The organism is Neolewinella aquimaris (assembly GCF_014197245.1).
In the GTDB taxonomy this organism is placed as follows: domain Bacteria; phylum Bacteroidota; class Bacteroidia; order Chitinophagales; family Saprospiraceae; genus Neolewinella; species Neolewinella aquimaris.
This window is the reverse complement of sequence record NZ_JACIFF010000008.1, coordinates 57,672-173,014: the sequence shown is the minus strand read 5'-3', so window position 1 is coordinate 173,014 and position 115,343 is coordinate 57,672. Positions and strand designations below refer to the sequence as shown.

Here is a 115,343-nt window from a genome sequence, read left to right as displayed (position 1 = left end):
CGGCTGCGGAAGTCCTGGCAGCTGAGGTCGGAGTGGGGGTGGGCGTAACCGAAGTACCACTCGACGCCCCAGGCGCCGGCCATGAGGGCGCCCCAGAGGGCATTCTGGCGAGCCAGGTTGTGCTCGGGGTCTTCTCCGTCGGTGATGAGGCTGTGCTGGGCGTCGCCGGGTTCGTCGACGGCGACGGCCAGGGGGCGTTTGGCGTCACGAGCGAGATCGAGCCAGCGGCGGGTGGCGGGGTAGACACGGCTGAAGTCGGCCCGATTGGTTTGCAGCGATAGGCCGGTGTACTCGCTTTCCGGACCAAGAATGTCGTAAAAGGCCTGCCCGTTGTGGATCACGATCAGGTGGCCGTAGGGGTCGGTGGCGGCGAGGTGGCGGGCCATGGCCAGTCGCTGGGTGGTGGTCTGCATGGGGGTGACTTCCTTCTGGTTCCACACGCCGTTTTCCTCGCCGACGTTCCAGTTGAGGGCGGGGTGGTGACCGAAGCGGGCAATGAGCTCGCGGTAGAAGAGCTTGCGCTGGGGCCCTACGTCGCCGCCGTCGAGTAAGCCCTGGTTTTCGGCTTCCGAGAGCTTGAAGTGGAGGAACATGCCGTTGCGGGTAGCGTGGTCAAAGACGACTTCCCACTGGTCGAGTTTGCTGACGTCCATCCGCTCGTAATCGTTGTAGGTCACGTAGGGAAAGACGTTGCGATCGTCGCCGGCGATGTTGAGGACCAGGAAGCTGATCGAGTTCATTTCCTCCTCGGCGAGGTAGTTGATGGCACCGATGAGACCCTTTCCCTTGCCGTCATGCCAGCTCGGGTCGCCTTCTTTCCAGTCGCGAACGTGCGGCTCCCAGGTCTTTACCAGGTCGTCGCGGTGGCCGTCGTTGTGGAAGGTGCCGTCGAAGTCGGCGTAGGAGAGGAGGTTTTCCGGTGCATCGGGACCAGATTTGATGAACAACTCCCCGGTCTCCGCCCAGCGGGGATATTGTTGGCCGTTGAACTGCAGGCGCCCCTTGCCATGGAGGTCACGGCCGCCTTTGTCCGTCTTTCGGATCGTGAACGAGCCCCGCTTTCCGTCGATTCCCTGCACCTGCGTCCCCGCCAGATTATTGTCCGCTACGGCTACGTTGCTTCCCCGGCGGAAGCTGATTTGGTAGGTCCACTCGCCGGCGCGATCGGGGGAGAAGCGTGCCCGCCATTTATTGCCCTTGGTTGCCCCCGTTTGACCGGCGTTGCCATCTGCGGCGAAGTAGCCCGGCACGGTATAGGTAGCGGAATCGTGGGTAAAGGTCACGTCCATCCGGTAGTGGAGAAAGGGGTTGTAGGTGTCGTCCTCCCCGGTATCGGGGCCGTCGGCAGTAAGCGTGATGGGGTACCAGGTCATGTGCTCACCGGTAAGTTCGACCTGTGCGACTAGTCCGATGGGAAGCAAAAGTGAAAGCAGTAACAGGGTTCTCATTGAGACAGTATGTGGGCGTTCAGAAAGTGTAGTGCTTCAACAAAGTACCCATTCATGCCGAACATCGTCCACCCGAACCCGGTAGCGTAACCGAGCCAACAACTAATAAACCCCACAATTCAACAACCAAACCCCATGACCAACACCGAAGCCCAGAAAAAATTCGGCGAAGCCGTTAACACCGGTAAGCTCGAGCTGATCCGCGAAGTCGTCGCCCAGGACGTAAAGGACCACGACCCCGCCCCCATGCAGGGCCCCGGCCCCCAGGGCTTCATCGACTTTTTCACCATGATGCGCAACGCCTTCCCCGACCTCAAGATCGAGGTGAAGCACCTGGTCACCGATGCCGACAACGTCTGTTTTGCCTACACGGTCTCCGGTACCCATAAGGGAGAATTTATGGGAGTTGCCCCCACCGGCAAATCGTTCAGCGCGCGGGGTATGCAGATCGGTCGCTTCGAAAACGGCAAACTAAAGGAGCGTTGGGGTAGTACCGACGAGCTTGGCATTCTGAAGCAACTGGGAGTAGAAGTGCCGGGCTAAATCGCTTTACTTTTAGGGCATTGATCCTAGCCAAGTAAAGTCCGTCCGATGAAATCCCATCTACTTTCCTTGATTCTGTTTGTGTTGCTCGGTGCGCTGCTACCTGCCCAGTCCACGCCCCGTGAAACCCTCACCCAGCTCTTCGACGGAATGCGAAGCGGCGATTCCACGGGGATGGGCGCCCTGTTTCACCCCGGTGCCTCGTTGAACTCCGTAGCGGTGGATTCGGCCGGTCGTACCGTAGTGAATGAAGGAAGCATCACCGGCTGGCTCTCCGGACTCCACCAGGCCGATGCCGGTATCCTAGACGAGCAGCTCCACTACACCGAGATCCGTACCGACGGCCGCCTGGCCACCGCCTGGACGCCCTACACCTTCGTGCTCAATGGCGAGATACACCACTGCGGCACCAACGCCTTTCAGCTCGTGCATGACCAGGATCGGTGGCGGATCGTCAACATCATGGACACCCGAAAGACGACCGGCTGCACCCTACCATCGACCACCCCGGTCGAACAGCAACTTAAGGACCTGGCCACTAACTGGCACGCCGCCGCCGCCAGTGCCGATCTGGACGCCTTCTTCGGTGCCATGACTCCGGATGCTATTTACATCGGCACCGACCCCGGCGAGCACTGGACGCGGGAGGAGTTTTACGCCTTCGCCAAGCCTTACTTCGATGCGGGCAAGGCCTGGGAGTTCACTGCTACGGAGCGCCACGTATTCTATGACCCGGACGCCAAGGTTGCCTACTGGGACGAGCTCCTCGACACCTGGATGGGTCCCTGCCGCGGTACCGCCGTCGTCAAGCGCGACCAAAAGGGTGAGTGGAAGATCGCCCACTACACCCTGAGCATGACGGTGCCGAACGAGCGGGTGGAGGCGGTGATGGAGGCGATCAACGAATAAATCAGTCCGTCACCCTCAACTCCTCCCGTAATTCCCGCAACGCCCCCTGCAACCGCTCTTTCTCTGCGGCCAGTGCCGGGTCGTCGACGCGATTTTCCATTTCCTGGGGGTCTTCCTCCAGGTCATACAATTCGTACCCCTCGAAGCCCGGCTCGGTGAAGTGGATCAGCTTGTAGCGATCGCCGCGCACCCCTTCGTGGCGGGCCACGCGGTGGTAACTGTCCATCTGCTGGTAGTAGCGGTAGTAGATTTCGTCGCGCCAGTCACCGGGGGTGCTGCCTTCAAGGAGGGGCGTCAGGCTGCGGCCCTGTGCTTCTTCGGGTACAGTCACACCGGCCAGTTCCAGGAGGGTGGGGGCCAGGTCGATGTTGATGACCAGGGCATCGGTTTCGCTGCCGGATTGGATCAGGGGCGGGTAGCGAATCATCAGGGGCGTACGGTGACTTTCCTCGTACATAAAGCGCTTATCGTACCAGCCGTGCTCGCCGAGGTAGAAGCCCTGGTCGCTGGTGTAAATTACGATGGTGTTCTCGGCCAGTCCGCTCTCGTCGAGGTAATCGAGCACGCGACCCACGTTTTCGTCCACGCTCTTCACGCTGGCCAGGTAATCCTGCATGTAGCGCTGGTAGCGCCAGCCGAGTTCCTCGTCGGTGCCCTTCACGGCCTGCCATTCCTTGCCGACGCGTTGCAGAAAAGGCTCCCACGCGGCCCGCTGTCCGTCGGTCAAGCGTCCGAGTTGGCGGTCGAAATTCTTTACCTGATCGAAGTTGGGATTCTTGATGAAGGTGGCACCGCCGGTACCGGGGTCCGGGTTCTGAAACTCGCCGGTCACCTTCAGGTCGTTGCTGGTAAACATGTCGGCAATGCGCATGTCTGCGTGTTCCGCGGCCGGGCGTCCCGCGTAGTCGTCGCGTAGGGTAGCGGGTTCGGGGTATGTTTTGTCGAGCAATCCGGCCAGGTCGCTGGTGTCGGGCATCCAGTTGCGGTGGGGGGCTTTGTGCCAGTAGAGCATCATGAAGGGCTGGTCGCTCGCGGCGTTGCGCTTCAGTTCTTCCAGGGCGTAGTCGGTGATCAGGGTGGAGGTGTAGCCCGTATCGGCCGTCAGGGTGTCGCCATTGTGCACAAACACCGGGTTGTAGTAGCTGCCCTGTCCGATCAGTCCACGAAACTCGTCGATGCCGCGGGGTACGGCCTGCAAATGGTGTTTGCCGATCAGGGCAGTGCGGTAACCGGCATCGTGGAGGGCTTCGGGGAAGGTCCACTGGTCGGGATTAAACGGGCTCAGGTTGTCGATCTTCCCGTTCAGGTGGCTGTACTTTCCGGTCAAAATGGCGGCGCGGCTGGGCGCACAGATCGAGTTGGTCACGAAGCTGTTGCGGAAGAGCATGCCTTCATCGGCGATGCGGTCCAGGTGGGGCGTCTCAATCAGCTCGTCGGTATAGGCAGAGATGGCCCGCTGCGCGTGATCGTCCGACATGATAAATACAATATTCGGGCGGCGGGGCGCGGGAGCGGTGTCCGTTCCATTAGAAGCAGTGCAAGCTGGTAGGACGGCCGCCAGCACAAGGAGATATAGGATGATTCGCATGGATGGGAAGATAGTGGAAGGAGATAAAACCGGCCGTGGGCGGCGCAATTTTGTGTTGCCTGCCGTGTTGGTGGTACCGCTTTTCCTGCCACAAATGGCCGCGAAATTATTTATTGGTACGGGAGTAACGCTGCAAATCACGGTGGCAATAAAGGGCAAATCAAATTCACCTGCATTATGAAAACACCCAGCACCAACGAAAAGGAGAACACCGAGCTCTACGAGAGCATCGTAGAACGCCTTGGCTCGACCGACCTTGACTCCGGCCTTCTAAAGGAATCGTCAAAGCTCATCGCCCAGGCGTACGGGAACGGCATCAAGTGGGATGACGTATTCCCCTACGGCATCAAACGCCCGGATGGCATCACCGCACGCGGACGCGTGTCCATTGACGAGTTTACCAAGGTGAAGGACCTGCTGTCCAATCGACTCCTCCGTCGCCTCGATATCTTCCCCATCGGAATCCGGTGGCCCGATTACCTCGACGTGCACGCTCACTTCTCCAAAGGTCGGGCACCCCGTATCGGGTAGCCCCGGGAACTATGGAATCCGCAGATTTTTCCATCGTCCACGTACACCCCACCCTGAGCTGTAACCTCCGCTGCCGGCACTGCTATTCTTCCTCCTCACCGGGGGAGAAAGCAGGCCTCCGCAGCGGGGAGGTGGTGGCTTACCTCCAGTACCTTCGTGAGGTACACGGCTTTAACGTCCTTTCCGTTTCGGGCGGAGAGCCCTTCCTCTACACTGAACTGAACGAGCTGCTGGAAGGGGCCCGTAAACTGGGGTACCACAACCAGGTCGTCTCGAATGGGATGCTGCTGAAATCTCGTCGCTCGGAAAAGACACTGAATTACATCGACTCCGTGGCCGTCAGCGTCGATGGCGATCGGGAGTTACACAACGCACTGCGGGATTCGACCACCGCCTACGACCGCATGCTGGAAGGGCTTTCCGTGCTACGAGAAACCGGGATGCCTTTCGGGTTGATCCACACACTCACCAAGAAATCGTGGCGCCTGATTCCCCGACTGGTCGAACTCGCTACCGCTCAGGGTGCGGGATTGTTGCAGCTTCACCCACTTGAGGCCGCCGGCCGGGCTACGACGGAGGTGAATGACACGCTCTTTCTTGACCAGGCTGACCTGCACCGGGTCTTCATTCTTGCCACGATCATCCGTGACACGGTTACCGACCTTAAGGTGCAGCTCGATCTGGTGCACCAGGATTATCTGGTCGATCACCCCGAAATGGTGCACGCGGGAGAACCGGTGCCAGCGGCCGTCCGCGACGTGTTCCGGGAAATTATCATTACGGAAACCGGGGACGTTCTACCGATCTCGTACGGGTTTTCTCCGGACTACCTCATCGATACGATTCATAGCGGTCGCTCGCGCACGACCGATCCGGTAGGCGAATTTTTGCGGGAGCGTGGTCCGGCACTCCGGGCCCTGATCAACAGGACCTACGACCGGATGGTAACCGCAAAAGACGAAGCCCTTTTCAACTGGAGCGAGCGAATTGTACGGGAGTCGCATGGATTTGCGCCCGCTGCGCTGGTGTAGTATGGGGTCATACCGTTACCTTTCCCTACCATGAAATACCCCTCCACCTTCGCGCCCGAGACCCTGAGCAACAACATCGACCGTGTCAATCGGCTTACACCCGATACGAAACCGCTGTGGGGCAAGATGAACGCCGCTCAGATGCTGGCCCACCTCAACGTCGCCTACGATATGGAAACCGGGGACCAGCCGGTGAACAACAATTTTCTCATGCGCTTTTTCCTGAAGACTTTCGTGAAGCATGGTGTTGTCGGTCCCGATCCCTATCCGCGCAATACCCGCACGGCCCCCCAGTTCGTCATTTCGGATGAACGGGATTTCGAGCGGGAACGAGCCAAGTTGATCGCCCATTTGGAGCGGGTAGCCGGGATGGGGGAGGCTGCTTACGAAGGCAAGGAGAACGTGAGCTTTGGCGCGATGTCAGCTGAGGAGTGGAGCGTGATGTACCAGAAGCACTTGGAGCATCACATGGGGCAATTTGGGGTGTAGGTCGGAGGGTCTCTGGTCCGAGACGCTTTTTTTTCAACGCAGATTTAAGCGGATTGTCTTCGCAGATTTTCGCGGATTTCAGGTTGAGGGGACTCTGGTCCGAGAAGGTTGCTGCGCAAGGGAAAAGGCCAACCACGGATTACACGAATTTGCACGGATTCGTTCACGGATGGAAGGCGCTAGGTCGCGTGGCACTTAGATTGAGGTACTGTGATCGCAACCGCGGCAAGATGCCACGAATCGGGGTGACCACGAATACAAGAAGGTTACTCGCCACATCACGGGTCTGCGGAGCAAATTTTAAATTTCACCTTACCAATTTGAAATTCCTGCTGAGCGGACTCTGGTCCGAGAAGGTTGCTGCGCAAGGGAAAAGGCCAACCACGGATTACACGAATTTGCACGAATTCGTTCACGGATTAAAGGCGCTAGGTCGCGTGGCACTTAGGTGGAGGCACTGTGATCGCAACCGCGGCAGGATGCCACGAACCGGGCTAACCGCAGATTAGGCGCAGATTTAAGGCCGAGATATTGTGATAGCGACCGCGGCAGGATGCCACGAACCGGGGTGACCATGATTACAATAAGGCTACTCACCACATCACGGGTCTGCGGAGCAAATTTTAAATTTGACCTTACCAATTTTAAATTCCCGCTGAGCGGCCTCTGGTCCGAGGAGGGTTGCTGCGCAACGGAAAAGGCCAACCACGGATTACACGAATTTGCACGGATTCGTTCACGGATTAAAGGCACTAGGTCGCGTGGCACTTAGGTCGAGGTACTGTGATCGTAACCGCGGCAAGATGCCACGAACCGGGCTAACCGCAGATTTAAGGTCGAGATATTGTGATAGCGACCGCGGCAGGATGCCACGAACCGGGGTGACCACAAGTACAACAAAGTTACTCGGCACATCACGGGTCTGTGGAGCAAATTTTAAATTTCACCTTACCAATTTTAAATTCTTGGATTACGCGGATTCAGGTCCCTTCGCATTGAGCGATTTAGCGTTGGCTGATGGGGTGGTACTTAATCTTCGATATCCAGCAGGCGGCCGTCGAAGCCGTACTCGACTTCCATTTTGTCGCCGTTGACTTTGAATTCTACTTCGTAGTGGTCGTCGTCGACGTCCCATTCTATGTCGGTGGCGGCGGGGTAGGCGGTGCGGAAGGCCGTTTCAACGGCGGCGGGGATGCCGTTATTGGGGATGTCTACGGTCTCAACATCAGTTTCTGTTTCAACATTGCCGCAAGCCAGTACAGCGACAACGAAGAACAGGGTGGTAAATAACTTAAGCATCAGGAGTGGTTGAAAAGCCTATAGGGAGCATTAATAAATGTCCGTGTACGGCCTATAACGGCGGACTAACCGAATCATTGCGTAGTAAGTCACAAATTGTGATTGCGAATGTTAGCGTTCCCAGGACTGCTACGCTTTAAGTTACCTTCCGGACACCAAGCCATCCCCGACGAACTATGCGAGTCATCTTTTTCCTGCTGTTTTGTAGTACCGTGGCGGACGGTCAGTCTGATTCCTCTTTCGTCATGCTGTTGGAGGAGTATCAACGTTACGATCGCAGGGATTCTACCGACGTCTGGGGTGTGCAAACGGATGCAGCCGTTCAGGAAGAGATTGCTTTTCTGGAAGATCTTCGCTCCCGCGTCCCCGCCCCGGAACGCTTGTCCGATGCCCTGCGCACCGATCGGGCACTGCTCGACTTTGTCCTGGACGACCGTCTCTACCGACTGCGCTTCGGTCACCACCTTTTTCCCCTGGACGCGGAGGGAGGTTTTCTGGCCTCGGTGATTTATCGATTTAGCGGTAGGCCGATCACAACGGAGGAAGCGTACCGCAAACGCATAGGTGCACTGCGCGGATTACCGGAATTCTTTGCCAATCAGCAGCGAAATATGCGGGGCGGGCTGTTGGAGGGCAAGGTCAACCCCTTTCGCGTAATCGAACTAAATCTTGCCCTCATCGACCGCCAACTGGCGACACCGGTTGGGGAAAGCATTTTCGTGGACTCGGTACTCGACGAAGCAGGTAAAGCCGAGCTTACCCGCCTGACCCGCGATTCGATCTACCCCGCTTACGCCTCGCTGCGCGACTTTCTCGTTACCGAATACTTGCCCGCTCTGCCCCCCGGAATCGGCATCGCCGAGATTACGGACGGAAAGGAATTTTACCGCCAGCGTGTCCGCTTTTTTACCTCGACCGACCTGACCCCCGAGGAAGTATTCGCCACCGGAGAGGCGGAAGTGGCCCGCATCCGCGCGGAAATGGATACCATCATTGCCCGCACGGAATTTGCCGGTACCTACGCCGAGTTTCTGGGATTTCTGCGCAGCGATGCTCAGTTTTATGCCGCTTCCCCCCAGGCGCTGCTGGACCGGGCTGCCTGGATCACCAACCGTATACAGACAGCGGCACCGCGCTACTTTTCTCAACTGCCGCGGATGCCGTTGGTGGTCGCTCCGGTGCCCGCCGCCCTGGCGCCTAATTATACGGGTGGGCGGTACAGTCCGGGCTCCTACACCGACCAGCGCGCCGGACAGTTCTGGGTCAATACCTACGATTTGCCGAGTCGTCCGCTTTACACTCTGCCCGCGCTCGCCCTGCACGAAGGGGTACCCGGTCACCATACTCAAATGATGCTGGCTGCGGAGCTGGAGGGAATGTCGGACTTTCGGCGCGATCTGTACCTCTCCGCCTTCGGTGAGGGCTGGGCCCTCTACTGCGAATATTTGGGGGAGGAGATGGGGATTTACGAGACCGACTACGAGAAATTCGGGCGCCTCACCTACGAGATGTGGCGGGCCTGCCGGCTGGTCGTCGATCCGGGCATGCACTACTTCGGCTGGTCGCGGGAGCGGGCGGTGGAGTATATGGCAGCTAACACGGCGCTGTCGCTGCGGGAGGTAAACTCCGAGATCGACCGCTACATCGGGTGGCCGGGGCAGGCCGTCTCCTACAAGATGGGGGAGCTGACCATCCGCCGCCTACGCAAGGAGGCCGAAGCCGCCCTGGGGGACAACTTCGACCTCGCTGAATTTCATAAGCTGGTGCTGGGCGACGGGGCCGTCACCATGGCGTTGCTGGAAGAAACGGTGCACGACTACATTGCGCGCAAGACGGATGATTAGTCCTCCATTTCCAGTACCTCGCCGGTAGCGGAGTACTCTACTTCCATTTCTTCGCCGTTCATGTCGAATTCTACTTCGTAGTGGTCGTCGTCTTTTGACCATTCTACGTCGGTGGCACCAGGGTAGGCGGCCTGGAAAGCGCTCTGTACGGCGGCGGGTACTTCAACGGCCTCGGCGGTTTCGGCGCAGCCGAAGAGGGCGAAGGCAAGTACGGCGGTGGTTGTCAGTCTAATCATAATGTGGGTAGTTGGTTAACGTAAAAAGGCACACCGTCGGGGCCATTCGGGCGGGTCCGCGGGTGCCGTGTTTTTTGGTTAAACAGCAAAGGGGGCGGGATGTGCACAAGATCTTTGCTTAGGTCGAAGCGTTGCACGCCGAGGGGGAATTCTTTTTCACCACGGAGGGCCACGGATCAAACACGGATTTTTTGGCGGATTGAACCCTCAGTCTCGCCTGGCTTCTCCCCCTTGGGGGCTAGGTGGCCAGACGCGGTGGTTGCCTGAATGTGGGCCGCTAAGTGCGTTACCTTTGCTTTCATCCAATTTACCCCGCACCCGCGTCCCCGCCCATGGCTGATTTCCTTGCCCTTCTACACAGACTGATCGAAACACCCTCCCTAAGTAAGCAGGAGAACAAGACGGCCGACCTCATCGAGGAGTACCTGAAGGAACGGGGCCTTATTCCCCACCGCTACGGCAATAATGTGTGGATAAAGAGCCGGCAGTGGCGCGACGATAACCCTACTATTCTGCTCAATAGTCACCACGATACGGTGAAGGCTGCAGCCGGTTATACCCGCGATCCGCATAAGGCAGAGGTGATCGACGGCAAGCTCTACGGACTGGGCAGCAACGATGCCGGGGGAGCTTTGGTGAGCCTCATTGCCGCCTTCGTGATACTGGAAAATGATCCGACGCTGAACTGCAATCTGCTGCTGGCCGCTACTGCCGAAGAGGAGATTAGCGGTCCCAACGGCATCGCGGCATTGCTACCTATTCTGCCGCCGATCGATGCCGGTATCGTGGGTGAACCGACCTTGCTCGATCTTGCCGTGGCCGAACGCGGACTGGTCGTCATTGACGGAGAGACGATGGGAAAGAGCGGTCATGCCGCCCGGAAGGAAGGGATTAATGCGCTGTATCTGGCCCTCGACGACATTGCCGCCATTCGCGACCACACCTTTTGCCGGCCGGGTGAGCAACTGGGGCCGACGAGTGCCGCCGTGACCGTGATCGCCTCCGGTACCCAGCACAACGTGGTGCCCGATCGCTGCACTTTTGTGATCGATCTGCGGGTCAATGAAGCCTACACGAATGAGGAAGCGGTGGCGGAATTACAGGCGGTGTGCAAGAGCGCGAAATTGACGCCACGGAGCCTGCGCTTGCAGTCGAGCCACATCCGGGCCGATCATCCGTTACTGCGGGCGGCACTGCGTGCGCGTCCATCCGCAAAGCAGTATGGGTCACCGACCCTGAGCGATCAGGCCCTGCTGCCGTTTACGACCCTGAAGGTGGGCCCCGGGGATAGTGCGCGCAGCCATACGGCGGATGAGTTTATTTACGTCCGGGAGATCGAGGAAGCCGTGGACTTCTACACGAGGCTGTTAAGGGAACTTTAAAATATTTTTTCTGATCAGGCAGCGAATTTCGCCTACCCCCCGTTCTAGGGTCAGTTTTGATGATGGTAACAGCAGCCTCACTTTATTCTCACTAGATCAACTTTGGCTGTAACGTATAGAGGGGAAAACGGACATGCCGTTTTCCCCTCTCGTTTTTTATTAAGCCTGAATCGACCTTAGTCGCGGTTCATCACCGACAGCAGGCGCAGCACCTCGATGTAGAGCCAGACCAGGGTAACGATGAGTCCCATGGCACAGAACCACTCCATGTACTTGGGCGAACGCATGGCGGCTCCCCGCTCGATGTTGTCGAAGTCGAGCAACAGGTTCAGCGTAGCGATACCGATGATGAAGAGGCTGATGCCGATGCCCACGATGCCACCCTCGTGCAGAAAGGGTACGCTCATGCCGAAGAAGCTCAGTCCGATGCTGATCAAGTACACGATGGCAATACCGCCCGTGGCCATGATGATACCGGTGCGGAACTTATCGGTCACCTTAATCAGTCCCGCCTTGTAGGTGAAGAGCATGGCGAAGAGCAGGGCGATGGTGATCATGATCGCGTTGAAGGCGATGCCCACCCCGAAACCGGCCACGTACATCGATGTCACCGAGCCTACGAAGAGACCTTCCAGTAAGGCGTAAATCGGAGCCAGGGTACCGGAAAGCTTGGGCTTGGCGGCCATGATGAATACGAGGACCAGTCCGCCGATGGCGCCGCCCCACATGAAGAGGCTGCTGGGATAGAAGAAAGAGTACAGGGCCGTGGCGAGTACCAGCAGGCCGAGAAGTAGCGTCTTGTTGACGGCACCGGTAACGGTCATCACGTTGTCTTCCGCACGCGTAATGAAGCCGCCGTCGAGGGGCCGCTGGGCCGATTTAGCCAGCCGCTCCTCGCTCAGGATGGGGTTGCTGGATTGCTTGAATCGATCGGATAAGGACATGTATCTAAGGTTAGTTAGTCAATAAAACGCCTGACAAGAAAAGTCGTTGCACATTAAACGAAATACTGCACCGCCAGCTCATAGCCGCGCAATCCGAAGCCCACGATCACCCCCTCACAGACCGGTGAAAGAAAGGAATGATGGCGAAAATCTTCCCGTTTATGCACGTTGCTGATGTGTACCTCGATCACCGGCGTCTCGATGGCCGCGACCGCATCCGCCAGGGCAATGCTGCTGTGAGTATAGGCTCCGGCGTTGAGCACGATGCCGTCGTAGTTCCAGCCGATTTCGTGCAGCTTGTCCAGCAGTTCACCCTCGTGGTTGGTCTGAAAGTAGCTCAGTTCCACGTCCGAGTCCACGAACTTCCCCTTCAGGTGGATCATAAAGTCGTCGAAGGTATCTTCCCCGTAGATCTCCGGCTGCCGCCGTCCGAGCAGGTTGAGGTTGGGGCCGTTGATGATCATGACTTGGAGCATGTGGAGGAGTTCGTTAGTGGTTTAGTCAATTAGTCGGTTAGTACGTTCGTCAGTTTGGGGGTGGGGGGGCGTACTTTTGACGGTGCTACCAATATAGAGCCGCCTAAAGTACTAACCGACTAATTGACCAACGAACTTACGTACTAACCGACTACCCCTGCTCGCTTCCTTCTTCCGCAACGCCGTCCTCATCCTCTTCCTCAATCTCGGGGTGAAGGGCGTGTACTTGTTTGCGATCGAGCGTACGGTGCAGAACCGACTGCCGGAGGCGGATTACGGGCTCTACTTTTCGCTGCTCGGACTGGGGATGCTGCTGCAGGTGATTGCCGATGCGGGGCTTCAGCTTTATAACAGCCGGACCATTAGTGGGCACCGGCAGTTGCTGACGAAGTATTTTCCTTACTTCATTCTACTGAAAACCTTGCTGGGGGGCGTGTTTTTTGTGGCGCTGTTGCTGGCCGGCTGGGTACTGGGGTACCGGGGCTGGGAGATCGGATTGTTGCTGCTAGTGGGTACCGGTCAGCTGCTCAATAGCCTGGTGCTTTACTTGCGTTCGAGCCTGGTGGGTTTGGGGCGCTACGCGCTGGACAGCTGGTTCAGCATCGTGGATAAGGTGTGCATGATCGCGCTGGTGGGTGGGGTGCTGGTCTTTTTTCCTTCGCTGCTTTCCATCCACTTTTTTGCGGGGGCGCAGGTGCTGTGTTGGTTAATTACAGCCGGGGCCCTTGGCATTCTGCTTCGGGGCAAATTGGTTCGGCGTTGGCCAAGTTTTAATCGAGCGACTCTGTGGATGCTGCTGCGTGGGGGGGCACCATTTGCGATTGCCATACTACTGCAGACGGCGTACAGTCGGGCCGATGCGATCATGATCGAGCGGTTGCTCCTTGACGGGGCGGAGGCTGCCGGGCACTACGCCGCGGGGTACCGTTTGCTGGATGCGGTGAATACGGTCGGCTGGTTGCTAGCGGGACTGTTGCTGCCGATGTACGCCCGACTGCACGCGCGGCGGGAGCCGTTGGAAGAACTATTGCGGTTCAGCGTCCACTTGCTGGTGGGCGGGGGGCTGGTGGTCAGTATTGCGGTGGCAGCGTACGCCGGGCCGATTGTGGAGCTGCTGTACGACTTTGCGGAGGGGCGGACGGCCGTCATCCTGCTTTTTCTTTCCCTCACCTTCGTGGCGCAGTGCCTCAATTATGCCTACGGTGCCCTGCTCGGGGCTACGGGATTAATTGGGCGGATGAACTACGTCTTCGCCGCCGGCATCCTGCTCAACGTGGCGGGTAACTTCTGGGTACTGCCCCGCTACGGTGCGCCGGGAGCGGCGGCGGTGACACTGGTGACCCAACTGTTCGTGGCGGTGGTGCAGGCGGGGCTGGCGCACCGGTGGCTGCACTTACCCGTGAGCACGGTGGGGTGGGGGAGACTCCTTTTATTGGCGGTGGTGTTGGGGGGGATGGGTATGGGGATTACTCGCCTGGACCTAGGGTGGCTGACGGGCTTTTTATTACTGGGTGGCGGCGGACTGGCACTGGTGTTCCTCCTGCGGCTGTTTGGCCTGCGGCAGCTTGCCGGTTTGCTTGGCTCCCGGTGATTTTCGTTGCACCTGCGGCCCCGCCCTGCGAATGCGCGTATTGATAAGCTACCTTTACGCGAGTGGCGATTTACAACAGGCATAAGTTGGTTTTTTGGTTGCAGCTGGTCGCTACCTGGACGGTGGCGGTTTCCCTGTTTGGCTACATTCGGCACTACGGGTGGACGGGCCGGTACGGCATTTCTCCGGAGAGCCTGATCGAACCCTGGTTCGACGTATCGGTGGGGCTGATCCTCGGGACCGGATACTTCGCGATCGAGCTACTGATGGACCGGCAATTCTTCGAGCGCCTGTCTTTTTTGCGGTGGGCCGCGGTGAAGTTGGTGCTGATCCTGGTGCTGATGCTGGCCTTTTTCGCGGTAGCCGTGTACCTATATCCCTTTATGAATCCGAGTGTGACCGACGATGTGACGCTGCGGGAATTTCTGTTCAGTAAGCTGATGTTCCTGGTGCTGGTGTACATCAGCCTAATCAGTTTGTTGATCACCCTCTTTCAGCGGATGCAGCGGAAACTGGGGCCGGGAATTCTGGGCAATATGTTGCTGGGTCGCTACCACCATCCCCGCGAGGAGGAGCGGATCTTTTTGTTCATCGATTTGCGGTCGTCGACCAGTATTGCCGAGCAGCTGGGGCACGTGGCGTTCAGTCGGCTGATTCAGGACTGCTTTGCCGACGTTACCGAAGCGGTCGAGCGCCACCGCGCGGAAATTTACCAGTACGTGGGCGACGAAGTGATCCTGTGCTGGAAACCGGCGCAGGGCAGCCGAAACAACAACTGCGTCGCCGCATTTTTTCAGTTCGTGGACACCCTGGCCGGGCGGTCGGACTATTACCAGGCTACCTACGGGTTACAACCCTTCTTCAAGGCCGGCGGCCACCTGGGGCGGACCACCGTAGCCGAGGTGGGCATTCTCAAACGCGACCTGGCCTACCACGGCGACGTGCTTAACACCACGGCCAGGATTCAGGGCAAGTGCAACGAACTCGAAGAGCAACTGCTGGTATCGGCGGTGCTGGCCGACCGCCTGCAACTGGAGAAGGAGTACACCCTGCGCGAATACCCCCCGGTGGAACTGACCGGCAAGCAGGAAAACCTCACCGTAATTGGCGTTCAGCGTCCGACCCCCCTCAGTGCGGGGTGATGTGGTTACGCCAGCGTGACGAGGCGGTTGATGTCCGTACTCTCCAGGATCTTTTCTTCCTGCGGGTGGAGGGCGACGATGATCATGGCCCGGCCTAGTTTCTTGTCGGTGGTGGCCCAACTGAAGCGGCGCAGCAGGGGAGCCAGGGGTTTGAGGATTCGGTACATGGCGGCGACCCAGGCGGTCTTCATGGGCAGGTCGCGTTCGGGCAGGAGCATGCCGAGGCGGAACATGTAGGCGTCGCGGAAGCCGACATTGAGCAATTTCACTTCGGTGCGGCCCTTGACCCGGGCCCACATCTGGCGGCCGTTGACGTCGGTGCCCATGCCGGAAACGTAGGTGAATACCAGGCCGGGGTTCAGTTCGCAAAGCGTACGGGCGAAGGAGACGACCAGCGCGTAGGTCAGGCGGGTGTATTCCTCCTCCGACTTACCCACGGCCGATACGCCGGCACAGTAGAAGCAGGCGTCGTAGCCGCGCAACTGCTCGCGAAGGGGTTCGATGTCGGAAAAATCGGCGTGGATGATTTCCGTCAACTTAGGGTGGTGCACGTCGACCGGGTGGCGGTTGATCATGACGATGCGTTCGACGTTGGGGTTGTCTAAACACTCCAGCAGGACAGCGCGGCCAACCATGCCGCTGGCGCCGGTGAGGATGGGGGAAAGGGGCATGGGGGCAAAGTTGGTGAGGAGGTTCTTTTTGAGGTTGATTAGTCAGCGGATCGCTTGCGCTCGTTCCACTTAGCCTGGATGCGCGGAAGCTCCTCCTTGAGGAAGAGAAAGTAGTCCTTAATGTAGAGCAGTTCCCGGTTGAACTCGGGGCTGTTGGTGTCTTTGCGTAGGTCGATGACTTTATTCAGTGTGGATACGAAGGGCCCCACCGAGGCAAATGACTCCTGAATTTGCTCCAGCCACCGGAGCACGCTTACCCGAAAGTACCGCTTGCGGTCGCCGGGTTTGGTGATATAGTCGACCCGACCTTCGTTCATCAGTCGCTTGAGTGCATTGCTGATCGTGCTCTTGCTGGCCTGCAGAAAATCCTGAATGGCGAAAAAGTCCATCTCCGGCGGGTCAGCGAGCAGGAGTAGGGCAAACACTCGTGCTTCCATGGGGGTGAGGGTGGTCTGTTCGTAGAAGATGCCGATCTCTTCCACCCGTTGCTTGATGTCCCGGATTGAATTGTTGGCGGTGGTATCGGGATTTTGGTTATTCATGACTGACTTTAGTTGGTGCGATAGGTGAAGACATTAGACTAAGTCCGAGTTCGGGTCAATGGGCTTCCGCTCCTTGATCCGGAACAGCAGCTTATAGGTAACGGGTACGAAAAGCAGGGTGATCACCGTTGCGAACAGGAGGCCGACCATGATCGCTACCGCCATCGGTTCCCACATGAGTCCGCCCCCGAGGTAAAGGGGGATGAGGCCCAGGGCGGTGGTGAAGGTAGTGAGCAGGATAGGCCGGAAGCGCTGCTTACAGGCGTCGATGATGGCGCGGAATTCGGTCTTGCCCTCCCGCTCCTCGAGTTCGATGCGGTCGATGAGCACGATGGCATTGTTGATCAGAATACCCGCCAGGGAGATCACCCCCATGAAGGCCATGAAGCCGAAGTAGCTCTGGAAAAGGAGGAGTCCGAAGATGACGCCGATGAGGCCGAGCGGGATGGTCAGGAGTACGATGCCCGTCTTGCGGAAGCTGTTGAATTGCAGCATGAGCAGGACGAGGATGATGAAGCCCGCCAAAGGAAGTTTGTCGACCACCGCGCCCATGGCCTTGCGGCTGCGCTCCGACTCGCCCCCCAGGTCGTAGTGGTAGCCTACGGGCCAGGTGCGGGCCAGTTCGTCGAGCTGGGGGGTGAGTGCGGAGGTGACGTCGGTGGCGGTCTTGCCGATGGTGGCGTCCGCCTGTACGGTCAGCGTACGAAAGAGGTCGCGCCGCTTGATCTTGGCGTACTGCCAGTCGACCTTCACGTCGGCCACTTGAGCCAGGGGGACGTTGTTTCCGTTGCCCTGGGCGTACACGTTGAGTCCCGCCAAATCCTGCACTTCGTAGGTTTCGGCACCCGTCCCGCGCATAACGATGGGCAGCGACTCGTCGGCCTCCCGGTAGCTGCCGGCCGTATAGCCGCTCACGTTGGTGCGGAGGGAGACGGCGATGTCCTGGTTGGTTACTCCGGCCAGGTTGGCCTTGTCCTGGTCGATGTCGATCACGACCTTCTTGCTCTTCGGGCCCCAGTCGTCGGAAATATTCGTGGCGATGGGCATACCGGCCAGGATGGCCTTGACGTCGTCGGAGATGCGGTAGAGCTCATCGGCATCGGGACCGCTGATGCGTACGGCCACGTCGGCACCTCCGCCCCCGCCCCCGGAGAGGGAGCCGACGGTGATGTCGGCGTCGGGGAAGTTGACTTCGCCGAAGTGCTCCAGTTGCTGGATGATCGACTGGTTGGCCTCGAAGCGGCTGGTGTTCAGCAGCAGGTGGGCGTAGCCGCTGTTGGCCTCACCGGGTTGGTAGCCGAGGTCGTAGCTCTTCGGGCCCTCCCCGATGAAGCTGGTGAAATCGGTGATGCCGTAATCATCCGCATCGACTGCCAGTAACTCTTCATTGATATAGGTTTCGATGCGGGCCACTACCTCCGCCGTACGGTCGATGTCGGTGCCCTGCGGCAGTTCGACGTTCATCGTGAGCAGGTTGCGGTCGCTGTCGGGGAAGAAGATGAAGGGCAGGCGCCCGAAGAGGGAGAGGCTGACGACGAAGAGTCCTCCCACCAGTCCCAGGGTAAGCCAGGGATGTTTCAGGGCGCGGTAGATCAGGTTGCCGTAATGTTCGTTGAGGCGCTCAAAGCCACTGCGTTTGACCGCTTCCGGTTCTTCCGTTGCTCCTGCGTCCCCGCCATCTGCCTTCTTAACCCGGATCAGCGCGACGCCGAGCATAGTAACGACGGTCATGGCCATGATCCAGCTGCTCAGCAGGGCAAAGGAAATGACGATGAACAGCGGACCCATGATCTCGCCCATCGTATTCTCGGCCAGGAAGAAGGCGAGGAAGGCGGCCGAGGTGGTGAGGGAGGAAATGAGCAGCGGAATGCCCAGTTCACTGGTGGCCCGGTAAGCGGCCTTGCGCGGCGACAGGCCGGAGTCGATGCCCACCATCATCGCCTCGGAAATCACGATGGCGTTGTCGACCAGCATCCCCAGGGCCATGATGAGGGCGGCGAGGGAGACCTTGTTCAGTCCCACGTCGAAGACGTTCATGAGCAGCAGTGTCATAACGATGGCCAGGGGGATCAGGCTGGCTACGACCAGTCCCGTGCGCCAGCCGAGAAAGAGAAACATGACGGCCAGCACGATGGCGACCGACTGGAGTACGTTGGAGAGGAAGCCGTCGACGCTGTCCTGAACGAAGGCGTCCTGACTGGCGATCCGCCGCACTTCCATCCCGACGGGGAGGGTCTGGTTGAAGTAAACCAGCCGCTCGTCGATCTGCTCGCCCAGCTGGACCAGGTTGGCGCCGTCCTTGACGGCCACGCCCACGACCAGGCCCATTTCACCACCGAGGCGGACCAGTCGCTCGGCCGGGGAGGCGTATCCCCGACTGATGGTGGCGATGTCGCCGAGTTTGGCCGACTGGTTGGCATTCAGGCGGACGACGGTATTGGCCAAGTCGTCCAGGCTTTCGAAATTTCCGGTGGGCTCCAGGACGACGCGCTGGTCGCCGAGGATCACGTCGCCGCCCGCGAAGACGATGTTCGTGGCGGAGATCGTGTTTTGGAGCTCATTGGCCGACAGTCCGTAGCGGGCCAGCCGGGCGTTGTCGAATTCGACAAAGATCTGCTCCTGCCGCATGCCGCTGATTTCCACTTCGGCGGCATCGTCGAGCTTGACGAGGTCGTCGCGAATGTCCTCGGCGGCATCTTCCAGTTCGCTGAGGGTATAGCCCGAGCCGGAGAGGCCCACCTGGATGCCGTACACCACCCCGATGTCGTCGTCCTTTACTTCGATGCTGCGCAGTCCATCGGGTAGGTCGGGGCGCAGTTGATCGATCTTGCGGCGCAGGCGGTCCCATACGGGTTGCATGTCTTCGGCCCGCACGCTGGGGTCGAGTTCGATGCTTACGATGCTGAGGCCGGTGCGGCTCTCGCTGGTGATCTGGTCGACCTCGGCCATTTCCTGGGCTACCTGCTCGATGCGTTCGGTGATCAGTTCCTCGATGCGGTCGGGGCTGGCCCCGGGGAAGGAGGAGACCACCGTGGCCACCCGGATGGTGAAGGGCGGCATGTCGTTGCGACTCAGTTGGCTGTACCCGATCAGGCCCATTAGGGCGACCACCAGGACGAGCAGGATGGTGACCCGGTTATTTTCAATGGCGACTTTCGCGATGTTCATGGGGGAGGCGTTTAGCGGCGCGGGTTAGATTAATTGGACAGGAGGCGGACCTGCATGCCGTCGAGCAGCTGCTTCAGTCCGGCGGTGGCGACCAGGTCACCCTCCTTCAGGCCTTCACGAACGGCGAACCCCTTGTTGTAAAACTCACCGATGGTGATCGCGGTACGGCGGGCTACGTAGTGGTCGGAAGTGTCGGTGGGCACGAGCAGGAAAACGAATTTGCCGTCGGGTCCTTCGGAAACCGATTCGGTGGGAGTAAGCAGCAGGCTATCGCGCGCTTCTCCGGCGGCCCCGAAGGTGAAGCGGACGTTGGCGGCCATGCCCGGTCGGATGGATTCGTCTTCGTCGACCACGGTGATGGTGACCGGATAGCTGGGCGAGCCGGCGGCCGCGAAGGCTACCTCGGAGATGGTTCCTGCAAACGTCTTACCCGGAATGGACGAAAAGGTAATCTCCACGGCCTGGCCGGCGGCCAGACTCGCGATCACGTCTTCCGGTACGTTGACCTCCACTTCGGGGTCGCGCTCGGTACTCAGGGTGACGATGGCCGTACCCGAGGGGGCGAATTCGTTGGCCTCGACGTGTTTTTCGGTGATGACGCCGGCGAAGGGGGCCGTCAGCCGGGTGTAGGAAACCTGGTTGCTGGCCGCGCGGACCTGCGCTCCACTGGCTTCCAGCTGGCTGCGGGATGCCTCCACCTGGGCGCGAGCGGTCTGGTACTGGCTGCGGGCCTGCTCGAATTGACTCAGGGATACGCTGTTGTTCTCGTACAGTTTGGAGGTGCGTTCGTAGGCGGCCTGGGCGGCGATAAGCTGGGTTTCGGCGCTCTCGAGCTGGGCCCGGCTGGTCTGGCGCTGAGCGGTGGCCTGCGACTGTTGCACGACGAAGTCGGCCGGGTCGAGGGTGGCGATCAGTTGGCCCCGTCCTACCCGCTGACCGAGGGTGACCGGCAACTGGCGAATGGTACCGCCGACGCGGAAGGAGAGGGGCGTGCGTCCCGCCGCTTCGGCAACACCGCTGAATACCCGGGAGCTGCTGCCGTCGTCGACCGTGACGTAGCCGGCGCGTACCGCCCGCACCGGGACCTCGGTGGCGAGGGTCTCGTCACCGCTTCCGCAGGCGGTCAGCAGAAGTAGCGATAGGAGGAAGGAGAAGGATCTCATGCGAATGCGATTGAATTGGGGTAGGGAAGGGGTTTACTGCCGGGACCGGAAGGAAAGGAAGCGTTCGAGGAAGGCCGTCTGCTCACCGGGCGTACTGAGGAACTGGTAGCTGCCGGTGGCGCGCTGTACGGTGAGGAAGTCGGCGACGAACTGGTAGCCGAGGTTAGTGGCGTTGATGCGCGACTGGAGCACGACGTTCTGGGCGTCGATCAGGGAGGTGACGTTGGTGGCTCCGCTGCGGTAGAGGTCCTCGATGAGCGTGAAGTTGCGTTCGGACGTCTCCGCCGCGGAGCGGGCGAGGTTCAGGTTGCGGAAGCTGGCGACGAGGGTTTCGACGTTGGAGTACAGCCGTTGCACCAGCTGGTTTTCGGTATTCTCGCGCTGGGTGGCGGTCTGCAGGGTGGTGACCCGTGACTGCTCGAGTTGCGCCTTCCGCAGGCCCCCCTGGAAGATTGGGATGTTGACGCCCACCGTGGCGGAGTAGCTGCTGCGGGGCCGGTCGGCTGAGGCGAAATCGAAGTCAAATTCCGGCGGGAGGCCGACCGTCGCGTAGTTGCCGATGCGGTAGCCATACTGGCCGTTCACGACAATTTCGGGCAGGTAAAAGGCCCGTTGCCGCGAGAGTTGCTGTCGCTCCTGGGCCGCGATGGCCAGGTCGAGCTGGCGGAGGGTAGGTAGGTTGTTGCGGGCTTCCTCGGCGAGGAAGTCGGCCAGGCGGTCGATGTCGCGCGGGGTGTTCAGGAGGGGAAGGATAGTTTCTCCGATGATGCCGATCAGGGAGTCCTGTCCGGTGAAGGGCGGCAACTGAAACTCGGCGTCGATGTCGTGGTCGAGCAACTGGTTGAGTTGGTAACGCGTCTGAGCCAGTTGCGCCTCCGCTTCGTTGACGTTGATGGCGCCGAGGGAGAGCTCGCTTTCCCAGCGGTACACGTCGGTGGATGCCGTGGCACCGAGTTCCCGTTGGTTGACCGCCAAATTGTAGTTCGCGCGGGTCAGGTTCAGGTTCTCGTTCTGGAGACGAAGGAACTCCTTGGCCTGCAGGACCTGTAGGTAGGCGGTACCGACATCGAGTACGACGTCGAGCTGACTGGCTTCCAGCGCCGCCTCCTGCCCCTCGGTCAGCAAACGCCGGATAGCGACATTAGCGAAAGCTGGCTCGGAGAGGACGACTTGGCTCACGGTAGCAGCCGCCGTCCAGTTGTAGCGTCCCTGTAAACCGAAGCTTGAGGCAACGGCCTGGCCGTCCAGCACGGTAAGGGTGGTACCGGCTCCTACTTGGGGAAGCAGGTTCGAGCGGGCTACGTCGATGTCCGTACGGGCCAGGGCCAGATCGTATTCGTTGATCCGGTAGCCCAGGTTCCGGGCCAGGCCTTCGAGTATGGCACCCTCGAGGGTGAGAACGGGGCCGGTCTCCACGTTTACCGGATTGAGCAGCACGGACCGGCGCATCAGGTCAAAATCCGGGTAGATGCCCGAAGCGCGTGCCGCCGCCATGTTGATGATGAGCGTGTTGTCGTAGCGCTCGATGTCGGTGGAGAAGGTGGCCGGGTCAATGCCGTCGGTGATGCGCAATACATCCAGCGCGACCCGGCGGGGCAGACGGCTTAGGTTTTCGTCGGAAGAGAAGGCAGCCAGGGCACCCAGGTCGAGCAAAGGATAATCGATTAGGCTCATCGTAGATATTCCCCGGCCGTTGAGCTCGGTAATGATTTGTCGGATCTCCTCCTCGGGAACCACGGCGGTGACCGGGGTGAAATACACCGCATCGGTGCCTTCGGGCAGGCGGGCCAGGGTAGCCGCCGCGGTCGGTGCGGCCGTGATCACGTTCACTATTGCGTCCGTGTAAGTAGGCACGGTGCGGGAGAGCAACTCGCGGAAACCGTCCGTCGTAATTATGGTGAGTTCAGAAAAATTGCGGATGCTCGCCAGGCTGTCGAGGTCGCGGCGCAGGTCAAAGGGCGAGCGGATGTAGGTGAAGTTTGGTACACCCGTTCCTTCCGTTCCCCCCGGCACACCGGGTTCTACTACGACCGCCGCGATGGTCGGCTTGGGGTAAGTAGAGCGGTTAAGTAGCGCCTGACTGCTGCCGATGCCGGTGCCGATCAGGATGTCTGCATCCTGGTACAGCTGGTCGATTTCGTCCGGCGCACCGACATACTGGGTACGGAGGTCGAGGTCGAACCGATTATCCAGCAACACGTGGAGCTCGGTGCGGATGATGCTATCCAGGCTGGGTTCGGCGCTCGCCGGGCCATCGGAAAGCAGGGTAATGCGGAGCGGAGATTGCCCGTGCGCCAAGCCACTGACGAACAAGCAGACGAACAGCAGCAGCGCGACGTGGGGGAGGTGGAGTCGGATTCCGGCCGTGAACCGGAGATTGCGAGGAGACATAGATCGGTAATGAGTCCGAGTAACGCCCGGACAAACCGTTTAGTTCTGTAAATACCGAACTAAATGATATTTACCAGAAATTTGAGTTATGTCCTACCCTCAAAACTCTCATACTTCAACTTCTCCAGCTCCCAATTCGCGCGCCGCGCCCCGGCCGTGTAGGCGCTTTCCAGGAAATCGAGCAGGTCCTGTCTGGGGTTCGGTGAGCCGACCAGCGCGGTCCAGGGCAGGAAGGCCATCGGACTGCCGTTGCTGTCTACCCAGTCCGCCCCGGCGGGCAGCAGGGGTTCGTCGGTGATGCCCTCCGGCAGGGGGTAGGTGTAGGAATAGAAGGCGGCTTCCCTGACCTTGTCGTCGCCCGGCCAGAAGCCGAAACTGATCACCTCGTGGCTGTAGGAATCCCGCTCCACCGCGCTCGCCGAGGGCGGCATGGGGGGTGCCAGTTTGCCGGAGAAGCGGGTGATCACCAGGTCGAAGTGGTGCCAGTAGATGTGGGCCGGACAGGTCTTCCCGTAAAACCTTCCGGCAAACTCCTTCAGTACGCCATCCACCCACAGCAGGGCGCGCCAAAACTTGGTGACGGCTTCGGGTTCGTAGTCGGCTACGTCCGTGAGCTCCGCGAAGGGGCGATCGGTCTCCAGGTCGTAGGGTCTGGCGAGGATGGGGGTGGCGGCGTCGATCTTTTCGAGCAGGCCGTTGAGCTGGTGGTAAAACTTCGCTACGCTCAGTCCGCGCTCCAGCGGAAAGCCGACTTCTTCCCCCCTACTGGTCACGACTTCACAGCGATGGCCGATCAGGTCCAGCCGTATCTCAAACTGGTTGCCGATCTCGTCGAGGGGCATTCCCCGGGTACTCACGCCGCGGGGGTCAACGTACAGCGTCAGGTTCCACCAGTGGTTGCGCACGGGCATGCGGGCTTTGCGCACCTTTCCGATAATTTGCAGGAAGTGGTGAAGGGTCCGCTTCGCGGGTTCCCAGGGCGGCAGGGGCAGGGGGGAGATCTTCATAGGGCGGGCGCGCGGGTGCTAGGTAAATTAGGAAAAAGCGGGCTATTTTGGGTCATTAACTTTAAGTCTGCACGCCGAGCACTTTAGTTTTTCCCTGCGGGGCATTTACCACTACCAGTGACCCTTCAACCAGTGGCAGGCGCGTATATCCGGAACCGCGATAGCCGCGGTGGATAACTAAGGTTGAGGCCCTCCGGGCCGACCCTGCACTGCCCGCTTTTCAGGGTCGCCCTAGAAGGGCTCAACCTGATCTATACCCGTAACTTAGCCGGCACCCGCACCCCGTTAGCTAGGGGAACCGTCCGGGTATTCACTCCAGACCGTCCTCCTATGTCCACCCTCCTCCCGTGTTACCTCATTATTCTGCTGCTGTTCGGGTGCCAGTCCGGTGACGGGGCTTCCGACGGCCCGCCCACAACCGCCAGTGAAGTGCTGGATCGCGCCATCGCCCACCACGATCCCGGAAATAACTGGTCGACCTTTGACGCGGCCTTCCTGCTCAACAGCGATACCATCGTGATCGACCTGCCGGAACGGTACTTCGCCCAGGCCGGGGGAGGGAAGTACTTCGTGGCCGACCGGGACGTGTGTCGCTCTACCGATCTGGGGGACGTATCGCCGCCCCTGGCCTCCGACAGCTGCGCCAATGTGGTCCGCAAACGCGACTACCACACCTACCTCAACGGGCTTCCCATGAAGCTGCGCGACCCCGGCACCCCGCTGGAGGACGACTTCGTCACGACCGAATTTCACGGTACGGAGTACCTCCGCCTGCGGGTCAACTACCCCAAGTCCGGCGGCACCGTGGAGACCTGGGAATTTTTCTTCGACCCCGCCACCTACGCTCTCGGTGCCTATCAATTCTACCGCTCCGACAACCCCCAGGGGGGCGAATACCTCCTGCTCGACGGGGAGATCGAGATCGGGGGAGTGCGCATGGTAGAAACGAAGGAGTGGTACCTGCGCGAAAATGATAAGCTGCTGGGTAGGGATGTTGTTGGGGGGGAGGTAGTGGGGGTTAGGTATTGAGCCGGGAGCAACTTGCTGTCTCTATCGTTGACCTGCTCTTCCCGGAGCGTTGTGACCTCGTAAGCAAAGGTCGCTAGTCGGGTGGAGGTAAACGATTAGTGGATTGCCTCCGATCTGAAATACGCTACGCTGCTTCGTTACTGACGATTTTTAGCTTGTGGGGATGAAGGAACTGGTTCAACCGAGCCGTATATTCCTCTCTTCTTTTGACATACTGATCCTTTTGCAAACCCTGAGAATCGTACTGTTGGTGTGTTGCTATGATATCATCGAGTTTGATGATTTCCTCAATCAGTTCCCCAATTTGCTGGGCTCTGTTCTCAATTTCTTCGAAGTAGTTTTCGTAATTATTCATAGCTAAACTTATTATGATTGATCTCTATAAATCCGCGCGCGTGTTTTCTGCCTCTCCGATCATTTTTGGTCGTTGAAAACTGGTGAACCCAGTAGGTGAAATCGGATCGGTAAAGGGGGTAGTCGGGTGCGCCTTTACTGCGAGTGCCCAGATAGCAGCAATCTATCCCCCTGATTTTCCACTGCGATTGACTTAGTTCGGCATTAATTCTGGTTTCATTCTTCAAGATAACTTCTTGCGGACAAAGTATCAACACGTCGATGTCCTGCGGATTTACTTTCTGGGTAGTAAAACTTCCGCCAACCCACTGGGTGAATTGATCCGTGATCGCATGGCTAAAGTGATGGGTGAATTCTTGGAAGTTGTCGAAAAGCCTCCGACGGGTTATACTGTGCGGTACCGACTTCACGAATATCTGTTCAAACGCTGATAGTGAAGCCTGAATCCTATCAGGTGGAGTAATCAATCCCATGTGGTCAAAATCCATGATCGAAAAATAGCTATTGAAGGGTGATTAGCTCTCCGTTCAGCAACAATTTATATGCGGGAAATATTCTACCGATGCGCCTAACCCAAGGCGCCTTAATTTCATTTTGTCTGAGAATTTAGTATCAGTCTTGCACTACCTTATCGTATTCCGAGTTTGAATGAGGGTAAAGGCCGGTGCTGGTATAATTGGATGAACTCGAATAACACGATCAAATTTCTGCTGTCTTTGCTGTTACTTGGTTGCGGAGTCAATCGAAGTCTGAATAGTGGTAACAGTACCGAGTATCCATTTTTGATGGGTAGGAATGCTGTCAATATAGTAACGATTGATGTCTTTAGCCCCATATCCTACAACCTGTACTTTAATGATTTAGGGAAGCTTCATTCAGTTGTGTTCATCACTCATTGTTATGGTCGTCAGCGCCCGCCAATTACACGGGATGTTTCCTTTAAAAGGTGCAGGTAAAACTTTTACTCTCCCAATCCTCGAGGAATGTTCCACTTATGTCGCATATGATTGTTCTGGATTTGATGGAAGCTATTTGTGGATCTAGTACGATAATTCCCAAATACGGAAGTATTGGAATCCAGGGTTGCAAAAAAAATACTGTTGTGGGGTATTTTTACCTAAAATTGCTTAATTCACTTAATGAAGCGGTTGGTAGTGAAAGCTTAAAAGACGATTCTTTGTCAAGCCTACCGCCCGGCCGTTACTGGAACTTGGCGAAGGAGTTATTGAGATATAAACCTGTCCGATAAACGGCACCATTAATCCAGGCCGGGCACTACATCGCTTCTACTTTGCTAGGTTGAGGCCCTCCGGGCCGACCCTGCGCTGCCCGCTTTTCAGGGTCGCCCTAGAAGGGCTCATCCTCTGATGAATTCAACCCACCATCCTGACTCCCCACAACCCACCAAAAATTCCGTTCTTCCGGTTCAAATACGCCACACCGTGAACCGAACGTCGCTACCGATTTACCTGATCCTGTTCATTTTTTTGGGGGGCATGCTGCACGCCCAGACCCGCCAGCCCGTCGACTACGTCAATCCGCTCATTGATACCCACAAGTCGCGGTGGTTCTACTTTTCCTCGGCGAGCCGGCCGTTCGGGATGGTGAACCTCAGCCCCGACACCAACGTGAAGGGCAGTTGGGAATCGGGCTACCTCTACGACAGCACGACGGTGCGCTGCTTCAGCCACGTCCACGCCTGGCAAATGTCGGGCGTGCCGGTGATGCCCACGACCGGGGAGATGCGCGGCCACCTCGGTATGGACGCGACCCAGAGCCCCTTCTCCCACGATACGGAGGAGGTCGCCCCCGGCTACCACAAGCTGCACCTGGATCGCTACGACGTCGATGTGGAGCTCACCTCCACCACCCGCGTCGGCCTGCACAAGTATCGCTTCAACGACAACCGGGAGCGTCACCTCATTTTTGATACCGGTGCCTTCCTGGCGCACGATTCGACGGATTACTCCATGGTCCGCCGCGTGTCGCCCACTGAGCTGGAGGGTTACGTGATCATGGGCCGGACCCACCGCCGCCCGAAGCCCGTCAAGCTGTACTTCTACGCCCAGACGAGCGCGGCAGCCACTGACTTCGGGGGCTGGCGCAAGGGAGCGGTGGAAACCCTGACGACGGACAGCATCGCCGGAAAGGACGTCGGAGCCTACCTCACCTTCGATCCCGGCCTGCGCGACCTCCAGCTCAAAGTCGCCCTCTCCTACACCTCTCCGGCCAACGCCCGCGCCAATATGGCCGCCGAACTGGACCACTGGGATTTCGCAAGGGTTCGGCGGGAATCGCGGGAGCAGTGGAACGACATGTTGAGCAGAATAGAAGTGGTAGGCGGCACGGAAGAACGGCACGTAAAATTCTACACCGACCTCTGGCACGCACTGCTGGGCCGGCGAATCGTCAGTGACGTGGACGGCTCTTACCTCGACAACACTGGACCTGCGCCCCGCGCCCGAAAAGCAAGCAACGGCTTTCCCCACTACAACTTCGACGCCTGGTGGGGCAGTCACTGGTCGCTCAACCAACTCTGGTCGCTCGCTTACCCGGAGATCATGGACGGCTTCTGCAACACCATGGTAGATATGTACAAGAACGGCGGACTCATCCCCCGCGGTCCCTCCGGCGGCAACTACACCTACGTGATGATCGGCGACCCGGCGGTATCCTTCTTCGCCGCCGCCCTGAATAAGGGAATCGATAGCTACGACGTGAAGGCCGCCTACGAAGGGCTACGCAAGAACGCATTTGTCGGGGGAATCCGCGACCACGCCGGCTACGAACACCGTACGCCGGCCTTCGGGGGCGGGATGCAGTACTACGAGGAACGCGGCTACGTGCCGGAGGGCATCCCGGGTCCCGGCGGCCACCGGGACGGCGCGAGCATGACCCTCGAATACGCCTACCAGGATTGGTGCCTCGCCCAGATCGCCCAATTGCTGGGCAAGGAGGACGACTACACCTTCTTCATGGAACGCTCCCAAAACTACCGCAACATCTGGAACCCTGCCACCGGCTTCATGCACCCCCGCGAGATGGACGGCAGCTGGATTGAAGACTTTGCTCCCGTCGTGGAAGATTTCAACGCCCGCGGCTTCTGCGAGGCCAATTCAGCGATCTACACCCACTACGTCCCCCACGACATTCCCGGACTAATGGACCTCTTCGGCGGCCGCGAAAACTACCTCGACTCCCTCAACGGCTCTTTCGAAAAGGCCCAGGCCGACTGGCTGAAGGCGGCGGATAAGGTCCACGCCGCCAACTGGGTCGACTACGGCAACCAGCCCGGTACCGGCATGGCCCACCTGTTCAACCTTGCCGGGGCGCCCCACCTCAGTCAGAAATGGGTCCGCGAAATCAAAAACGCCTACGGAGAAACCACCCCCCACGGCGGCTACCACGGCGACGAGGATCAGGGACAAATGGGTGCCCTCGGTGTCCTCATGGCCATCGGACTCTTCAGTGTCGACGGCAGCGCTGCTGCGGAGCCCACCTACGAGATCACCACGCCGGTATTTAAGGAGGTGACGGTACACCTAGACAGCAGCTACTATCCCGCCGAGCGCTTCACCATCCGCGTAGAGGGCGAGCCGGAGACGGAGCTGTACATTCAGTCTACCGAGCTTGACGGGGAGGAGTGGGAGAGTGTCCGCTTGCCTTTCGAGCGGGTCATGCGTGGTGGGGAACTCTTAATCCGGGTAGGGGAGGAGCCGGATTTTGACTGGGGACATTGAAATTTACAATTTACAATAGCTGAATTTACAATTTGAAATTTGCGTGGATGCTCCCTACGGTCGTACGATGCGGCCTCTGGCCGCGCTGGTGACGGCCGACTGTACGATGCGGTTTGCAACCGCGATGTCCGATGCAGCCTCCGGCTGCGCTGGTTGATATTGTATCGCAAAAGTAAACTGAGCTAGTTGGCGATTGACTCATAAACCTGTCTGTTTCAACCCATACCGTGCTAACCAATGAGTAAAAGACTATTCGGAGCTATACCAGGCATCATTGAAGGTCAAACATTTGAAAACAGAGTTGAGCTTTCACTTTCCCTTGTCCACCGACCGAGGCAGGCCGGGATTTCAGGATCACAGGCTGAAGGAGCGGATTCGATTGTTTTAAGTGGAGGGTACGAAGATGATCTTGACCTTGAAACTGTAATCGTTTATACCGGCCACGGAGGTGCCTTTAGGAGCTCCCCATAATGGACCAGAAGATTTATCCAACCTACTTTGTTTGTGTCCAAACTACCACGTCAAATTTGACTAGGCAGGATTTGCGGTTTTAGATAATTTTGACCTGATTGGGGAACCAGGAAAATTACATGTTCATACGGCACACCGGATAGACAAATCATTTTTTGAATATCATCGGGAGTATCGATACGAAGAAGAATGGTAGGATGCAGTGACAACTGCAATCATAGCGCGCAGCCGGAGGCTGCATCGTCCTTTCGCCCCGATAACTATCGGGGGAGACCGCGTTCTACCCCAGCCGCACCAGCTCCCCGATCTCCCGGTTCGTCATCTTGCCGAGGCTCTTTTCACCTTCGACTACGCTGAGGTCGGCTACCTCTTGTTTAGACTGGATGAGCTGGTCGATCTTCTCCTCGAAGGTGCGCTCGGTGACGAGGCGGTGTACGAAGACCGTCCGCTGCTGGCCGATGCGGTAGGCGCGGTCGGTGGCCTGGGCTTCGACGGCGGGGTTCCACCAGAGGTCGTAGTGGATGACGTGGTTGGCGGCGGTGAGGTTGAGGCCCGTCCCGCCAGCCTTGATGCTGATGAGGAGCAAGGGGCAGTCGGTGTCGGTCTGAAACCGCTCGACCATTCCGTCGCGGTCCTTGGTCGCAGTGCCGCCGTGGAGGAAGGGGGTATCGAGGCCGAAACTGTCGCGGATCATCTGCTGTAGGAGTTCACCCATTTCCCGGTACTGGGTGAAGATGATGGCCTTGTCGTTGTTCTCGAGGATACCGGTGAGCCGCTCGTGTAGCAGCAGGCCCTTGCCGCTGCGGGTGAAATCGGCGGCACCCTGCTTCAGGAACTGGGCCGGGTGATTGCAACACTGCTTGAGGGCGGTGATGAGTTTTAGGATGAGCCCCTGGCGACCGATGCCGTCTTCCGATTCCCTGACCAGCCGCATGTTTTCCTCCAGAATGCTCTGGTACAGGGCCGTTTGCTCGGCGGTGAGGGCGCAGTATTCGGTCTGGACTACCTTGTCGGGCAGGTCGCTGATGATGCTTTTGTCGGTCTTCAGGCGGCGCAGGACGAAGGGGGCCGTCAACTTCTGAAAGCGGGCCGCGGCCCGTTGGTCGTGCTCACCCTGGATGGGCCGGCCATAGTGCTCGTTGAAGTGCTTGCGGGAGCCGAGAAATTTGGGGAGGGTAAAATCGAGCAAGCTCCAGTAATCGAGTAGGCGGTTTTCCACCGGGGTGCCGCTCATGGCAATGCGTACCGGGGCCTTTAGTTTCTTCACGGCGCGGGTCTGTTTCGCCATGGGATTCTTAATGTTCTGTGCCTCATCGATGACCAGCACCCGCCAGGCGAGTTTTCCCAGGGTCGTTTCTTCGGTGCGGGCAATGCCGTAGGTCGTGAGCAACACCTCATAATCGTCCGTCTCCGGCAGCTTGCGCTGACTTCCGTGGTAGACTTGGGCGCGAAGCGCAGGAGCAAAGCGTACCATCTCCCGGTGCCAGTTCCCGAGCAGACTGGTAGGTACTACGATGATCGCCTTTTCTCGGTTCAGCAGACCCTCTTCGGCGTACTTCAGCAGTAGGGTGATGACCTGCAGGGTTTTGCCCAGGCCCATATCGTCGGCAAGAACGGAGCCAAAGCCGAGCCCGGCATTGGTGTGCAACCAGGCGTAGCCGCGCGACTGGTAGGGGCGCAGGGTGGCCTGCAGGCCGGCGGGCGGGGCGGGAGCCGGACCGTTTCTCAAGCCGTCGATCAACTTCCGCAGTTCCGGGCCGATCCGCACGGGTGCCCCATCGTATTCTTCGGTAAATAGAGCCTCCAGCCGTTCGTGGGGTTTGAGGGCGGGTTCTCCCGCATCGAGGGCTTTGAGCAAGCGGGCGACTTCGGCTTCGTCGAGCAGAACGTAGTTTTCCTTAAACTTCACGAGACCGTTCGCCGTACCTACGAGCTTTCTAAATTCGGCCTCCGTAATGAGTTCATCACCCAGGGCGGCCTGCCAACTGAAGGATAAGATGTTGTCGAGTGAGATGATTCCGGATAGCTCGAAGACTTCGGTGCCCGGTTTGGTCTGCGCGCTGAGTCCCAGTGCCGGACGCAGCAGTTTACGCAGCGCACCGGGCAGCAGCACCCGCACGCCCAGAGCCTCCATGCTCGGCAGTACGGCGGTAAGCACGGGGGCGAATTTAGCGACCGTAAAGCGCATGGGCGAGTTGCCGTTTCCGGCCAGGTAAACGTGCAGTTCCGGGAAGTGGCCGGAGAGGAATGAGAGGGTTTTGATGATCGTTAGCCGATCGTGTCGTTCGGCTCCCGGAAGCCATTCCGCCAGCGGGACCGGCGGTTGCTTCCCGGCTGCTTCCCGGTCGTCGATCAGCACTTCTACGGTCAGGCCGTCCGTGCCCTCTTCCACCTTTACGATGGGGCGAAAGCGCCGATCCGCCAGGTACAACTGTCCCAGCCAGCGGTGAATGGCCGCGCCGAATCCCTCCGTTCCGACCAGCGTGAATCGTTCTGCCGGACCGAGGAGGAAGAGTCGCCGCGCCGGGGTGTCGCCCGTCAGCTTTTCCGTCGCCCGCCGAATGATGCAGCCCATCAGGGTAGCGAGCAACTGTTCTCCCTCGCGATCGGCACGAAACTCGAGGAAGGTACCCTCCGGGTCTACATAGTACAGCAGGGTAGGGGCGGTGAGCCGGTAAAACTTATCCAGTATGTCCCGCGCGGTATCGTCGGCGGTAGCGGGCACGTACTGCACCAGGTAAGCACCTTCTGAGCCCACCAAAAGGCGCGGCACGAACGATTTACGTTGGACCAGCGTCCGCGCCAATTGAAAGCCGAGCAGCAGGCTGCGGGCCTCCTTGTTGAGTTGGTGGCGTTCCAGCTGCTCGACCTGCAGTAGCCAGTCGAGTAGGCCCGCTTCGGTACGGATTTCCAGGAGTGGCTCGTCCTCGTCGTTGTAGGCGGCAAAGGTGGTCGGCTGTAAATCGGCGTTCAGGTGCAGTTCGAGCTGACCGCCGGGGGGAAGTAATTCACCGGCCTTGCCGCTTTTGCTATCGTCCCGCAGCCAGAGCCGGTCGGCGAACCGGGCGGAAGTCGTAAAGATTTTTTCCACGTAAGAGGGGAAGTCGCCCGCCGAATCGAAGGCCGGATCGGTCGGCAGTCTCCGCACCGCCTGCCACCCGCCGTCGGTGATGCCGCCGAAGTCGATGCTCGTTGCGAGTTCTTCGTCCCACTGAAAGGGCGGGATGCCGGCAACCGGTTGCAGCAAGTCCGCGAGTAGCGGGGGCGCGTCGGATTCGAGTATGGCTTCATCCTGGGTACCGACCAGTTCCGCGCGGAGGTCCAGGCCGCGCATTCGGAACAACTCGAAGGGGTCGTTGTCGATCGCTCCGGCCATGACGTAAATGACGGCGGCCATGTGTTTGCAGGGGACGGCCCAGTCGGGACAGCTGCACTTAGCCCGCAGCTCCGCGAAGGTGTCCGGGAAGATGGTCATTCCCCGGTCCTTCAGCAGCTGCATGATTTCTTCGGGGAGCGCGCCGGTCAGCAATTGGCCGAGCAGGGCGGGATTCTTGCGGATCTCCTCGACGATGATCTTTCCTTCCTGCGGTTGCCAGGGCTGCCAGTCGAAGGTGACCGCATACGGCCGCGGCATACTGCCCTGTACGGCCGCGGTGATGCGGCCCGGAGCCGGCTGCTTCATCTCTTCGACCAGCCCCTTGTTCGCGTAGGTTTGCCCGCGGCTCAGGCGGCCGGAATAGTCGAGTCGCTGCAGGGCGGAGAGAAATTCCTTGCCCCACCAGCTGGTGCCGTACTTGCGCCGGTAGCTGCCGGTTTTGGCCTGGGGGGCGGGGCGGTGCGACCATCCCCAGTAGTCGTTGCGTGGCATGGGATAAAGGTATGGATATGGTGGCGGGACTTTAAGGTTGAGGCTTTTCAAGCCGACCCTGTGATTGCGCGCGTGGTCGGTGGACATTGCCCCCGATAGCTATTGGTGTCGCTGCCGGAGGCAGCGTCGGACATCGCTGCCGGAGGCAGCTTTGTACTTTCGCCCCGATAGCTATCGGGGGAGGCAGCATTGTACTTTCGCCCCGATAGCTATCGGGGGAGGCAGCATTGTACTAGTTGGGGCAGGCGGCGATGCGGGCCCGGAGGGTTTCGGCGGCCGTGCGTGCGTCGGAGAGGCTGGTGAAGCGCCACTGCATTTCTTCGGTGAAGGCGGGCTCGTTGTCCTTGTATACGTTGATGATCTTTTCGCGGGAGAGGGTAGGGATGGTGAGGCTTAGCTTGCCGCCCTTGACCTCGATGTCGATCTTGGCGGCGTCGAGGTCGTAGAGGTTGAATTCGTAGAGGGTCTCGCTGGTTTTCCGGCCGGATTCGGTGAGCAGGAAGCTCCACTGGCAGTCGCCCTGGGCATCGCTCTGTAGGGACAGTTCCTGGGTGAAGGATTCCTCGTCCGGTGTCTCCAGGGCGGACTGGAGCCAAGGCATGTCCTGAGCGACTACGGGCAGCTCCCGTGCGTGCTCGATGATGAAGGGCAGAAGTGTGCGGACCTTGCGGGAATCCTCCAAGGAGCGGACCGGGAAGGCAACTTCATCGTCGTACCCCTTCATCTCGTCGTCTTCCCAGTACTGGACGTAATCGGCTCCCCGGGTGGTGGTGGCAACTACGGCCAGTTCTCCGCGGCGGGTATTCAGCGTCAGCTTTGCCGGATCGAGGTCGGCGAAGGCGAACAGGTGCCTGGATGTTTTTACTTCCGACTTGCCGAGGTCGGTGCGGGACGTCTCCAGAGTTGCCAGGGGTTCGGCGGCCAGGGTGGCCTCGATCTCGGCGTCGGGGGTGACGGTGCCCGTGACCAGTTCCGCCAGTTGGGTAAGTGCGCCGGCGAGTTCCGTGGGCTGGGGCATGCGGGCGTCGCGGGATTCCTGGGCCAGGGGCAGGGCGGCGGCAAGCGACTGCATGAGCCGCCGCGCCTCATCGAGTCCGCTGACGGGTAGGTCTAGTCCATCGGTGTACTGTAGCGACCCTTCCCCGTCGCTTTCCTCGATGAGGTCTTCCCGCCCGATGGCTGCTAGCTGTACGCTGACGTCGCCCCGGCTCACCTTCACTTCCACCGTATTTCTTGCGACATCGGCCAGGCTGAAGTGGTACTGCGTCGTTTCCTCCTTATCCGGATCGGTAACCGTGAGGGTAACCACATCGCTGAGCTGAGCGTCGGGTTCCCACTGTACGTCGATCGTGGTGGCTTCCCGCTCGAACGGGCGGACGGCTTCGTGCATCCACTGCTGCAGGTCGGTAAGGTTATCTCCCGGGGTGAAGTCGGCTTCCCAGGCGGTTTCGGCCAGGGGGATGGCTTCCCGGAAGTGATCGCGGAGGGTCTTGGCACGGTCGATTTCCGGCGACCATAGGTTGACTTCCGATTCGTAATCGACGGAGCCGTCCTCCTCGGTCACGCGGATAAAGGGTTGCCGATTGCGGGTTTTCAGTACGACCCGTTGCTGGTCGCGCTCGTCTTCGTAGTTCACGAGGCGCGGGTCCAGGTCCGCCAGGTTAAGGGAATACGTCAACGTTTCCGCCCTGTCGTTTTTCTGATTAATGGTGGTAATTGCGAGGGTGACCTCCCACGGGCGATCTGGCGTGAAGGTGAGTTCCTGTTCGTAGCGGTACCGGTCGGTCTCCACCGTTTCCAGGGCGTCTTCGACCTGGTGGAGGGCGTCGGGCAGGGAACCGTTCTGGGCCTGTACGAAGGTGACGGGCAAGCAGAGAAACAGGAGGATAAGGGGGTTGAAGCAAGGCATAAGGTGTGTTTAAGGGTGTTGTTCGGTGCTGTAAATTCGGTCAGCTACCCCATACTGCGCAACCATCGGTCCGGTGTAATTCGGGGCCGGGGCCGGTTATTTGGTGCCCCGTAGTGCACGCTTGCCGCCTTCATTGCTCCCGCGCCCCCGCAACATTTTCCTTCGCCTTCCTCCAACGCACAAAACTACCTACCTTCCGTTCTGTAACCCGTACCCGGAAATTGCTATCCCCTCTATGACAACTACCTACCGCCGCGAACCCCTCTGGTATAAAGATGCCATCATCTACGAATTGAACATCAAGGGTTTTTTTGATGCCAACGGCGACGGCATCGGAGATTTTGCCGGCCTGGAACAGAAGCTGGACTACCTCGAAGAACTCGGCGTAACCGCCATCTGGACACTGCCCTTCTACCCGAGCCCGCTGCGCGACGATGGCTACGATATTTCGGACTACTACAACGTAAGTCCGCCCTACGGCAACCTGGAAGACTTCAAGCGCTTCCTCGATGCCGCCCACGCCCGCGGCCTGCAGGTCATTACGGAGCTGGTCATCAACCACACCTCCGACCAGCACGAGTGGTTCCAGCGCGCCCGCCGCGCGCCTAAGGGAAGCCCCGAACGCGACTACTACGTCTGGAGCGATACCGACGAAAAGTACCCCGACGTACGGATCATTTTTACCGATACCGAGACGAGCAACTGGAGCTGGGACCCCGTCGCCAAGCAGTACTACTGGCACCGCTTCTTCCACCACCAGCCCGACCTGAACTACGACAGCCCCGACGTACAGCGGGAAATCTTCAAGGTGCTCGACTACTGGATGAGCATGGGCATCGACGGATTCCGCCTCGACGCCATCCCCTACCTCTTCGAACGCGAGGGCACCAACGGGGAGAACCTGCCGGAGACCCACGTCTTCCTGAAGAAACTGCGCAAGCACGTCGACGACAATTACGACAACGTGCTCTTCCTGGCCGAGGCCAATATGTGGCCCGAGGAAAGCGCCAGCTACTTCGGCGACGGCGACGAGTGCCACATGAACTACCACTTCCCGCTCATGCCCCGCATGTACATGAGCATCAAGATGGAGGACCGTCACCCGATCACCGACATCTTCGACCAGACGCCCGAAATCCCGGAAAACTGCCAGTGGGCCACCTTCCTGCGCAATCACGACGAGCTGACCCTGGAAATGGTGACCGACGAGGAGCGCGACTTCATGTACAACGTCTACGCCAGCGACCGCACCGCCCGCATCAACCTGGGCATCCGCCGCCGCCTGGCCCCCCTCATGGACAACGACCGCGGCAAGATCGAACTGCTCAACGTGCTGTTGATGTCGCTGCCCGGCACCCCCGTGCTCTACTACGGCGACGAGATCGGCATGGGCGACAACTACTACCTGGGCGACCGCGACGGCGTGCGCACTCCCATGCAGTGGAACAACAACGAAAACGCCGGCTTCTCGGAGGCCAATCCCCACAGCCTCTACCTGCCCGTGATCCGCGATACGGAATACAGCTACCGCTGGGTGAACGTCCGCCGCCAGCAGCAGAACCCCAACAGCCTGCTCAACTGGACCAAAAAGCTGCTCGCCAAGCGCAAGTCGTTCAAGGTCTTCGGCCGCGGTAAGATTCACTGGCTCAAGCCCGACAACGGGCGCATCCTGGCCTTCGTGCGGGAGTTCGAGGATGAGCACGTGGTGGTCATCGTAAACCTGAGCCGCCATCCCCAGGCCGTGAAGCTCGACCTGAGCGAGTACGAGGGCAGCCGGGTGCGGGAGGCCTTCGGGCGGACTTACTTCAACGACATCGGCCGTGATTTATACCAGGTCACCCTGGCGGGGCACGGCTATTACTGGCTGGAGGTGGAAACGGTCGTCAGTCAGAACGTCGATACCCGCGAGCTCGGCCGGCCGACCCTGCGCATCGACCAGCTCAAGAATTTCTTCAACAAGAGCAACCTGCGTGCCCTGGAGCAAACGGTGCTCCCCAACTACCTCCGTTCGGTACAGTGGACGGGTGCCCGCGCCAGCCAGCTCGACCAGGTCAAGATCTACGACTACCGGATGCAGGCCACCAGCGAGCGCCACTTTGGCTGGATGTTGCTGGAAGTGACCTTCCTGGAGGGACTGCCGGAACTGCTGCAGCTCCCCCTGGCCTTTCACAACTACCACGAGGACGTGGACTACTCGACCCGCGAGGAAGTGATCGCCATCATCGACAACGGCGACCGCAAAGTGGTACTCATCGATGCCCTTTACGACGAGGACTATCGCCGCGGACTCATCAGCGGCCTTAAGGAGTACGGGACGATGAAGGACTTCCGGTTCCTGGCGCAGGAAAGCATGGCCGCCGCCCCCCGGCAGGACGCGAACCTGGTCCACTCCGGTACCGAGTACATGATGCTACAGAGCCGCGACTACAACATCAAGTACTACCGCCGCGTGGACGGCAACGACGTCCCCGACCTGGAAGTGAAGCAGATGCTGAATCGCCGCGGCTACAGCTCGGCACCCAAGGTGCTCGGTACCCTCCACTTCACCCCCACCCAGCGGCTCAACGCCACCCTCGCCATTTTCGAGGAGCGGGAGCCCAACGAGGGGAATGCCTGGGAGTACGTGCTCAATAACCTGCGCCGGTTCTCCGAAACCATCATGAATCGCCTGCAGTCCGACAAGCACGCCCAGGAAGCCCAGCCCAATGAGGTGCAGGTGACCGACACCATCGTGTACAAGGACATGCCGGAGGTCATCCAGGATATTCTGGGCCCCAGCTTCGTGATCAAGCTCGCCGAACTCGGTCGCGCCACGGCCGCCTACCACACCGTACTTGCCGACGTGAACGAAAGTGGGTTCACCCCCGAGCCCCTTTCCCTCCACTACCAGCGCAGCGTATACGCCGGACTGAAGGGAGACGTACGCAGCACCATCGACCTGATCCACCGCATCAATGGCGAACTGGAGGGAGAGACCCGCGAACTCGCCGACCAATTCATTGCCGGCGAAAACCGGCTGCACAAAAAGCTGAAGCGCATTTACGCCCATAAGATCGAATCCGACAAGATTCGCATCCACGGCGATTTTACCCTCGAGCAACTGGTGATCAGCGACGACAAATTCCTGATCCAGAACTTCGACGGCGACCCCGACCGCAGCTACAGCCAGCGCCGCCTGCGCCGCAGCCCCGCCAAGGACATCGCCAACATGATGCGCAGCATCAGCTACGCCGCCGGACTGGTGTACGAAGAGGACCTGCCCGGACTCAGCCAGACCGCCAGAACCCAACTATCCGACTGGCTCCGCACCGCTAACCGCTACCTGTCGGCGGAATACCTGACCGCCTACCGCAAAGCAACCCCCGGCACCCGCCTGCTGCCCGCCGACGAGCGCGACCTGGAGGTACTGCTCGATACTTTCCGCATCGAGAAGGCCCTGCAGGAGCTGCGTTACGACCTCAATTACCGTCCGCACCAGGCCGCCGTGCCGCTACGGGGACTGCTGGAACTAATGAAGTAAGCGCGCGTAGATTGCCAGCAGCCGCTGCTGACCCACCCCCAGCCGGTAGAGAGTGTACAGCAGGGTATAGACCATTTGGGTGTACACGAATCCATTCCGCACGTACTTGCGCGGGGAGGTCGTGACGTGGCCGTCGAGGATGCGAAAATCCCCACAGTGTTGCCTTAGATTGCGTACCATGCGGTTGTCTTCCAGCAGGCGCCAGTCGGGGAATCCACCGACGGCAAGGAAGTCCGTGCGGCTGACCCACAGCGACTGGTCACCGAAGCGGAAGGCATCGACGTCGAAGCGGGTAAAGAAGGAATAGAGGCGCAGCCACGGCATGGTCTCCTGGCCGGCAAAGCGCAAACGGAAACAGCAGGGTACGCCCCGGCTTTCCCGTAAGCGGGTGCACCAGTCCGGCGGCGGCAGGGTATCGGCGTGCAGAAAATAGAGGCTTTCACCGTGGGCTACTTCGGCACCCGCATTCATTTGCTGGGCGCGTCCGCGGGTGCCGTGAATGATCCGTGCGCCGTGGCGGCGCGCAATGTCCTGGGTAGCATCCGTGCTGCCTCCATCTACTACGATGACCTCATAGGAAGCGGCTGGGGCTGCTTCGGTTAACCGGCGCAGCGTCGCGCCGAGGTGATCCGCTTCGTTGAGGGTGGGAATGATCACGGAGCACCAGGGTATCTTCTTCTTCACCGAATTTGGGCTCATTTTTACGCGTGTCATCCCCGGGCTCACTTTTTTCGTTGACGGGCAGGTAGTGGACGATGGCCGCTCCAACGCCGATCAGCAGCAGCCACCAGTCGATGATGCCGGTGTCGGTGCGGGTCAGGAGTACTTCGACGATCTTGGTCCCGAGCAGTAGCCCGAATGCGCCGTAAATGATGACGTGTTTGTGCTCACGGGTCATGCCATATCAGGGTTAGTTACTCAAAGCGGTAGACGGTGGTCGTGTTGTAGGTTTCACCGACTTTCAGCAGGGGGGAGACGAAATTTGCCCGGTTGGGGGAATCCGGGAAGTGTTGGGTTTCCAGACAGATGCCGGCGTGGCGGACCAGTGGCGCACCGCCCCGCGCGGAAAATTTACCGTCCGGGAAGTTCGTGGTAAAGAGCTGTACCCCGGGTTCGGAGGTGAAGCAGCGCAGTTTTCTGCCCGATTCCGGATCGGTGACCAGGGCGATCTCCCGCAGCGTTCCGTCGTATTCGTCGATTACGTAGTTGTGGTCGTACCCCCCGGCCAGCTGGATCTGCGGATCGTCGGCCCGAATATCTTTGCCCACCACCTTTTCCTCGCGGAAGTCGAAGGGAGTGCCGCCCACCGGCAGGATGTCGCCGGTCGGAATCAGAGAATCGGAGACCGGCGTATAGCTGCTGGCGTCGAGGCGCAGGGTGTGGCCGAGTACCGTTGCTTCGTTGCCGAGGTTAAAGTAGCTGTGGTTGGTGAGGTTGACTACGGTGGGCTTGTCCGTCGTAGCGGAATAGTGGATGCGCAGGGCGTCGTCGTTCGTCCACTCGTAGGTGCAAATAACATGGAGGTTGCCTGGGAAGCCCATGTCGCCGTCGGAACTCAGGAGAGACAGCTGCAGTACGGCCTCCGTATCGGTAGTGCTGCTTTCCGCCTCCCAGATCTTTGTGTTGAAGCCCTCCGGGCCGCCGTGCAGCTGGTGTTCGCCGTCGTTGGCCACCAGCTCGTAGGTAGTATCGTCGATCTTGAAGCTTGCCCCACCGATCCGGTTGGCGTAGCGGCCGATGACGGCGCCGTAGTTGGGTTGCTTGCCGAGGTAGCCTTCCAGTGTATCAAAGCCGATCACCATTTCCTTGCCGTCGATGCGGATGGATTGCACAACGCCGCCGTAGTTAAGGATGTGAACCGTATTGCCGCGATCGTTGGCGAGGGTGAAGCGCTGTACGGGGCCGGCGGGGGCGTCGCCCCAGGGGGCATTCTTTACGGTGGGCATATGGGAATAGCGGTGGTAACGAGTATGGGTAGGCCGGTAAATTTAGCCTCTGGCACCCGATCCGCGATCAGTATAGGAAAATTTTAACCCCGCGTTTCACTGTTGATCCGCGGAAGGGTTCCAGCCAGGTGCCGCCGGCTTCGGCGCAGCCGGAGAAAGCAAAGAGCAGTAGTAGGCCAAAAATTGGGGAAGGGAATATAAGGATTGGGTAAAGCAGCTTGGTGCTTAGACTGCGGGGGATGGGCAATCCTTCGCCGTGAGACCAAATTATTTAGCTATCCCATCTTGCACCGCACCTGCGTCCCCGCCCCTCCACGCAAAAGAACGATATGCGGTGAATTCGCTGAGGCGCGGCATTTATTTTTACATAGTATAGTGTACACGAAACACCTGCCGTAATTGTCGGCTTTCTGGGGAAACAATTACCCAAACCAATTACACCATGTTTTACCACGACGGAGGCAAACTCCAGTATCACGTTAAGGTCGATAAGCCTAATCCCGTATTCGCAAAGGCCCTGCAGCAGGCCATCGGTGGCATTCAGGGCGAAATTCGCGTCTGCCTGCAGTACATGTTCCAGGCCTGGGGGGCGCGCGGACCGAAGAAGTACCGCGACATGCTGCTCGAAACCGGCACCGAGGAAATGGGCCACATCGAAATGCTGGCCACGGCCGTAGCCCTGAACCTCGAGGGCGCCCCCCTGGAGCAGGAAAAGGCCGCCAACGATCCCATCATGCTGGCTACAATGGGCGGCATGAACGTACAGCACGCCATTTCAACCTGTATGGCCGCCATGCCCGTGGACGCCAGCGGAGTACCCTTTAACTGCAGTCACGTCTACGCCAGCGGGAACGTAGCCGCCGATATGCTCGCCAACGTAATGGCCGAGAGTACCGGCCGCATGCTTGCCGTGCAGCTCTACAAAATGACCGACGACAAGGGGATGAAGGACATGCTCAGCTTCCTCATTGCCCGCGATACCATGCACCAGAACCAGTTCCTCGCCGCCTGGGAGGAGCTCGGCGGGTCCGACAACCACCCCATCCCCAACAACTTCGACCAGAGCCTGGAGCCGGGGGGCTACAACTACACCTTCTACACCACCGGCAAGGACGACAGCGTCCCCCAACCCACCGGGCGCTGGTCATCGGGCACCAGCTTCGACGGCAAGGGAGAGTTCAAACAGGAAAAGATGGTTCCCGTCGGCGGTATTCCCGATCTGGGGATGGCGAGTCCGAAAGCCGCCGTCCAGAAGGGGCAGGAAGGCATGATCGATAAGCTGAAGGACAAGATCTAGCGGCCGGCTGTATGCAGGGGCGGGGACGCGGGCGCAATGTTTTTTTGGGAAAGAGCGGGGTATTGTTAAGCCGGCGCCCTACTGTTCAGTGTAGATGAACGTCATGGTTTGGTAGGTAAACACGTCCCCGTCGTCGGTCAGGCGATCTTCCAGGTCATCGATCACGCTGGGTTCGAACTGCCCGCCTTCGGATCCGCGGGTTCCGCCTTCGTCGGTCATCAGTCGGTAGTGGAAGGCGCTCTTTTCGATGCTGCCGTCGTCGACCATTACCAACGCATCATTCCGGTTGGGTATCCAACGAGGATCATTAGGAAGGTTAAAATCGACCGTAGCCGTGCGATTAGTTACCTGGTAGGGGAAGGGCGTAGCGAACTCACCCTTGCCGTATTCTACCATATTGTCCGAAACGAAGGCAATCCGGGTTCCGATAAAGCTGATGTCGTTGGCATCATTGTAAGCAAAATAACCACTGTATTTCGGCATCTCCTCCTCGTTGAGCGGCCGGATGGTGCCCCCGTCGTTGATTGCCCCGCGCACCGCTGATTTGGACGTTATCGCGGATACTTCGAAGGTTTTGCCTACGAACGGGTTTTCCTCTCCGTCATTGCCGCACCCGGAGGCGGTCAAACAGATAAGGATGGAAAAAAGAGCGGTTAAACGTGTAATCATATCGGTAGGTATAGGGGCGGAGGGGACACCGCTGCATTCAGCGTCCGTTTCTTTTTCTGAGTATGACGCATGGGCTGCCGTGAAATTGCTTTGGGTTGGAATTTAAGTGGGGGAATACACCATTCTGATCTCCGACTAATGCTAAGAAATGTTCCTAATAGCAAAGGGGGTATCGATCCGTTGCCTGTTTTGCCGCTCGGATGCAAAATGCGCTCCTGATAGTTATCAACAGGTAGTGACTCCCTTTTTACAAAAATTTATTTCTCACTCACCCTTCTTGCCTTCGGCCTCTTTCTATCTTCTTGCGGGAAAGAATAAATTGCCGCCCCAGAAGAAATTCAGGACGAGGACAACTGTCCCGAGTGCGAAACCACCAACTGGGACCTTAGAGCGTGTAGCTCCCGCAGACACTACCGCTTTCGCGGTCTCTGTGCCGGGAGGCGGAAGTACCAAATGGGCACTAACCAATGACGACGGCGAAACTGCCATTCTTGACAGTTGCTAAATACCAAAGATCACCCTCATAGCTCAGAAGGTCTGATCCGGAACCCTTGACGAAACCATTTTCGCCAAAAACTACTTCTGCGTATTATAGGCTCGGCTAGCTAACAGCGTAAGCTAGGTTCAGCCATAGCAGCACCAACTCCTTACCGGATAAGGCTTCTAAGGACTTCCCCAAGATTCGTTTGGATTTCTCCGCTAACTCTGAATAGCTAGTATTGGCCGTATCATTCATATAGGCTACCACGATAGACTTAACTAGGCTTACTGTCGTAAAGCAGCAAGCTACGCCGCAAGAGTCTTCATCACCCAGCACCTTAACATCTGATATGTAGCCGTTCTGAAATACAATGCCGATATCAGTGCCAATTTGTTTACCGTTCCACGAATCGGTAGCATACAGGGATAGAGTTGCAACCTGACCATCAGAGTATTCCTGCCATTGGTACTGCCCCCCTAAGTAATTGTTGGTCGGGTGAGCGGCTTGATACAGCGTTTCAGCGATGGATTCAAGAAAGCGAAGTTGTTTGGCGGACTGTGCGCACAAAGCGGTTCCGAAAGCGAAAAGAAGGAGAAAGATGATGGTCCTCATAGTCGTCTGTTTTTGCAGTGTTCAATACAATTAAATTACGGCCGACAGACATGCAATGCAAACGGTATTGGTTTGAATGGAGAAAATTAATTACATTCTATAATTTACAGTATCAAGTTTTATCGTTGTTTCTTCCGCTGACGGAAGTTTAGCGAGATTCGGGTAGTGGATGCTTATTTAGTTGCCAGGGTAGTATTGCGGTCCGCAACTCCTGATGAAAAGAGGGTGAATTTCAAGTGTTATGGTATTGGAAGTTTAGCTATCTGTTCTTATATTTGGTAACAACTCGCCCATCATTTCCCCTCCGATGAAACTAGCACTTTGCTCTCTGCCATTAGTCATACTCTTCTCCTGTAATTTTTTGCATTCACCAACTAATAAGCTGGACGCCTTAATGCTGGAGTCGTCACGGTTGAACCTTGAAATCAATCTATTAAAACAGGAAAGTGATTCTATTTACGCCAGCATCCTCGATGTGGTGCCGGACGCGCGAAAGAGCGATGCGCTCGTTGTTCTGGGTCAAAATAAAAATCAAATGGCGATCAGTCAGGACAGTTGGGGAGAGTGGGACGGCGTCATAACTTTTGGTGCAAGTATCATGAATTTATTTCAGGATCCAGAAATCTTGGAGGAGCTGGAGGAGCTGATGCGCGAGGATATGGATGCCCTGAAAGCTATCAAACTTCGTCATGATGAACTGGTGGTTCACCAGGATGAAGTAATCGTCGAATCGCTGGCGATCATCCAGGAACATCCCGATATTTTGGGTGAGGATGGAAACCGGGAATTTGTGCAGGCGGTACATACGCACTACACGGTACAGAGTTGGAACGAAAAGGGCGGTTTGAAGGGTGTTTTCTTAGATGCAATAGTGGATGAAATGTTCTCACCATCCGTGTCCGATGGCAGTATTTGCCCGGTATGTGGTCACCTACCTGCCCACGCGCGAATTTCCTGCCTTAAGTGTGGGGGCGACGGTTATCTTGACTAGTTTCCGTTTGCTCTGCTCGTGCCATATGGCACATCCTCCATATGCTGGCGCATGATAAGTAGTATGGACTTTTACCTTCCCCTGCCGGTTTACCTGCACCCGGTATCCTCAGCCGTATAGAGCTGCTCGAAAAGGGTGCTGAAACTTATGACCAACTGACTTGCGGGTCAACCTACTCCCCCAACGGCCTAACCATAATATCCTTAAAGTAAACCTTGCTATCCGGATCGTGCCCCTGTAGGGCAAACGTGCCGCTGGAAAGGACTTTGCCCTGCGCATCGGCCGGCCGTTCCGTATTGTCGGGTTCGGTGTATTCCACGATCGTTTTATCGTTTAGCTTCACCGTTACTTTCTTTCCCTGCACGATGATGTGTTGGGTGTACCATTCGTTGTCGGGTACGTGTACTTCCCGTACGTCGTCGTAGGCGTAGATGCTGCCCGTGCGCCGCCAGTCCGACTGCGAGTTGTTTACCTGCACTTCGTATCCCTGGTTTGGCCACCCTTCTTCCTGGTAGGCCGTATGAATGAAGATACCGGAGTTGGAGCCCGGAGTCGTCATCACCTGGGCCTTGAATTCGAAGTTCTTAAAGTCGTGGTCCATGACCGGGCCTACATAAAACAGGTGAGCCCGTGGTCCGTGGGCGACTATTCTACCGTCGTCGACCGTGAAGGTGGCCGGGTTCTCGCTGGCTTTCCAGCCGGTCAGGGATTCGCCGTCGAACAGGGAGATCCATCCGGCGTCGTCGTCGGCGGTGGCGGTCGTGGATTTCGTAGTGTTGCAGCCCGTAGCTACAAAAAGCAGAAGGCAGCAGAATACAAGGTGTCTCATTAGTATTAACGTTGGGTGCGATTGTAAGGAAGGGGTAAGAAGACCCACGGCACGAACCCTTTGTCGGTTCCGTAGGCTTCGAAAATTACACATTTTTGGTGACCCCAAGGATGAGGCTTTCTAAGCCGACCCTGCATTGCGGTCCACTTTTATACGTCAGGGTCGGCGCAGAGCGCCTCAACCTTTTGTGAGTCCTCGTGCGATGCCGCCCCTTAGACATCCCGTAGCTTTCGCAGAACTCGTCTTAACCCCGGTTTTCACTCATCATTCAGCGAGTCGATTCCCCTTTCCTTTAGCTTCGCCAGGCCCTCCCGCATCGCTTGCACCTGATCTTCCGGATGGCCCTCCCATACGGTAACTTCACCGACTACGCGCATTCGCTTTGTTTTCTCCGCCCCTAGTTCGAGTTGAACACAAGGCCAACCGCAAGGAAGTCGAAACGCAGTACCGTTTTCTCCGCCCCTAGTTCGAGTTGAACCCCGCTTCTATGTGATCCCCGAGTTGCAGGTCGGCTTTGGTGCCGTGGAAGTAGGTCTGGATAAAGGGGGTTGGACTTTTACTTTTCGCTGGGAAGGACTGGTCGTGTTGCATTTTACCTGATTTGGTGACGGTTTGGTGCCTAAAGAGCAACTCGGAGGAGCACGTTACAAAGTAGGTCTTATGCTCGATTGACAACGGGCAGCCCTTTTTATTCTACGAAGGCACCGCGCGGGCTTTCGGGTAACAAAACCAGCACTCCCCCCCCAGCCCCGGGTGACGCTGGGCGCGGTGTTCGGCGCATTTTTCTTTATTCTTCCAGTATCACAAATTCCCTGAAGTTATCCCGATTGATCAACTTGCCTTCGGCCTCGTAAGTGTTCAAAAAAGTCTTGGAAAACCTAGCCTTAGCTTTTGGATTCCACTTGAACTCAAAGGCCTTCAGCTTTAGGCCGTTCTGTTCTACGTAGTCAATCTCCTGCTGTTGGGCTGTCCTCCAAAAGTGAGATTTGGCAAAGGTCAATTTGTAACTATTCTGCTTGATTCTTTCGGAAACTAAAAAGTTTTCCCACAGCATACCTACATCCTGCCGGTTATCTAAGCTGCCAAACTCGCCAATGATCGCATTCCGAATGCCGTTATCATAGAAGTATATTTTTCTTCCCCGCTTAATCTCGTTGCGGACGTTCCGATTAAATGACCTTAATCTAAAGATGACGTAGCCCTTCTCCAGAATTTCTATGTACCGTTGCACCGTATCCTTAGAAATGGATACCAGCTGGCTCAGTTCATTGTAGTTCACTTCACTACCTACCTGGAGGGCTAACCCCTGCACCAATTTTTCAAGTACCTCCGGTTTCCTGATTTCTCCGTGCGAGAGGATGTCTCGGTACAGATAGCTATTCACTAGATTTCTCAGCACTTCTTTCTCTCGCCCATTTTCATTGTTGATCACATCCGGATACATCCCATAGATTAGGCGACTCTCCAGACTCTGCTGTGCTTTAAGATATCCTACGTGATTTTCGTACTCCTCCCAGCTGATGGGATACAATTCGTACTCCCATTTTCGTCCCGTCAGGGGTTCATTGAGTTCGTTGAATAAGGAAGATCCACTGATCCAGAGCTGGACATCCTTGAACTGATCCGTGATGATCTTCAGCGTTAAGCCGATACCGTTAATCCGTTGCGCCTCGTCGATGAACACAATCTTCTTCCCACCAATCAGTCGCCTGATTTTCTCCGTGTTCGGCGTATCTAATTCAGTCCGTATGGAAGGATCATCGCCATCGAAAAAGGTGAAGTCCTTGCCCTTCAACTGGTCGAGGATAATGGTAGTCTTGCCGACCTGACGAGGCCCGATTATCATGATGGCTTTCCCGCTACCAATCTTGTCTTCTATGGTTGGGGTGATGGTCCTATTGATCATGTCACAAACATACATCTAGCTATTGTAATAGCCAAATATTATATTTATCAGCTTTTAAATAGCCTGATGATGCACTATTGGTTGTGTTTAGTTGCGCGGAACACTCTATCTACGAGCACACAAAATGCACATGCAGGGCCTAGTTGAGGGGGCGGGTAGATACAGAAGCAAGTCGGTGGGAATCTTCAACGGCAGTGCGGTTGCTCATATGGCACCACCGGCCAGGAACGTAGATCATCTAATGAAAGATCTATTTAGCTACCTAAAGAATGGCAAGGACACGCTCATCATAAAAAGTTGCGTATTCCACTGCGAGATGAAGTTTATCCCTCACCTTCGTGAACGGTAATGGTAAAATGGGACGCTTATGACAAACCCTATTGTTAATGAAATACAACGCGGTATTTAAGTTCTTGCCAATACCAATCAAGCGCCCACAGTTCATAGTCGTTCCGGCATTGTGAAGTCGGTATAGTCCCTATCTTGCTACCTCGACTTACCGAGGAGAGTATGAACACTGACGATTGACGGCGCGCCCGTCCGGATGGACCAGGAGTCCGGATTTATCTGCGTGACCGACATGGCGAAACTGAAGGGAGAGTCCCGTATCAATTTGCCCAACTGGATGCGGGCGCGAAGCACCGTGGAGTTCATCGAAGCCTGGGAGCGTAAACACAACCCCAGTTTTAATTACATCGAATTCGATGCATTTACCAGCACTTCGAACTCTAACACTTTCACGCTATCGGCGGGTCAGCAGGTGGTCGCTCAGGTGATCTACAAGTAACTTTTCCTGCTGCTCGGTAAGCTTGCCGCAGTAGAGTACATAGTTATCGTCGAAGTAGGCCGTCAGCCCTTTTTGTTTGAAACCGGTAGCGTAGCGGCGAACCGTGTTGTCATCCCGGCTTAGGCTAAGGTGGATATCTTCAATGGACTGACCGCGGTAAATCATCCGCAAGACAGGACGGGGTGATTGCCGGGTGGGTGGAAGTGTAAATTAAAAAGCAAGGCGCAAACGGGAAACGCGTGCAATAATAGTCCAACTCCGAAGGCGGCGTTAGGAATACTACTAGCCACAGACAAATTGGTGCACGGGGGCAAGTGCCTCAGCGAAGACCTTATGGGTAAGCAAATAAACACCCCCCCCCGTGTCACAATCACCGCTCCCTATCACACTCTTCATCCCGTTGTTGGTTCTTGTGGGTACGCTATACGCCCAACCGCCTCCGACCCATTACCGGACCTCCTTTCGCCTCGCTGCCAACCTGATCCTCGTGGAAGCATCCGCCGGCGCGCGTAGCGGATACTTTGTCGTTGATTCCGGTTCTTCCCATACCATCCTCAACAGTGTTCACTTTACCGCTGAACACCAGCTCGTGCAGTTGCGCACCTACACCGGTGACCGTGCGCTGGGAGGTACGCTGCACACCACGCTCAAACTGGGCCCATGGACCGAGAAAATGGTCTTTGCCGCCCTCGGCGACCTCAGCGCCCTGGAAAAAAGGTTGCAATTGCCGCTCCTGGGGCTGATCGGGATGAACGTCTTACGGAATTACGAGCTACACCTGGATTACCGCTCCACCACCATCGAGTTCTACCGCCTGGGAAAAAAGGGGGAACCGCTCCGGAAGTGCCCGGCCGGTCTGCCAGCGCGCACCCTCGGTTTCCGCTACGCCCGCTACCTGCCCCTGATCGAGGCCGAGCTGGCCGGGCAAACCTTTACCTGGGGCCTGGATACGGGAGCGGGCGTCAACCTCTTCGACGTGAGTACGGCGCAGCGCATCGGCCTGCAAACCACCGACCAAAGGTCGGCCATCACTACCATTGGCCAGCCGTGCGAGAAAGGAAAAGCAGGACTCTTCAGGGCCGCGCTGCAACTGGGTGAACTACAAACCACCCCCATGAATACGCTGTGTAAAGACCTCCGCGAACTGAACCGCCAGCTTCCCGGTCCGCGCATTGACGGCATCCTCGGCTTCGCATTCCTGAGCCAACAACGGACCGCGATCAACTTCCGGAAACGGGAACTCTACCTCTGGCCCAGCCTGCCCGCCGGGATGCCCGTGACGAACGTAAAGGACTACATTACAAGCAATTAAGTGGCGAATTTGGGCCAGATTGCAATAATGGGTCAAGCCTTCGTTCGCCGATTGCTGCGAAGGGGATAATAAGGACCGTAAATGACGCCTTATTAATGTTATCCAGCTAGCTATTACGGAGTAAGCTTCGTATTTTAATGGGATACCGCCCCGGAGCCGGGCCTTATCCTATTAGATACCCTTATCATGTGTAGACTCATCCTCCTGCTGAGCATCCTGTCCGGAACGCTGATCGGGCAAAGTGCTTCCACGCCGCCCTATTTTGGATTCGAGCGCTTCGATATGCCCGGTAACGTGCCCAGCCGCCACATCCAGACAGTTACCCAGGATTCCTTCGGCTTCATGTGGTTCGGCAGCCAGAACGGCCTCCACCGTTGGGATGGTTACCAGTTCAGGACCTACCGCCACGCGCCCGATCGGGCCGGCTCCTTGCCCAACAACTACGTCGAATACCTCTACGTAACCAGAAACGGCGAACTCTGGATCGGTACCGGAGGTGGCGGCCTGGCCCGATTCGACTACGGTACCGAACATTTCGTGTCCTTCCGCTACCTGGAAAAAGACCCGGCCACCCTGAGTAATGACTTCGTCAGTAAAATTGACGAGGACCACGCCGGCAACCTCTGGGTCGCTACCGGAAATGGGGTAAACATTCTAGACCGCGAAACCGGAAGATTTCAACGCTTCCTGCCCGACCCCGCCGATTCTACCAGTCTCAGCTACCAAATTTGCCGCGATCTCCACGTAGACGCACGGGGGACGGTGTGGATCGCAACCGGACCCTTCTGGGAAACGGATGATGCGGGAGGCCTGAACCGCTACCGGCCCGCAACGAACGATTTTGTCCGCTACCTCCACGACCCGAACGATCGGAACAGTCTGCTTTCCAATAAGGTGGCCATGGTCACCGAGGATTCGCGGGGGCGGCTGTGGGTAGGCACTAAGGGCAACGGCCTGCACCTGCTGGACCCCCAGACCGACCGGTTTACACGCACCAGGGACGACGCGCCCGGTAGTCCGCTGTCCGCTCCCTATTTGAAGGATACCAGACTGCTCCACACGAGCTTCCTCCACGAAGACCGGGAGGGTAAATTCTGGATCGGTGTCTGGGACGGCGGACTGAAGTACTACGATCCCGAAACGGGATTTACCCGCACCTTCCGGTTCGAGGCCGGCGTTGACAACGGCTTTACCGAAAACGGCTGGTGGAATATGTACGAATCACGGGACGGCAGCCGCTGGGTATGGACGGCCGACGAGGCTTCGGCCGTCTACCGGGTCACCGTAAAACAATCGGTCTTCGATCACTACGCTTTCACGGATCCGCAGGACGCAGCCCTCAGTTTTCTCGATGACGAAAATGGGGCGGTCCTGATCGGAACCCAACGGAGCGGACTGCGCAAATTAGCGCACGACAAACTGTTAGCCGAACCGGTCGTACCGCTAAACGGCATCACCAAGATCGTCAGTGACCGCCAGGGTGGTTATTGGCTGCTCAGCGATGCGCCCAACCGGCTAAGCCACTGGGATTCCCGGAACGATCGGGTCACTCACCCAGACGTTCCGCACGACCACATTTCCGATATTTTACTCGACGCGGACGATCAACTCTGGGCGTTGACACCCCTAAGTCACCAACTTCACGTGTACGACGCCCGGCAGAGTAAATTCATCGCTTATGACTACCTAACGAGCGAAACTGAGGGCGTCAGCCCCACAAAGAACGCCCTGATGACCCTCGATGGCGAGGGCGATATTTGGCTGGTCGGGGGCGTTCGGAAGGGGGGAGAAACGATCGTCCACTACGTAAGGTACGACCCCGCCCGGCGTAGTCCGTACGCAGCGGGTACACCAAACCTCAGGGGGTTCGTCGGCCGGCCCGCAAAGGAAATGGAGGGAGGTGACCCCAACCACGTCTATTCGGTGGAGGCCGGGGAATGCGCGTGCATCTGGATCTGCACGACCTCCTCGGTAAAGCGGCTTTCGGTGCAAACGAATAACTTCGCTACCCACCTGATCCCGAATAAAGACCTACCCTACTTTGCGGGCCTACAGGAGGCCGGTCCCACGGGTACCTGGCTGCTCACCGACCGGCTCGTCAATTTCGATGCCGCAACGGGAAACCAGAAGTTCTTTCCCCTCGGCGCGGGGCTTCGTCCTTTTCACGGCCAACGTTCGACGCTGTACCGGGCCGAAAACGGCCGGCTGTTCTTCGGCGTAAACGGCGGCTTTCACCGGTTCGACCCGGCCACGTTGGAGGAACACACCGCCAAGGAACGCGGACCGGAAGTAGCCCTCCTGAACTTTAAACTGCCCTATATCGCCGGGGACGAATCCGCTAACGATGGGCCGAACGCACCCGTTTACACCCTGGACAACGTCGAACTGTCGGCGGGACAGTCCGCCTTTGATCTTTCGTTTTTTGCCACCGATTTTTCCAACCCGGCCGGCAATAAATACCAATTTCAATTGGAAGGCTACGACAACGGCTGGCGCACCGCGGGCGAGGAGCACCGCGCTTCTTACGTGAAGGTGCCGCCGGGTGATTATCTCTTTCGCGTCCGCGCGGCAACGGCCAACAGCGACTGGGGCCCGGAAACCGTCTTACCCGTTTACCTGGCCGCGCCCTGGTGGGCAAGTCCGTGGGCCTACGCGGGTTACGCCGCTCTCCTGGCGGGCCTGCTGTACGCCCTGTACTGGTTTCAGCTGAACCGGCGGCTGGCCGTGGCCGAATCCGCACGACTGAAGGAACTGGACACGGTAAAGTCGGAACTCTACACCAACATCACCCACGAATTTCGCACGCCGCTTACCGTCATTATGGGACTGGCCGATCAGTTGCGGGAACGCGGGTGCAATGGCGACTGGTCAACAGCGGCGCAATCCCTTACCGTGATCGAACGCAACGGCCGGCAGCTTCTCCGGTCGGTCAACGAAATGCTGGACCTGGCCAAGTTGGAAAGCGGTCACCTGGAGCTTGCCCCCGTTCACGCCGACGTCATCTCCTTCGTAAAGTACCTCTGCGAGAGCTTCGAGAGTCACGCCGCCGAACGGGGGGTAGAGCTCATCGTCTATACCGAAACGGATGAACTGCTGATGGACTACGACCCGCAGGCCCTTACCGTCATCGTATCGAACCTGCTGTCGAACGCCATCAAGTTTTCCGCCGCCGGGGAGAGCGTTTTCCTCCACCTGAAGCACGCGATGGCGGGCACGCAGGAGCAATGTTTCCTAAGGGTAAAGGACGCGGGCCGCGGTATCGACCCGGCGGACTTACCGTACATTTTCGATCGGTTTTACCAGGCCGGCAACGAAGGCATTCACAAGGGAGAAGGCACGGGCATCGGACTAGCTTTGACTCGGGAGATGGTTACTTATTTGGGGGGTACGATTGAAGTGGAGAGTACGCCGGAACGGGGCAGTGCGTTCACCGTGCTACTGCCGGTTACCCGCACCGCTTGCAGCAAGGATATTGCACCCGCGTCCCCGCCAAAGCATACCATTGCGGTACCGGAACGGACATTTATCGTCGCCGACACGGCCACCGACCGCCCCCTGGCCCTCGTCGTCGAAGACAACCACGACGTGGCCCACTACCTGCGCGAATGCCTGGAAAGCAAGTACGCCATCGTACACGCTACCGATGGCGGGGCCGGTGAAACCATCGCCTACGACCGTCTGCCCGACATCGTGATCAGCGACGTGATGATGCCCGTAAAGGACGGCTTTGCCCTCTGCGAAGCACTGAAAAACGATGCCCGTACCGACCACATTCCCGTCATTCTGCTCACGGGCCGCGCCACCGAACGCGACCGGCTGCGGGGGCTGGGCGTAGGCGCCGATGCTTACCTGGCCAAGCCCTTCAGCCGGGCGGAACTGTTTACCCGCATTGACCAACTGCTGCGACTGCGCAAGAAGCTGATCCGCCGGGTAGACACCGACCCGTTCAAACATTTTCTGCGTGCCACGGGCACCGCGCCGGAAACAAAATTCCTGCAGCGGACCATTCGCATTATCCTCGACGACCTGGATAACGCGGACATCAACGCCCTCTACCTAGCGCGAAAACTACACATGAGCGAGTCACAGCTGTACCGAAAATTGAAGGCGATCACCGGCAAATCCACGGCGATCTTCATCCGCAGCATTCGCTTGCAGCGGGCCAAAGAGTTGTTGCACACGACGGAACTTTCCGTGTCCGAAATAGGGTACGCCGTGGGCTTTCGGGATGCCTCCTGGTTCAGTCGGGCGTTTAAGACCGAGTTCGGATTTGCGCCGAGTGGGGTGCGGGAAGCGGCTGCCCGGGAGCTGCATTAGCGGCGAGGCTAAGAGCATGTCTAAAAATTTCAGGGTCCGAAGGCAGCTATTGACGATATAACCATCTGAATATTAGCCATAAGAATAAAGCCTACAGAATTTTCTACTGTTCGCTCGTAATCCTTGATGATTCGACGGAAGAAATTCATCCAGGCGAAGCTCCTTTCAACTACCCAACGCTTCGCTTCGACGACAAAACCCCGCTGATCCGGCGGACGGCTCGGGCACTCAAATACCACTCGGTCAAGTTGACTCATCAACGCAGCGAATTGGCCCGTGTAAGCACTGTCCGCAAGTAGCTTTTTCGCGCGTGGGATTTGATCGGTGAAGTTCGGATAAATCAGCTCCATTCCTGCGATTGCATCGTGGATATTAGCTGCATGTACCTCGGCCCTCCAGATTCGACCCAAGGTGTCGGTTAGAATACTACGCTTTCGGCCGTTAATCCATTTGCCACCATCCATTCCTCGATCGCGGCCGATCATCGGAGACAACCTTACACTCTGAGCATCAACCAGTAATAAACTGGGACTAGCTTCACGAGCGTGAACGAGTACTCGCTCTAAGCGATTGAGCGCATCATTGATCGTTTCGATCGTACCATCCCGCGACCATTTACTGAAGTAGTAGTGGACGGTCTTCCAGGGTGGAAACTGAGATTCAAGGTTGCGCCACTGGCAGCCGGTGCGGGTCAGCCAGAGTATGGCATCAAAGACGTCACGCAGATTGTGTTTGCGCCTGCGCCCAATGGGCAGCAATGCTTTAACTTCGTCCCACTGGCTGTCAGTCAACCGAGCGAACTGCTGGGTCATGTTTCGTATAGTTTGGCGACTTACAAAACACGACTGGCAGCCTTTTGCTAACTCATATCTGAAAAATCATAATTTTAGACATGCTCTAACTTTTGCAGCCGAGACCTACTCGACCTGCGCGCGTTACTCACCGTTGGGTGGGAAACCACTTTAGGATAAAATGCTACCGCTGCACATTTACATGGGTTGCGTCGGATTATTATACTCGCAGCAAATTGATTTGGGAAAAGGCGTTATTTTTTGACCATGGAACTGGAGGTCAGTCAAGAACAGCTTTTACTGCTGCGGCAGATTCAGAAGAGAGAGCGCTTCAACCGGCGGCGCTTTGTCAAGGCCACGGTCTTGCTGATGATACACCGCGGTCTGTCGATGGAAGATATCCAACTCAGTCTTAGCTTGGATGACAATACAATCCGACGCTACGCCACTGGCTTCAAAGACAGAGGGCTGACGGCCTACTTCGACGACAACTATGTTCCCTACTGTGGTAAGCTAATTACCGAGCAGCAGGAAGCCTTACTCGTAGATCACCTGAGCGACCATCTATACCTGGACGTCAAGCCCATCATCGCCTACGTAAAGGAGCAATTTGGCGTGACGTATACGATCTCCGGCATGCGTGACCTGCTTCATCGGTTGGGATTTGTGTATAAGCACTCCAAGGCGGTAGCGAGTAAGGCCGATGAAGTGGCCCAGGTGGTCTTTCCGACCGATACGCTGCCCCGCCTGCTGCGGGAGGTGGCCAGTGGAGCGGCAGAGGTGTACTTCTCGGACGGCTGTCATCCTACCCACAATACGAAGACCGGTAGGGGTTGGATCCGGAAGGGGCAGGACTTCGAGGTGGATTGCAACAGCGGACGCAAACGAGTCAACATCAATGCGGCCGTTCGAGCCAGCAAGCCGGAGCCCTTGGTCTACGACGTGGCCGAGGCCATCAATGCGCAATCGACCCTGAGACTGTGCCGCAAGCTATTGGCCAAACACCCCGGCAAAACCATCTACTTGATCTGTGACAATGCGGGCTACAATCGGTGCGCCTGGTTGCAGGAATGGGCGGCCAGTAACCGGGTGGAGTTCGTCTTTTTGCCTGCTTACTCGCCCAACCTAAATCTGGGCGAGCGATGGTGGAAGTTGCTGCCAAAGGTGGTCATCAATTCCTATTATTACGAGAAACACAGTAAGTATCGAGAAGCTGTCGTCGGCTTCCTGGAGCAAGCCAAGGAATACTAAATAAGGATGAATTGCGCTCGCTTTTGAGGCTGAACTTCAGAACAGTAGGTAAAACTTCGTTTTATCTGGCCTAAACCATTGCATGATGGGTAGAGGGCTCAAGCCTTCCTACCGGTTCTTTCCTAGACCCATATTTACTACAACAAGGACCGCTATGGTATACTGCAAATATCAACCCTCTATAGTCTTATTGCCATTCGTTATGTGCTACTACGTCTGGGAAAGCCAAGAGGCAGTGGAAGTTGCGCTTGAAGTGCATTCACCTCCTAATGGTCTGGGTGGTATGGTGTTCAATTATGGAGACCCTTATCAAGTGCAACTTCCAAATGCCAAGTGGGAAAACGTCCCTCGCAGTTTTATAGTAGGGCAGTTTACAAAGAACTACACACTGCGCCTAAGCGGTCGCCCAGGGATGATTGGTATTGCCTTTAGGCCTGCCGGTCTCTCGAACGTATTAGGAGTGCCCATGATCGCTTTCACGAACCTACGTATTGAACTGAAATTAGTCTTGGGAAGTGAAGCCGCCCAAGTGGAGCAGCGGATATTGGAAAGCAAAACTAGCCAGCAACGGATTACTGTATTGGAAGAATTCCTATTGAAGAAGCTCTATAACTCTAGCCTGAAAATAGATTTGGAAGATTATGCTTTAGCTTCCATTGTGCAGCAAAAAGGCATTCTGTCAATCAGCCAGTTGTCCGATGAACTCTGCATTAGTCCACGTCAATTGAGGAGGCGCTTCACGGAAAAAGTGGGGATAAGCCCGAAGTTGTTCTCCCGCATCAAACGGTTCAACTATGTCTCTCATCTATCGACTTCTACTTCGGGTAACTGGATGGACATTGTCGATGAAGGTGGATATTATGATCAAGCACACTTTATCAGGGACTTCTACGATTTCTCCGGAAAAAAGCCATCAGATTTTATACACTACTACCGTACTATGGCAGCACTGGTAGGTGCCTGAGAATGTCCTTTTTTTACAACGGTAAGCGATAGCAGCGTCCTATTTTTACATATTAGATAAACCCATTTCTATAATTCTAAAATGACAACAAGACCATGATCACTACAGAACAATGTAAAAAGCTGATTCAGGATTACGTGCAGGCATTAAACCTGAACAAGTCAAGAGCCACTCTTGATAAATTCATTGCAGATTCCGAGTTAAGAGACCACATAATCGTATTCGAGTCGGGATTACCTAATTATCAACTTTGCATAAAGGACCTTGTTGCGGAAGGAAACAAAGTTGTGTGTCGAGCAACAGTCCAGGGAGAGCATAAGGGGGAGTTGTTCGGTATCGCACCAACCGGTCGGAAAGTAAATGTGGATGGCCTTATCATGTACGAGTTAGAAGATAACAAGATAGTTAACCACTGGATGCAGTTCGACACTATGTCCCTGATGCAGCAGATAGGCAGCGTTCCTGTCGCGGCTGCCGCACATTAAGGGAAGCTCGGTTAACCGACAGCCAGTGGTATTGAGTTAAACCCTTTCTGCCTATTCGACGCAAACGCACACACGACTTGCGTGACGTTTCCAATGCCAGCCTGTGGATCACGTACACCTGCTGACAGAGGCGCAACCTGGATCGACAATTCCCGTCCTGGGAGGTGGTCCACTACTGCTTCAGCAATTGGACGCAAGATCACACCTGTTGCTATAGCTCAACAAAGATGGAGGATAAATTCCCTTGTCACCGTAGCAGCTGCCTTTCGGCTGTTGGAGCACCACCCACAGAACTTCATCTTTCGTAAAGCGCTGAAAAACAGGCGTTTCAACCCCAGCCTCACAACATTTAAATTCTGGCGCGGTGGCTCGACCGATCCACCCCAGGGGTGTGCTGCGGTACCTGGGGCTGGCGATGCACGTGGTTAACTCAAGTGGTGAGGTAGTCGCTTGTAGCGCTATGAAGCCCCCCGCGATTTTCTGTTGCCCTGCCGGACTGTTTCGCGCTGCAGGGTGTGGCGGCGGGAGTGAAGGCCAAACTTTAGGCAAGATGGGCCTGAATTCCGCTTTCCCCACCAATCGAGCAGCACCCTCCCTACCTGGAAGTGATTACTCCATAACCCTCCTAAGTTATTTTATCACTTTGGCAAAATCAATGGCTCCGAGTCAGGTACGGGCCGTAAATTAAGATAGTCCACTAAGCAATACATCCATGTATGCCACGTCAACCTTCCACTATAGCTCAATAATTGCCATAGTTCTCCTTACGCTCCCGGTAAGCAGTCAGGTAATAACCGGAACCGTGATTGACTCCGGAGGTGCCGGAGTGCCATATGGACACGTCGTGCTCCTTTCGGCTTTGGATTCCAGCTTTCAGAGCGGAACCACGACGGATAGTTCTGGAACCTTTCGCCTGGTGTTTTCTCGGCTGGAAAACGCCACACTGAAGGTGATAGCACTTGGCTACGCCGAAATCTACACCCCCGTAGATCCTACGGTACTGCATTATGAAATCACCGTTGAGCCGATCGGGGAAACGCTCTCCGAGGTGACCGTCCGTGGGCGAAAATTGCTCTTTGAACAGCGGACCGACCGCCTGGTGATGAACGTCACGGCCACCCCCGCCCTCAGCGGCAATAATGCGCTGCAGGTGCTGCAAAAAGCTCCGGGCGTGTTAGTCAACCATCAGAATAGCAGCATCTCACTTGGTAGCCGGGGCGAAGTACTGCTGATGATTGGTGACCGGGTCCAACGGGCGCCGGCAGCGGTCATTTTCGCCCGGCTGGAAGCCATGCCGGCGGAGAGTATAGAGGCCATCGAGATCATTCACCAGCCACCGTCCAAGTACGACGCCAGCGGAGTAGCGGGAATCATCAGGATCGTAATGCGCAGCACTTCATCCACTGGCACTCGGGGTGATCTATCCCTGACCGGGGGCTACGGCAGAGGCCCGAAGGCCATAGCCGGATTGCGACTTAATAGTCGCTACGGGAAGATTAACCTCTTCGGAGACTATAACTATAATCTCAATTATAGGAGGAATACTTATGCCTTGCATTACCGCGATTATAAATACCAGGGAACCCGCTATTTCTACGAGAACAATTGGAATCGATCGGAAGACCACCTGCAATCTCATTCGGGTAGTTTGGGTTTTGATCTTGAGCTGGGGCCTAAAACCATCCTGGGTGGAGGCACGAGTTTGTCCCATTCTAGGGGTCTTACGCTGCCTTCGAGCAGCCAGTCCGCCGCCTTTGAAAATGGTCAACCGGTGACTTCTACCCTGTATATCCTGGAGTCCATGAACTCGAGTAGCAATGGTTTTGCTAATCTTAATCTGCAACGCGACCTAGGTGCAGGTGGCCAGCTTACGGTCGACCTCGATTACGCAGGAATACGGTTCACGAATGAAAGTAGCTTGACCGGCCGGGATTCGCTGGCCGGAACCAGGTTCAATGGTGACCGAAAGACCCCGGTGAAGATATGGACCGGGCGGATCGACCATAAGCTCGAACTGGGCAAGGGCAAGCAACTGGAAACGGGAGTCAAGGGCACGTTCAGCGACATCGTCAGCCGGAGCCGCGTATTTAAAAATGGCGGGGAGGAGTGGGAAACCGGAGACCTGTTCACCAGAACCGATTCCGTATCAGAACGAATCCTGGCCGCTTACGTATCCCTGCAGTCACAATTTTCCGCGCGCTTACACGGGGAAATTGGCTTGCGCTTCGAGCATTATAGCTACCGCCTGGAGACCAGCCTGGAGAACCTAGATGTGGATCTAACCTGGAACAATTTGTTTCCCCTGGTCCGACTGAACTACGACTTGGACACGAATACTACCGTGCAGCTGAGCTTCAACCGGAGCGTAACCCGTCCTCCATTCTTTATGATGGCTGCAGTCTTTATGTTCTTCGACCCAACCTTTTTTGCCTATGCCAACCCGACCCTGCAACCGGCCTTTGGTAGCACCATACGGTTGGCTTTGCAGTGGCGTGCTTCGATATTGTCCCTCTCCTATACCCGTAGCCAGAACGATATCTTCTTCCAAAATACGGTAAATAAGCCCCGCCACCTCCAAATCGTGTACCCGGACAATCTTGACCGGGCCGATCTCTTGTCCCTGGAGCTGAGTACCAATAGCAGTCTTACTAGCTGGTGGGACATGAACGGCACGCTCGGTCTTCGCTACCATCGGGTAGAGGATGAGGAGGGCAGGCCATCGGTCTTCACCAATGATATGATGACCTTCTCCGCCCAATTCAACGCGACCTTCTCCATGGGTAAGGGGTGGTTGGCCAGCATTGATGGCCGTTACCAAAGCGATTTCCTTCTCGGTGACCAGGTGCAATACGCCTATCCCTACTTAAATTTAGGGCTCCAAAAGAAATTTGAAAGGGGCACCTCTGTCAGCCTTTCCGTCCAGGACCCCACGAATACCCTCGGCCGTCTTGATTGGCGGTACGATGCACCCTGGGAAGGCATAAGTACCTACGGCTTCAGTAACTTCTCCGAACCACAGCTGCGACTCACCCTGACCACTCCGTTTGGTGACGAGCGGGTGAAGGAGAAGCGGGCCCGGGTGACCGGAGCGGAAGATATCCGCAAGCGCTTGTAGCTCACCGCTTACCCACGTCGGTACGGGATAAGGCGGATTTACCACCTCCGGGGTACGACTGTTCCTCCAGCATTTAGAGCACCTCCTTCAACGCCCGTTCCAGCTGGGGTCAGGGCCTTCACGGAGAGCTTTGGCGTCTTGCAGCACTTCGATGTCCGGGGTTACGCCGGTATTATTCCCGCTGTAAACGGCGGCGATAGGATCGATGACGGCATTGTCGGGTGTAGTCATCGCCCCACGGTAGGCTATCCGCCTCCCACTACCGATCTTAGGAAAAAGCTGGTTGGCATTGATAAATAATAACCGCGCCTTGTAGCCAGAGAGCGAAGCTCAAAGGCCAAAAAGCACCCTTAAACAGGGAATCAGCAGCTATTATTCCTCGAAATTCGTAATCAAAAGCAAAGTATGAACCTCAAAATTTTGTCGTATGTCGTGGGCAGACACAACAATACATGGCATCCAGCATAAATATTGGCGAGAAAGCGATCGGTATTGTCAAGAAGAGTGGCTTTGTCTGCCTCACGGACATGGCCCGGAAATAGGACGCCAATCAGCCCAACCGACTCATCGAACGGTGGATGCGGACCTCGGCCAGGACCAGTTCTTTCAGGCCTGGGAACTGCGGAACTGCTCGGATTCTAAACCCCCCGATTTCGGGGGGTTTAAAAATCGCGCAGGGGAAAACACCTTTACGCTTAGCGTACAGGATCTCGTCGACGCCGGCGCGACTGGCATCTATGCCCGTCGCGGCCGCTACGGGGGAACCTTCGCGCACATTGACTGGAGCATTCACTTTGCCAATTGGCTGAGCCCGGAATTCTACGTCCTCACCATCGAAGCTTTCCGTAAGTGGAACGACTTGGTCGCCGGGCGGGAGCACCTGCAGCTGCGCTTCGCCCGGGAATTGGCCGCGAAGAGTTACGGCTTCATTACCCAGGCAAATCAGGACCGGGCCATTCCATCGCCCCCTCCGGCCATGACCGACATCGCAATTCCTGGCGACCGCACCACCCTGATTAAACGTAAGCTTTCGCAGATGCACGCTGACATCGTCAACCTGGCGATGTGGAAGATGACGGCCAAGGAGTTTCGTATAAAGTTTGATCCGCCCCCCGATCGCCCTACCATGCGTGACTTCGCGACGGCTCCGGAATTGGAAACCATCTCCGCCTTGCAAATCATGCTCCGCCAGTTGCAGGAGCAACAGTACAGCAATAGCGAAATGCTCGATTACCTCACCATAAAGGCTCCCGAGATCTTAGCTCATTATTGTAAGACCGAGGAACAACAGTACCTGCTGGACCGCACCCGGGACAAGCGGGGTTGGTGACGACCAGACTAATCTTAAGGAAGAATTTCCCAAGCCCAACTCATCCATATATTGCTTCCTGTATAGAAGACGTAACCGCCCTCGGTAAACAAGTCGCTCGCCTGTTTCGGAAATCTGGTCTGGAGACCTGCGAACAGAGCAAGCACGTTTCCCGGGAGGTACGGAAGAAACTGGGGCCGCTGCTAGGCCACGAGCAGTCGAACACGACGGACATCTACGTGCGGACGGCGCAGTTGTTGACGGTGGAGGCGTTTGACCGGGTACATTAGGGGGTGAGGGAGCTGGTGTGAAGCCTTAAAGGGGCTTATGTTACCTGTTTCCAACTTAAGCCCCGGATCGCCCCTTACCAGCCTAGCTGTCAATAACCAACTGAGTTCCATTTTTTGAAAACCCAAGGCATTATAGCGGACGGCCTGACCCTCACCGGCCAATTCAAGAAAACCTCAGAGCTTTCCCTGCCATCCTAAAAAGATATGGTGTTTGAACGCAAATCACATGCCTGAATCAGCTCTATTTTCCACTCATACCCAGGATATCGATTTGCTAAAACCTCGACAGGGGTCAATCCAGGTAGAATTGCACAATGTCCACTTCTCAGCCTAAAGGCAATGGTCCCTTCATTATAGTTTCCGGAATTCAGTTTTACATCATACCCGTTGTAGGCGATGGAAAACTCCTCTGCTCCCGGACTTCTAAAGTAGAGTCTCGATGGGTAACAAGTATTTGCCGGATCGCACCATAGCGAGCCGCCACTTGGGTAGTAGCCCCTTCCTTCCGCGGTAAAATCTACCAAGATTACCAAATCTCCGTTTTCACAAACGAGTGTATAACTGACGATCTCTGGGGCGAATATATCCAAACACGGGTCGTCGGGAAAGATGGTGACGCTGAGGGAATCTTCAGTAGTAAAATCACCGTCACTATACTTGATCTTGCCCGATACTTTCCTCGGTAGGGCGCCACTGCTCGTCACAAGTCTCAACTTCAGCGGATCCCCCGCTCGTGCATCTACACTTACCGTCACGTCAGGGGGAAAACCAGTTATAGAAATGAAGTCTACATCCCCCTCGTTCTCCCGCTCTTCAGATTCGCTCGGAAGTGCTTCTAAATCGTAAGTGATAGGTTCATACGGCAAGGGAGCAGATTTAAACCAACTGATAAACCAATTGCCGGAAGTTGATAACACGCGGTTCAAACCCCTTTTCAATTCTTTCCACCTTGCATGTGCCAGACTAAGTTTATTGGCGGTATTCGAGAGTAGGGTGTTTTTACCGTTCGCATCGGATGTAATCAAGTGCCGCTCGGAAACCATAAGTCTAAATTCTTCAAAGCGATTGTTATAGACTTTCAGATCTCTTCCGCTTCCCGTAGCATCCACCAGCGCATGCTTAAATGGCAAAAAACACTCGTGGAGCAAATGCTCCTGAGCGGCGGAGATGATAGAAACCGCGGCATATACACCCGCCACGAAACCTGCCATAGCGGCAACCGAACCCATCGGAGAGGAAGCACCAAGGTATGCCAATCCATTTACGAAAGTCAATATTGCTAGGGTCGTCATGATCACCCTGTTAGAGTTGACCGCAAAGCAGTCGTAATTCGGATTGCTGTTAGGATTCGCTTTTTTCAGCACTTTGAAGTGATCGGTGGTGAATAAGGGGTTGGCGTGGTAGAAGCGTGCCACCTCTAGCTTTTCATCCGACGAAAGAATAGCAAACTGAGCGAGATAATCTTTTAGTAGTTGATTGCTGGAGTTGAGGTCATTAGTTACGGCATCCGGTAACGTATTATCCTTTAGCAAATCCTCAATACTCATAGAAAAATCGGTCAGGGGGTCGGTTAACTCTGTCTTCACGGTGGCTTCTATGTCTCTAATCTCATTCGTCTGAATGGTGAAAACAATTCTTCCAACCTGATTACCTATTAAGAGTTCCAGGGTGCTTTCCCCTTCGATAGAATCCGGGACAGAAAATAATAGTTCTTGATCCGACAATCTGGTCAGCGCCACCTCCCGGCCGCCTATCATACCAGCGTACGCATTCTGCGTAAAAATTACCTGCACGGACGACACCACTACGTACTGCATCTGCATCACTACACTCGAATCGGTCAACAAAGCGAACGTTTCCAGCGGCAGCTCCTCTATTGGCAATAACATTTCGTCCTCTTCCTTCTGACAACTAAGGATTATCATTCCGGCGAGTAGGAAAGCAAGGTATTTCATGTCAGTTGTGTTGTTTCCCGGTGTCGGGAACTGTAGGAATATCACTTCGATACCCTGATCTGTTAGGTCTCGAAAAGTCCGTAGGAAACTTTCGTATTTGGATCAGACCGCTCCAAGAATGACCGCTGCTCAGCTATCCAGGGGATATATGTTCCCTTTCCAAGTCCGAAATATAGCTTCGCCAGCATGCTCAGCACCTACTGGCGAAGCAAATAGAACATCCGAATAAGTGGACTCCAGGTAGTTGGTATTCATTCCATAAGGCAAGTGAAAAACATGGTGAATGATAGTCCAAACAGCAATCCTCCGCTTTGTAAGCAGCGGAGTTTGTGATACTAAAATACGGTCTGGAAAGATAACCCCAAGTAACCGCTGACAAATAATTTTTTCGCTAGGATGCTGGAAACGGCGAGGTTGGTTGACGCAAGAACCCCAGGATCAAGAGGAGCAACAAAACTTCAAGTGATCGGGTGCTTCGAGTAAAGCAGCTTTGGGGTAGTGTGTGTAATTTGATACCTTCAACCCATCCCCGGGTTTCTGCATTTTTACATCAATGCGCTTGTGGGTTCATTAGCGGCTATGGCGTAGGTTTTGGCCTCGCCAGTCCTCAGAATTTGGGCCACTGGCTTGGCACGTTGCCGTTTTCACGAACTAGACTACAGGGGCTGATTATACAGGGCAATGGTCAGCAACTTATCCCCACAAAAGCGCCACCATTGGTAGCTGGAAAATTTTAGTAACCTACTTAGTTATAGACCTACCATGCATAGGTTACACTTTGTGTAGAAGTATAACCTAATAACTTTACTTACTTCTCTGTCGTTCAAATGGTTAGGCTAAACGGTGTCCTAGTTTTTGTTTTCCAGGTTTTATTTCCCTGCGTGATGGGTGGCTTTTGTAACCTGCCGGCCGTACCTCAAGAACTTGGCAAAACCACGATGCAAGAGTGCCTCCGCCCCTCCCCGGTGGACACACGCCAACACCCTCATCAAGGACCTGATGGCCGACCGCCGCTACAATACCGCCCTGTTGATCGACGCTGGTATCTACTTCGGCCTATGAAATGAAGACATCCTTTAGCTGCGGTGAGATCAGATCCAGTCGGATCAGTTCGTCATCAAGGAGGGCAAGACTGGGAAAGAAAGAACGGTGGACGTGCACGGCAACTTTTGAAACTGGCCAGGAGGGTAGGGGGTCACTGCAAAGTATCTGGCGGTCATTAAAAATAGACTTCCGTTAATTTTGACAATTCTAATTTTTCTAGGGGGATGGAGTAAAGGAGGGTGATTTAGATATGGGACTTAATAAACTCAAACATCGGCCGGAAAACTTCGAAATGCGTAGCATTAATCTTCGGGACAATGTCTTTTGAAAAATCTGTTTTTCGACTATCACGAAACCCAATTATTCTTCCACCACCGGGCTTATTGATTACGTCAAAGAAATCGTGAGTTTGTGGATCACCATAAAAAAGGTGCTCAATCTCAAGTTCAGATTCGCCTTTGAAAGTAGTCTTTTGTTCTTTGTCTTCCACGACCTGCCTTTCTATATCTTGGATGTTCGGAACTGGCAATAGCAGAGCAAAGCTATTCTTAGCTTTTACCTTCTTAGCTAATCCTCGATAAGGATCTTCTTCGAGCAAAGCATCCGTGCTTACACTGTTCCACTCATTGTAAGCAGTGTCGAAGTCGAATAATCCGAAGGCAGGGCGGCCATCAAGTTCATTTAGAATCCGTTCATCCTGCAGCAATTGTCGCAGGTAAACACATCCAAAGGCAAATACAATGTGGAATGGAATCGGCACATTGTACAACTTGCTCCAGGCTATTTCCAAGATTCGTGGGTCCGTGCTTCCTTCTGTAAACAAGATCGGCTTGTCTTCGACATTGATCCTGTTAATTATGCTTAGTATCTGCTCATCTTCAGAGTACTTGATCATCTGCGCGGACAACTGCTCGATCGCATAAGACTTGTTTACATTGATGCACCGCACCCCATCACCGATAAAGTTAAAGAGATTCACGTTGCGACTATCGTGAGGGATTAGAGTGACAGCGCTATGGCTGCTCATCAGCACGTGATTCTGTACAATAGCATCGTCAGCAATCTCGAACACCTGCTTCAAAAAGTCAAATTGCCATTCCGGGTGAAGAAACGAATCCGGCTCATCCAGCAGGGTAAGACAGTTCTTACCCCGAAAAAGCTCTACAATTGTGTATATGTATATCGACTGGAACTGCCCATCACTGAAATGGTCAACCTCAGATATTGTCCCGTCAGTAAGCGTCAGGTTCAGTGAAATATCATCCAGCATTTCAATCGTCCTCAGATTATCCAGTTGATTGAATAATTCCTGAGAACTCGTGTCGGCAAAGGTCTGCTGAAATGCTTCGAGGTCTAAATACAACTGGTAAACATCATCGTAGCTGGTCGCATTTGTTGGAGCTTGATAGCCGTCATCACGCGCCTTTTCCTCTACAGCACGTTTCACGCCATCAATGCGATCCAAAAGCGTCCTTGTGATGCCTTGAGCTTTCCAGAAGCTGGTCTTTGGATCAAACCGATCTACCTCGTACCCTCTTTTCCTGGCGTAGTAAGGGCGCTTTAAAGCAATAAAAACCTCCTTTCCAATTGAGGCTATACCTAGCTTTTCTTTAATAAACTCTTTCGCCTTACAGCCGTCCGGCTGTAGTAGAAGAACCGACAGCAGTAAGGCTTTATAGTCCTTCCCTATGCCTATGAACTCTCTGATATCTCCTTCATTCGCTTCTTTTAGCTCTCGCTTGAAACCTTCCTCATAGGCTGAAATCAAGCGGGCTACTTTCTCATTGTGCCCAGAATAGTACAGAATTACGTTGTCTGGTAAAAGGCTTCGAGACACCTTCCTGGCGTCTTTTCTCTCATTATCTTCAATTTTGTAGTAACGTTCTGTTGTCCATTCCCAACCAATAAATTGATCCGTCCCCTCAATTTCATACTCCAGCTCAAAATCAAAGCCTGTGAGATAATCCTGCTCATACAACTGCCGGAAAATCTCAATTAGCGCCTCAAACATATTGGACTTACCCGTCCCGTTCTTCCCGACAAAAACGTCAATGAAGCTGCTTCCCGTGAAGTTGAGCTCAAAGTTATTAAGGTTTTTATAATTGCTCAGGTATAGGCGTTTCAATCTCATACCTCCGCCCTTTCCGTCGCCAGTAACAACTCTTCCCTAGAAGCTCTCAAAAAGTGCTCTTGAATAGCAGCTTGATTCTTACTTTGTTCTTCCAATTGGTCGCACAATTTGAGCAGCTTATCGACAAATTTAACTACTACTTTTTGCTCTTTTTTTGGCGGGATCGGTACTATAATCTTCTTCAGTTCTGTTTGGTTAATCTTCGGCATTGCAACTCGGGTGTCTGGCTTTGTTGATTGTACTAAGAAAAAAGATGATAGCATAAATTTCAACAAATAGGATCTCTCAACGAAAGGGTCAATTGGATACATATCTGCTGAGCATAATCCCACGAAATCCACCTCAATTGCTTTGTTGAGCTTAGGACGAATTTTACTGTACAGAATTTGGGAAGGGCGAAAGAGGTGCTTTGCACTCGAAACGCCATCTTCTTCAATAGTGCGATATTCCAGTAGTTTGCCTGTATTTTTTTCTATTACATTAGGCGCGATGTGAGGGTAGCTTGGATATGCTTGAGGATCGACCAAGTTTGAAGCAATATTTGCAATATCTTGAAAATAGCTCCAAACCCAACTATCTGGTATTTTGAAAGGCATCAAGTCATGGGATATTTTATCTAAGGGCTTGTTCTTCTTAAGTACCCTTTCCCGCACCAACCGCGCCTTTTCCTCCCCAATCCGCTCCAGCAAGACACTAGCCGGCTCCACCTCCGGATGTTCCGCCCGCCACTTCGCCGTCAGCTTTCCCTGTACCGCTAGTTCCAAAATAGACTCCCGCAGCCGGTCTACCCCGTTTTGCTGGTCGAAGAGAGACTGGAAGTGCGGCCGCAGCGCCGCCCACGCCCCTGCCGAATCGTCTCCCGTTAGCTGCCGGATCGAGGACGTTACGTAGTCCTGCCGTAGGGCGCGGAATCGGGTGGTTTGCCGTTCCAGCTCGTCTACTTCAGCCAGGAGGCGGTTGACGGTGGCGACGATGGCGTGTTGCTCGGGGAGGGGAGGGAGGGCAGTAATCGCATTTTTACCATGCTCAGTGCCCATGCGTGGTAGATTCATTCCATATGTTGAATCATTAGCATACTTGATGAAGTAGTTGGATTTTAGAAAGAGTCTCAAGTATTCACTTGATGTATTAGCGTGTACCGAAATCGGAATCATCTCTGTCGTACATACTCCTTTTTCATCAGCGACGATCACCTTGTCTAGATAAGGTCGAAGCTTGCCGTAAATCACGTTTCCCGGATTGAAAGCCGATTTCATACTCTTGAACTCTCTCTCAGAAAATCTAACTTTTTTAAGTAGCCTTGACGTATGCTTTTCTACATCTTCCAACTCGAGAACCCAAATGTCGGAGGAAGTACTTTCTGGCTTAGCCTTGTTTTTTGTTCCGTATGTAAAAGCTTGACCTAGCTTTACCCATTCCCATTTATTAGGAATATTAAAGGGGATTTCACTTTCTTTAATTGGATCGAAAATCTTTTCCTTCCTTATCACCTTCTTCCTCACCAACCGCGCCTTCTCCTCCCGAATCCGTTCCAGCAAAACGCTAGCCGGCTCCACGTCAGGATGCTTCCGCCGCCACTCCTCCGTCAGCCGCCCACGGATGGCCAGCTCCAGGATCAGCGCCCGGATTTCCTTCGCATTTTCAGGCCGTAGGCTTAGTTTTTTAAAGTATTTCAGTAAGTGCATCTACGCGAGGGCTTTATCGAGGACGGCCATGATCTCCTGCTGAATCTTAGTAATTTTCTTTTCGGATTTCTTCAGCTTCTTCAGCAGTACTTCCGGGCTTTCTAGCTCGTCGGCTTCCTCGTAAGGGTTCTTGATGTCGAGGTTATAATTGCGCTCCCGGATCTCTTCAATGGGGACGCGCCAGGCATAGCGGTTCTCTTTTCGCTTGTTCCACCATTTCTTCTCAGGGGCGAACTCCTCCACCCGGATGGGCTTCGACTTATTGTAGCTTTTGTAGCCTTCGGGGTAGGGGTGCTCGTAGTACCAGATCTCTTTCGTCGGCTTACCCTTCTCGAAGAACAGTAAGTTGGTCTTGATGCTAGTGTAGGGGGCAAACACGCCGTTGGGGAGGCGGACAATAGTGTGTAGGTTACACTTCGCCAGTAGTTCTTCCTTCAGGCGGGTCTTTACGCCTTCGCCGAAGAGGGTGCCGTCGGGCAGCACGACCGCCGCGCGGCCGCCCTTATCCTTCAGCAGTCGGATGATCAGGGCCAGGAAGAGATCGGCCGTTTCTTTGGTGCGGAATTTAGCGGGAAAGTTGGTTTCCGTCCCGTCTTCCTCTACTCCGCCGAAGGGTGGGTTACTCAGGATGATGTCAACCTTGTCCTTTTTACCCCAGTCGGTGTACGGCTTGCTTAGGTAGTTATCCCGCTGCACCGCCGGAACGTCAAAGCCGTGCAGCATCAGGTTGGTCGTACAGAGTAAATGAGGTAGGGGTTTCTTCTCAATGCCGCGGATGCCCGCTTGTAGTACCTGCCGTTGCTGAGGTGTCTTCACCTTTTCGCGCAGGTGGTCGATGGAACAGGTCAAAAAACCACCGGTGCCGCAGGCGGGGTCCAGCAGCGTTTCGCCCAGTTGTGGGTTGATGATGTCGACCATAAACTGCGTTACGCCGCGCGGAGTGTAATATTCGCCTGAACTACCGGCCGACTGCAGTTCCTTCAGGATCGTTTCGTAGAGGTCGTTAAACAGGTGGCGTTCACCCTGGTTGTTGAAATCAATCTTGTCGATCTCGTTGATCACCTGCCGGAACAGCGTTCCGTTCTTCATGTAGTTATAGGTGTCCTCAAATACCGACCGGATGATGGCGGTCTGGGGGTTAAGGCTCACGTCTAGTTCCTTCAGGGTAGGGAAAAGTTCGTTATCGACAAACTCCATCAGCTGGTCGCCGGTCATCCCTTCGTCGTCAGCCGCCCAGTTATTCCATCTAAGTCTTTCGGGCAGTGGACTTTCGTAATTTTCGATCGTTACGTCCCATTCCTCCTCCTTATCGGCGAAGATCTTCATAAAGATCATCCATACCATCTGGGAGATGCGCTGGGCGTCGCCGTCTACGCCAGTGTCCTTGCGCATGATGTCGCGTACGCTTTTAATGATGCCGGTAATACTTGCCATAATTCTAGATTGTTTTGGGGCGCGGACGCGGGTGCAATGATAGGGAATGAAGGGCGGGGCTGTTTAGGCCGTCCGATAAATCTCGCCCTCTAATTCCCTCACCGCCGCCACAAAATCCTTCTTCTTTCCGAAAGCCCGTACCAATTGAACGGGGGAGCCAAGATCGTTGAGTGGCTTTACTTTCAAAACCGCGCCTTGTTCCAGCGGGCCAACACCTTCATCTTCGTACTTGTCCAGCAGTTTATGGATGACTTCCTGGGCGAGCGCGCTGTATTTAGCGAAGTAGTTGCTCTTACGCACTTTTCCCGCCCGTTCTTTTCTGGTCAGCGGTGGTTGGTCGTAGGCGACGTGACAAATGAGGTCAAAGGGGTCCAGGTCCCGACCGACATCTTCCCGTAGGGCTTCGATCAGGACTCCCCGGTCGGCGAGGTCGGCTATCAGGTCCGCCTTTTTCTCCGAGTCGTTCCAGTGACGGATGAAGTCACTAGAGGTGGGAAAATTGTCTTTTACCCGCTGGCGGGTATAGTCTTTGAGTGATTCGGTGATCAGCTTTCCGTCACCACTCAAGTACTGAACGCGTTCGTGGGCAATGGTTACTCTTACTCCGTTTACGTAGAATTTGCGCGGTGCTGCTGGCTCCTCCAGGATGTCGACGTTGGGCGGCTGACCGTAACCCAGTGGGGGTAGTTGGATCATTGCTCCTTGTCCTTCCTCTGCACCTGCGTCCCCGCCCTCTGCTACATCATCGGGCGGAACAATTGGATCGTTTGGTCCTGGTTCGTAAATCTGTACGGGATCACCGTCAAAATCCGGGTCGGCAAACAGGTTGGTGGCCTTACGGAAATCCATGATGGTGAAGTAAACTTTCCCTTCCGTCTCCCGCAGGCGCGAGCCCCGGCCAATGATTTGCTTGAATTCCGTCATCGAGCCAATATTGGTGTCCAGCACGATCAGTTTCACCATCTTGGTGTCTACGCCGGTGGTCAGCATTTTGGAGGTGGTCGCGATGACGGGGAAGGTTTCCTCGACGTCCATAAAATTGTCGAGTTCCTGCTTGCCCACTTCATCGTCTCCAGTGATTTTGACGATGTAGTTGGGGTGCTCGGCAGCTAGATCGGCGTTGGCGTTGATGAGGGCCATTCGCATTCGGTTGGCGTGGTCGATGTCGACACAGAATACGATGGTTTTGTCGTAGCGGTTGGTATCCTTCAGGTACTCCGTGATGCGACCGGCCACAAGCTGCGTGCGCTCGTCGATGGCAAGGTTACGGTCGTAATCCTTTAGGTTATAGATACGGTCGACGATGGCCTGGCCGTACTTATCGATCAGCCCCTGGGTAGGCCGCCAGCCGTCGTCGATAGTCGTGGTTACCCGCACTACTTTATAGGGGGCAAGGAAGCCATCCTCAATCCCTTGCTTGAGCGAGTAAGTATAGACCGGCGGGCCGAAGTAGTGGATGTTCGATACGTCTTTCGTCTCTTTCGGCGTGGCCGTCAGACCAATCTGGGTGGCGCTGCAGAAGTAATCCAGTACTTCCCGCCATGCGGAGGCTTCGGAAGCGCTGCCCCGGTGACACTCATCGATTACGACCAGGTCGAAGAAGTCCCGGCTGAATTCCTTGTAGGCGTTTTTGTCTTCGTCGTTACTCGTCAAACCTTGGTAGAGGGCAAAGTAAATCTGGTAGGACTTGTCAATCTTCCGATGCTTAATGATGTGCATGATGTCCGACCCGAAGGGAGAGAAATCACCGGTTTTGGTCTGATTGAGCAGCACGTTTCGATCGGCGAGGAACAAGATGCGTTTCTTGAGCCCACCCTTCCAGAGTCGCCAGATGATGTTGAACGCGGTATAGGTCTTACCTGTACCCGTAGCCATTACTAGGAGAATACGTTCTTGTCCGGTCGAGATTGCCTCGATGGTACGATTGACTGCGTTTTGCTGATAGTAGCGGGGCGACATGCCCGAGGTATCCGTGTAGTAGGGGAGTTCCACCACTTCACGCACACTATCGTCTTCCAGGCCTTTGTGCGCAAGGTACTTGCTCCATAATTCGGTAGGGGAGGGAAACTCATCCAATTTGATTTCCCGCTCGGTGCCTGCGGCCATGTCCTTAAAGACAAAGGAATCACCGTTGCTGGTAAAGACGAAGGGCACCTGAAGCACTTTAGCATATTTAACGGCCTGCTGCATCCCGTCACCTACCGGCCGGTGGTTCGCCTTTGCCTCAATGATCACTAAGGGGATGTTGGGCTTGTAGTAGAGGATGTAATCCGCTCGTTTCTGCTTCCCCCGTGCGTAGAGCTTCCCCTGCACGATGATGCGGCCATCCGTAAAAGATACTTCTTCCCGCACCTGCTTTCTCAGGTCCCATCCCGCCCCGACTACCGCCGGGGTGATGAATTGGGTACAAATATCTCGCTCTGAGAGTTGTTTTTTATTCATGGGGTGTTGGTGCCGGCAACCTGTTCACTAAAACAACTCTGGGCAGGGCTCAATTTAGGAAAAATGGCTAACGTTTTGTAAAAGCATCCGATGAGTGCTTCTTTTTGAGCTGCTACTGCATGAAATTTAGCCCCCCTGCCATCGAGCCACTCAATAACACCTCGATATTGTACAAAATGACGGAAGACGGCCAAGTCGGTAATAACCATATCCACCACGTCCCTGGACATGAAGGGTAGGATACTGGCCGGAATGATTTTTGACCGCCTCTTGCGGGTATTATGCTGTATATGTTGGGTTACTTATACCGTTTCGTGAGGTGTAGAGCCTGCTTACAGGTACAAATAGAATTAGATTGATTATCTGTTAACATAAGATCAATCACCACCCCCCCCCCTCACCCCTTCACTCCCTCAACCCCTCTATCCTTCACTCCCCCCCTAAACCTCCACCGCCACCGCAAACCCACCCTGCGCCTCCACGGCCCGAAACCGTTCCCAGGCCGAATCCACCAGCTGGCGGGTGAGGGTCTCGAGGTAGTAGCTGCCGGCGGCGGGATCGGCGTAGGCGTCGAGGCCGGATTCGAGGCGCAGCAGGTGCTGCACGTTGAGGGCCATCCGGTGACCGAAGGGCGTGGCGGGCTGATCGCCGCCCTCGGCGGGGGAGAGGAAGAGCTGATCGGCCCCGCCGGTCACGGCCGCGAGGGCCTGGGTGGTGAGGCGCAGCAGATTGGCGTCGCGGTCGTTGGTGAGGGTGGCGTGGTCGGTGTGGGCGGCAATGGTGGCGGGCGGGGCGTCTTCGATGCCGAAGCCGCGCAGGACGTTGGCCCAGAGGATGCGGAGTGCCCGTAGTTTGGCGATGTCGACGTAATAGGAAGTGCCGACGGTGAAGGCAAACTGCAGGTGCCGATTTACCGTTGCGGGCTCGGCCCCCCGCTCGCGCGCCTGCTGCAGGTATTCGGCCCCCTTGGCGATGGCCAAAGCCAGCTCGGTGTCGGCCAGCGACGGACCGTTGTTAAAGCCCGCGGCATTGACCTGCAGGACCTTAAAGTCGGGCATCCAGCGATTAACGAAGTCGAGCAAACGAATGAGGGGCGGAAAGGGCGGCTCGCTCCAGTCGAGCAGGGGGTCGAAGTCGACGGAGCCGCGAATCTTGGATAAGTCATAGCCCTCGCGGCGCAGGTACTTCACCAGGTCGCGGAACAGCTCGGCGGGATCCTGACCCGGATACCGCATGGCGCAGTGCAAAGACACAAAATCCAGGCGCACGTCGGCCAGCAATTCGGCGATCTCGGCGGCTCCGGGTTGACGGTACAGGCGATAAAGCAGGGCCTCGGCACCCCGGTCGAGAGCGGTGAGGGCCGAGCGGTTGATCTCGGGATTGGTACCGGAACTCACGTAAGCACCGACCTCCCAGCCCGCGGAGCGATTCAGCGGGGGAAGAGCCTCCACCTCGGCCGCGGTGTAGAGGGGCGACAACCGAATGCGGTCGTTGACCTCGTGATCGAGTTCGGCCACATCCCTGCCCTTCAGTTCCATAGTTGCCTGGCTGAGCCAGTCGGCCTTGTCGGAGGGGGGAAAGCTGGTGGAGACGTCGGTAAGCATCGCGGGAAAGTTTGCGGAGCTAAATGTACGCGATCGTTAGCGAAACTGTTTACGCAGCCCGAGCTGTAAGCCCGCCACCCAGTAGCGCTCGGAAAGGCCGGCATCGGATGTGGTAAAGGAGGTGGGGTAGTGCTTGAAGAAGGGCTCGAGCAACAACTGCGTCGTCCCCTGCTTCCCGACGAGGTAGGTCGTGGTGAGGGAAGCCGTCCAGCCGAGGCCAACGTTGCTGCGGTAATCGCCCGCGTCACTCAGGTCCCGCGGGACTACCGAGCCGGGGTCGAGGAATTTTCCACTCACGCCGGTCATGACGTTGACGAGCGGACCGGCATTCACGCTCAGGTGAAACCGCCGACCCGGAAGTTGGTAGCTCGCCAGCAGGGGCACCTCCAGCATCCGGATACGGTTGCTGCTGTGCATCAATTCCTGTCCGCTCCTAATAGCGCGTTCGTACTCGAAGCGGTTGCGCAGTTCGGCGTAGGTCAGTCCGGTCACGAGGTGAAGGCGGTTCCTCAACCGGTAATTCAGGCGGGCGCTGACCTGAAAACTCACCTCCGGAAACTCACTCACTTCCCGCGCATCCCGCAGCCCCTGACTTCCCTCCTCCCGCAACCGGAAGGACTGGTTCGCATAGGCGGCTCCGGCCAGTACTTCGACCTGCAACCGCCGCCGTCCGCTGCCCCGGAACGAATTGCCCTCGCTCAGCGCAATGGGTCCGGCCGCGGGTAGCCGGGGCCGGGTGGGGATCGGGTTCGTCGGTAAAACGGCGATGGCGTTGGCCAGGGTTGCCGTGCGCCGAGCCTGCTCCGTCGGTGGAGCGGTAGTCGGGCTAATGGAGGCGCTGGCGGCGACCGGTCCGGAAGGATCCGCTTCGACCCCAGCCCGCTCGGTGTTTAAGTAAGTTGTAGCCGTTTGCGCACCATTAGCAGTATTCAGCACGGCGGAGGGCGTGCCGGAAGTGCTTGCTTTTAGGTCACGATCGGGGCCGGCAGACGCGTTGTCCGGTACTGCAACCGGGAAACTGGTCGGCGTCATAGCCAATGTTCCCTGCTCCTGCGTCCCCGCCCCCGTTACGTAATACGTCAGGCCGCCCGCGGCCAGGAGCAACAACAGCAGTGCCGCGGCGTAAAGGCGATAATTAACCGTCTTGCGGGCAGCTACGATGCGGGCCCACATACCGGCGGGCACGGCTGCTTTACGCTCGGCGAGCGCATCCGCAAAGAGGCGGTCGAGCTGTTCACCGGTGGGTACGGGAGCTTTGTTTGCGGCGATGCGTTGCCACATGTCCTGGGGTACGTCGGGCCGGCGGTCACCGAGGCCCTCGCGGAAGAGGTCGTCGAGCTGGCTCATATAGCGATGCGTTGGCGGAGTTCGATTTGTTGCTGCAGCACCTTGCGCGCTTTGAGCAGCTGGGAGCGGGAGCTGGCCTCCTGGATGCCGAGTTGCTCCCCGATCTCCTTGTGGCTGTAGCCCTCGATGGCGTACATATTGAATACGATGCGGTAGCCGTCGGGCAGCGCGCGGATCAGTTCCAGCAGTTCCTGTTCTCCAAGATCGGCGTAGGCGGTGGGTGCTCCGGCCAGATCGGGGGTGTTGTCGAGTCCGGTTTGCTCGAAGGTAAAGCGCTTGCGTTGGTACATTTTCAGCGCCACGTTCACGCACAGGCGGCGGGCCCAGCCGGCAAAGGAGCCCCGGAATCCGTACTGCGGCAGCTTGTTGAAGATCCGCACGAAGGTGTCCTGCAGCACGTCCTCGGCCTCGGTCTGGGTGCGGCAGTAGCGCTGGCACACGCCCATGAGCAGGGGGGCATAGCGATCGAAGAGCGCCCGCTGACAGCGCTCGTTTCCCCGCAGGGAACCTTCGATCATTTCCTTTTCCTTCATGCTCAGCATTGGGCGGCGGGACTTTAAAGGTAAGATACAGTTACGAGACCGGACGTGGTACGGGCGGGGCCGCGGGTGCAAGGTCTACTCGGAAGAGCGGGCGGATTCGGCACCCACCCCTTCAGCATAATCCGTCAACCGTTGAACCACCTCAGGATGAGCGGCGGAGACATCCGTACGTTCCCCCGGATCCGCGCGCAGGTCGAAGAGCGACAAACCGATGGAATCGAGCCGGTACTTTGCCGGCATGCCGCCGGTCGCGGGGGGCTGGTCGCCCAGGGTGGAGTAGGGGTGAGGAAAGTGCAGTTTGTACTGCCCGTCGGCACTTACGACGGCTTGCAGGTCGTCGAGCCAGTAGATGGCGTAGGGGGTGGGGGAGGGGCGTTCGGTTTGTCCGAGGAAGTCGGTCAGGCGGTCGTGGCCATCGAGCTCGCGGTCGGGAAGCGGGGCATTTACGAGCCGCGCCAGGCTGGGGAGCAGGTCGATGGACATCAGGTTGGCCCCGTTCACGGTGCCGGCGGCGGTGCGGCCCGGCCAGTAGGTGATCAGCGGCACCCGCACGCCCCCCTCGAAGCTGGTGGCCTTGCCCTCGCGGAAGGGGGTCCGTCCGCTGTGGTCTCCGTAGCTCAGCCAGGGTCCGTTGTCGCTGGTGAAGATGATCAGGGTGTTCTGGCTCATCCCCTTTTGCTCCAGCTGCCGGCGAATCTCGCCGACGCCGGCGTCGATTTCGGCCATCACGTCGGCGTACATTCCCTGCCCGGTGGCCTCCAGGTACTCCGGATCCTCGGCCAGGGGCACGTGCGGCAGGGAGTGGGCGAGGTAGAGGAAGAGCGGCCCATTGGCCGGATCGTGTTCCGCGATGACCTGCTCCGCCGCCTCGTTGTACATCCGGTTGAGGGTGGTAAATTCGGAAAGGCTGTCCTTCAGGGTAGTTCCTTCCAGTAGCGGCACTCGTTCAGGAAAGTACTTCTTCGCCCAGGCCTCCGGGTGGCTGGCCCACATGTCGTGGCTGTAGGGAATGCCGAGGTAGCTGTCAAAACCCTGATTGGTGGGCAGGTAGGGCTCGAAGTGACCGAGGTGCCACTTGCCCACCATGGCGGTCTGGTACCCCTGCCCCTTCAGCATATCGGCAATGGTCACTTCTTCGGGGGCCAGTCCGCGTTTTGCGGTATGGTCCAGGGCGCCCCGTAGTCCCAGCCGACCGGGATAAACGCCCGTCATCAGCGCCGCCCGACTGGCTGTACACACCGCCTGCGCCACGCGAAAATCCGTGAAGCGTACGCCCTCTTTTGCCAGTTGGTCCAGGTGGGGGGTGGTCACGTGGGTGCCCCCGTAGGCCCCCATATCGGCGTAGCCCATGTCGTCGGTGAAGATCAGCACGATGTTGGGCGGATCGACGGACCCGGCAGCGGCGGGCACGGACTGGGTACTGGTGCAGGCGCTGGCCAGTATGCAGAGGGGAAGAAGGTAATTAAGCATTGCCAAAATATACGGACCTTCCCGGAACCGTATCTTTTCCGCCCACCTCACCGACAATCTTCCATGCGGCACCTCCTCTTCCTTCTCCCCGTCCTGTTTATCCTGCGCTGCGGCGATTCCGCCCCGGAAGGACCGCCCACCTACGCCGACCGGGCGACGGTACAGATCCAACTCAACCAGGTCGGTTACTACCCCGATCAGCCGATCCGCTTCACCTACGCCGATACCAGCGCGGTCGGTAACCCCCTATACACGAAGCCGGCATCACTATTCTACGTCACCGACCTATCCGGCGACACCACTTACCGGGAAGGGCAGCTGAGTGACACCCTCGACTGGCGGCAACTGGCCGGCGTGATGGCCCAATCCGCCGAAATCGATCCGCTGCCGGTAGGGGAGTACCGTATCTTCATCCCCGAAGTAGGCTATTCCTTTCCATTTCGGGTAGCGGAAGACGTCCTTCGGGAGGCCTTCATCGGCTCGGTGCGCGGACTCTACTACCAGCGCGCCGGCCAGGCCCTCCCCGAATCCCACGCCGGGGAGTACGCCCGCGAGGCCGGCCACCCCGATACGTCGGTACAGTTTCACCCCTCCAGCGGCCGGGAATCCGGAAAAACGAGCAGCCCCGGTGGCTGGTACGATGCCGGGGACTTCAATAAGTACGTCGTCAACGGGGCCTTCCCCGTCGGACAACTGCTCGCCCTCTACGAAGACATCGGCGACCCCGCCCCGGACGGCACCCTCAACATCCCCGAAAGCGGCAACGGAAAGAGCGACTACCTCGACGAGATTAAGTACGAACTCGACTGGCTGCTCACCATGCAGGACGACGACGGCGGCCTGTTCCACAAACTCACCACCCTTAAGTTTGCCGGTATGGTCATGCCGCGGGGAGCCACCAAACAACGCTTCATCGTCGGCAAAAGCACGACCGCCACCCTTGACTTTGCCGCCGCCGCCGCCCAGGCCTCCCGCGTCTACCGGGAGTACGATGCCAACTACGCCGATCGCCTGCTGGCCGCCGCCCGCCACGCCTGGAACTGGGCACAGGCCAATCCCGCGGCCTTCTTTAAAAATCCCACTAACGTAAGCACCGGCGAATACGGCGACGGCAACGCCGACGACGAGCGCGCCTGGGCCGCCGCCGAACTGTTTGCCACCACCGGCGAGCAGGAATTCTACAATGACCTGCAGGAAAATCCGCCCCGCGTCCGTTTCGGCCCCGGCATCGGCTGGAACTCCTATATGGGCAACCTCGCCGCCTTCACCCTGCTCCGTCATCCCGACCGGGTGCCCCAGGAAATGAGCGGTCGCCTGCGGGAACTAGTGGTTACCCTCGCCGACAGCATCGTAAGCAGCATCGACAGCAACGCCTACCATCAGCCCATCACCGGCTTCGGCTGGGGCAGCAACTCCGACGTGATGAACGCCGCCATGTTCCTCGCCGCCGCCCACCGGCAGAACCGAAAAAAGGAATACGTAGCCGCGATGCGCGACTGCATGAACTACGTCCTCGGCCACAATCCCAACGCGGTATGCTACCTGACGGGCTTCGGCTCCCGGTCGCCGCAGTTCATCCACCACCGTGCCAGTGCGGCCGACGGCATCGATGCCCCGGTACCCGGACTCCTCTCCGGCGGCCCGAACGAGCGGCAGCAGGACAGCGCCGAAACCCGCTACAAGCCCAATGCTGTACCCATGCAGAGCTGGGCCGACCAGACCCCCAGCTACGCCAGCAACGAGATCTGCCTGAACTGGAACGCCCCCTTCACCTACGTAGCGGGCTACCTGGAAGCCGTCAAATAAGCATTAGTCTGGCGTCTCCTGCAGCACCGTCGTTACTTCCACCGTCTCGTGTAGCGTACGGTGCACGGGACAGCGGTCGGCGACTTCGAGCAACCGCTTTTTCTGCGCGTCCGTCAGATCGCCCTTCAGGATGATGACCCGCTCGAAACGGTCGATCTTGGTGGGGCGCTCGCTGGAAGCCTCCATATCGGTGGCGTAGTCCTTCTTGTGGTTCAGGTGCACCTGTACCTCCTCGATGACCCACTTCTTCCGACGGGCGTACATCTGGATGGTCATGGCGGTACAGGCGCCCAGTCCGGCACTGACCAGCTCGTAGGGACCGGGACCGAAGTCGTTACCGCCCACCGATACCGGCTCGTCGGCAGTAAGGTGGTGGGGTCCGATCATGATCTCGGTCGTAAATCCTTCCTGGCCCAGGCGGGCGGCCACCTTATGATCGCTCTCCAGGGCGGGGCGCTCCGGCACGGGAAGGTAGCGGCCGGACCAGCCCGCGATGACCCGGCCGGCATAGTGGCTGTCGGCCGAATCACTCAGCAGGTGGTCCGCGCCGTCCAGGCTCACGAAGCTCTTGGGGTGACGGGCGGCGGTGTACAGCTTAGCGGCCTCGTCGATGTTGACGGTCCGGTCCTGCGGCGAATGCATGATCAGCAGGGCGGCACCGAGGTCGGCAATGTTCTTTTCTACGCCCTGGTGTTCCAGGTCATCGATAAACTGCTTGGCGATCCGGAAGGGGCGCCCGCCGATGTCGACCGTCGCCTCTCCCTTACTTTCAATTTCTTCAAGTTGCTCGGCAAAGTGGCGGGAAACGTGGTCCGGCGCGAATGGCGCACCGATGGTGACCACCGCCCGCACCGATTCGATCTCCGTAGCCGCGCACAACACCGCCGCGCCGCCCAGGCTATGGCCGACTAGCAATGCCGGTGCCCGATGGTGCTCGCCGAGCCACTCGGCCGCCGCCAGCAGATCGGACACATTGGTGGTGAAATTGGTGTCCACGAAATCCCCCTCGCTTTCCCCGATGCCGGTAAAGTCGAGACGCAGCACGGCAATTCCCTGTAGGTTCAGTTCGCGGCTGATGTTGTGGATAGCCGTCAGCGTATTGCCGCACGTAAAGCAGTGGGCAAACAGCGCAAAAGCGTGGGGATGGCGGTTGACCGGCAGCTCCAACCTACCCGAAAGTAAGTGGCCGGAATTGTTTGAAAAGGAAACTTTTTCTGCGTTCAAACCGGTTGTATTTAAAACAATTTGTTTGTAAAAGTGGCTCCCGTGGGTTAAATTTGTAGCGCCGCTTACGGGAATTTCACGCCTCAAACTCAAAGCATGCCTACCCATAATACCAAAAACCCGTCCGGTACCAAAACCGATCAACCCGACCAAAAAGTCGCCCTCCCGAAAGACGAAGAGCGCGACCGACTGCGCGACATCATCGTGGTCATCGTCACCTATCCCCTCACCCCCAACGAAAAAACCGACAAACTCGCCAAGAAAAAACCCTGGCTGGAATTCACCTCTCTCCTCCTAAAGGTACTCCTGGCCCTCTACGCCATCTATGAAGCAATGAGCAAATAACCCCCTAATGCTCCGCCAAATACTCATGCACGAACTTGATCGCCATCGCCCCCTCACCCACGGCCGAGGCCACCCGGTTCATCGCCCCGCTCCGTACATCGCCGGCGGCGAAGATGCCCGGCTGACAGGTCTCCAGCAGGAAAGGATTGCGTTCTAATGGCCAGCTCTTGCTGCGCTCGGGGGAGGCGAGCAGGTCCCGGCCGGTGATCACGAAGCCCTTCTTGTCGGTCATGATCTGCCCGCTCTGCAGCCATTCGGTGCGCGGCCGTGAACCGATGAAGATGAACAGGGCATCGGCGTCGACTTCGAAGGTGCTGTCGTCCTCCAGGTTTTTAAGCACGAGCCGCTGAACGTGGTCGTCCTCGCCGCAGACCTTCACCACCTCGCGGTACCCCTGTACGGTGATGTTGTCGATGGCATCGATCTGGTCGATCAGGTAGCTCGACATACTGGAGGTGAGGTCGGGCCTGCGCACGAGAATGGTGACGTGGGTCGCGAATTTGGAAAGGTAGACGGCCCCCTGCCCGGCGCTGTTGCCGCCCCCAATCACGAAGACGTTGCGGTTTTCGCACGACTTGGCCTCGGTAATGGCCGCCCCGTAGTACACCCCCGCCCCGCTGAACTGGTCGGCCCCCTCCGCCTCCAGCATGCGGTACTGCACCCCGGTGGTCAGGATCACGGATTTGGTCCTCACCTTGGTGTCGTCGTCGAGGGTAAGAATCTTGTAGTTGCCCTGGATCTCGATGTCGGTCACTTCCCGCGGGCTCACCACTTCCACTCCGAACCGCAGGGTCTGGGCCATGGCCCGCCGCGTCAGTTCGGAGCCGGAGAGTCCACTCGGAAAGCCCAGGTAATTCTCGATGCGGCTGCTGGTACCTGCCTGTCCGCCCGGTGCCCGCTTCTCGATGACCAGCGTGCGCAGTCCCTCCGAACCGCCGTACACGGCCGCCGCCATACCGGACGGACCGGAGCCGATGATGACCACGTCGTACAGGTCCTGGCTCACCGTAGCGCTCATGCCCAGTTTTTCGGCCAGGTCGTCCAGTTTAGGATCACTCAGCACGGCGCCGTCTTCGAGGATCACCAGGGGGAGCTCCTTCACCTGGCAATCGTGAAGTTCGATCAGGTCCTCCCCCTTCTTGCTGCGGGCGTCGATCCACTGGTAGGGCATCAGGTTGGCGGCCAGCCAGTCCTTAATGTTGTGCGACTTCGGCGAATACTGGTAGCCCACCACCCGAATGCCCCGAAAGGCCGGCCGGTAGCCCAGTTTCCAGTCTTCCAGCAGTTCGTCCAGCACGGGGAACAATTTCTCCTCCGGCGGGTCCCAGGGTTTAAGCAGGTAGTAGTCGAGTTGGACGTCGTTGATGGCCTTAATGGCAGCCTCCGTATCGCTGTAGGCGGTGAGCAGCACGCGCTTGGCGTTGGGATAGATCGGCCGGGCCTTCTCCAAAAACTCGACACCGAGCATCTCGGGCATTCGCTGGTCGGACAGGTAGAGCGCGATCACCTCCCCCTTTTTCTTCAGGTCGGTCACGGCTTCCAGTGCTTCCTCCGCGCTGATGGTGCTGATGATGCGGTAGTCCTCTTTATAGCGGTTGCGCAGGTCGCGCTTCAGGGAGCGGAGCACCTGCTGGTCGTCGTCGACCGAAAGAATAATGGGTTTGCGGTCTCTGGCCATGATATTGCGGATAGTAAATGTTCAAACTGCTGCGTAAAGATCGGGGTCAGGCGGCGACCTTGCCCGTGGGGAAGCAAACGCGGAACACGGTCTTGCCCGGCTCGCTCGTCACGTTGACCGACCCATTGTGGTGCTCGATCACGCGCCGCACGATGTCCAGCCCCATGCCGGTACCCTCGCCGATCGCCTTGGTAGTGAAGAAGGGCTCGAACACCCGGGTTCGGATCTCCTCCGGAATGCCGGGGCCGTTGTCCTCCACTTCCACGCAGACGCAGTCGCGTTCCTGAAAGCTGCGGATGATCAGTTGACCTCCGCGCTCGGGCAGGGCATCGACCGCATTGGAAATTAGGTTGGTCCACACCTGGTTCAGCTCGCCGGCCAGGGCCTTGATCTTGGGTACCTCGGAGTCCAGTTCCTGTACGATGTTGACGTTTTTCTTCTTACAGGTATGGTGCAGCATCGTCACGGTGGATCGGATGCCCTCGTGCACGTCCACCATGTCCAGGCTCGGCTCCTGATCCATATGGCTGTAGGTCTTGATGGAGCGCACCAGTTCCGCAATGCGGCCGCTGGCGGTCTGAATCTCACTAACCAGGCTCTCGGTGGTCAGGTTGGTTTCCATCCACCCGACGATCGGTTCGAGCGCCTCTTCGGGTACGGCGTCGGCGATTTTTTCCAGGTCGTCCACCTCGAAACCCCAGTCTACCAAGGTATCCACGATCCGGTCCAGCTCCCCTACGCCCCGGTCATCCAGCCAGTCGGTAAGGTCGTCGGCGCGTTCCTCGCGCTCCATCAGGCTCAGCTCGGTTTTTCCGCCGGTGGCGCTCATCTTGTCGAACAGTGCCCGACTGACCGCTTCGACCGAGTCGGAGGAAATGCGCAGGGCCATGACCTGCTTGAATTTTTCGGGGGTCTGCACCAGTTGCTTGTGCAGTTCCTGGCTGCTGCGCACGATGGCCGAGGCCGGGTTGTTGAGCTCGTGGGCCAGTCCAGCGCTCATTTTGCCGAGGGCCATCAGCTTTTCGTCCATCAGCCGCATCTGCTGGAAGTCGCGTACGCGGTTGGTCATCACCGAAACGAGCGCCTGGGTGAGTTCGTAGCTGGTATTGACCATCTCCACGAAGCAGTTTTTGTGGAGCTTCAGGGTGTAAACGTCCGCTAGACAAATGCCGTCGGCCTGTATATCGGTCATGCGGCTGAAGGGCAGGACACCCATCACGTAGGGTGCCTTCCAGAGGCCCAGTTCTTTGGTCCGCCCGTTGCTTTCGCGTCTGATCACGTACTCCCCCCGCAGCAGCACGTCCATGTGGTTGATCTTGTCGCCGGCACTGAACAGCTTGCTGTCCTTGGGGTACATCACGTATTCCGAGCGATCGATCAGCCACTGCAGTGCCGCGTCGTCCACGTCCTTGAAGATATCGAAGGCCCGCAGCTGCCGGAGCAAATCAGGAGTTTTGGTCAGTTTCTTCACGCGGTCGGGATTAATACCGGTACAACAGGGATTATTCCCGTTTGGGTCACTCGGCGAGGCCGAATACCACCGCGACGCCCCGTTTGGCTAGTTCCATCTGTTCGGGGATCGCGTCCCCGAGTTTGGAGATCATGCGCTTCGTGCTGATGCTGCGGGCCTGGAAGATGTCTGCCGCGCTTTCCTTATCCAGTCCGCTCACCTCGTCGCTGGACAGCCGCACCATCCAGGGCACCAGGTTATAGTGGGACTTCCAGTTGGTGATGGGGGCGATAACGCGCAGCGGCAGCTTGCCCACGCCGTCCTCGTTGATGATGAGGGCGGGGCGTTTTTTCGCGATCTCCGCGCCGACGGTGGGGTCCAGGTTGATCAGCCATATTTCACCGCGCCTCATTCTTCTTCGATTTCGTGTTCCAGATGGGTAAAGACGATAAAGTCATCGTCGTCGTGGTAGTCGAGCGCCATTACCTCACTGGCGATCTGTACCAGGGTTTCCTGGCTCACCAGTTTCTCCGCGTGCAGGTCGTTGAGGAGGCGCCCGAGCAACCGGAGCTTTTGCTCTCGGTCCATGCCGGCCAAAAGGTCGCTTACGTCGTCCATATTTCGCCCAACACCAATTTGCGCCGGAAGTGCACGGGGGCGGGGACGCGGGTGCAAAGGGACTTCAGGAGAGCAGTGGCCCTGGATTCGTCGACATTCCTTCTTGGATCATCGGTAATTTTTGCCAACGTGCAACGCTGCCGGCACTTTAGCGTCATTCAACGTAACTGCTTAAGTTACAATCATTAACCCACAATATTCGTGCCATGAAATCCTTGCTCTTTTTATTCCTCCTCTGCACCTGCGTCCCCGCCCTTGCTACGACGCCCGCAGAACCCCTGATCACCCGCAGCGCCGTCGAAGCGTACAACCTCTCGCTCACCGTCGCAAATATGGAAAAGCAGCGGACGCGCATCGAGATCCGCGATGCGAAAAACAACAGCGTGGTTTTCGGTACTACCGTAAAGAACCACAATGGGTACCGGGCCAGCTTCAACCTGAGTGAGCTCGATCCCGGCCGCTACATCGTAACCGTAAAGAAGGGTGACACCGTACGCCAGCAAATCATCCGCAAGTCGGAAGTTGGTATCATGTGCAGCGACTGGAACTAAATCCGGTGGCCGGCAATCCGCAAGGAGGCTTCAGGCGTTAGAGTCGCATGCGATTTCTGACGGCCTGCTGCCTCCTTTTCTTTTTTTGTGCCTGCGGCGACGAAGTGCTCCCCGTCCCCAAACCCCGCTCCTATCCCCGCGTCGAGTATCCCGTCCGCGCCTACACCACGCTGGGGGCCGACTACTGCCCCTTCACCTTCGAGCGGCCCGCCTCGACCCGGGTACTACGGGAAACAAGCTACTTCGACGAAGCTCCGGCCGACTCTTGCTGGTTTAACCTCAAACTCGCCCCGGCCCTGAACGGCACCCTCCATTTTTCCTACTACCCCGTAAGCTCCTACGCCCAGTGGGAGGAGCTGCGCGACGAGGCCTTCCAACTCGTGGGCGTACACAACCAGCGCGCCAGCGACATTCAGGAGATTGTCGTCCACCGCGATTCCGCCCGGGTACACGGCGTAGCCTTCGACATCGCGGGGCCGGCGGCCAGTCCCTTCCAGTTCTTTCTCACCGACACCACCCACCACTTCCTCCGGGGCGCCCTGTACTTCGAGACCCAGGTCAATCCGGACTCCCTTGCCCCCGTCATCGAATACGTGAAGGAAGATATTTTCCGCATCGTGGAAACCCTTGAGTGGAGGGAGTAAATTTTAAGTTTCAAATTGGCAATTTAAAATTTGCCGCCAGCAGCGGCTGCGAAATTTCGCCCGCAGTATTGTAAATTGCCCCGACGATGAGGGCAAAAACCGCCAATGAGCGCATAATTTTCGGATTAAAGGTGAAGCAACTCCGGCAGCAGCGGGGCTTTAGCTTTGACCAACTCTCGAAGCAGACGGGCATCTCCCTGTCCTACCTCAACGAGATCGAGAAGGGCAAAAAATTCCCTAAGGTCGATAAGGTAGACAACCTGGCCGCGGCGCTCGGTACCACCACTAAGGAACTAACCGACGCCGATCTGGGACGTGAGCTGGCACCGGTGGCCCAGTTGCTGCAGTCCAATTTTCTGAACGAACTGCCCCTGGAGCTCTTCGGCATCGAACTCAGCAAGGTGGCCGAGATCATTGCGGCCGCGCCGGTACGCGTCGGGGCGTTCATCAGTACCCTGCTGGAGATCAGTCGGAGCTATGCGCTACGGGAGGAAAACTTCTACTTCGCCGCCCTACGTTCCTACCTAGAACTCAACGCCAACTACTTTCCGGAGTTGGAGCGGGCCGTGGAGGCTTTTGCCGAGCAACACGACCTTCCTACGATCCGCCCGCTGCCGCCCCGGTTGCTGGGCGAACTGCTGGAAGACCGCTACGGCTACGAGATTGTCCCCGGTGGCCTGGACGAGAGCCCCGCCCTCGCCGGACTGCGCTCGGTGTACCTGCCCGCGACGGGTCGCCTGCTGCTCAACGGGAACCTGACCAACGTACAGCGGGGGTTCCAATTCGGTAAGGAGCTGGCCTTCAGCTACCTTAAACTGAAGGAACGGTCCAATACCAGTAGCCTGCTGCGGGGTCGCGTCTTCGAAGAAGTGCTGAACCACAGCAAGGCGACCTACTTCAGCGTCGCGCTGCACCTGCCGCTGCAGGCCTTTACCAGGGAGTTGCGGCAGTTTTTCCGCGCCCCGCAGTGGGATCCCGCCGCCTTCCTGGCACTCATGCACCGGTTTAACGCGACGCCGGAGATGTTTTTTCACCGGATGACGAACGTGATCCCCCAGTTCTTCGGCCTTCCGGAATTGTTTTTCCTCCGCTTCGCCCACGATACGAGGAGCGACAACTACGTTATCGACAAGGAGCTTCACCTGAGCCGTCGTCACCATCCCCACGAGAACGGGCTCTTCGAACACTACTGCCGGCGCTGGGTGAGCATTAACCTGCTCCGCAGCCTGAACGACGAGCCCGGTCAGGAGCTGCGGATCGATGCCCAACGGAGCAAATACTACGGCACGGACGATGAGTACCTCTGTATTACGCTGGCCCGCAGCGACTATCCCCGTCCGGGAAAAAACGTCAGCGTGACCCTCGGTCTCCTGATCACGGACGAACTGCACAAGCAGGTGGCCTTCCTCGATGACCCGGCCATTCCCCGCGTCGTTGTCAATACGACCTGCGAGCGTTGTCCGATTATGGATTGCAGCGTACGGGCCGCGCCACCCGTAGTGGTCGACAACCGCGAACGTTACCGCGCTATGCGGGAGGCACTGCGCGCGCTGGAATGAGTCAGCGCCCCTCCAGTCGTCGGAGGGCATCCGTCAGGTCGAGCTTTTCCTGATCCTTTACGGCTACGGCCCACCCCTGCAACTGGGCACGTTGGGCGAGGTATTCCTGTTCGGTCTGCCCGGGAGTCGGGATCAGGACGGCCGACTTGCCGAGTGCCCGCAGGTCCATCAGGGTGGAGTATCCGGGGCGGGCGACTACGTAGCGGGCGGCGGTGAGTAGGCGGGATAGGGTGGGGGTATCGGCAAAGTCTATATGGGGCGAGGCCGGTGCACTTTCCGGGGTGGGTAGCCCGCGCACGACCCGGTAAGAGTAGGGTAGGCCGGCGAGTTGGGGGAATATTAGCTCTTCCAGGCGGGTACGCATCGGTTCGGGGCCGGAGAGCAGTACGAGCACGTCGAAGGCGGCCTCGCCCGGTGCTTCGGAAAGCCGGCTTAGGGGTCCGATGAAGCGAACGTTGTCGTAGCCAGAGGGGGAGGATAACCTGCCGCTGAGGCGATCGTGGCCGGGGTGGTCCGGGACCCAGAACTCATCAAAATTGCGGAGCTGCCACTGGTAGATTGCCGTGGCCGGCCCGAAGCCGGTGATGGGGTGCAGCTGGTGGGTTACGAATACCGATCGAACTCCCCGGTGGTAGCAGCCGAAGCGGCTGTCGGATACGATGCGGTCAATTTCGAGCCTGCGGACCAGTTCAGCGGTGGCCCGGTGTTCGGCGCGGATGGTCCGCTGCCAGTGCCAGGCCTGACGGGCCACATTCCACACCATAGACCGGGTGGGGTAGGTTACGCGGTAAGGGGGCAGCGGGTGAATGGTCTGATCCGGCAGTTCACGACGCAGCATTTCGGCGGCAGGTCCGCTGGCGGCCCAGCTTAAGCGGTCTCCCTCGGCCTCCAATTGTCGGGCCAGGGCCAGGCTGCGGCTGGCGTGGCCGAGCCCCCAGTCGAGCGGAGTGATCAGGGTGTGCACGGGGCGAAAGGTAGGGTGCTTCGGGTAAATTTCCCCTCACCGACCGACCCCTCACCCGTTGGACGGTGTCACCCCGTCCAACGGCTATTTGAAGAGCACCTCTTCCAGGGTGGGGGTTTCCTGGCGGGATTGCCACAGGGTGTAAACGGCGGCACCCACCGCGATAACGCCGATCGAGATGGGTAGCAGGACGAAGGGGAGTTCGGTGAACACACCGAGCGACAGTTGATTCATTCCCTCACTATCGCGGCCATTGGCGACGAAGAGTTCGAAGGCGATCCAGCCCAGGATACTGAGTACGGCGCAGGCCGCCAGGCGGGGCGTTATGCGGTCGGCGAGCGGCTGGTCCAGCATATTGGATTCCTTGACGGCGGGGTGGTCGCGGAGTACCCGCATGGCTTCGTTGCGTGCGGCAACGGTACGGAGTTGAAAACGCTGAGATTTGCCTGCGTGCTGGCGGACGATCAGGCTGGTACTGTCTTGGTAGGATTGCACCCGCATAAGAAGATGCATGGGGATCAGGGCTAATCCCTCTACGTATAGTCCCTGACGGAGTTGCTGCAGGGCGGCCGCCGCGGCGTGTTCCGGTACGGTGAAGCTACCGATCCCTTCGTTTGTTGCGACGAGGTAGGTGATTTTCTTAGAGGACGGGCGGGCGGTGGTGGGCCAGTAGTGCATAGGTTTCCGGGGTCGAGCAATAGCAAGGGCGTCCTCCCGCCAAATGGCGGAGTAGGACGTTTGAAGGATAAACCGCGGCATGGCTATATTTAGTATGCCTTGCTCCCGCGCATCGCCGCCCTGCGTATTACTTTCGCCTGCGACATGAATAAAGGATTACTGCTTTTACTGCTCTTGTGCCTACTCCTGCTGGACGCCTGCCGGGCCGGGGGGTGTGGTTGCCCCATGTATTAGTTGCCGGAATCCTGCTACATTTGTTGACTTTTTCCGGGGCTAAGGCGTTCACCCTTCAGCACCTCGTTCGAATAAATCGAATTTAAAAAACTACAGCACACCATGGCATTTGATATTGAGCTGATCAAGAAAGTATACGCAGACCTCCCGGCTAAAGTGGCCGAAGCCCGGCAAAACCTAGGTAAGCCACTGACGCTTACTGAAAAAATCCTCTATACCCACCTGCATCCGGAGAGCCCACTGCAGCAGTACGGGCGGGGGAAGGACTACGTTTTCTTTCAGCCCGATCGCGTAGCCATGCAGGACGCTACCGCCCAGATGGCCCTGCTGCAGTTCATGATGGCCGGCCGCGACAAGGTTGCCGTACCCTCTACCGTTCACTGCGATCACCTCATCCTGGCCGAAACCGGTGCCGAGGCCGACCTGGCCCGTGCCAACAACGAGAACAGCGAGGTGTACGACTTTCTGGCGACCGTAAGCGACAAGTACGGCATCGGCTTCTGGAAACCGGGAGCCGGCATCATCCACCAGATCGTCCTTGAAAACTACGCCTTTCCCGGCGGCATGATGATCGGTACCGATAGCCATACCCCGAACGGAGGTGGTCTCGGAATGGTCGCCATCGGAGTAGGTGGTGCCGACGCCGTCGACGTGATGGCCGGTATGCCCTGGGAACTGAAAATGCCCAAAGTGATCGGCGTAAAGCTGACGGGCAAGCTGAGTGGCTGGACCACGCCGAAGGATGTTATCCTCAAAGTGGCCGGAATCCTGACCGTGAAGGGAGGTACCGGCGCCATCGTAGAATACTTCGGAGAAGGGGCCAAAAGCATGAGTTGCACCGGTAAGGGCACCATCTGTAACATGGGTGCCGAGATCGGAGCTACCACCTCTACCTTCGGCTACGACGAGAGCATGAGTCGCTACCTGAAGGCTACCGATCGCGCCGACGTTGCCGCCCTGGCCGATCAGGTTGCCGAGCACCTCACCGGCGACGCCGAGGTGTACGCCAACCCCGAAGCTTACTTCGACCGGGTGATCGAGATCGACCTGAATACCCTGGAACCCCACATCAACGGGCCCTACACCCCCGACCGGGCCTTCCCCATCAGCGAATTCGCCGCGGCGGTGGACAAGTTTGAATTTCCCCCCGTACTGGAAGTAGGACTGATCGGTAGCTGTACTAACTCCAGCTACGAAGACCTCGACCGGGCCGCCAACATCGCGAAGGACGCCAAGGCCAAGGGCCTGAAGTTCAAGAGTGAGTTTACCGTGACTCCGGGGTCCGAACAGATCCGCTATACGGTGGAGCGCGACGGCATTCTTGACGCCTTCGAGGAAATCGACGGCATCGTGCTGGCCAATGCCTGTGGTCCCTGTATCGGGCAGTGGGCCCGTCACACCGATGATCCCAATCGGGCCAACTCGATCCTCACGAGCTTCAACCGCAACTTTGCCAAGCGCAACGACGGCAATCCCCAGACGCGCGGTTTCGTAGCTAGCCCCGAACTGGTGACGGCAATGGCGCTCAGCGGTAGCATGAAGTTCAATCCCCTTACCGACACCCTGACCAACGACCGGGGTGAACAAGTCAAACTATCGCCCCCTACCGGTTACGAGCTGCCCCCCAATGGCTTTGCGGTAGAGGACGCCGGGTACCAGGCCCCCGCCGAAGACGGCAGTGGCATTGAGGTTAAGGTAGACCCCAAGAGTGATCGCCTGCAATTGCTCGATCCCTTTAAGCCCATTCAACCGGAGCAGGTGCGGGACATGCGCGTCCTCATCAAGGCAAAGGGCAAGTGTACCACCGACCACATCTCCATGGCCGGGCCGTGGCTGACGTACCGTGGCCACCTGGAGAACATCTCCCAGAACTGTCTGATCGGTGCGGTCAATGCATTTAACGAAAAGACGAACTCGGTCATCAATTTCCTCACCAATGAGTACATGGCCGTGCCCGACAGCGGAACGACCTACCGGGATAACGGAGTCGGACAAATTGTCGTTGGAGAGGAAAACTACGGCGAGGGCTCGAGCCGGGAACACGCCGCCATGGAGCCCCGCTTCCTGGGTGTGCACGCCGTACTGGTGAAGAGTTTTGCCCGGATTCATGAGACGAACCTGAAGAAGCAGGGAATGCTGGCGCTGACGTTCGTGAATCCCGACGATTACGACAAGATCCGGCAAGACGACAAGGTCAGCATCACGGATTTTCACGCGATGGCGCCGGGGCGGAACCTTACCGTTCAGCTCGACCACGCCGACGGCACTACGGAATCATTCGAGGTAGCCCATACGTACAACCAGGCTCAGATCGACTGGGTACGTGCCGGCAGTGCACTCAATAAGATTCGGGAAGAGTTGGCATAATTTCTGACTTTTCAGATATTTTACACTACTGTGACGAGTAATGGGAGGTGTTTTGCGGTTGTACATACCACAGCCCTCCCTGAATCGGTTAATGGCCTAGTTTCACCTTAGACGTATGGACAACAATCGATTTCCGGCGAGCGGTTGCTGCCGGCCGTAACCTCCTGTACATGTCAAAATATCTACTCTTCCCCCTCATTGTTGGCACCCTCCTATTCTCCGGCTGCGGCAAGGAAGAAGAAGAAGGGGAGTACGTGATCACCGAAGCCGATATGGTCGGCACTTGGAATGTCGACGTATTCGAAAGTACTTACAACGTTTCCGGAATCTTTCTCGGAAGCGACGTAGATGATGATGGAACCAGCAGCATCAGCAACAGTGCCCTGAGGGTTCAACTGCTCGAAGACGGCAGCTGGATTTCGAGTGGCGACTATAGCCTCACGGTCACCACCGAAAGCGAAAGCGAGACGACCGAACAGGTCGGGATCGGAGAAGGCAACTGGAGTTTTCGCCGCGACACACTCTTCCTGGACGGCATGATAAATCACGGAGGCAACGGCCGCTTCGAGACACCCCAGGAGTGCACCATCACCAGTTTTACGAAAGATCGCGAGTTGGGCCTGAAAACAAGGATCGACCAAACCGACTCTAACGCCGATTACGGCATCACCCTGCGCACCCGCGCGGACTGGAATATCTTGCTGGTCCGGTAGGATAAGGACCCAATAGCTAGTCGTGCGTATAGACGCTTTCTGCTACGTGTGCGGTAACTATACCGTCATCACCGATCCCGGTTAACTCCATCGGTACTAGGTGATTGACCCAGCTTTGATCGGCCGGAAACTCCACCTTTACGTAATTGTCGGTAAAACCGTGCAGCATACCCTTAGTCTTACTTTTTTCCAGTAGCACGGGGCGTACCTCGCCCAGGTGGCGCTCGTAGAAAGCACGCCGCTTCTTCTCGCTCAGGATACCCAACATCTTATTGCGGCGGCGACGCTCCGTGAGGGGCACAGCACCGTCCATTGCCGCGGCCGGCGTATTGGCTCGTTCGCTGTAGGTGAAAACGTGGAGGTAGGTTACATCCAGCTCCTGCACGAACCGGTAGGTTTCGAGAAAGTCTTCTTCCGTCTCCCCCGGAAAGCCTACGATGAGATCTACGCCGATGCAGCAGTGGGGCATCACGCTTTTGATGTGAGCTATCCGCTCGGCAAAGAGTTCGCGGCGGTAGCGGCGCTTCATTTGGGCCAATTGCTTGTTGTTGCCGCTCTGCAGGGGCATATGGAAGTGGGGGGCAAAGCGTTCGCTGTTGGCGACAAAGTCGATCACCTCGTCGGTACAGAGATTGGGCTCGATGCTGGAGATCCGAAATCTGGTGATGCCGTCCACTTTATCGAGCGCCCGGGCTAGGTCGACGAACAGGGCTTCCTTACGGGGGCGCTGCCCTTCGATTACGGCGGTGCCGTTGCCGAAGTCACCAATGTTGACACCCGTCAGCACAATTTCCTTTACGCCCCGGGCGGCAATCGCTTCGGCGTCACTGACGATCTGCTCCACCGTACTGCTGCGGCTGGCGCCGCGGGCCAGGGGGATCGTGCAGAACGTGCACTTGTAATCGCAGCCATCCTGCACCTTTAGGAAGGAGCGTGTCCGATCCCCGAAGCTGAAACTGGAGACGAAGCGGTCGGCTTCCCGGACCTCACCGGCGCGCACCATCCCTTTGCCGGTTCCGCCTCCGATGCCATCGATGTAGTCGAGGATGCGAAATTTTTCCGCGGCACCGAGTACCAGATCCACGCCTTCGATGCTGGCGATCTCTTCGGGTTTGAGTTGGGCATAGCAGCCGACCACTATGATCTTTGCTCCTGCGTTCCCGCCCAGCGCCTTACGTACCACGTTGCGACACTTGCGATCGGCGAACTCGGTAACGGAGCAGGTATTGATGACGACCACGTCGGCCCCCTCGTGAAACTTCACTTCCCGGTAGCCCGCTGCTTCGAACTGCCGCCCGATGGCGGACGTCTCGCTGTAATTGAGCTTGCAGCCCAGGGTGTAAAAGGAAACCGTACCGATCGTAGACATACCGCAAAATTACGACGGCAAACCAATAAGGGTCATTTGCCGGGAATCAGGGAACATGGCAGGACCCGCGACAGTTGCAGCAAGAAAAGCATTATGAACCTATCGGGAAAAGTAGCCATCATCACCGGAGCGAGTAGCGGCATCGGAGAAGCCACCGCCAAGAAACTGGCCGCCGACGGAGCAAAGGTCGTGCTGGCCGCCCGTCGTGCCGCCAGACTCAACGACCTCAAGCAAGAAATAGAAAAGGCCGGCGGATCGGCTCTAGTGGTCGAGACCGACGTAACCAAATCGAAGGACGTGAAGCAGCTCGTGCAACGGGCGAAAGAAGCCTTCGGTCCCTGTAATATCCTGATCAACAACGCGGGAATCATGCCGCTGAGCTACATGAAGAACGTGCACGTAGACGAGTGGCTCAAGATGGTCGACGTAAACGTCAACGGCGTACTGCACTGCCTGGCCGAGACGCTGCCCGATATGGTCGAACGTAAAAGTGGGCACATCATCAACATTTCCAGCGTCGCGGGGCGGGAAGTCATGATGGGCAGCGCCGTCTATTCGGCTACGAAATTTGCCGTGCGCGCGCTCAGCGACGGCCTCCGTCAGGAACTAGCCCCTAAGCACAACATCCGCGTCACCTGCATCGAGCCGGGCGCCGTAGCCACCGAGCTTACCGAGACGATCACCGACGACGAACTGATGGAGGACATCAAGGGCTTTTTCGAAAACCTGGAATTTTTGAACAGCGAGGACATCGCCAATGCGATCCACTACGCGATCACCCAGCCGGATAGCGTGCACATCAATGAACTGCAGATTCGGCCTACTTCGCAGGGGTGAGGGGGGTGAAGGGATTGAAGGGGTGAGGGATTGAGGGGGGCTGCCTACATTTGCGACCGATGTACAAGGACAAGAAGGTTGTGGTGGTGATGCCGGCGTACAATGCCGCGCTTACGCTAGAGAAGACGTACCGGGAGGTGCCCCGCGACCTGGTTGACGAGGTAATACTGTGTGACGACGCGAGCGCGGATCGGACTTCTATGCTGGCGAAACAACTGGGTGTTGATCACGTGATCGTTCACCCGAGCAACCTTGGATACGGGGGAAACCAAAAGAGTCTGTACAACAAGGCGTTGGGCGTTGGGGCCGACATCATCATCATGGTGCACCCTGATTATCAGTATACCCCGAAGCTCATTCCTACGATGTGCAACATCATTGGGGAAGAGCTTTACCCGGTCGTGCTCGGGTCCCGGATATTGGGCAAGGGTGCGCTTCGCGGCGGGATGCCTGTGTACAAGTACGTAGCCAACCGCTTCCTTACTTCCGTTCAAAATATTCTGGTCAACTACCACCTCAGCGAGTACCACACTGGCTACCGGGCCTTCAGCCGCGAAGTGCTGGAGTCCATCGACTTCAACGCCAACGACAACGACTTTGTCTTCGACAATGAGATGCTCTCCCAGATCATCTACCACGGCTTCGACATCGCCGAAGTTACCTGCCCCACCAAATACTTCCACGAAGCCAGCAGCATCAACTTCGCCCGCAGCAGCAAGTACGGACTCGGCGTCCTCCGCGTCTCCCTCCTCCACCGACTCGCCAAGTGGGGCTGGGTGAAGCCGGCGATCTACCGGAAACCGTAGGAGTGTAATTTTTAATTTTAAATATATACTGACTCGTAATGCTTTCTACCTCTTAGTCGGCGGACGATCCTCGTGCCTCGGTCGGCCGACGACTCGAGCGGAGCGAGTGGGAGCCGGGCAAATTTCAAATTTCAAATATTCAATTTTAAATTGGTACTGACCCGTACTGCTTTTACTTCCTAGTCGGCGGACGATCCTCGTGCCTCGCTCGGCCGACGACTCGAGCGGAGCGAGTGGGAGCCGGGCAAATTTCAAATTTCAAATATTCAATTTTAAATTGGTACTGACCCGTACTGCTTTCACTTCCTAATCGGCGGACGATCCTTGTGCCTCGCTCGGCCGACGACTCGAGCGCAGCGAGTGGGGGCGGGCAAATTTCAAATTTCAAATATTCAATTTTAAATTTATACTGACTCGTAATGCTTTCTACCTCTTAGTCGGCGGACAAGCTTCGTGCCTCGGTCGGCCGACGACGACCCGAGCGAAGCGAGTGTGTGCGGGCAAATTTTACATTGTAAATTTTCAATTAAAAATCACCCTTCTCAGTCGGCGGACGATCCTCGTGCCTCGCTCGGCCGACGACTCGAGCGCAGCGAGTGTGTGCGGGCAAATGGTACACTGTAAATTGTACATTTGACATTGTAAATTCTCCCCCTCCCATGACCCCCATCCCCTTCAAAGGCATTCTCTTCGATCTCGACGGCACGCTGGTCGATAACATGATGGTACACCACCGCGCCTGGCAGCGTAAACTGGGAGAGCTCGGGCTGGACTACTCGCTGGACCGGGTAAAGGCAGAGATCCACGGGGTAAATCTGGAGATCCTGGAGCGGCTCTTCGGCGACAAGTTTACGCCCGAGGAACGGGTGCGGATCGCCGGGGAAAAAGAGGCGGCCTACCGGGAGATCTTCGCTCCGGAACTGGCGGCGAATACCGTGGGCGGGGCACTGGAGTTTATCAAGGCGGCCTTCGCCGAAGACGTTCCCATGGCCATCGGTACCGCCGGGCCGGAGGAAAATGCCTTCTTCGTTATCGACGGACTCGGCATCCGCAAGATGATGGGGCACGTCGTTCATTCGGGGATGGTGACCAACGGTAAGCCCCATCCCGAGGTCTTTCGGCGGGCGGCGGAGGGCATCGGTGTTCCGCTCGAGGAGTGCCTGATCTTTGAAGACAGTGTCACGGGAGCGCGGGCGGCCAACAACGCGGGTTGTCCTGTCGTGGTGCTTACCACCACCCACACGCGAGAAGAATTCGAGGGGATCGACGTGGCTGCCTTCCGGGAAGACTTTCGGGGCCTCATCGTGGAGCGGCACACCGACGGGGGCTTCCTGTTGGCGCAATAGGGCGGCGGCGCGCGGGAGCAATGCGGTTACGGGAACCCGTACCTTCCCAACCTCCAGTATCCTGACTCCGATTGCATGCACCCCTGGCTCCCATTTTTTCGCTCATTCGAAGCTTACCTCAAGCTTACGCGGGGGTACAGCACGCACACACTGCTGGCCTACCGCAGTGATTTGGAAAAGCTGACCGCCTACCTGGAACTGCGCGGGTGGGAGATCGGCGTGCGGGGGATCGAGCGGATGCACCTGGACGGATTCGTACAGTACCTGGCCGAGTTAGGGCTGGCACCCCGGTCCCAGGCCCGACTGGTATCGGCGCTGAAGACCTTCTTTGCCTTCTTGCTAGACGAACGGATCATTGACAGCGACCCGACCGAACTGCTGCGCGCGCCTAAACTGGGCAGAAAAATACCCGAGGTGCTTACCTACGATGAGATCCGGGCACTGCTCGGCGCCATCGACCTAAGCACCGATCACGGCCTGCGCGACCGGGCGCTGCTCGAGACGCTCTACGCCTGTGGACTTCGCGTGAGTGAGGCGACGGGATTGCGGCTATCTGATCTCTACCTCGAACAGGAATTTATTCGGGTGGTCGGCAAAGGAAACAAGGAACGGATTGTGCCGATCGGTGGTAGTGCCATTCGCCACCTAGAGATCTACCTGCGGCACGTGCGCGGTCACTTACCCGTAATCAAGGATGAGAACATTGTCTTTCTTAACCGCCGGGGCGGGGCGCTGAGTCGTGTTTCGGTATTCACCGCCGTAAAGAAGTATGCGGCGGGTGCGGGTATTGACAAGACGGTCAGTCCGCATACCTTTCGGCATTCGTTCGCAACTCACTTAATTGAAGGGGGGGCTGACCTACGGGCGGTGCAAGAAATGCTGGGACACGAATCGATCCTAACTACGGAAATCTATACCCATTTGGATACGGATTTCCTGCGGGAGACTATTCTATCGTATCACCCGGCCAACCAGCGCTAGAAAAAATTAGCTAGCGTAGGAATAAAAAACAGGGAAAGCAGGACGAGCGCAAGGAAGGTGATGAATGCGATCCGGAGAAAGTCGGCGCTAATTTCGGCTGAATGTTTCATGGGGTTTGATTTAGAAAACGCGTAAATGCAAGCATTCATAAAACTCCCTTAAGAACGCGGAGGTTCGGCTTTGATTTTAACTTTAACTAAGCGGGAACCGGTGGCGTAGTGGATGTAACACCTTCCGGTCTGGCGGTATTAAGCGGTGGGAACAATCAAAACTACCTACCATGATCTACCGCACACTGCTGCTACTTCTCGTTATTTGCTTATGCTCTCCTCTGCCCGGACACCAGTCAGCTACGGACAACAATTCCTTCGACCCAATTGTGGGAGATAAGACCTTCAGCATGGTCATGACCGTGACCAGCACCAAGAAGAACGGTAAGGTGCAGGTGGCTACCATGCGACTCGGGGCGATGCCCGACCACTTTGCCATGATCGTCATGGACGACGAACAAGGTGCCGTCAGTCAAATGATCTACAACACCGAAGACGACAAGACCACCATGATCACCACCGACAAAAAGGGTCGGAAGCAGGGGTTCCGCATGCGCATGCCCAAAATAGGGAAGACCGTCGCCGAGAAGGCCGAAGAGATGTCGGAGTACATCACCTTTACCCGTACCGGCGAGCGCAAAACCATTGACGGCTACGACTGTGAGAAGATCATCGTCACCGACAGCAAGCACAACACGACCACCGAGTCGTGGGTAACTCAGGACATCGACCTTTCCTACGCCGAAGTGTTCGGTGGCATCGCCAACCTCTCCGGAGTCGGAAAGCAACAATTCCAACTGCCGGGTGGGACTGAGGCTCCCATTGAGGGGTTTCTTATCCAATCCTTTACCGACGACGGCAAGAGCATTACCGAAACGCACATCACCGACATCCGACTGGGAGACGACATCGACCGCTCGCTCTTCGATACCCAGGGAGTAACGATTCAGGAGCTGGGATTCTAGCTAGGATTTCTCCGTTTGCCCCCTTAACCCAATAACAGGAGTAGGAGAGCGACCGTAGCGGGAATCGTCTGAACGAACAGTATTTTCCTTTCCGCGGTGAACGCGCCAAAGACACCGGCGACGGCAATGCAGCCCAGAAAGAATAGGGCAACGTGTTGGCCCCAATCTTCGTTCCTGATCAGCAATGACCATATCAGTCCGGCGGCCAGGAAGGCATTGTAAAGTCCCTGGTTCGCGGCCAGGACCTTCGTTTCCGGGAACAGCTTCTTCGGTACGCCCCTAAATACCTTAGGGCCACGCGTTTCCCAGGCGAACATCTCGAGCCACGCGATATACAGGTGGAGGACGGCAATGAATCCGACCAGAATCTTACCCGCGAGTATCATGCTTTTTCTTTGGTGGAAAGTACGCTTTTCGGGAAGCGGGGCCAAACCAACTAAACTACCGGCCGGCTAAATTACTTTTACCCAAAAACATCCATGCCTACTTCCCCCGATGCTGCCGGTCGTGCCCGGACTTCCGCTGTTCAACCCATCCAGATGGTCGACCTGAAGACCCAGTACGAGCAGATGCAGGAAGAAGTCGATGGAGCGGTGCTGGATGTTATCCGCAGTGGCGCCTTCATCAACGGCCCGGCGGTGAAGGATTTTCAGTCTGGCCTGCAGGATTTTCTGCGTTGTAAGCACGTCATTCCCTGCGCAAACGGTACCGATGCCCTACAGATCGCCCTGATGGCCCTCGGACTAAAACCGGGCGATGAGGTGATCGTGCCCGCCTTCACCTACGTAGCCTCCGCCGAGGTGATCGCCTTGCTGGGTCTGAGGCCCGTGATGGTCGACGTGGACCCCTTTACCTTTAACGTCACGGCGGAGCTGATCGAACCGGCGATCACCGACAGGACGAAAGCCATCATTCCCGTTCACCTGTTCGGACAGAGCTGCGACATGGAACCCATTGTGAAGCTAGCCCAGCGACACGACCTCTATATCGTAGAGGACAACGCTCAGGCCATCGGCGCCGAGTACACCTTCTCCGACGGTCGGGTGGCCCGCACCGGTACGCTTGGGGACATCGGTTGTACCAGCTTCTATCCCAGCAAAAACCTGGGGGCCTACGGCGACGGCGGTGCCATCAATACCGACGACGATGCCCTTGCGGACCGCCTCCGCACGGTGGCCAATCACGGGCAAAACCGCCGCTACTACCACGATGTCGTAGGGTGCAACAGCCGGCTCGATTCCGTACAGGCGGCGATCCTGAACTGCAAGCTGCCCCGGCTGGAGCAGTACAACGACCGCCGGCAGGCCGCCGCCCGCTACTACGACGAGCACCTCGCTGGTTTGCCGGGCCTCCTCCCGCCCGCCCGCCTGCCCTCCAGCACCCATGTCTACCACCAGTACACCCTACGCATCGACGGCGATCGCCGCGACGCCCTCCAGCAGCACCTACAGGCCGCCGGGGTGCCCAGTATGGTGTACTACCCCGTCCCCCTGTACGACCAAAATGCGTTCCGCGGCACCGCCGCTAACGCGATCGACTTTCTGCCGGTCACGGACACCCTCTGTAAAGAAGTGATCTCGCTGCCCATGCACAGCGAACTGGAGGAGGAGACTTTGGCCTACATTTGTGCCATGGTACGGAGCTTTTTTCGGGAGGTCTGACCCCGGACCAAACTTGAAACAAAAAGTTTGTAAAGACCAACTATTTGGTCGTCTGGGGTGTTTTCAATTTACAGTAGTAAACTGAAAATCATCTCTTTATGGCACTTCCGATCGTCATGCAAAAGGTCAACTCGCAGATGCTCTCCGAGATGGGTTACCTACGCGCCGCCAACACCTTATTCGTAAAGTTCCGCAACAACGGAGCCGTCTATGCTTACTTCGGAGTGCCCAGCGAGCACTGGCAGCGCCTACGGGCCGTAGCCAGCATCGGACGGTACATGCAGCGGCACATCTTCAAGAAGTACGCCGCCGCCCGGATATCGGAGGGGGAGAAAGCCGTAAGTTCTACTGCCTCAGCGGAAGCCGCCTGAAAATTTTAAATGGCAAATTCTAAATTTGAAATTTTCAGCCCAGGGCCGTTTTTCCGAATCGTTTGCGCACCTTATCCATAGCCAGTAGTAGTTGACTGTTTTCCTGGGTATCGGTGAAGAGGTCGAGCTGGGTGTGGCCGCTGGCCAGTCGGTCGAAGCGAATGCCGATGAGGCGTATGCACTGTCGGCGTGTAAAGAGGGCGCGAAACAGGGTTTCCGCTACCGGTATAAGTTGCTGATCGTGGGCCGTATAGGAGATTCGCTGTTGCCGGGTGTAGGTATTGAAATCGGTATAGCGAATCTTGACCGTCACTCCCGCCGTGAGCCGGCCCGCCTGCCGAAGATCGAAGGCCAACTGGGCGGTCATGCTGCGGAGTTTGCGGAGCAGGAATTCTACGTCGATGGTATCGGCCTGAAAGGTGTGCTCGGAAGAGAATGATTTTCTGTCGGTGTGGGGGACTACCGGCCGGTGGTCGATGCCGTTGGCCCGGCGGTGAAACTCGCGACCCATGCTGCCGAATTCCCTTTCCAGCAACGTCACGGGTACCTGACTCAGCGTCCCGGCCTTGCGAATGCCCATCAGGCTTAGTTTCCGTGCCGTCACCGCCCCGATGGAGGGAATCTTGCGTACGGGCAGGGGGGAAAGAAAGGCCCGCTCCGCCCCGTCGGCTACCCAGCCGGCCCCGTTGGGTTTCGATTCTCCGGCCCTCACTTTAGAGACCAGCTTATTTACGGCCAGTCCGGCGGAGATGGGCAATCCCGTTTCGTGGATGATGCGTTTTCGTAGCTCTCCGCTCCACTTGACGCAGCCGATGTGGCGATCCATGCCGGTAATGTCCACGTAAAACTCATCGATGGAGGCCTTTTCGTACACCGGCCCCTCCTCGGCAATGATTTCGGTCACCATATCGGAATGCTGCTCGTAGCTCTCGAAATCTCCCCGTATCGTTTTTGCGTCCGGGCACCGCCGTAGGGCGATTGCCATCGGCATGCCCGCATGGATGCCGAAGCGCCGGGCCTCGTAGCTACAGGAAGTGACCACGCCACGCCCCCCGCTGCCCCCCACCAGTAGGGGAAGGCCCGCCAGGGAGCTGTTTTTCTTAATCTCTACGGACGCGAAGAAGGCGTCCATATCCAGGTGGAGGATGGCTCTTTGGTACATGTGGTGTGGAGTGAGTAAAACCAAAAACTGTTGCAAAAACGACTAATAGGCCTGTTTGTGCAACAAATTGTTTGATTTTAACAAGGAAGTTCCGTCCTGACTTTCCTTGCTCTTGCCAGTTTACCCGGCACCTGCGTACCCGCCCTAATGAGCTACTTTGCCCAGATACCCGTTTCGAGCGTCCAGTCGTAGTCCTCGTATTCCCGCTTCATATTCTTGTTTTCCTCGGTGAGGATGCCGTAGTGAACCAGAAAGTCATCGACGCCGTCGTGGTCCCGAAAATCGCCCTTGAACCACTGGAAGAGGGGAGAGGTAATGATGACCTGCTCGCCGTCGACGGTTTTGATTTCACTGTGCTCCTGCAGGTAGCTGCGTACGCGGGCGTCGATTTGCTCCTCGAAGGTGCCGGGGCGGTAGATCTCGACGGGCGGACAGCTGCTCGCGCCGCAGTTGAGGGCAAAGTGTACCCGGGAGTCGCCCCCCTTGATGCGGAAGGTGCGCTCGAACTTGTTGGAGAACAGCTGGGGGATAAAACCCAGGCCGAAGCGATTCTCCCCGCCGCGGATGATGCCGTGCTCCATCTCATTGGGGCTCATTTTTTGTCCGGCAACGGTAAAGGCCGGGGTGCTGAAAAAGGTGCTCCGGTCATCGAAAAGGGTAGGGTCTTCGGTGAGCAGGTACTGGACCATACCGTTATAAATATTGATCCAAAAGGCTTCCTTCTTTTCGCGGGTGTCCAGCTCGGCGGCCAGCTTGCGTGGCTCCAGGTTGGCAATCTCCATGACGAGATCGGAAACGTCGCGCTTTCCCCGTAGCCCCTCTAAAAGTTCCTGGCTCAGGACATTGGGGGTCATTTCCGCGTCCATGGATACGTAGTCGTCGGCGGGCTGGTAACGCCCACAGGAGGCGAACAAGAGGACAAATGAGAGAAGAAGGGGTAAGCGGAGCATAAGTAGGGGGGAGTGATACGCAGATGACAACGCGCGGTCCCGGATTTTGCTCGGTGCTTTCCGGCAGTATGACGGTAGGCGACACGGAGAAAAGGCTTAGTTTAGGGAGATACACGCATCGGGTCTACGAACCCCGTACCATGACCATTTCTATTTCTTCCCGGGAGGCGTACTTCTGGCGCTGGGCCCTGGCGGTCGTTGCCACGATCTTTGTGACGCTCTTTACCGGGCAACCGCTTGCGGAACTACTCGATAACCAGAACGTCCGGGCGGCCATCTTTCTGTTGGTGATGGGGCTGATCGGTGCCATGATGGTGGTACACGCCCTGAAGACGAGGCCGCGGCGGGGCGAGATCGCGGTATGGCTGGGGGTCACGGCCGTTTACGTCATGTTTTTTCTGCGTCTGGGGATGCCCGAGCGCAGTCACCTTATGGAGTATAGCGTGCTGGCCGTATTCGTACATAAGGCAATTGACGAACGGCTGGGGGCGGGACGTCGGCGTCCAGTGTCTGCTTTACTCGCTTTTTTGCTCACGTTTCTGGTCGGGGTGGTGGACGAGACCATTCAGCTGTTTTTACCCGATCGGGTGTTTGACCCGGCCGATATGTTCTTCAACGGTAGCGCGGCGGCGCTGGCTCTGGGAGCAGCGGCCCTGCTGGACTGGGTGCGTGGCAAAAGATCTAAAGAGTGAGTAGGCTGCTCTAGAAGTGGCGGAGTAAGATTCCTTACCGCCTCCCGTACAACGAAAGAAGCCACCCGGGGGTGGCTTCCTGAAATGTGTGTGTACATAGTGTCAGTAGAAAAAGAATCGTGTGTGTATGCGACAAAATGGGTGTATCCAAAGAGCGTGTCAAAGTCAATAAATAGCGTCGCAGAAAAGTGTCTCTATATATTCACACCTGAATCGAAGGCATCTGCGTAGTGCGACAGAACTCCAACCCAGTGAAACAAATATGATCCGTTTTTCCGGTAATTTTCCGGCAATGTGGTGCCTAAATCCGGCGATTTTGACTTAGAAGTGCCGAATTCCGGCATATTTCCCCGAAGTGAGTATTAAAATCAGTCCGCCGCATACTCTGACGGTTTTTTACCGAACCGTTGACGGAAACTGCGTGAGAAACTGCGGGCACTGCGGAAGCCAACGTCCTGTGCCAGTTGTTGCAGCGTAACGGGATCGTGATCCTCCAGCCGCTGCCGTGCAATCTGTAGCCGAATTTCCTGCAGGTATTTTTTCGGTCCGAGCCCGGTCAGCAGCTTAAGCTTCCGCAGCAGCGTCGATTCACTCATGGCAAAGGTACGGGCGAGGGAGGGGACGTCGAGCGCGGCATCGGCGTAGTGGGCCTGTACGTGGGCCTGAAATTCTTCGAGCCAGGCGAGGTCCGCCCCGTTGTGGGAAGAAGGGTTCTCTTCCTTGGCGCGGTAATCCACCCGTTTCTGCCGGTTGCGGAGCAGGCTGGCCAGCCGGGCGAGGAGCTCGTCCTGGGAGAAGGGCTTAAGGAGGTAATCGTGGATTCCGTACTGCAGGGTCCGCAGGCGGGCGCGGGCGTCGCTGCGTGCCGTGAGAACGACTACGGGAATATCCTGCAGGATCGCATCACGCTTTACTTCTTCGATAAGCTGGAAACCATCCATGTGCGGCATCATCAGATCGGTAAGGATCAGGTCGATGTGCCGGCCTTCGATTTTTAGTAAACTGAGGGCTTCCCGTCCGTGCCGGGCGACGGTCAGGTGATAGGTGGGTTCCAAAATGAGGCGGAGGTATTCCTGTAGCTCGAAGTTGTCCTCTACTACGATTATCCGGGGCTTGCCGGTAGGGAGCGATGCAACCGAAGCGGCTGGTGCGGGGGCTACCGGTGCCACGTCGATGACGGGGGTGGCCGGATCGGCGATGGGTTCCAGGGGGAAGTACACACAGAAGGAGGAGCCGCGGCCGGGCTCGCTCTCTGCTTCGATGTCTCCCCCCAGGAGTCGCGCATACCTCCTGCTGAGGGCCAGTCCGATGCCGGCACCTCCTTCGGCGACGTGATCGGGCTGGGAAGACTGAAAGTAGCGATCGAAGATGCGCGTCAGGTCTTGGGCGGGAATACCCCGGCCGCTGTCCCTTACGGTTAGTTGTAGTTGGCCGGCGGCGTATTTTACGTTGACGGTGATGCTTCCCCCCTCGGGAGTGAATTTAAGGGCGTTGGAGAGAAGGTTGTCGAGGATTTGCCGGCACTTCTCGCGGTCGAGGTTCGCCTTGGCACCTTCCGGAATATCCAGGTGGTAAGTGTACCTGATGGCCAACGATCCGGCCAGGCTGACGAAGTCTCCCAGCCTGCGCTCGAAGTAGGGAGTCAGCAGGGTAGGCGTCGGGTCGGACTGTATTTGATCTGAGTCTAACTTGCTCAGGTTCAGGATGTCATTGACCAGGGTTTCCAGCCGCCGGCCACTCCGTTGCACCATCTTTAGCAATTCCCGATGGCGCGTACTGAGCTGATCGTCGTCGACCAGGGAGCCGATCGGTCCCAGAATCAGGCTGAGGGGCGTACGGAGTTCGTGACTGACGTTGGTAAAGAAAACGGATTTGGAACGATCAAGTTCCCGTAGGCGTTCCGCCTGGGCGGCGATAAGCGCATTCTGCTCGGTGAGGCGCTTTCGGCTTTGCTGCTGGTAGCGGGTGGAGAGAAGCAGTCCGATGACCACTACGCATACAGCTACGAAGGAAGCCGTGAGGATGCGGTTGCGGGTCGACTGTAGTTCGAGTTGCAGGGCCTGGTTTTCCTTTACGGTGGCCAGCTGCTCCTTCTCCTGGTTCAGGTAGTAGGCCCGGAGATCGAACCCCTCGCTGCGGTGGGAGAAGGTGTCGAGGTGGGCCTGCTGCTGGCGGTAGTATCCGAGGGCCCGGGCGTAGTCCCGCTCGTCTTCCGCAATCCGGGCGGAGAGTTCGTACACCCGCGCCAGCAGGTCGTGCAGGGCCCGGTCGGCCGCTTTTTGGCGGGCTGTCTCGATAAGCTTCCAGGCCCTGCGGTGGTTTCCCGTGGTCCATTCTACTTCGGCCAATGAGGTGTGCACTAGGATTTCGAGCCAGAAACTGGCATCTTCTTCCGTTAGCTGTAGGGCACGGCGGTAGTGCTCCTTTGCGGCTTCCAGCTGACCCCGGGCAACGGCCAGATCGCCCCTGGTTATGGCTGCGATGAGTACGGCCGCCGCTTCCTGGGGAGTGTAGGGAGGGCTCAGGTTCAATTTTTCTACTTCCCGCAGGTGTGCTTCGGCCTCCGTTAACCGACCGGCCTGGAGTTTAGCACTCATCAGTCGCAGGTGAGCGTGCGTTACGGCGCTGGAATCCCCCCGTACCGTTACCCCGACCAGGAAGGAGTCGAGGGCAGCAAACGCCTCATCGGGGTCCGCAAAATCGATCGCATTTTCGAGCTTAGTAAACTCCAGGTGAAGCACCCGGTCGCGGTCGCCCGCCAGCCCCGCGTAGTGTATGGCATTTTCCAGGTTGGCAGTGGCTAATTCTTCGTTGCCTAGCGCCCCGTGGAAGCGCATAAGTTCCGCGTGTGCCTTGCCCATCCAGGAAAACCGTTCATTCTTCTCGGCAATACGGAGGATGGTTTCGGCGGCGTAGATAGCGGCCGGTAGGTGATATACGTCCTCCAGCTTATACATCAGCCCCTCGAGCAATTCCAGCTGGCAATCCTGGTCGTTGCCGCAGGCTTCGTTCACGGACTGTTCGATGACGCTATAGTCAGATACATGACGTGAGTCTTCCAACTGCGGTTGGATGGCGGACCAGGCCCGGGGTACCAGCTCGGCTACCGCATCGGCACTTTGCTGTGCAGTTGCCGCGAGGGGCAGCAACAGCAAAACAAATCGCGGTATCCATGAGAGCATAAAAGTAAATTAAGCTAAAGCTTACCCTAGTATACGCACAATCTAATCATACCAAAGGAAAATGGGGTTAATGCCGCTCGGGCGAGTACGGTAATATAATGCCCACTTCGGATACCAGGAAGTAACCTTAACGAAACAGGTCACCACGTCCACCGCGCGCCAATCCCCACGTCGATCCCCGGTGCCGCGATGCCGCTGGCGAAGGGTTGGTAGAAACGGTCGAGCAGGTTTTCCCCCTTCAGGTATACGGACAGGCGGTCGGAATACCGATACGTGCCGTATAGGTTTACCGTCCACCAGCCCGGCGTGCCCGTGCCGTAGGGGGTTAGTTCCGGGTTGTCGGCACTACCCACGATGTCGAAGACATACCCCGAAGTAGCCGTGCCTGAGATGGAATTCACGGCATAGTCTTCCAGTTGTTTCCGGAGCTGGAAATCGAGCCGGAGATTGGTTTCCCATGGACCGGCGGCGTACCGCAGGCCAACGCGCCCGTAAGCCGGGGGAATGTGATCCTGGGGGAGGGTAAGCCGGGTTCCGTCCGGAGCTTCCTGCCGGCGACGACCGCGGAGCCAGTGTGCTTCGGGCCGCAGTTCCCATCCGGGTGCGAAGGACCAGACCGCCGCCAGGTCGAATCCGTAGATCCAGGCCCGCTCGGCGTTGACGTTCGTATCGACGAAGAGGGTGTCGCCGTGGCTGAGGAAAAAGGGGCTTCCGTCGGGCAGGGCCCCGTCGCGGCGGATGATGGCATCCTCCAGCAGGGTCGCATAAACGGTTGCTTCGTACCGCAGGCTGCCCTCGAAGCGGCTAAAGGCAGCTTCCAGGGTGGTGGACCGCTCCGGGCGGAGTTCCGGATTGGGTACCTGGATGCGTCCGCTCTGTTCCCGGAATTTTGCAAAGTCGTCCACGTTCGGCGCGCGGAACCCCTGGGCTATTAGGAGGCGCAGGCCGTGGCCCGCTCGCCGGTACTGGGTGCCGAGGGCGGCGGTAAGAGCGGCGGACGGATTTACGATCCCCTCCAGGTACGCCCGTGGCCACTCCACCGGATCGTCAGCGCCGAAGGTGGCCGTCAGGCGCTGGTAGCCGTACCGCAGTCCGCCGCGCAGTTGCCAGTTGCCGAGTTCGCGACTGAGGTCGGCGTACAGTCCGCCCCCCGCAAGACCGCTGCCCCGACTCGGATAACGGGTAGGTTCCTCCGCCGGATGCGCCGTGGCGTCTACGCGTTCGTGGCGCAGGTCGAGTCCGTAACGGAGGCGTACCATGGGGTTCAGGCCCTTGGTGTAGTCGACCTGGGCGTTCCAGCTGGCGACGTCGACCAGGCTGGCCTCCTCCGTCGGGTCACCGAGCCGGCGCTGGATGCGGTCTTCTTCGACAAACTGGTAGGAGACCACGTAGCTGGCCAGGTCGTAGAGTTGGGTCGCCCGGCGGTCGTCGAGCCGCAGGCTGCCAAGGAGGCGGGTCTGGGGTCCGTAGTCCCAGCGGGCCCAGCGCAACTGTCCGTCTCGCGTTTCGGTCAGCGCATCGTAGCGGGGCACGTTGCCCGTAGTGGAGTACTGGAAATTCGCGCTGAGTTCGAGCCCGTCGGAGGGGCGGAAACGTAGTTTCTGAAGCAGGTTGTACTGTTCGTAGCCGCTGCCCACCTGCAGCGCAGGGTGTTCGTTTATCACTACCTCATCACCCACGACGTAGTTAGGGCGCAGCCCGAAGTCGCCATAATTGTCCGGCCGGTTGGCTCCGGCCCGCAGGTCGCCAAAGCGGTTGAGGGAAACGCTGGTGAGGCCGGCCCATTTGCCCCGTCCGTATTCCAGGCCGGTCGACAGGTTTACGGCGTTTGCCGCTGAAGCAAAATTGCCTGTGGCGTAACCCGTGAGGCCGCCGTCGGGGCGAAATTCCGGCTCCCGGGTCCGGAAATGAATCACTCCGCCGATGGCATCGCTCCCGTAAGCCAGGGCACCGGCACCGTAAATGACCTCGGTACGTTCCAGGACGTTGGGGTCTACCGTGATGGCATTCTGCAGGTGGCCGTTGCGGTAGATGGCGTTGTTCATCCGCACGCCGTCGACGACCAGCAGTACCCGGTTGGCTTCGAAGCCGCGGACCACGGGACTGCCGCCACCGAGCTGGGATTTCTGAACGTAAACGCCCGACAGGTCGGCGAGTACGTCGGCCGTGGTGAGGCTCTGGACGCGCCGCTGGGCCGCGGCGTCGATGAGTTCGATCTGGTACGGCAGGTCGGTGGCCGCTTCGTTGCGGCGACCCACTACGGTAGCGGAGTGCAGCAGAATGCTCGTATCCACCATTAGGGCCTGTTGCTCTTGCGATTTGCCCTGCACCTGCGCCCCCGCCCCCTGAACGTACAGCAGACAGAGGGCCATCCACCTCCACTTCATGCGGTGAAGTTACCCTACTCCTTAGGAATGAGTACGTATCCCGTGCGGGCTAAATCGCCGAAATCGTCGTAGGAAATACTTACGTACCCGCCGTTTCCCCAGTTGCGCCCGAGGGAGCTACGCAGTTCGAAGGTTTCCTTTTCTCCGTCGTAGCCGATGACGGTGAGAAAGTGGGTTTCGTTGGTCGGTCCGGTGGGTTCGTAGGTGCCTCCCTGCAGGCGCGTGAAGGAGGCGTCGGTGGCCAGTTCCACCAGCACGGGGTTGCCGCGGCTGAGGGCCTTGCGGGTTTCGAACACGCGGTTGCGCCCCCGGGTTTCCGGCCGGAAGAGGTAGCCGAAGTTGGTAATGCCGAAGCGGGCCACGGAGTACACCGAATTGGGGATTGTGCTGCTGTTGTAGGGCACGATGGCGGCCGAGACGGTGCCGGAGTTGATGAGGAGCCCGAAGCCGTCGACCAGGTTGGGTCGCTGGCCGGCGTTGGCGAGGTTCATGACGATGTAGTCGGGGCTCAGGTTGTCCTTAAAGTTGCTGTTCAGGTTGACGTAGTACTCCAGGCAGTCGGCCAGGGCGTAGGCCCATTCCATTCCCGTCTGGGGCACCTGGCGGATGGGCATCATGTAATTTTTGATGCTCTGCCGCAGCAATTCTTCCCGCGACGGACTCCCGATGCCGGGGATGTAGTACATCATCTGGTCGATCGTGGCCAGGTCGTTCAGTCCCTGCAGGGTTTCGGCGCTTTTGGCGGCTCCGTACGCTTGTTGGGCGGGGACGCGGGTGCAAAGGAAAAGGAGAAAAAGCAAGGTGATCGGGCGTGTCATTGGCATAGTAGTCGGTACTTCTCAACGATTAACGGTGAAAGTAAATCTTCCGGTATAAATGGGTCGTGTCGAGCACCCTCAGGTCGAGCGGCCTCTGATCCGAGATGGTAGGGGTTGCTGCGCAACGGAGAGGTTCACCACGGATTACGCGGATTTGCACGGATTCATTCATGGATGAAAGCCCTCAGGTCGAGTAGCCTCTGGTCCGAGACTTTTATTCAACGCAGATTTTGGCAGATTTTTTCGCGGATTCACGCAGATTTAAGTCACTCGACCTAAACGGCCCCAGCCACCTCAGTTTCATCCGTGCACCAATCTGTGCAAATCCGCGTAATCCGTGGTTCCCCTTAGTTGCGCAGCAACCAAATGCCTCGGGCCACAGGCCATTCGACCTAACCGGCCCCAGCGACCTCAGCCTCATCCGTGCACCAATCTGTGCAAATCCGCGAAATCCGTGGTTCCCCTTGTTGCGCAGCAACCAAATGCCTCGGGCCAAAGGCCATTCGACCTTAGATTTGACCCATGGTAAGAATTGCCCCCACCCCCTCCGGTTACCTGCACGCCGGCAACGCGGCCAATTTCGCGGCCAACGCCCTGCTGGCGGAGCGGGAAGGATTGGACCTGCTGCTACGTATCGATGACCTGGACCGCGCCCGCTTTCGGCCGGAGTATTTACAGGATGTGTTCGATGTGCTGGCGTGGCTGAAGATAGCTCCGACCATCGGGCCTAAGGATCCGGTCGACTTTGAGCGAAACTGGTCGCAGGAACGGCGGATGCCACTTTACGTCGCTGCCCTGGAAAGCCTGCGCACCCGCGCACCCGCCCAGGTGTTCGCCTGTCCTTGTTCGCGTGCTCAACTGGCGGAGGAGGGACACGCCTTTGCTTGTCCGGATGCGCGCATCCCCCTGGACCGGGAGGGAGTAGCCTGGCGGATAGATACCCGTAAGACGGAGCTGCACGAAAGGATGCCCGACTTCGTAATCCGCAAGAAAAACGGCCGGCCCAGCTACCAACTCGCCTGCACGGTGGACGATCGCCACTTCGGAATTACGGCCTGCGCGCGGGGGGAGGACCTGAGGGACAGTACGGCGGCACAGGCGCTGCTGTCGGATTTGCTGGGTTACCCGCCACTGCGCGAACGGGTACGCTTCCTGCACCACCCGCTGCTGCTGAACAAGGGAGAGAAGCTCTCGAAACGACAGGGAGCGACCGGTGTACGGGAGTGGGGGGTGAGTCGGGAGGAGATTTTCGCCATTGCGCGGGAGTGGATTACTACACCTTGATGCCGTCAATTTTCCTTACCTCCTTGATGACCCGGACGGCGTGTTTGTTCGGGCGTATCGGGAAGCCCCGTCGCTTGGCCCAGGTGGCGGTAAATTCCGCGCCGAGGAAGAGAATTTGGCTATTGTAGTAGGTCCATACCAGCAGGGTAACGAGGGCCCCCGCCGCCCCGTAGGTGCTGCTGAAATCCGAGTTTCCGATGTAGAATCCGATGAGGAAGCGGCCCAGGCCGAACAGGAGGGAGGTGAAGATGGCCCCCGCCCAGATGTCTTTCCACCGGGCTCGGGCGTCGGGGAGGTAGCGGAAGAGCAGGGCGAAGATCACGGCCGTCACTGCGGTTGCCAGCACCCAGCTGGTAACGGCTAAAACTACCGGTCCGAGGGCGGGTACCATACCCGCCAGTTTGTCCATGAATCCGATGATGAGGGCATTAACGACCAGGGTGATCATCAGTAGAAAGCCTAGTCCGACGACGAAACTGAAGCTCAGCAGCCGCGTCACCAGGAAACCTACGATGTTGTTGGTGGGCCGTGCCTCGATCTCCCAGATGCGATTCAGGCTCATCTTGAGGGTAGCAAAAACGGTGGAGGCCGTGAAGATGAGCGTCGCTATACCAATGATGGTGGCCCATATGCTGTCGCCGGTAGAATAGGCGTTGCCCACGATCTCCTGTATGGTGGCGGCCGCATCCGGGCCGAGTAAACCCTCCAGTTCGCCGTATAACCTGCCGGTCACGGCCTCTTCGCCCATAAAGTAGCTGGCGACCGCGATGGCAACCACGAGCAGGGGGGCGAAACTAAAGACGGTATAGTAGGCCAGCGCCGCTCCGAGGGTGAAGGCGTCGTCCTTACCAAAGTTGGTAAACAAGTCCTTCGTAAAGGACCAGGTCCGACCGAAAATGTTTTCTTTAGCCACTATGGATTGCTTTTCTGTAAAAGGTCATGCCCCCGGGTAGTGTTCGCCAAAAACCCCTAACGTATTTTAGCCGCTACCCAAACCATATGCAAAGACCAACTTTCCCCCAAGTACCCGATCATTCGCTGGGCCGTCTACCAACCGCCGATGTCGGTGTACGGCTGACCTCCGTACCCGGTAAACCACCCTATCTCCGCGGGCCCTACGCCAGTATGTACGTCGGTCGCCCCTGGACCATCCGCCAGTACGCCGGATTCAGTACCGCTACGGAATCCAATGCCTTTTACCGCCGCAACCTCGCCGCCGGCCAACGGGGACTATCCGTTGCCTTCGACCTGGCCACCCACCGCGGCTACGACAGCGATCACGAACGGGTGCGCGGCGACGTGGGCAAGGCCGGCGTAGCCATCGATACGGTGGAGGATATGGAGCGGCTCTTCGACCAGATCCCACTGGAGAAAATGTCGGTCAGTATGACCATGAACGGTGCGGTACTGCCCATCATGGCCTTCTACATCGTTGCGGCCGAACGGCAGGGGGTACCTCCGGAAAAGCTGAGCGGAACCATACAGAACGACATCCTCAAGGAGTTCATGGTGCGCAACACCTACATCTATCCTCCAGCACCGAGCATGCGGATCGTAGCGGACATCTTCGCCTACACCGCCGAGCACATGCCCCGCTTCAACAGCATCAGTATCAGCGGTTACCACATGCACGAAGCCGGTGCGCCCGCCGAACTCGAACTGGCCTATACGCTGGCCGACGGACTCGCCTACGTGAGGGCGGGGGTGGCGGCCGGACTGGACATCGATGAATTTGCCCCCCGCCTGAGCTTTTTCTGGGGCATCGGTATGCGGCACTTCACGGAGATTGCCAAATTGCGGGCCGGCCGACAACTTTGGGCCGAACTGATGGCCGATTTCAGGCCGAAGAACCCCAAAAGCTCGATGCTGAGGACTCACTGCCAGACCAGCGGCTACAGCCTTACCGAGCAGGATCCCTACAACAATGTCGCCCGCACCACGATCGAAGCTCTGGCGGCCGTCTTCGGGGGCACCCAGAGTTTGCACACCAACGCCCTCGACGAGGCCATCGCGCTGCCTACTGATTACAGCGCAAAAATCGCCCGCGACACCCAGCTTTATTTGCAGAACGACCTTGGCATCACCGTTGCGGTAGATCCCTGGGGCGGGAGTTACGACCTGGAACGGGAAACCCAGCGGTTGGTAACCGAAGCCCGGGCCCTCATGCAGGAAGTAGAAGAAGCCGGCGGGATGGTGCGCGCCATCGAAACGGGCCTGCCAAAACTGCGCATCGAATCCGCCGCCGCCCGCAAGCAGGGAGCCATCGACGGGGGCAAGGAACAGATCGTAGGAGTGAACGTATTCCGAACCGACGAGGCCGCCGACTTCGACCTGCTGGAAGTCGACAACGACCGCGTACGCCAGGAACAACTGGCGCAGATCGAGCGCACAAAACAACACCGTACGGAGAGCGAGTTGGTCGCTGCCCTGGCGGCACTCCGGGCCGCCGCAAGGGGAGATGCCAACTTACTGGCCGCCGCCGTGGACGCCGCCCGCTCCGGTGCCACTCTGGGAGAGATCAGCGATGCCCTGGAGGAGGAATTCGGGCGCTACCGGGCCAGCCACCAACTCATCAGCGGGGTATACGCCGGGCACTCAAACGTAGAGCGACTGCAGCGGGTAAGGAAGTTGTCCGACCGGTTTAAGGAACAGGAGGGTCGCCGCCCCCGCATCCTGATTGCCAAACTCGGACAGGACGGCCACGACCGCGGTGCGAAGGTGATTGCCTCCGGATTCGCGGATCTGGGATTCGACGTAGACGTGGGACCTCTTTTCCAAACGCCCGCGGAAGCGGCCCGGCAGGCGGTAGAGAACGACGTGCACTTACTGGGGATCAGCTCGCTCGCGGCCGGACACAAAACCCTGGTGCCGGAAGTGATCGCCGCCCTGGCCGAACAGGATGCCGCGGACATTCGCGTAGTGGTGGGCGGCGTCATTCCGCCGGCGGATTACGCCTTTTTGCGGGAGGCGGGGGTCGTAGGCATCTTCGGGCCGGGGACCAACATCGCCGCTGCCGCCGAAGAACTGTTGGACATGATGTTGAGCTAGTACTTCAGGCTACGTATCTGGTAGAATTCCAGTAGCCTGCGCGAATCACGGTGGGCGTAGAACCGTGGTTCGACCCCCCATTCATTGATGTGAATGCCGGGGGAGTCGCTCTCGTCTACGTACTTGCCCAATTCTTTAGGGTCGATGTGGGGGGGCAGCTGCTCCAGGATGTAGGGTTTGGCGACGGACCATTCCTGGCCCAGCTGGCTACGCAGCAGGCGGATGAAGATGAGGTCGTTCTCGGTGTGGTCTGACATGGTCGGCTTCGGTTGTCGGTGTAAGTTACTTCCCAATGGAGTGACAAACGTAGT

General features: G+C 57.4%; 97 protein-coding genes (2 of these 97 cut by a window edge). 44 read left to right on the top strand and 53 right to left on the bottom strand.

The genetic code is table 11. The features are described from left to right. Positions 1 to 1,448 carry the 5' portion of a DUF5060 domain-containing protein gene (locus GGR28_RS15270; RefSeq protein WP_183496689.1) on the bottom strand. The gene continues 349 nt to the left of window position 1, outside the view, so the window shows 1,448 of its 1,797 coding nt (coding positions 1-1,448); the start codon lies at positions 1,446 to 1,448; the stop codon falls past the left edge of the window. A gap of 135 nt (positions 1,449 to 1,583) precedes the next feature. Between GGR28_RS15270 and GGR28_RS15265 the strand changes: the two genes are divergently transcribed. Then, positions 1,584 to 1,991: an ester cyclase gene (locus GGR28_RS15265; protein ID WP_183496688.1), complete on the top strand. Its 408-nt coding sequence runs from the start codon at positions 1,584 to 1,586 to the stop codon at positions 1,989 to 1,991. Positions 1,992 to 2,039: 48 nt separating this feature from the next. Then, positions 2,040 to 2,900, top strand: a complete 861-nt coding sequence (locus GGR28_RS15260; RefSeq protein ID WP_183496687.1) for a nuclear transport factor 2 family protein — start codon at positions 2,040 to 2,042, stop codon at positions 2,898 to 2,900. 1 nt (position 2,901) lies between these two features. Here the strand turns inward: GGR28_RS15260 and GGR28_RS15255 are convergent, their stop codons facing one another. Beyond that, positions 2,902 to 4,488 (bottom strand): sulfatase family protein, encoded by a 1,587-nt coding sequence (locus GGR28_RS15255; RefSeq protein ID WP_183496686.1) that lies wholly within the window; start codon positions 4,486 to 4,488, stop codon positions 2,902 to 2,904. On the opposite strand from GGR28_RS15255, the gene GGR28_RS15250 reads away from it, so the two are divergent. Genes GGR28_RS15250 through GGR28_RS15235 form a run of 4 tightly spaced genes read left to right on the top strand, consistent with a single transcriptional unit; the run spans position 4,487 to position 6,539 of the window. After that, entirely contained in the window at positions 4,487 to 4,669 is a 183-nt protein-coding gene (locus tag GGR28_RS15250; protein ID WP_183496685.1) for a hypothetical protein, read from the top strand. The two genes, GGR28_RS15255 and GGR28_RS15250, sit on opposite strands and share 2 nt — an antisense overlap. Then, a complete protein-coding gene (locus GGR28_RS15245) occupies positions 4,666 to 5,019 on the top strand; it encodes a hypothetical protein (RefSeq protein WP_183496684.1) in 354 nt (117 codons plus the stop codon). Before GGR28_RS15250 ends, GGR28_RS15245 begins: the two co-directional genes overlap by 4 nt. Before the next feature lie 11 nt (positions 5,020 to 5,030). Next, complete coding sequence (locus GGR28_RS15240; protein WP_183496683.1) at positions 5,031 to 6,050, top strand: radical SAM protein; 1,020 nt, start codon at positions 5,031 to 5,033, stop codon at positions 6,048 to 6,050. Between the two features lie 30 nt (positions 6,051 to 6,080). Next, positions 6,081 to 6,539, top strand: a complete 459-nt coding sequence (locus tag GGR28_RS15235; RefSeq protein WP_183496682.1) for a DinB family protein — start codon at positions 6,081 to 6,083, stop codon at positions 6,537 to 6,539. A gap of 1,029 nt (positions 6,540 to 7,568) precedes the next feature. Here GGR28_RS15235 and GGR28_RS15230 read toward each other — a convergent pair. Next, complete coding sequence (locus tag GGR28_RS15230) at positions 7,569 to 7,838, bottom strand: hypothetical protein (RefSeq protein WP_183496681.1); 270 nt, start codon at positions 7,836 to 7,838, stop codon at positions 7,569 to 7,571. A 176-nt stretch (positions 7,839 to 8,014) separates the two neighbouring features. Here GGR28_RS15230 and GGR28_RS15225 point away from each other — a divergent pair, with 176 nt between their 5' ends. Beyond that, entirely contained in the window at positions 8,015 to 9,682 is a 1,668-nt protein-coding gene (locus tag GGR28_RS15225; protein ID WP_183496680.1) for a DUF885 domain-containing protein, read from the top strand. Here GGR28_RS15225 and GGR28_RS15220 read toward each other — a convergent pair. Then, positions 9,679 to 9,918 carry a hypothetical protein gene (locus tag GGR28_RS15220; protein ID WP_183496679.1) on the bottom strand — a complete coding sequence of 80 codons (240 nt, stop codon included), beginning with the start codon at positions 9,916 to 9,918 and terminating at the stop codon, positions 9,679 to 9,681. The genes GGR28_RS15225 and GGR28_RS15220 overlap by 4 nt on opposite strands. Positions 9,919 to 10,250: 332 nt before the next feature. On the opposite strand from GGR28_RS15220, the gene GGR28_RS15215 reads away from it, so the two are divergent. Beyond that, on the top strand, positions 10,251 to 11,300 hold the full coding sequence (locus GGR28_RS15215; RefSeq protein WP_183496678.1) for a M20/M25/M40 family metallo-hydrolase: 1,050 nt from the start codon (positions 10,251 to 10,253) through the stop codon (positions 11,298 to 11,300). Between the two features lie 176 nt (positions 11,301 to 11,476). On the opposite strand, the gene GGR28_RS15210 is transcribed toward GGR28_RS15215, so the two are convergent. Next, positions 11,477 to 12,244 carry a Bax inhibitor-1/YccA family protein gene (locus GGR28_RS15210; RefSeq protein WP_183496677.1) on the bottom strand — a complete coding sequence of 256 codons (768 nt, stop codon included), beginning with the start codon at positions 12,242 to 12,244 and terminating at the stop codon, positions 11,477 to 11,479. A gap of 53 nt (positions 12,245 to 12,297) precedes the next feature. Further along, the gene (gene aroQ / locus GGR28_RS15205) at positions 12,298 to 12,720 is read right to left on the bottom strand and encodes a type II 3-dehydroquinate dehydratase (RefSeq protein ID WP_183496676.1); all 423 of its coding nucleotides are present in this window, start codon (positions 12,718 to 12,720) and stop codon (positions 12,298 to 12,300) included. 220 nt (positions 12,721 to 12,940) lie between these two features. Here aroQ and GGR28_RS15200 point away from each other — a divergent pair, with 220 nt between their 5' ends. After that, a complete protein-coding gene (locus GGR28_RS15200; RefSeq protein ID WP_183496675.1) occupies positions 12,941 to 14,311 on the top strand; it encodes an MATE family efflux transporter in 1,371 nt (456 codons plus the stop codon). A 62-nt stretch (positions 14,312 to 14,373) separates the two neighbouring features. Continuing rightward, a complete protein-coding gene (locus tag GGR28_RS19375) occupies positions 14,374 to 15,453 on the top strand; it encodes an adenylate/guanylate cyclase domain-containing protein (RefSeq protein ID WP_183496674.1) in 1,080 nt (359 codons plus the stop codon). Positions 15,454 to 15,458: 5 nt separating this feature from the next. Here the strand turns inward: GGR28_RS19375 and GGR28_RS15190 are convergent, their stop codons facing one another. The 6 genes from GGR28_RS15190 to GGR28_RS15165 form a co-directional block, all read right to left on the bottom strand. After that, on the bottom strand, positions 15,459 to 16,124 hold the full coding sequence (locus tag GGR28_RS15190; RefSeq protein ID WP_183496673.1) for an NAD-dependent epimerase/dehydratase family protein: 666 nt from the start codon (positions 16,122 to 16,124) through the stop codon (positions 15,459 to 15,461). Between the two features lie 38 nt (positions 16,125 to 16,162). Beyond that, the gene (locus GGR28_RS15185; protein ID WP_183496672.1) at positions 16,163 to 16,666 is read right to left on the bottom strand and encodes a GbsR/MarR family transcriptional regulator; all 504 of its coding nucleotides are present in this window, start codon (positions 16,664 to 16,666) and stop codon (positions 16,163 to 16,165) included. Between the two features lie 33 nt (positions 16,667 to 16,699). After that, the gene (locus GGR28_RS15180) at positions 16,700 to 19,834 is read right to left on the bottom strand and encodes an efflux RND transporter permease subunit (protein WP_183496671.1); all 3,135 of its coding nucleotides are present in this window, start codon (positions 19,832 to 19,834) and stop codon (positions 16,700 to 16,702) included. A gap of 29 nt (positions 19,835 to 19,863) precedes the next feature. Further along, the gene (locus GGR28_RS15175; protein ID WP_183496670.1) at positions 19,864 to 20,997 is read right to left on the bottom strand and encodes an efflux RND transporter periplasmic adaptor subunit; all 1,134 of its coding nucleotides are present in this window, start codon (positions 20,995 to 20,997) and stop codon (positions 19,864 to 19,866) included. A 33-nt stretch (positions 20,998 to 21,030) separates the two neighbouring features. After that, positions 21,031 to 23,388, bottom strand: a complete 2,358-nt coding sequence (locus GGR28_RS15170) for a TolC family protein (RefSeq protein WP_183496669.1) — start codon at positions 23,386 to 23,388, stop codon at positions 21,031 to 21,033. Between the two features lie 86 nt (positions 23,389 to 23,474). Continuing rightward, positions 23,475 to 24,395, bottom strand: coding sequence for a DUF5996 family protein (locus tag GGR28_RS15165; protein WP_183496668.1), 921 nt, complete (start codon positions 24,393 to 24,395; stop codon positions 23,475 to 23,477). Positions 24,396 to 24,725: 330 nt separating this feature from the next. Here GGR28_RS15165 and GGR28_RS15160 point away from each other — a divergent pair, with 330 nt between their 5' ends. Next, positions 24,726 to 25,424, top strand: coding sequence for a DUF6503 family protein (locus GGR28_RS15160; protein WP_183496667.1), 699 nt, complete (start codon positions 24,726 to 24,728; stop codon positions 25,422 to 25,424). A gap of 124 nt (positions 25,425 to 25,548) precedes the next feature. Here the strand turns inward: GGR28_RS15160 and GGR28_RS15155 are convergent, their stop codons facing one another. Continuing rightward, on the bottom strand, positions 25,549 to 25,779 hold the full coding sequence (locus GGR28_RS15155) for a hypothetical protein (RefSeq protein ID WP_183496666.1): 231 nt from the start codon (positions 25,777 to 25,779) through the stop codon (positions 25,549 to 25,551). After that, a complete protein-coding gene (locus GGR28_RS15150) occupies positions 25,772 to 26,266 on the bottom strand; it encodes a DUF6932 family protein (protein ID WP_183496665.1) in 495 nt (164 codons plus the stop codon). Before GGR28_RS15150 ends, GGR28_RS15155 begins: the two co-directional genes overlap by 8 nt. Positions 26,267 to 27,220: 954 nt before the next feature. On the opposite strand from GGR28_RS15150, the gene GGR28_RS15145 reads away from it, so the two are divergent. The 3 genes from GGR28_RS15145 (at position 27,221) to GGR28_RS19510 (ending at position 30,053) form a co-directional block, all read left to right on the top strand. After that, positions 27,221 to 29,518, top strand: coding sequence for a GH92 family glycosyl hydrolase (locus GGR28_RS15145; protein WP_221233912.1), 2,298 nt, complete (start codon positions 27,221 to 27,223; stop codon positions 29,516 to 29,518). A 237-nt stretch (positions 29,519 to 29,755) separates the two neighbouring features. Next, positions 29,756 to 29,989, top strand: coding sequence for a YDG/SRA domain-containing protein (locus GGR28_RS19515; protein ID WP_221233911.1), 234 nt, complete (start codon positions 29,756 to 29,758; stop codon positions 29,987 to 29,989). Beyond that, a complete protein-coding gene (locus tag GGR28_RS19510) occupies positions 29,967 to 30,053 on the top strand; it encodes an HNH endonuclease (protein ID WP_406603762.1) in 87 nt (28 codons plus the stop codon). The genes GGR28_RS19515 and GGR28_RS19510 overlap by 23 nt, the downstream gene beginning before the upstream one ends. A 216-nt stretch (positions 30,054 to 30,269) precedes the next feature. Here GGR28_RS19510 and GGR28_RS15135 read toward each other — a convergent pair whose 3' ends face one another. Further along, a complete protein-coding gene (locus GGR28_RS15135; protein WP_183496663.1) occupies positions 30,270 to 33,857 on the bottom strand; it encodes an SNF2-related protein in 3,588 nt (1,195 codons plus the stop codon). Between the two features lie 232 nt (positions 33,858 to 34,089). Next, complete coding sequence (locus tag GGR28_RS15130) at positions 34,090 to 35,766, bottom strand: hypothetical protein (RefSeq protein WP_183496662.1); 1,677 nt, start codon at positions 35,764 to 35,766, stop codon at positions 34,090 to 34,092. 235 nt (positions 35,767 to 36,001) lie between these two features. Here GGR28_RS15130 and treS point away from each other — a divergent pair, with 235 nt between their 5' ends. Continuing rightward, positions 36,002 to 39,286: a maltose alpha-D-glucosyltransferase gene (gene treS, locus GGR28_RS15125; RefSeq protein WP_183496661.1), complete on the top strand. Its 3,285-nt coding sequence runs from the start codon at positions 36,002 to 36,004 to the stop codon at positions 39,284 to 39,286. On the opposite strand, the gene GGR28_RS15120 is transcribed toward treS, so the two are convergent. From GGR28_RS15120 to GGR28_RS15110, 3 genes are read right to left on the bottom strand one after another with little or no spacing between them, the layout of a single operon-like run. Then, complete coding sequence (locus tag GGR28_RS15120) at positions 39,275 to 39,943, bottom strand: TIGR04283 family arsenosugar biosynthesis glycosyltransferase (RefSeq protein WP_183496660.1); 669 nt, start codon at positions 39,941 to 39,943, stop codon at positions 39,275 to 39,277. The two genes, treS and GGR28_RS15120, sit on opposite strands and share 12 nt — an antisense overlap. Further along, the gene (locus tag GGR28_RS15115) at positions 39,858 to 40,184 is read right to left on the bottom strand and encodes a hypothetical protein (protein ID WP_183496659.1); all 327 of its coding nucleotides are present in this window, start codon (positions 40,182 to 40,184) and stop codon (positions 39,858 to 39,860) included. Before GGR28_RS15115 ends, GGR28_RS15120 begins: the two co-directional genes overlap by 86 nt. Before the next feature lie 16 nt (positions 40,185 to 40,200). Further along, complete coding sequence (locus tag GGR28_RS15110; protein ID WP_183496658.1) at positions 40,201 to 41,232, bottom strand: aldose epimerase family protein; 1,032 nt, start codon at positions 41,230 to 41,232, stop codon at positions 40,201 to 40,203. A gap of 442 nt (positions 41,233 to 41,674) precedes the next feature. Between GGR28_RS15110 and GGR28_RS15105 the strand changes: the two genes are divergently transcribed. Continuing rightward, positions 41,675 to 42,529, top strand: a complete 855-nt coding sequence (locus tag GGR28_RS15105) for a manganese catalase family protein (RefSeq protein WP_183496657.1) — start codon at positions 41,675 to 41,677, stop codon at positions 42,527 to 42,529. Between the two features lie 78 nt (positions 42,530 to 42,607). Here GGR28_RS15105 and GGR28_RS15100 read toward each other — a convergent pair whose 3' ends face one another. Continuing rightward, positions 42,608 to 43,198 carry a hypothetical protein gene (locus GGR28_RS15100; RefSeq protein ID WP_183496656.1) on the bottom strand — a complete coding sequence of 197 codons (591 nt, stop codon included), beginning with the start codon at positions 43,196 to 43,198 and terminating at the stop codon, positions 42,608 to 42,610. A gap of 601 nt (positions 43,199 to 43,799) precedes the next feature. After that, positions 43,800 to 44,291, bottom strand: coding sequence for a hypothetical protein (locus tag GGR28_RS15095; protein WP_183496655.1), 492 nt, complete (start codon positions 44,289 to 44,291; stop codon positions 43,800 to 43,802). A 307-nt stretch (positions 44,292 to 44,598) separates the two neighbouring features. Here GGR28_RS15095 and GGR28_RS15090 point away from each other — a divergent pair, with 307 nt between their 5' ends. Further along, positions 44,599 to 45,282: a hypothetical protein gene (locus tag GGR28_RS15090; RefSeq protein ID WP_183496654.1), complete on the top strand. Its 684-nt coding sequence runs from the start codon at positions 44,599 to 44,601 to the stop codon at positions 45,280 to 45,282. Between the two features lie 172 nt (positions 45,283 to 45,454). On the opposite strand, the gene GGR28_RS15085 is transcribed toward GGR28_RS15090, so the two are convergent. After that, positions 45,455 to 46,111: a 3-keto-disaccharide hydrolase gene (locus tag GGR28_RS15085; protein WP_183496653.1), complete on the bottom strand. Its 657-nt coding sequence runs from the start codon at positions 46,109 to 46,111 to the stop codon at positions 45,455 to 45,457. A 787-nt stretch (positions 46,112 to 46,898) separates the two neighbouring features. Then, entirely contained in the window at positions 46,899 to 48,017 is a 1,119-nt protein-coding gene (locus GGR28_RS15075) for an ATP-binding protein (protein ID WP_183496652.1), read from the bottom strand. A 124-nt stretch (positions 48,018 to 48,141) separates the two neighbouring features. Here GGR28_RS15075 and GGR28_RS19505 point away from each other — a divergent pair, with 124 nt between their 5' ends. Beyond that, positions 48,142 to 48,366 (top strand): Fic family protein, encoded by a 225-nt coding sequence (locus GGR28_RS19505; protein ID WP_406603760.1) that lies wholly within the window; start codon positions 48,142 to 48,144, stop codon positions 48,364 to 48,366. Between the two features lie 195 nt (positions 48,367 to 48,561). Next, positions 48,562 to 48,804 carry a KilA-N domain-containing protein gene (locus GGR28_RS19500; RefSeq protein WP_183496650.1) on the top strand — a complete coding sequence of 81 codons (243 nt, stop codon included), beginning with the start codon at positions 48,562 to 48,564 and terminating at the stop codon, positions 48,802 to 48,804. On the opposite strand, the gene GGR28_RS15060 is transcribed toward GGR28_RS19500, so the two are convergent. After that, positions 48,760 to 48,975 carry a hypothetical protein gene (locus GGR28_RS15060; RefSeq protein ID WP_183496649.1) on the bottom strand — a complete coding sequence of 72 codons (216 nt, stop codon included), beginning with the start codon at positions 48,973 to 48,975 and terminating at the stop codon, positions 48,760 to 48,762. The two genes, GGR28_RS19500 and GGR28_RS15060, sit on opposite strands and share 45 nt — an antisense overlap. Before the next feature lie 316 nt (positions 48,976 to 49,291). Between GGR28_RS15060 and GGR28_RS15055 the strand changes: the two genes are divergently transcribed. Together GGR28_RS15055 and GGR28_RS15050 are read left to right on the top strand one after the other, a co-directional pair. Then, positions 49,292 to 50,116, top strand: a complete 825-nt coding sequence (locus tag GGR28_RS15055) for a pepsin/retropepsin-like aspartic protease family protein (protein ID WP_183496648.1) — start codon at positions 49,292 to 49,294, stop codon at positions 50,114 to 50,116. A gap of 186 nt (positions 50,117 to 50,302) precedes the next feature. Next, entirely contained in the window at positions 50,303 to 54,433 is a 4,131-nt protein-coding gene (locus GGR28_RS15050) for a hybrid sensor histidine kinase/response regulator transcription factor (RefSeq protein WP_183496647.1), read from the top strand. Positions 54,434 to 54,462: 29 nt separating this feature from the next. Here the strand turns inward: GGR28_RS15050 and GGR28_RS15045 are convergent, their stop codons facing one another. Continuing rightward, positions 54,463 to 55,245 carry an IS5 family transposase gene (locus GGR28_RS15045; protein WP_183496646.1) on the bottom strand — a complete coding sequence of 261 codons (783 nt, stop codon included), beginning with the start codon at positions 55,243 to 55,245 and terminating at the stop codon, positions 54,463 to 54,465. 246 nt (positions 55,246 to 55,491) lie between these two features. Between GGR28_RS15045 and GGR28_RS15040 the strand changes: the two genes are divergently transcribed. From GGR28_RS15040 to GGR28_RS15025, 4 genes are all read left to right on the top strand, one after another. Next, positions 55,492 to 56,475, top strand: a complete 984-nt coding sequence (locus GGR28_RS15040; RefSeq protein ID WP_183496645.1) for an IS630 family transposase — start codon at positions 55,492 to 55,494, stop codon at positions 56,473 to 56,475. An 82-nt stretch (positions 56,476 to 56,557) separates the two neighbouring features. Continuing rightward, positions 56,558 to 57,439: an AraC family transcriptional regulator gene (locus GGR28_RS15035; protein WP_319936736.1), complete on the top strand. Its 882-nt coding sequence runs from the start codon at positions 56,558 to 56,560 to the stop codon at positions 57,437 to 57,439. 95 nt (positions 57,440 to 57,534) lie between these two features. Continuing rightward, entirely contained in the window at positions 57,535 to 57,924 is a 390-nt protein-coding gene (locus tag GGR28_RS15030) for an ester cyclase (protein ID WP_183496643.1), read from the top strand. A gap of 712 nt (positions 57,925 to 58,636) precedes the next feature. Then, positions 58,637 to 61,039 (top strand): outer membrane beta-barrel family protein, encoded by a 2,403-nt coding sequence (locus tag GGR28_RS15025; RefSeq protein WP_246416758.1) that lies wholly within the window; start codon positions 58,637 to 58,639, stop codon positions 61,037 to 61,039. 87 nt (positions 61,040 to 61,126) lie between these two features. Here GGR28_RS15025 and GGR28_RS15020 read toward each other — a convergent pair whose 3' ends face one another. After that, positions 61,127 to 61,270 carry a hypothetical protein gene (locus GGR28_RS15020; protein WP_183496641.1) on the bottom strand — a complete coding sequence of 48 codons (144 nt, stop codon included), beginning with the start codon at positions 61,268 to 61,270 and terminating at the stop codon, positions 61,127 to 61,129. A 343-nt stretch (positions 61,271 to 61,613) separates the two neighbouring features. Between GGR28_RS15020 and GGR28_RS15015 the strand changes: the two genes are divergently transcribed. Further along, positions 61,614 to 62,369, top strand: coding sequence for a KilA-N domain-containing protein (locus tag GGR28_RS15015; RefSeq protein WP_183496640.1), 756 nt, complete (start codon positions 61,614 to 61,616; stop codon positions 62,367 to 62,369). Between the two features lie 463 nt (positions 62,370 to 62,832). Here GGR28_RS15015 and GGR28_RS15010 read toward each other — a convergent pair whose 3' ends face one another. Continuing rightward, positions 62,833 to 64,593, bottom strand: coding sequence for a hypothetical protein (locus GGR28_RS15010; RefSeq protein ID WP_183496639.1), 1,761 nt, complete (start codon positions 64,591 to 64,593; stop codon positions 62,833 to 62,835). A 924-nt stretch (positions 64,594 to 65,517) separates the two neighbouring features. On the opposite strand from GGR28_RS15010, the gene GGR28_RS15005 reads away from it, so the two are divergent. Then, on the top strand, positions 65,518 to 65,655 hold the full coding sequence (locus GGR28_RS15005) for a hypothetical protein (RefSeq protein WP_183496638.1): 138 nt from the start codon (positions 65,518 to 65,520) through the stop codon (positions 65,653 to 65,655). 226 nt (positions 65,656 to 65,881) lie between these two features. Here the strand turns inward: GGR28_RS15005 and GGR28_RS15000 are convergent, their stop codons facing one another. The 9 genes from GGR28_RS15000 to GGR28_RS14960 form a co-directional block, all read right to left on the bottom strand. Then, positions 65,882 to 67,768, bottom strand: coding sequence for an AAA family ATPase (locus GGR28_RS15000; RefSeq protein WP_183496637.1), 1,887 nt, complete (start codon positions 67,766 to 67,768; stop codon positions 65,882 to 65,884). After that, on the bottom strand, positions 67,765 to 69,453 hold the full coding sequence (locus tag GGR28_RS14995) for a restriction endonuclease subunit S (RefSeq protein ID WP_183496636.1): 1,689 nt from the start codon (positions 69,451 to 69,453) through the stop codon (positions 67,765 to 67,767). Before GGR28_RS14995 ends, GGR28_RS15000 begins: the two co-directional genes overlap by 4 nt. Continuing rightward, positions 69,454 to 70,887: a class I SAM-dependent DNA methyltransferase gene (locus tag GGR28_RS14990; RefSeq protein ID WP_183496635.1), complete on the bottom strand. Its 1,434-nt coding sequence runs from the start codon at positions 70,885 to 70,887 to the stop codon at positions 69,454 to 69,456. 63 nt (positions 70,888 to 70,950) lie between these two features. Continuing rightward, a complete protein-coding gene (gene hsdR, locus GGR28_RS14985; RefSeq protein WP_183496634.1) occupies positions 70,951 to 73,329 on the bottom strand; it encodes an EcoAI/FtnUII family type I restriction enzme subunit R in 2,379 nt (792 codons plus the stop codon). Continuing rightward, on the bottom strand, positions 73,326 to 73,559 hold the full coding sequence (locus GGR28_RS14980; RefSeq protein ID WP_183496633.1) for a hypothetical protein: 234 nt from the start codon (positions 73,557 to 73,559) through the stop codon (positions 73,326 to 73,328). Before GGR28_RS14980 ends, hsdR begins: the two co-directional genes overlap by 4 nt. Positions 73,560 to 73,769: 210 nt before the next feature. Next, complete coding sequence (locus GGR28_RS14975) at positions 73,770 to 74,933, bottom strand: methylmalonyl-CoA mutase family protein (protein ID WP_183496632.1); 1,164 nt, start codon at positions 74,931 to 74,933, stop codon at positions 73,770 to 73,772. A gap of 36 nt (positions 74,934 to 74,969) precedes the next feature. Continuing rightward, complete coding sequence (locus GGR28_RS14970) at positions 74,970 to 76,280, bottom strand: outer membrane beta-barrel protein (protein WP_183496631.1); 1,311 nt, start codon at positions 76,278 to 76,280, stop codon at positions 74,970 to 74,972. Further along, positions 76,277 to 76,813, bottom strand: a complete 537-nt coding sequence (locus GGR28_RS14965) for an RNA polymerase sigma factor (RefSeq protein WP_183496630.1) — start codon at positions 76,811 to 76,813, stop codon at positions 76,277 to 76,279. The genes GGR28_RS14970 and GGR28_RS14965 overlap by 4 nt, the downstream gene beginning before the upstream one ends. Positions 76,814 to 76,897: 84 nt before the next feature. Then, positions 76,898 to 78,292 (bottom strand): sulfatase-like hydrolase/transferase, encoded by a 1,395-nt coding sequence (locus GGR28_RS14960; protein WP_183496629.1) that lies wholly within the window; start codon positions 78,290 to 78,292, stop codon positions 76,898 to 76,900. A gap of 63 nt (positions 78,293 to 78,355) precedes the next feature. On the opposite strand from GGR28_RS14960, the gene GGR28_RS14955 reads away from it, so the two are divergent. After that, the gene (locus GGR28_RS14955; RefSeq protein ID WP_183496628.1) at positions 78,356 to 80,098 is read left to right on the top strand and encodes a glycoside hydrolase family 9 protein; all 1,743 of its coding nucleotides are present in this window, start codon (positions 78,356 to 78,358) and stop codon (positions 80,096 to 80,098) included. 3 nt (positions 80,099 to 80,101) lie between these two features. On the opposite strand, the gene GGR28_RS14950 is transcribed toward GGR28_RS14955, so the two are convergent. Beyond that, positions 80,102 to 81,322, bottom strand: coding sequence for a bifunctional alpha/beta hydrolase/OsmC family protein (locus GGR28_RS14950; RefSeq protein WP_183496627.1), 1,221 nt, complete (start codon positions 81,320 to 81,322; stop codon positions 80,102 to 80,104). 96 nt (positions 81,323 to 81,418) lie between these two features. Between GGR28_RS14950 and GGR28_RS14945 the strand changes: the two genes are divergently transcribed. After that, positions 81,419 to 81,667, top strand: a complete 249-nt coding sequence (locus tag GGR28_RS14945) for a hypothetical protein (RefSeq protein WP_183496626.1) — start codon at positions 81,419 to 81,421, stop codon at positions 81,665 to 81,667. A gap of 4 nt (positions 81,668 to 81,671) precedes the next feature. On the opposite strand, the gene GGR28_RS14940 is transcribed toward GGR28_RS14945, so the two are convergent. From GGR28_RS14940 to GGR28_RS14925, 4 genes are read right to left on the bottom strand one after another with little or no spacing between them, the layout of a single operon-like run. After that, positions 81,672 to 83,345: an FAD-dependent oxidoreductase gene (locus GGR28_RS14940; protein WP_183496625.1), complete on the bottom strand. Its 1,674-nt coding sequence runs from the start codon at positions 83,343 to 83,345 to the stop codon at positions 81,672 to 81,674. Positions 83,346 to 83,391: 46 nt separating this feature from the next. Further along, on the bottom strand, positions 83,392 to 84,816 hold the full coding sequence (locus tag GGR28_RS14935; RefSeq protein ID WP_183496624.1) for an ATP-binding protein: 1,425 nt from the start codon (positions 84,814 to 84,816) through the stop codon (positions 83,392 to 83,394). 46 nt (positions 84,817 to 84,862) lie between these two features. Then, positions 84,863 to 85,207, bottom strand: a complete 345-nt coding sequence (locus GGR28_RS14930; protein ID WP_183496623.1) for a type II toxin-antitoxin system PemK/MazF family toxin — start codon at positions 85,205 to 85,207, stop codon at positions 84,863 to 84,865. After that, positions 85,204 to 85,413 carry a hypothetical protein gene (locus tag GGR28_RS14925; RefSeq protein ID WP_183496622.1) on the bottom strand — a complete coding sequence of 70 codons (210 nt, stop codon included), beginning with the start codon at positions 85,411 to 85,413 and terminating at the stop codon, positions 85,204 to 85,206. Before GGR28_RS14925 ends, GGR28_RS14930 begins: the two co-directional genes overlap by 4 nt. 206 nt (positions 85,414 to 85,619) lie before the next feature. On the opposite strand from GGR28_RS14925, the gene GGR28_RS14920 reads away from it, so the two are divergent. The 3 genes from GGR28_RS14920 (at position 85,620) to GGR28_RS14910 (ending at position 88,167) form a co-directional block, all read left to right on the top strand. Continuing rightward, positions 85,620 to 85,964, top strand: coding sequence for a hypothetical protein (locus tag GGR28_RS14920; protein ID WP_183496621.1), 345 nt, complete (start codon positions 85,620 to 85,622; stop codon positions 85,962 to 85,964). A gap of 47 nt (positions 85,965 to 86,011) precedes the next feature. Next, positions 86,012 to 86,608 carry a gliding motility lipoprotein GldD gene (gldD, locus tag GGR28_RS14915; protein WP_183496620.1) on the top strand — a complete coding sequence of 199 codons (597 nt, stop codon included), beginning with the start codon at positions 86,012 to 86,014 and terminating at the stop codon, positions 86,606 to 86,608. Positions 86,609 to 86,694: 86 nt separating this feature from the next. Further along, positions 86,695 to 88,167 (top strand): helix-turn-helix domain-containing protein, encoded by a 1,473-nt coding sequence (locus tag GGR28_RS14910; RefSeq protein ID WP_183496619.1) that lies wholly within the window; start codon positions 86,695 to 86,697, stop codon positions 88,165 to 88,167. A gap of 1 nt (position 88,168) precedes the next feature. Here the strand turns inward: GGR28_RS14910 and GGR28_RS14905 are convergent, their stop codons facing one another. Further along, positions 88,169 to 89,131, bottom strand: a complete 963-nt coding sequence (locus GGR28_RS14905; RefSeq protein WP_183496618.1) for a glycosyltransferase — start codon at positions 89,129 to 89,131, stop codon at positions 88,169 to 88,171. 84 nt (positions 89,132 to 89,215) lie between these two features. Continuing rightward, entirely contained in the window at positions 89,216 to 89,809 is a 594-nt protein-coding gene (locus tag GGR28_RS14900) for a hypothetical protein (RefSeq protein WP_183496617.1), read from the bottom strand. Positions 89,810 to 90,145: 336 nt separating this feature from the next. Here GGR28_RS14900 and GGR28_RS14895 point away from each other — a divergent pair, with 336 nt between their 5' ends. Further along, a complete protein-coding gene (locus tag GGR28_RS14895; RefSeq protein WP_183496616.1) occupies positions 90,146 to 92,410 on the top strand; it encodes an aconitate hydratase in 2,265 nt (754 codons plus the stop codon). A 170-nt stretch (positions 92,411 to 92,580) separates the two neighbouring features. Then, positions 92,581 to 93,123 carry a hypothetical protein gene (locus GGR28_RS14890; RefSeq protein WP_183496615.1) on the top strand — a complete coding sequence of 181 codons (543 nt, stop codon included), beginning with the start codon at positions 92,581 to 92,583 and terminating at the stop codon, positions 93,121 to 93,123. 16 nt (positions 93,124 to 93,139) lie between these two features. Here the strand turns inward: GGR28_RS14890 and mtaB are convergent, their stop codons facing one another. Next, a complete protein-coding gene (gene mtaB, locus GGR28_RS14885; protein ID WP_183496614.1) occupies positions 93,140 to 94,492 on the bottom strand; it encodes a tRNA (N(6)-L-threonylcarbamoyladenosine(37)-C(2))-methylthiotransferase MtaB in 1,353 nt (450 codons plus the stop codon). Between the two features lie 93 nt (positions 94,493 to 94,585). Between mtaB and GGR28_RS14880 the strand changes: the two genes are divergently transcribed. The 5 genes from GGR28_RS14880 (at position 94,586) to GGR28_RS14860 (ending at position 99,477) form a co-directional block, all read left to right on the top strand. Next, positions 94,586 to 95,329, top strand: a complete 744-nt coding sequence (locus GGR28_RS14880) for an SDR family oxidoreductase (RefSeq protein ID WP_183496613.1) — start codon at positions 94,586 to 94,588, stop codon at positions 95,327 to 95,329. 59 nt (positions 95,330 to 95,388) lie between these two features. Then, positions 95,389 to 96,135 (top strand): glycosyltransferase family 2 protein, encoded by a 747-nt coding sequence (locus tag GGR28_RS14875; protein ID WP_183496612.1) that lies wholly within the window; start codon positions 95,389 to 95,391, stop codon positions 96,133 to 96,135. 659 nt (positions 96,136 to 96,794) lie between these two features. Then, the gene (locus GGR28_RS14870) at positions 96,795 to 97,481 is read left to right on the top strand and encodes an HAD family hydrolase (protein WP_183496611.1); all 687 of its coding nucleotides are present in this window, start codon (positions 96,795 to 96,797) and stop codon (positions 97,479 to 97,481) included. Positions 97,482 to 97,556: 75 nt separating this feature from the next. Next, positions 97,557 to 98,462 carry a site-specific tyrosine recombinase XerD gene (gene xerD / locus GGR28_RS14865; protein ID WP_183496610.1) on the top strand — a complete coding sequence of 302 codons (906 nt, stop codon included), beginning with the start codon at positions 97,557 to 97,559 and terminating at the stop codon, positions 98,460 to 98,462. Positions 98,463 to 98,742: 280 nt separating this feature from the next. Next, positions 98,743 to 99,477, top strand: a complete 735-nt coding sequence (locus GGR28_RS14860) for a DUF4412 domain-containing protein (protein ID WP_183496609.1) — start codon at positions 98,743 to 98,745, stop codon at positions 99,475 to 99,477. 23 nt (positions 99,478 to 99,500) lie between these two features. Here the strand turns inward: GGR28_RS14860 and GGR28_RS14855 are convergent, their stop codons facing one another. After that, complete coding sequence (locus GGR28_RS14855) at positions 99,501 to 99,863, bottom strand: DUF1304 domain-containing protein (protein ID WP_183496608.1); 363 nt, start codon at positions 99,861 to 99,863, stop codon at positions 99,501 to 99,503. 93 nt (positions 99,864 to 99,956) lie between these two features. Between GGR28_RS14855 and GGR28_RS14850 the strand changes: the two genes are divergently transcribed. Next, positions 99,957 to 101,138, top strand: coding sequence for a DegT/DnrJ/EryC1/StrS family aminotransferase (locus tag GGR28_RS14850; protein ID WP_183496607.1), 1,182 nt, complete (start codon positions 99,957 to 99,959; stop codon positions 101,136 to 101,138). A 98-nt stretch (positions 101,139 to 101,236) separates the two neighbouring features. After that, a complete protein-coding gene (locus GGR28_RS14845; RefSeq protein WP_183496606.1) occupies positions 101,237 to 101,509 on the top strand; it encodes a KTSC domain-containing protein in 273 nt (90 codons plus the stop codon). 34 nt (positions 101,510 to 101,543) lie between these two features. Here GGR28_RS14845 and dinB read toward each other — a convergent pair whose 3' ends face one another. After that, positions 101,544 to 102,671, bottom strand: a complete 1,128-nt coding sequence (dinB, locus tag GGR28_RS14840) for a DNA polymerase IV (protein ID WP_183496605.1) — start codon at positions 102,669 to 102,671, stop codon at positions 101,544 to 101,546. Positions 102,672 to 102,823: 152 nt separating this feature from the next. Then, entirely contained in the window at positions 102,824 to 103,621 is a 798-nt protein-coding gene (locus GGR28_RS14835; RefSeq protein ID WP_183496604.1) for a DUF547 domain-containing protein, read from the bottom strand. A 140-nt stretch (positions 103,622 to 103,761) separates the two neighbouring features. On the opposite strand from GGR28_RS14835, the gene GGR28_RS14830 reads away from it, so the two are divergent. After that, positions 103,762 to 104,313 (top strand): VanZ family protein, encoded by a 552-nt coding sequence (locus GGR28_RS14830; RefSeq protein ID WP_183496603.1) that lies wholly within the window; start codon positions 103,762 to 103,764, stop codon positions 104,311 to 104,313. A gap of 368 nt (positions 104,314 to 104,681) precedes the next feature. Here GGR28_RS14830 and GGR28_RS14825 read toward each other — a convergent pair whose 3' ends face one another. The 3 genes from GGR28_RS14825 to GGR28_RS14815 form a co-directional block, all read right to left on the bottom strand. After that, positions 104,682 to 107,495 (bottom strand): ATP-binding protein, encoded by a 2,814-nt coding sequence (locus GGR28_RS14825; RefSeq protein ID WP_183496602.1) that lies wholly within the window; start codon positions 107,493 to 107,495, stop codon positions 104,682 to 104,684. A 140-nt stretch (positions 107,496 to 107,635) separates the two neighbouring features. After that, positions 107,636 to 109,882 (bottom strand): TonB-dependent receptor plug domain-containing protein, encoded by a 2,247-nt coding sequence (locus tag GGR28_RS14820; protein WP_183496601.1) that lies wholly within the window; start codon positions 109,880 to 109,882, stop codon positions 107,636 to 107,638. Positions 109,883 to 109,896: 14 nt separating this feature from the next. Next, a complete protein-coding gene (locus GGR28_RS14815) occupies positions 109,897 to 110,706 on the bottom strand; it encodes a C1 family peptidase (RefSeq protein WP_183496600.1) in 810 nt (269 codons plus the stop codon). Between the two features lie 516 nt (positions 110,707 to 111,222). Between GGR28_RS14815 and GGR28_RS14810 the strand changes: the two genes are divergently transcribed. Further along, positions 111,223 to 111,984 (top strand): glutamate--tRNA ligase family protein, encoded by a 762-nt coding sequence (locus GGR28_RS14810; protein WP_183496599.1) that lies wholly within the window; start codon positions 111,223 to 111,225, stop codon positions 111,982 to 111,984. Here GGR28_RS14810 and GGR28_RS14805 read toward each other — a convergent pair. Then, positions 111,974 to 112,897 carry a YihY/virulence factor BrkB family protein gene (locus GGR28_RS14805; RefSeq protein WP_183496598.1) on the bottom strand — a complete coding sequence of 308 codons (924 nt, stop codon included), beginning with the start codon at positions 112,895 to 112,897 and terminating at the stop codon, positions 111,974 to 111,976. The genes GGR28_RS14810 and GGR28_RS14805 overlap by 11 nt on opposite strands. Positions 112,898 to 112,983: 86 nt before the next feature. Between GGR28_RS14805 and scpA the strand changes: the two genes are divergently transcribed. Next, positions 112,984 to 115,032, top strand: a complete 2,049-nt coding sequence (gene scpA, locus GGR28_RS14800) for a methylmalonyl-CoA mutase (RefSeq protein ID WP_221233909.1) — start codon at positions 112,984 to 112,986, stop codon at positions 115,030 to 115,032. On the opposite strand, the gene GGR28_RS14795 is transcribed toward scpA, so the two are convergent. Together GGR28_RS14795 and GGR28_RS14790 are read right to left on the bottom strand one after the other, a co-directional pair. Continuing rightward, positions 115,029 to 115,289, bottom strand: coding sequence for a hypothetical protein (locus GGR28_RS14795; protein WP_183496596.1), 261 nt, complete (start codon positions 115,287 to 115,289; stop codon positions 115,029 to 115,031). The genes scpA and GGR28_RS14795 overlap by 4 nt on opposite strands. Positions 115,290 to 115,314: 25 nt before the next feature. Further along, a protein-coding gene (locus tag GGR28_RS14790) for an HAD-IIA family hydrolase (RefSeq protein ID WP_183496595.1) crosses the window boundary here: on the bottom strand, positions 115,315 to 115,343 show its final stretch. It continues 820 nt past the right edge of the window; 29 of the gene's 849 nt are visible here — the last part of the coding sequence; its start codon lies beyond the right edge, outside the window; its stop codon occupies positions 115,315 to 115,317.

Bases quoted from the DNA above. Each gene is read 5' to 3' on its own strand.
- xerD (WP_183496610.1), top strand. From the start codon at position 97,557: ATGCACCCCTGGCTCCCATTTTTTCGCTCATTCGAAGCTTACCTCAAG.
- GGR28_RS14990 (WP_183496635.1), bottom strand. From the start codon at position 70,887: ATGGCAAGTATTACCGGCATCATTAAAAGCGTACGCGACATCATGCGC.
- GGR28_RS14815 (WP_183496600.1), bottom strand. From the start codon at position 110,706: ATGCCAATGACACGCCCGATCACCTTGCTTTTTCTCCTTTTCCTTTGC.
- GGR28_RS15135 (WP_183496663.1), bottom strand. From the start codon at position 33,857: ATGCCACGCAACGACTACTGGGGATGGTCGCACCGCCCCGCCCCCCAG.
- treS (WP_183496661.1), top strand. From the start codon at position 36,002: ATGACAACTACCTACCGCCGCGAACCCCTCTGGTATAAAGATGCCATC.
- GGR28_RS15250 (WP_183496685.1), top strand. From the start codon at position 4,487: ATGGATGGGAAGATAGTGGAAGGAGATAAAACCGGCCGTGGGCGGCGC.
- GGR28_RS14875 (WP_183496612.1), top strand. From the start codon at position 95,389: ATGTACAAGGACAAGAAGGTTGTGGTGGTGATGCCGGCGTACAATGCC.
- GGR28_RS14995 (WP_183496636.1), bottom strand. From the start codon at position 69,453: ATGCACTTACTGAAATACTTTAAAAAACTAAGCCTACGGCCTGAAAAT.
- GGR28_RS19500 (WP_183496650.1), top strand. From the start codon at position 48,562: ATGGACCAGGAGTCCGGATTTATCTGCGTGACCGACATGGCGAAACTG.
- GGR28_RS19505 (WP_406603760.1), top strand. From the start codon at position 48,142: ATGCACATGCAGGGCCTAGTTGAGGGGGCGGGTAGATACAGAAGCAAG.
- GGR28_RS14945 (WP_183496626.1), top strand. From the start codon at position 81,419: ATGCCTACCCATAATACCAAAAACCCGTCCGGTACCAAAACCGATCAA.
- GGR28_RS14820 (WP_183496601.1), bottom strand. From the start codon at position 109,882: ATGAAGTGGAGGTGGATGGCCCTCTGTCTGCTGTACGTTCAGGGGGCG.
- GGR28_RS14870 (WP_183496611.1), top strand. From the start codon at position 96,795: ATGACCCCCATCCCCTTCAAAGGCATTCTCTTCGATCTCGACGGCACG.
- GGR28_RS14975 (WP_183496632.1), bottom strand. From the start codon at position 74,933: ATGCTTACCGACGTCTCCACCAGCTTTCCCCCCTCCGACAAGGCCGAC.
- GGR28_RS15260 (WP_183496687.1), top strand. From the start codon at position 2,040: ATGAAATCCCATCTACTTTCCTTGATTCTGTTTGTGTTGCTCGGTGCG.
- GGR28_RS14855 (WP_183496608.1), bottom strand. From the start codon at position 99,863: ATGATACTCGCGGGTAAGATTCTGGTCGGATTCATTGCCGTCCTCCAC.
- dinB (WP_183496605.1), bottom strand. From the start codon at position 102,671: ATGTACCAAAGAGCCATCCTCCACCTGGATATGGACGCCTTCTTCGCG.
- GGR28_RS15155 (WP_183496666.1), bottom strand. From the start codon at position 25,779: ATGAATAATTACGAAAACTACTTCGAAGAAATTGAGAACAGAGCCCAG.
- GGR28_RS15050 (WP_183496647.1), top strand. From the start codon at position 50,303: ATGTGTAGACTCATCCTCCTGCTGAGCATCCTGTCCGGAACGCTGATC.
- GGR28_RS15180 (WP_183496671.1), bottom strand. From the start codon at position 19,834: ATGAACATCGCGAAAGTCGCCATTGAAAATAACCGGGTCACCATCCTG.
- GGR28_RS15115 (WP_183496659.1), bottom strand. From the start codon at position 40,184: ATGACCCGTGAGCACAAACACGTCATCATTTACGGCGCATTCGGGCTA.
- GGR28_RS15100 (WP_183496656.1), bottom strand. From the start codon at position 43,198: ATGATTACACGTTTAACCGCTCTTTTTTCCATCCTTATCTGTTTGACC.
- GGR28_RS15220 (WP_183496679.1), bottom strand. From the start codon at position 9,918: ATGATTAGACTGACAACCACCGCCGTACTTGCCTTCGCCCTCTTCGGC.
- GGR28_RS15105 (WP_183496657.1), top strand. From the start codon at position 41,675: ATGTTTTACCACGACGGAGGCAAACTCCAGTATCACGTTAAGGTCGAT.
- GGR28_RS15035 (WP_319936736.1), top strand. From the start codon at position 56,558: ATGATGGGTAGAGGGCTCAAGCCTTCCTACCGGTTCTTTCCTAGACCC.
- GGR28_RS15085 (WP_183496653.1), bottom strand. From the start codon at position 46,111: ATGAGACACCTTGTATTCTGCTGCCTTCTGCTTTTTGTAGCTACGGGC.
- GGR28_RS15225 (WP_183496680.1), top strand. From the start codon at position 8,015: ATGCGAGTCATCTTTTTCCTGCTGTTTTGTAGTACCGTGGCGGACGGT.
- GGR28_RS15020 (WP_183496641.1), bottom strand. From the start codon at position 61,270: ATGACTACACCCGACAATGCCGTCATCGATCCTATCGCCGCCGTTTAC.
- GGR28_RS14795 (WP_183496596.1), bottom strand. From the start codon at position 115,289: ATGTCAGACCACACCGAGAACGACCTCATCTTCATCCGCCTGCTGCGT.
- GGR28_RS14895 (WP_183496616.1), top strand. From the start codon at position 90,146: ATGGCATTTGATATTGAGCTGATCAAGAAAGTATACGCAGACCTCCCG.
- GGR28_RS15190 (WP_183496673.1), bottom strand. From the start codon at position 16,124: ATGCCCCTTTCCCCCATCCTCACCGGCGCCAGCGGCATGGTTGGCCGC.
- GGR28_RS14960 (WP_183496629.1), bottom strand. From the start codon at position 78,292: ATGCTTAATTACCTTCTTCCCCTCTGCATACTGGCCAGCGCCTGCACC.
- GGR28_RS15040 (WP_183496645.1), top strand. From the start codon at position 55,492: ATGGAACTGGAGGTCAGTCAAGAACAGCTTTTACTGCTGCGGCAGATT.
- GGR28_RS14880 (WP_183496613.1), top strand. From the start codon at position 94,586: ATGAACCTATCGGGAAAAGTAGCCATCATCACCGGAGCGAGTAGCGGC.
- GGR28_RS14940 (WP_183496625.1), bottom strand. From the start codon at position 83,345: ATGGCCAGAGACCGCAAACCCATTATTCTTTCGGTCGACGACGACCAG.
- GGR28_RS14955 (WP_183496628.1), top strand. From the start codon at position 78,356: ATGCGGCACCTCCTCTTCCTTCTCCCCGTCCTGTTTATCCTGCGCTGC.
- GGR28_RS15030 (WP_183496643.1), top strand. From the start codon at position 57,535: ATGATCACTACAGAACAATGTAAAAAGCTGATTCAGGATTACGTGCAG.
- hsdR (WP_183496634.1), bottom strand. From the start codon at position 73,329: ATGAATAAAAAACAACTCTCAGAGCGAGATATTTGTACCCAATTCATC.
- GGR28_RS15150 (WP_183496665.1), bottom strand. From the start codon at position 26,266: ATGGATTTTGACCACATGGGATTGATTACTCCACCTGATAGGATTCAG.
- GGR28_RS15175 (WP_183496670.1), bottom strand. From the start codon at position 20,997: ATGAGATCCTTCTCCTTCCTCCTATCGCTACTTCTGCTGACCGCCTGC.
- GGR28_RS15265 (WP_183496688.1), top strand. From the start codon at position 1,584: ATGACCAACACCGAAGCCCAGAAAAAATTCGGCGAAGCCGTTAACACC.
- GGR28_RS14850 (WP_183496607.1), top strand. From the start codon at position 99,957: ATGCCTACTTCCCCCGATGCTGCCGGTCGTGCCCGGACTTCCGCTGTT.
- GGR28_RS15245 (WP_183496684.1), top strand. From the start codon at position 4,666: ATGAAAACACCCAGCACCAACGAAAAGGAGAACACCGAGCTCTACGAG.
- GGR28_RS19515 (WP_221233911.1), top strand. From the start codon at position 29,756: ATGAGTAAAAGACTATTCGGAGCTATACCAGGCATCATTGAAGGTCAA.
- GGR28_RS15095 (WP_183496655.1), bottom strand. From the start codon at position 44,291: ATGAGGACCATCATCTTTCTCCTTCTTTTCGCTTTCGGAACCGCTTTG.
- GGR28_RS15090 (WP_183496654.1), top strand. From the start codon at position 44,599: ATGAAACTAGCACTTTGCTCTCTGCCATTAGTCATACTCTTCTCCTGT.
- gldD (WP_183496620.1), top strand. From the start codon at position 86,012: ATGCGATTTCTGACGGCCTGCTGCCTCCTTTTCTTTTTTTGTGCCTGC.
- aroQ (WP_183496676.1), bottom strand. From the start codon at position 12,720: ATGCTCCAAGTCATGATCATCAACGGCCCCAACCTCAACCTGCTCGGA.
- GGR28_RS15165 (WP_183496668.1), bottom strand. From the start codon at position 24,395: ATGAAGATCTCCCCCCTGCCCCTGCCGCCCTGGGAACCCGCGAAGCGG.
- GGR28_RS14825 (WP_183496602.1), bottom strand. From the start codon at position 107,495: ATGCTCTCATGGATACCGCGATTTGTTTTGCTGTTGCTGCCCCTCGCG.
- GGR28_RS14980 (WP_183496633.1), bottom strand. From the start codon at position 73,559: ATGTCCAGGGACGTGGTGGATATGGTTATTACCGACTTGGCCGTCTTC.
- GGR28_RS15185 (WP_183496672.1), bottom strand. From the start codon at position 16,666: ATGAATAACCAAAATCCCGATACCACCGCCAACAATTCAATCCGGGAC.
- GGR28_RS15160 (WP_183496667.1), top strand. From the start codon at position 24,726: ATGTCCACCCTCCTCCCGTGTTACCTCATTATTCTGCTGCTGTTCGGG.
- GGR28_RS15210 (WP_183496677.1), bottom strand. From the start codon at position 12,244: ATGTCCTTATCCGATCGATTCAAGCAATCCAGCAACCCCATCCTGAGC.
- GGR28_RS14845 (WP_183496606.1), top strand. From the start codon at position 101,237: ATGGCACTTCCGATCGTCATGCAAAAGGTCAACTCGCAGATGCTCTCC.
- GGR28_RS15025 (WP_246416758.1), top strand. From the start codon at position 58,637: ATGTATGCCACGTCAACCTTCCACTATAGCTCAATAATTGCCATAGTT.
- GGR28_RS14810 (WP_183496599.1), top strand. From the start codon at position 111,223: ATGGTAAGAATTGCCCCCACCCCCTCCGGTTACCTGCACGCCGGCAAC.
- GGR28_RS15110 (WP_183496658.1), bottom strand. From the start codon at position 41,232: ATGCCCACCGTAAAGAATGCCCCCTGGGGCGACGCCCCCGCCGGCCCC.
- GGR28_RS14925 (WP_183496622.1), bottom strand. From the start codon at position 85,413: ATGGACGACGTAAGCGACCTTTTGGCCGGCATGGACCGAGAGCAAAAG.
- GGR28_RS14930 (WP_183496623.1), bottom strand. From the start codon at position 85,207: ATGAGGCGCGGTGAAATATGGCTGATCAACCTGGACCCCACCGTCGGC.
- GGR28_RS15130 (WP_183496662.1), bottom strand. From the start codon at position 35,766: ATGCCTTGCTTCAACCCCCTTATCCTCCTGTTTCTCTGCTTGCCCGTC.
- GGR28_RS14970 (WP_183496631.1), bottom strand. From the start codon at position 76,280: ATGAGCCAGCTCGACGACCTCTTCCGCGAGGGCCTCGGTGACCGCCGG.
- GGR28_RS14890 (WP_183496615.1), top strand. From the start codon at position 92,581: ATGTCAAAATATCTACTCTTCCCCCTCATTGTTGGCACCCTCCTATTC.
- GGR28_RS15215 (WP_183496678.1), top strand. From the start codon at position 10,251: ATGGCTGATTTCCTTGCCCTTCTACACAGACTGATCGAAACACCCTCC.
- GGR28_RS14900 (WP_183496617.1), bottom strand. From the start codon at position 89,809: ATGCACTACTGGCCCACCACCGCCCGCCCGTCCTCTAAGAAAATCACC.
- GGR28_RS15000 (WP_183496637.1), bottom strand. From the start codon at position 67,768: ATGAGATTGAAACGCCTATACCTGAGCAATTATAAAAACCTTAATAAC.
- scpA (WP_221233909.1), top strand. From the start codon at position 112,984: ATGCAAAGACCAACTTTCCCCCAAGTACCCGATCATTCGCTGGGCCGT.
- GGR28_RS14860 (WP_183496609.1), top strand. From the start codon at position 98,743: ATGATCTACCGCACACTGCTGCTACTTCTCGTTATTTGCTTATGCTCT.
- GGR28_RS14830 (WP_183496603.1), top strand. From the start codon at position 103,762: ATGACCATTTCTATTTCTTCCCGGGAGGCGTACTTCTGGCGCTGGGCC.
- GGR28_RS15170 (WP_183496669.1), bottom strand. From the start codon at position 23,388: ATGTCTCCTCGCAATCTCCGGTTCACGGCCGGAATCCGACTCCACCTC.
- GGR28_RS15075 (WP_183496652.1), bottom strand. From the start codon at position 48,017: ATGATCAATAGGACCATCACCCCAACCATAGAAGACAAGATTGGTAGC.
- GGR28_RS14920 (WP_183496621.1), top strand. From the start codon at position 85,620: ATGAAATCCTTGCTCTTTTTATTCCTCCTCTGCACCTGCGTCCCCGCC.
- GGR28_RS15255 (WP_183496686.1), bottom strand. From the start codon at position 4,488: ATGCGAATCATCCTATATCTCCTTGTGCTGGCGGCCGTCCTACCAGCT.
- GGR28_RS14835 (WP_183496604.1), bottom strand. From the start codon at position 103,621: ATGCTCCGCTTACCCCTTCTTCTCTCATTTGTCCTCTTGTTCGCCTCC.
- mtaB (WP_183496614.1), bottom strand. From the start codon at position 94,492: ATGTCTACGATCGGTACGGTTTCCTTTTACACCCTGGGCTGCAAGCTC.
- GGR28_RS14910 (WP_183496619.1), top strand. From the start codon at position 86,695: ATGAGGGCAAAAACCGCCAATGAGCGCATAATTTTCGGATTAAAGGTG.
- GGR28_RS15235 (WP_183496682.1), top strand. From the start codon at position 6,081: ATGAAATACCCCTCCACCTTCGCGCCCGAGACCCTGAGCAACAACATC.
- GGR28_RS15230 (WP_183496681.1), bottom strand. From the start codon at position 7,838: ATGCTTAAGTTATTTACCACCCTGTTCTTCGTTGTCGCTGTACTGGCT.
- GGR28_RS15010 (WP_183496639.1), bottom strand. From the start codon at position 64,593: ATGAAATACCTTGCTTTCCTACTCGCCGGAATGATAATCCTTAGTTGT.
- GGR28_RS14965 (WP_183496630.1), bottom strand. From the start codon at position 76,813: ATGAAGGAAAAGGAAATGATCGAAGGTTCCCTGCGGGGAAACGAGCGC.
- GGR28_RS15045 (WP_183496646.1), bottom strand. From the start codon at position 55,245: ATGACCCAGCAGTTCGCTCGGTTGACTGACAGCCAGTGGGACGAAGTT.
- GGR28_RS15240 (WP_183496683.1), top strand. From the start codon at position 5,031: ATGGAATCCGCAGATTTTTCCATCGTCCACGTACACCCCACCCTGAGC.